The organism is Archangium violaceum (assembly GCF_016859125.1).
Lineage (GTDB): Bacteria > Myxococcota > Myxococcia > Myxococcales > Myxococcaceae > Archangium > Archangium violaceum_A.
In genome coordinates this window covers 6889697-7003325 of the sequence record NZ_CP069338.1, presented here as the reverse complement: position 1 = coordinate 7003325, position 113629 = coordinate 6889697, and the positions used below count along the sequence as shown (strand labels likewise).

The 113629-nt window shown below is 68.9% G+C and carries 95 protein-coding genes and 4 pseudogenes (2 of these 99 cut by a window edge); 52 read left to right on the top strand and 47 right to left on the bottom strand.

The genetic code is table 11. The features are described from left to right. A protein-coding gene (locus JQX13_RS30045; RefSeq protein ID WP_203402915.1) for a protein kinase domain-containing protein crosses the window boundary here: on the bottom strand, positions 1-1273 show its 5' portion. 725 nt of this gene lie to the left of the window's left edge; 1273 of the gene's 1998 nt are visible here — the first part of the coding sequence; it begins with the start codon at positions 1271-1273; the stop codon falls past the left edge of the window. A gap of 390 nt (positions 1274-1663) precedes the next feature. Between JQX13_RS30045 and JQX13_RS30040 the strand changes: the two genes are divergently transcribed. Then, positions 1664-2344, top strand: a complete 681-nt coding sequence (locus tag JQX13_RS30040) for a Crp/Fnr family transcriptional regulator (RefSeq protein ID WP_203402914.1) — start codon at positions 1664-1666, stop codon at positions 2342-2344. 13 nt (positions 2345-2357) lie between these two features. Here JQX13_RS30040 and JQX13_RS30035 read toward each other — a convergent pair whose 3' ends face one another. From JQX13_RS30035 to JQX13_RS30015, 5 genes are all read right to left on the bottom strand, one after another. Continuing rightward, the gene (locus tag JQX13_RS30035) at positions 2358-3668 is read right to left on the bottom strand and encodes a M18 family aminopeptidase (RefSeq protein WP_203402913.1); all 1311 of its coding nucleotides are present in this window, start codon (positions 3666-3668) and stop codon (positions 2358-2360) included. A 67-nt stretch (positions 3669-3735) separates the two neighbouring features. Beyond that, positions 3736-5151, bottom strand: a complete 1416-nt coding sequence (locus JQX13_RS30030) for a hypothetical protein (protein WP_203402912.1) — start codon at positions 5149-5151, stop codon at positions 3736-3738. 61 nt (positions 5152-5212) lie between these two features. Continuing rightward, the gene (locus tag JQX13_RS30025) at positions 5213-6685 is read right to left on the bottom strand and encodes a hypothetical protein (RefSeq protein WP_203402911.1); all 1473 of its coding nucleotides are present in this window, start codon (positions 6683-6685) and stop codon (positions 5213-5215) included. A 97-nt stretch (positions 6686-6782) separates the two neighbouring features. After that, positions 6783-8843 carry a S46 family peptidase gene (locus JQX13_RS30020; RefSeq protein WP_203402910.1) on the bottom strand — a complete coding sequence of 687 codons (2061 nt, stop codon included), beginning with the start codon at positions 8841-8843 and terminating at the stop codon, positions 6783-6785. A gap of 95 nt (positions 8844-8938) precedes the next feature. Then, positions 8939-10039, bottom strand: a complete 1101-nt coding sequence (locus JQX13_RS30015; protein ID WP_203402909.1) for a citrate synthase — start codon at positions 10037-10039, stop codon at positions 8939-8941. 547 nt (positions 10040-10586) lie between these two features. Here JQX13_RS30015 and JQX13_RS30010 point away from each other — a divergent pair. Continuing rightward, entirely contained in the window at positions 10587-11783 is a 1197-nt protein-coding gene (locus JQX13_RS30010; protein WP_203402908.1) for a heparin lyase I family protein, read from the top strand. A gap of 57 nt (positions 11784-11840) precedes the next feature. Continuing rightward, positions 11841-12389, top strand: a complete 549-nt coding sequence (locus tag JQX13_RS30005) for a TlpA family protein disulfide reductase (RefSeq protein WP_203402907.1) — start codon at positions 11841-11843, stop codon at positions 12387-12389. A gap of 24 nt (positions 12390-12413) precedes the next feature. Here JQX13_RS30005 and JQX13_RS30000 read toward each other — a convergent pair whose 3' ends face one another. From JQX13_RS30000 to JQX13_RS29990, 3 genes are read right to left on the bottom strand one after another with little or no spacing between them, the layout of a single operon-like run. Beyond that, positions 12414-12707 carry a hypothetical protein gene (locus JQX13_RS30000; RefSeq protein WP_203402906.1) on the bottom strand — a complete coding sequence of 98 codons (294 nt, stop codon included), beginning with the start codon at positions 12705-12707 and terminating at the stop codon, positions 12414-12416. Further along, positions 12704-13258: an RNA polymerase sigma factor gene (locus JQX13_RS29995; RefSeq protein WP_203402905.1), complete on the bottom strand. Its 555-nt coding sequence runs from the start codon at positions 13256-13258 to the stop codon at positions 12704-12706. Before JQX13_RS29995 ends, JQX13_RS30000 begins: the two co-directional genes overlap by 4 nt. A 12-nt stretch (positions 13259-13270) precedes the next feature. Further along, on the bottom strand, positions 13271-13954 hold the full coding sequence (locus JQX13_RS29990) for a DUF6249 domain-containing protein (protein WP_203402904.1): 684 nt from the start codon (positions 13952-13954) through the stop codon (positions 13271-13273). Between the two features lie 183 nt (positions 13955-14137). On the opposite strand from JQX13_RS29990, the gene JQX13_RS29985 reads away from it, so the two are divergent. From JQX13_RS29985 to cysK, 3 genes are read left to right on the top strand one after another with little or no spacing between them, the layout of a single operon-like run. Beyond that, positions 14138-14845 (top strand): hypothetical protein, encoded by a 708-nt coding sequence (locus tag JQX13_RS29985; RefSeq protein WP_203402903.1) that lies wholly within the window; start codon positions 14138-14140, stop codon positions 14843-14845. Between the two features lie 18 nt (positions 14846-14863). After that, a complete protein-coding gene (epsC, locus tag JQX13_RS29980) occupies positions 14864-15709 on the top strand; it encodes a serine O-acetyltransferase EpsC (protein ID WP_203402902.1) in 846 nt (281 codons plus the stop codon). 55 nt (positions 15710-15764) lie between these two features. Continuing rightward, entirely contained in the window at positions 15765-16685 is a 921-nt protein-coding gene (cysK, locus tag JQX13_RS29975; protein ID WP_203402901.1) for a cysteine synthase A, read from the top strand. An 80-nt stretch (positions 16686-16765) separates the two neighbouring features. On the opposite strand, the gene JQX13_RS29970 is transcribed toward cysK, so the two are convergent. The 4 genes from JQX13_RS29970 to JQX13_RS29955 form a co-directional block, all read right to left on the bottom strand. Continuing rightward, positions 16766-17911 (bottom strand): aminotransferase class V-fold PLP-dependent enzyme, encoded by a 1146-nt coding sequence (locus tag JQX13_RS29970; protein ID WP_203402900.1) that lies wholly within the window; start codon positions 17909-17911, stop codon positions 16766-16768. Between the two features lie 42 nt (positions 17912-17953). Continuing rightward, complete coding sequence (locus JQX13_RS29965; RefSeq protein WP_203402899.1) at positions 17954-18595, bottom strand: DUF3332 domain-containing protein; 642 nt, start codon at positions 18593-18595, stop codon at positions 17954-17956. A 169-nt stretch (positions 18596-18764) separates the two neighbouring features. Further along, positions 18765-20846 (bottom strand): alpha/beta hydrolase family protein, encoded by a 2082-nt coding sequence (locus JQX13_RS29960; protein ID WP_203402898.1) that lies wholly within the window; start codon positions 20844-20846, stop codon positions 18765-18767. Positions 20847-21050: 204 nt separating this feature from the next. Continuing rightward, positions 21051-21704 carry an SET domain-containing protein gene (locus JQX13_RS29955; protein WP_239013941.1) on the bottom strand — a complete coding sequence of 218 codons (654 nt, stop codon included), beginning with the start codon at positions 21702-21704 and terminating at the stop codon, positions 21051-21053. Between the two features lie 120 nt (positions 21705-21824). On the opposite strand from JQX13_RS29955, the gene JQX13_RS29950 reads away from it, so the two are divergent. The 6 genes from JQX13_RS29950 (at position 21825) to JQX13_RS29925 (ending at position 33635) form a co-directional block, all read left to right on the top strand. Further along, positions 21825-22196 (top strand): DUF423 domain-containing protein, encoded by a 372-nt coding sequence (locus JQX13_RS29950; RefSeq protein WP_203402896.1) that lies wholly within the window; start codon positions 21825-21827, stop codon positions 22194-22196. Between the two features lie 142 nt (positions 22197-22338). Beyond that, positions 22339-22770, top strand: a complete 432-nt coding sequence (locus JQX13_RS29945; RefSeq protein ID WP_203402895.1) for a CBS domain-containing protein — start codon at positions 22339-22341, stop codon at positions 22768-22770. A 75-nt stretch (positions 22771-22845) separates the two neighbouring features. Beyond that, positions 22846-23217: a helix-turn-helix transcriptional regulator gene (locus tag JQX13_RS29940; protein ID WP_203402894.1), complete on the top strand. Its 372-nt coding sequence runs from the start codon at positions 22846-22848 to the stop codon at positions 23215-23217. Between the two features lie 350 nt (positions 23218-23567). Beyond that, complete coding sequence (locus JQX13_RS29935; protein ID WP_239013940.1) at positions 23568-25727, top strand: response regulator; 2160 nt, start codon at positions 23568-23570, stop codon at positions 25725-25727. Positions 25728-25808: 81 nt separating this feature from the next. Next, a complete protein-coding gene (locus tag JQX13_RS29930; protein ID WP_203402892.1) occupies positions 25809-32774 on the top strand; it encodes a HAMP domain-containing protein in 6966 nt (2321 codons plus the stop codon). A gap of 6 nt (positions 32775-32780) precedes the next feature. After that, positions 32781-33635 carry a CheR family methyltransferase gene (locus JQX13_RS29925; protein WP_203402891.1) on the top strand — a complete coding sequence of 285 codons (855 nt, stop codon included), beginning with the start codon at positions 32781-32783 and terminating at the stop codon, positions 33633-33635. A 35-nt stretch (positions 33636-33670) separates the two neighbouring features. Here JQX13_RS29925 and JQX13_RS29920 read toward each other — a convergent pair whose 3' ends face one another. From JQX13_RS29920 to JQX13_RS29910, 3 genes are all read right to left on the bottom strand, one after another. Next, entirely contained in the window at positions 33671-33979 is a 309-nt protein-coding gene (locus tag JQX13_RS29920) for a hypothetical protein (RefSeq protein ID WP_203402890.1), read from the bottom strand. Positions 33980-34028: 49 nt separating this feature from the next. Then, positions 34029-34478: a hypothetical protein gene (locus tag JQX13_RS29915; RefSeq protein ID WP_239013939.1), complete on the bottom strand. Its 450-nt coding sequence runs from the start codon at positions 34476-34478 to the stop codon at positions 34029-34031. Between the two features lie 89 nt (positions 34479-34567). After that, complete coding sequence (locus tag JQX13_RS29910; RefSeq protein ID WP_203402889.1) at positions 34568-36505, bottom strand: YgiQ family radical SAM protein; 1938 nt, start codon at positions 36503-36505, stop codon at positions 34568-34570. 441 nt (positions 36506-36946) lie between these two features. On the opposite strand from JQX13_RS29910, the gene JQX13_RS29905 reads away from it, so the two are divergent. Together JQX13_RS29905 and JQX13_RS29900 are read left to right on the top strand one after the other, a co-directional pair. Continuing rightward, complete coding sequence (locus JQX13_RS29905; RefSeq protein WP_203402888.1) at positions 36947-37594, top strand: HAD family hydrolase; 648 nt, start codon at positions 36947-36949, stop codon at positions 37592-37594. A gap of 44 nt (positions 37595-37638) precedes the next feature. Then, a complete protein-coding gene (locus JQX13_RS29900; RefSeq protein ID WP_203402887.1) occupies positions 37639-38220 on the top strand; it encodes a DJ-1/PfpI family protein in 582 nt (193 codons plus the stop codon). A 72-nt stretch (positions 38221-38292) separates the two neighbouring features. Here JQX13_RS29900 and JQX13_RS29895 read toward each other — a convergent pair whose 3' ends face one another. Next, positions 38293-38745, bottom strand: a complete 453-nt coding sequence (locus JQX13_RS29895; RefSeq protein ID WP_203402886.1) for a hypothetical protein — start codon at positions 38743-38745, stop codon at positions 38293-38295. Positions 38746-38961: 216 nt separating this feature from the next. Here JQX13_RS29895 and JQX13_RS29890 point away from each other — a divergent pair, with 216 nt between their 5' ends. Further along, positions 38962-39756 carry an SDR family NAD(P)-dependent oxidoreductase gene (locus JQX13_RS29890; protein WP_203402885.1) on the top strand — a complete coding sequence of 265 codons (795 nt, stop codon included), beginning with the start codon at positions 38962-38964 and terminating at the stop codon, positions 39754-39756. A 12-nt stretch (positions 39757-39768) separates the two neighbouring features. Beyond that, positions 39769-40278 (top strand): hotdog fold domain-containing protein, encoded by a 510-nt coding sequence (locus tag JQX13_RS29885; protein ID WP_203402884.1) that lies wholly within the window; start codon positions 39769-39771, stop codon positions 40276-40278. 23 nt (positions 40279-40301) lie between these two features. On the opposite strand, the gene JQX13_RS29880 is transcribed toward JQX13_RS29885, so the two are convergent. Then, positions 40302-40514 carry a hypothetical protein gene (locus tag JQX13_RS29880; RefSeq protein WP_203402883.1) on the bottom strand — a complete coding sequence of 71 codons (213 nt, stop codon included), beginning with the start codon at positions 40512-40514 and terminating at the stop codon, positions 40302-40304. A 286-nt stretch (positions 40515-40800) separates the two neighbouring features. Between JQX13_RS29880 and JQX13_RS29875 the strand changes: the two genes are divergently transcribed. Together JQX13_RS29875 and JQX13_RS29870 are read left to right on the top strand one after the other, a co-directional pair. After that, on the top strand, positions 40801-42060 hold the full coding sequence (locus JQX13_RS29875; protein WP_239013938.1) for a radical SAM/SPASM domain-containing protein: 1260 nt from the start codon (positions 40801-40803) through the stop codon (positions 42058-42060). Positions 42061-42093: 33 nt separating this feature from the next. After that, entirely contained in the window at positions 42094-43833 is a 1740-nt protein-coding gene (locus JQX13_RS29870) for a membrane dipeptidase (RefSeq protein WP_203402881.1), read from the top strand. On the opposite strand, the gene JQX13_RS29865 is transcribed toward JQX13_RS29870, so the two are convergent. Continuing rightward, positions 43814-44020 (bottom strand): hypothetical protein, encoded by a 207-nt coding sequence (locus JQX13_RS29865; RefSeq protein ID WP_203402880.1) that lies wholly within the window; start codon positions 44018-44020, stop codon positions 43814-43816. The two genes, JQX13_RS29870 and JQX13_RS29865, sit on opposite strands and share 20 nt — an antisense overlap. A gap of 167 nt (positions 44021-44187) precedes the next feature. Between JQX13_RS29865 and JQX13_RS29860 the strand changes: the two genes are divergently transcribed. The 3 genes from JQX13_RS29860 (at position 44188) to JQX13_RS29850 (ending at position 46962) form a co-directional block, all read left to right on the top strand. After that, positions 44188-45324 carry an SDR family oxidoreductase gene (locus JQX13_RS29860; RefSeq protein WP_203402879.1) on the top strand — a complete coding sequence of 379 codons (1137 nt, stop codon included), beginning with the start codon at positions 44188-44190 and terminating at the stop codon, positions 45322-45324. A gap of 134 nt (positions 45325-45458) precedes the next feature. After that, on the top strand, positions 45459-45890 hold the full coding sequence (locus JQX13_RS29855; RefSeq protein ID WP_203402878.1) for a DUF2383 domain-containing protein: 432 nt from the start codon (positions 45459-45461) through the stop codon (positions 45888-45890). Between the two features lie 67 nt (positions 45891-45957). Beyond that, positions 45958-46962, top strand: coding sequence for a hypothetical protein (locus tag JQX13_RS29850; RefSeq protein ID WP_203402877.1), 1005 nt, complete (start codon positions 45958-45960; stop codon positions 46960-46962). Positions 46963-46980: 18 nt separating this feature from the next. Here the strand turns inward: JQX13_RS29850 and JQX13_RS29845 are convergent, their stop codons facing one another. From JQX13_RS29845 to JQX13_RS29815, 7 genes are read right to left on the bottom strand one after another with little or no spacing between them, the layout of a single operon-like run. Further along, positions 46981-48159 carry a response regulator gene (locus JQX13_RS29845; RefSeq protein WP_203402876.1) on the bottom strand — a complete coding sequence of 393 codons (1179 nt, stop codon included), beginning with the start codon at positions 48157-48159 and terminating at the stop codon, positions 46981-46983. Further along, positions 48156-49217: a chemotaxis-specific protein-glutamate methyltransferase CheB gene (gene cheB / locus JQX13_RS29840; protein ID WP_203402875.1), complete on the bottom strand. Its 1062-nt coding sequence runs from the start codon at positions 49215-49217 to the stop codon at positions 48156-48158. Before cheB ends, JQX13_RS29845 begins: the two co-directional genes overlap by 4 nt. Then, a complete protein-coding gene (locus JQX13_RS29835; RefSeq protein ID WP_203402874.1) occupies positions 49214-51334 on the bottom strand; it encodes a hybrid sensor histidine kinase/response regulator in 2121 nt (706 codons plus the stop codon). Before JQX13_RS29835 ends, cheB begins: the two co-directional genes overlap by 4 nt. After that, a complete protein-coding gene (locus tag JQX13_RS29830) occupies positions 51331-52809 on the bottom strand; it encodes a CHASE3 domain-containing protein (RefSeq protein ID WP_239013937.1) in 1479 nt (492 codons plus the stop codon). The genes JQX13_RS29835 and JQX13_RS29830 overlap by 4 nt, the downstream gene beginning before the upstream one ends. Beyond that, positions 52806-53342 carry a chemotaxis protein CheW gene (locus JQX13_RS29825; protein ID WP_203402873.1) on the bottom strand — a complete coding sequence of 179 codons (537 nt, stop codon included), beginning with the start codon at positions 53340-53342 and terminating at the stop codon, positions 52806-52808. Before JQX13_RS29825 ends, JQX13_RS29830 begins: the two co-directional genes overlap by 4 nt. Further along, positions 53339-54775 (bottom strand): CheR family methyltransferase, encoded by a 1437-nt coding sequence (locus tag JQX13_RS29820; RefSeq protein WP_239013936.1) that lies wholly within the window; start codon positions 54773-54775, stop codon positions 53339-53341. Before JQX13_RS29820 ends, JQX13_RS29825 begins: the two co-directional genes overlap by 4 nt. After that, on the bottom strand, positions 54772-55248 hold the full coding sequence (locus tag JQX13_RS29815; RefSeq protein ID WP_203402872.1) for a chemotaxis protein CheW: 477 nt from the start codon (positions 55246-55248) through the stop codon (positions 54772-54774). The genes JQX13_RS29820 and JQX13_RS29815 overlap by 4 nt, the downstream gene beginning before the upstream one ends. Positions 55249-55796: 548 nt before the next feature. Between JQX13_RS29815 and JQX13_RS29810 the strand changes: the two genes are divergently transcribed. From JQX13_RS29810 to JQX13_RS29800, 3 genes are read left to right on the top strand one after another with little or no spacing between them, the layout of a single operon-like run. Beyond that, positions 55797-57089, top strand: a complete 1293-nt coding sequence (locus JQX13_RS29810) for a DUF1552 domain-containing protein (RefSeq protein ID WP_203402871.1) — start codon at positions 55797-55799, stop codon at positions 57087-57089. 48 nt (positions 57090-57137) lie between these two features. Next, positions 57138-59483, top strand: coding sequence for a DUF1592 domain-containing protein (locus JQX13_RS29805; protein WP_203402870.1), 2346 nt, complete (start codon positions 57138-57140; stop codon positions 59481-59483). A 60-nt stretch (positions 59484-59543) separates the two neighbouring features. Beyond that, complete coding sequence (locus JQX13_RS29800; RefSeq protein ID WP_203402869.1) at positions 59544-61457, top strand: biosynthetic peptidoglycan transglycosylase; 1914 nt, start codon at positions 59544-59546, stop codon at positions 61455-61457. A gap of 2 nt (positions 61458-61459) precedes the next feature. Here JQX13_RS29800 and JQX13_RS29795 read toward each other — a convergent pair whose 3' ends face one another. After that, positions 61460-62695, bottom strand: a complete 1236-nt coding sequence (locus tag JQX13_RS29795; protein ID WP_203402868.1) for a metallophosphoesterase — start codon at positions 62693-62695, stop codon at positions 61460-61462. 142 nt (positions 62696-62837) lie between these two features. Between JQX13_RS29795 and JQX13_RS29790 the strand changes: the two genes are divergently transcribed. The 6 genes from JQX13_RS29790 (at position 62838) to JQX13_RS29765 (ending at position 67424) form a co-directional block, all read left to right on the top strand. After that, complete coding sequence (locus tag JQX13_RS29790) at positions 62838-63401, top strand: YkgJ family cysteine cluster protein (RefSeq protein ID WP_203402867.1); 564 nt, start codon at positions 62838-62840, stop codon at positions 63399-63401. A 26-nt stretch (positions 63402-63427) separates the two neighbouring features. After that, positions 63428-63745: an antibiotic biosynthesis monooxygenase gene (locus tag JQX13_RS29785; RefSeq protein WP_203402866.1), complete on the top strand. Its 318-nt coding sequence runs from the start codon at positions 63428-63430 to the stop codon at positions 63743-63745. Position 63746: 1 nt separating this feature from the next. Continuing rightward, the gene (locus JQX13_RS29780; protein ID WP_203402865.1) at positions 63747-64913 is read left to right on the top strand and encodes an iron-containing alcohol dehydrogenase; all 1167 of its coding nucleotides are present in this window, start codon (positions 63747-63749) and stop codon (positions 64911-64913) included. A gap of 45 nt (positions 64914-64958) precedes the next feature. Next, positions 64959-65177 carry a hypothetical protein gene (locus JQX13_RS29775; RefSeq protein ID WP_203402864.1) on the top strand — a complete coding sequence of 73 codons (219 nt, stop codon included), beginning with the start codon at positions 64959-64961 and terminating at the stop codon, positions 65175-65177. Between the two features lie 2 nt (positions 65178-65179). Further along, positions 65180-66373 carry an FIST signal transduction protein gene (locus tag JQX13_RS29770; protein ID WP_203402863.1) on the top strand — a complete coding sequence of 398 codons (1194 nt, stop codon included), beginning with the start codon at positions 65180-65182 and terminating at the stop codon, positions 66371-66373. 220 nt (positions 66374-66593) lie between these two features. After that, on the top strand, positions 66594-67424 hold the full coding sequence (locus tag JQX13_RS29765) for a polysaccharide deacetylase family protein (protein WP_203402862.1): 831 nt from the start codon (positions 66594-66596) through the stop codon (positions 67422-67424). Here the strand turns inward: JQX13_RS29765 and JQX13_RS29760 are convergent. The 3 genes from JQX13_RS29760 to JQX13_RS29750 all read right to left on the bottom strand — a co-directional run bounded on the left by JQX13_RS29760 (position 67414) and on the right by JQX13_RS29750 (position 70256). Beyond that, complete coding sequence (locus JQX13_RS29760) at positions 67414-67884, bottom strand: GNAT family N-acetyltransferase (protein ID WP_203402861.1); 471 nt, start codon at positions 67882-67884, stop codon at positions 67414-67416. The two genes, JQX13_RS29765 and JQX13_RS29760, sit on opposite strands and share 11 nt — an antisense overlap. A 71-nt stretch (positions 67885-67955) precedes the next feature. Next, positions 67956-68819, bottom strand: a complete 864-nt coding sequence (locus JQX13_RS29755) for an NAD-dependent protein deacetylase (RefSeq protein WP_203402860.1) — start codon at positions 68817-68819, stop codon at positions 67956-67958. A gap of 72 nt (positions 68820-68891) precedes the next feature. Beyond that, positions 68892-70256 carry an APC family permease gene (locus JQX13_RS29750; protein WP_203402859.1) on the bottom strand — a complete coding sequence of 455 codons (1365 nt, stop codon included), beginning with the start codon at positions 70254-70256 and terminating at the stop codon, positions 68892-68894. Between the two features lie 125 nt (positions 70257-70381). On the opposite strand from JQX13_RS29750, the gene JQX13_RS29745 reads away from it, so the two are divergent. Beyond that, positions 70382-70816, top strand: coding sequence for a hypothetical protein (locus JQX13_RS29745; RefSeq protein ID WP_203402858.1), 435 nt, complete (start codon positions 70382-70384; stop codon positions 70814-70816). A 44-nt stretch (positions 70817-70860) separates the two neighbouring features. On the opposite strand, the gene JQX13_RS29740 is transcribed toward JQX13_RS29745, so the two are convergent. Next, positions 70861-73158, bottom strand: a complete 2298-nt coding sequence (locus JQX13_RS29740) for a sensor histidine kinase (protein ID WP_203402857.1) — start codon at positions 73156-73158, stop codon at positions 70861-70863. A 349-nt stretch (positions 73159-73507) separates the two neighbouring features. On the opposite strand from JQX13_RS29740, the gene JQX13_RS29735 reads away from it, so the two are divergent. The 3 genes from JQX13_RS29735 to JQX13_RS29725 all read left to right on the top strand — a co-directional run bounded on the left by JQX13_RS29735 (position 73508) and on the right by JQX13_RS29725 (position 76998). Beyond that, positions 73508-74587, top strand: a complete 1080-nt coding sequence (locus JQX13_RS29735) for an SGNH/GDSL hydrolase family protein (protein ID WP_203402856.1) — start codon at positions 73508-73510, stop codon at positions 74585-74587. Between the two features lie 129 nt (positions 74588-74716). Beyond that, positions 74717-76165, top strand: coding sequence for a hypothetical protein (locus JQX13_RS29730; RefSeq protein WP_203402855.1), 1449 nt, complete (start codon positions 74717-74719; stop codon positions 76163-76165). 26 nt (positions 76166-76191) lie between these two features. Further along, on the top strand, positions 76192-76998 hold the full coding sequence (locus JQX13_RS29725; protein WP_203402854.1) for an SDR family NAD(P)-dependent oxidoreductase: 807 nt from the start codon (positions 76192-76194) through the stop codon (positions 76996-76998). Positions 76999-77000: 2 nt separating this feature from the next. On the opposite strand, the gene JQX13_RS29720 is transcribed toward JQX13_RS29725, so the two are convergent. Together JQX13_RS29720 and JQX13_RS29715 are read right to left on the bottom strand one after the other, a co-directional pair. Then, positions 77001-77138 (bottom strand): hypothetical protein, encoded by a 138-nt coding sequence (locus JQX13_RS29720; protein ID WP_203402853.1) that lies wholly within the window; start codon positions 77136-77138, stop codon positions 77001-77003. Then, a complete protein-coding gene (locus JQX13_RS29715) occupies positions 77135-78319 on the bottom strand; it encodes an AI-2E family transporter (protein ID WP_203402852.1) in 1185 nt (394 codons plus the stop codon). Before JQX13_RS29715 ends, JQX13_RS29720 begins: the two co-directional genes overlap by 4 nt. A 390-nt stretch (positions 78320-78709) precedes the next feature. On the opposite strand from JQX13_RS29715, the gene JQX13_RS29710 reads away from it, so the two are divergent. From JQX13_RS29710 to JQX13_RS29690, 5 genes are all read left to right on the top strand, one after another. After that, positions 78710-79396 (top strand): hypothetical protein, encoded by a 687-nt coding sequence (locus JQX13_RS29710; protein ID WP_203402851.1) that lies wholly within the window; start codon positions 78710-78712, stop codon positions 79394-79396. Between the two features lie 49 nt (positions 79397-79445). After that, positions 79446-80024 carry a hypothetical protein gene (locus JQX13_RS29705; protein WP_203402850.1) on the top strand — a complete coding sequence of 193 codons (579 nt, stop codon included), beginning with the start codon at positions 79446-79448 and terminating at the stop codon, positions 80022-80024. A gap of 118 nt (positions 80025-80142) precedes the next feature. Further along, complete coding sequence (locus JQX13_RS29700) at positions 80143-80793, top strand: hypothetical protein (protein WP_203402849.1); 651 nt, start codon at positions 80143-80145, stop codon at positions 80791-80793. Positions 80794-80946: 153 nt separating this feature from the next. Continuing rightward, complete coding sequence (locus JQX13_RS29695) at positions 80947-81669, top strand: putative metal-binding motif-containing protein (protein WP_239013935.1); 723 nt, start codon at positions 80947-80949, stop codon at positions 81667-81669. Positions 81670-81798: 129 nt separating this feature from the next. After that, positions 81799-82737 carry a hypothetical protein gene (locus JQX13_RS29690; protein ID WP_203402847.1) on the top strand — a complete coding sequence of 313 codons (939 nt, stop codon included), beginning with the start codon at positions 81799-81801 and terminating at the stop codon, positions 82735-82737. Between the two features lie 11 nt (positions 82738-82748). Here the strand turns inward: JQX13_RS29690 and JQX13_RS29685 are convergent, their stop codons facing one another. Further along, positions 82749-83591, bottom strand: a complete 843-nt coding sequence (locus JQX13_RS29685) for a hypothetical protein (RefSeq protein WP_203402846.1) — start codon at positions 83589-83591, stop codon at positions 82749-82751. Next, entirely contained in the window at positions 83588-86155 is a 2568-nt protein-coding gene (locus JQX13_RS29680; protein ID WP_203402845.1) for a TonB-dependent receptor domain-containing protein, read from the bottom strand. The genes JQX13_RS29685 and JQX13_RS29680 overlap by 4 nt, the downstream gene beginning before the upstream one ends. Before the next feature lie 85 nt (positions 86156-86240). Here JQX13_RS29680 and JQX13_RS29675 point away from each other — a divergent pair, with 85 nt between their 5' ends. Further along, positions 86241-87101: a hypothetical protein gene (locus JQX13_RS29675; RefSeq protein WP_239013934.1), complete on the top strand. Its 861-nt coding sequence runs from the start codon at positions 86241-86243 to the stop codon at positions 87099-87101. Between the two features lie 85 nt (positions 87102-87186). Beyond that, positions 87187-88137, top strand: coding sequence for an NAD-dependent epimerase/dehydratase family protein (locus JQX13_RS29670; RefSeq protein ID WP_203402844.1), 951 nt, complete (start codon positions 87187-87189; stop codon positions 88135-88137). Here the strand turns inward: JQX13_RS29670 and JQX13_RS29665 are convergent. After that, the gene (locus tag JQX13_RS29665; RefSeq protein ID WP_203402843.1) at positions 88125-89201 is read right to left on the bottom strand and encodes a cyclic nucleotide-binding domain-containing protein; all 1077 of its coding nucleotides are present in this window, start codon (positions 89199-89201) and stop codon (positions 88125-88127) included. The genes JQX13_RS29670 and JQX13_RS29665 overlap by 13 nt on opposite strands. A 77-nt stretch (positions 89202-89278) precedes the next feature. Between JQX13_RS29665 and JQX13_RS55565 the strand changes: the two genes are divergently transcribed. Together JQX13_RS55565 and JQX13_RS29660 are read left to right on the top strand one after the other, a co-directional pair. After that, positions 89279-89413, top strand: a complete 135-nt coding sequence (locus JQX13_RS55565) for a hypothetical protein (RefSeq protein ID WP_275424873.1) — start codon at positions 89279-89281, stop codon at positions 89411-89413. 286 nt (positions 89414-89699) lie between these two features. Further along, the gene (locus JQX13_RS29660) at positions 89700-91703 is read left to right on the top strand and encodes an elongation factor G (protein ID WP_203402842.1); all 2004 of its coding nucleotides are present in this window, start codon (positions 89700-89702) and stop codon (positions 91701-91703) included. 41 nt (positions 91704-91744) lie between these two features. On the opposite strand, the gene JQX13_RS29655 is transcribed toward JQX13_RS29660, so the two are convergent. Together JQX13_RS29655 and JQX13_RS29650 are read right to left on the bottom strand one after the other, a co-directional pair. Further along, positions 91745-92596 carry a hypothetical protein gene (locus JQX13_RS29655; protein ID WP_203402841.1) on the bottom strand — a complete coding sequence of 284 codons (852 nt, stop codon included), beginning with the start codon at positions 92594-92596 and terminating at the stop codon, positions 91745-91747. Next, positions 92593-93234, bottom strand: coding sequence for a prepilin-type N-terminal cleavage/methylation domain-containing protein (locus JQX13_RS29650; protein ID WP_203402840.1), 642 nt, complete (start codon positions 93232-93234; stop codon positions 92593-92595). The genes JQX13_RS29655 and JQX13_RS29650 overlap by 4 nt, the downstream gene beginning before the upstream one ends. Positions 93235-93849: 615 nt before the next feature. On the opposite strand from JQX13_RS29650, the pseudogene JQX13_RS29645 reads away from it, so the two are divergent. From JQX13_RS29645 to JQX13_RS29625, 6 genes and pseudogenes are all read left to right on the top strand, one after another. Then, a pseudogene (locus JQX13_RS29645) lies at positions 93850-94191 on the top strand (hypothetical protein); the annotation flags it as partial. 28 nt (positions 94192-94219) lie between these two features. Continuing rightward, positions 94220-95707 carry a TIGR02269 family lipoprotein gene (locus JQX13_RS29640; RefSeq protein WP_239013933.1) on the top strand — a complete coding sequence of 496 codons (1488 nt, stop codon included), beginning with the start codon at positions 94220-94222 and terminating at the stop codon, positions 95705-95707. Then, positions 95704-96174 carry an NUDIX hydrolase gene (locus tag JQX13_RS29635; protein ID WP_203402839.1) on the top strand — a complete coding sequence of 157 codons (471 nt, stop codon included), beginning with the start codon at positions 95704-95706 and terminating at the stop codon, positions 96172-96174. The genes JQX13_RS29640 and JQX13_RS29635 overlap by 4 nt, the downstream gene beginning before the upstream one ends. A gap of 1389 nt (positions 96175-97563) precedes the next feature. Beyond that, entirely contained in the window at positions 97564-98679 is a 1116-nt protein-coding gene (gene istA / locus JQX13_RS29630) for an IS21 family transposase (RefSeq protein WP_239013932.1), read from the top strand. 392 nt (positions 98680-99071) lie between these two features. Beyond that, positions 99072-99218 (top strand): annotated as a pseudogene (locus tag JQX13_RS54520) (NUDIX hydrolase); the annotation flags it as partial. Positions 99219-99289: 71 nt separating this feature from the next. Then, a complete protein-coding gene (locus JQX13_RS29625) occupies positions 99290-100195 on the top strand; it encodes a DUF4328 domain-containing protein (RefSeq protein WP_343211156.1) in 906 nt (301 codons plus the stop codon). 174 nt (positions 100196-100369) lie between these two features. On the opposite strand, the gene JQX13_RS29620 is transcribed toward JQX13_RS29625, so the two are convergent. The 9 genes and pseudogenes from JQX13_RS29620 to JQX13_RS29575 form a co-directional block, all read right to left on the bottom strand. Continuing rightward, a complete protein-coding gene (locus tag JQX13_RS29620; protein WP_203402837.1) occupies positions 100370-101710 on the bottom strand; it encodes a hypothetical protein in 1341 nt (446 codons plus the stop codon). Beyond that, positions 101707-104049, bottom strand: a complete 2343-nt coding sequence (locus JQX13_RS29615) for a hypothetical protein (RefSeq protein ID WP_239013930.1) — start codon at positions 104047-104049, stop codon at positions 101707-101709. The genes JQX13_RS29620 and JQX13_RS29615 overlap by 4 nt, the downstream gene beginning before the upstream one ends. Then, positions 104039-105365: pseudogene (locus tag JQX13_RS29610) on the bottom strand (hypothetical protein). Before JQX13_RS29610 ends, JQX13_RS29615 begins: the two are co-directional and overlap by 11 nt. A 467-nt stretch (positions 105366-105832) precedes the next feature. Continuing rightward, positions 105833-106491 (bottom strand): annotated as a pseudogene (locus tag JQX13_RS54515) (IS3 family transposase); the annotation flags it as partial. 87 nt (positions 106492-106578) lie between these two features. Next, positions 106579-106914: a hypothetical protein gene (locus JQX13_RS29595; protein WP_203402834.1), complete on the bottom strand. Its 336-nt coding sequence runs from the start codon at positions 106912-106914 to the stop codon at positions 106579-106581. Further along, on the bottom strand, positions 106911-107300 hold the full coding sequence (locus JQX13_RS29590) for a 4Fe-4S dicluster domain-containing protein (protein ID WP_203402833.1): 390 nt from the start codon (positions 107298-107300) through the stop codon (positions 106911-106913). The genes JQX13_RS29595 and JQX13_RS29590 overlap by 4 nt, the downstream gene beginning before the upstream one ends. After that, positions 107297-108097, bottom strand: a complete 801-nt coding sequence (locus JQX13_RS29585; protein WP_203402832.1) for a nitrate reductase cytochrome c-type subunit — start codon at positions 108095-108097, stop codon at positions 107297-107299. Before JQX13_RS29585 ends, JQX13_RS29590 begins: the two co-directional genes overlap by 4 nt. Next, a complete protein-coding gene (locus tag JQX13_RS29580; protein ID WP_239013929.1) occupies positions 108094-110502 on the bottom strand; it encodes a molybdopterin-dependent oxidoreductase in 2409 nt (802 codons plus the stop codon). The genes JQX13_RS29585 and JQX13_RS29580 overlap by 4 nt, the downstream gene beginning before the upstream one ends. Positions 110503-110505: 3 nt before the next feature. Further along, a complete protein-coding gene (locus JQX13_RS29575; protein WP_203402831.1) occupies positions 110506-110751 on the bottom strand; it encodes a hypothetical protein in 246 nt (81 codons plus the stop codon). A gap of 258 nt (positions 110752-111009) precedes the next feature. Between JQX13_RS29575 and JQX13_RS29570 the strand changes: the two genes are divergently transcribed. The 3 genes in view from JQX13_RS29570 to dsrP are tightly spaced (at most 3 nt apart) and all read left to right on the top strand, a layout consistent with a single transcriptional unit that may run on beyond the window. After that, positions 111010-111609 carry a cytochrome c3 family protein gene (locus JQX13_RS29570; protein WP_203402830.1) on the top strand — a complete coding sequence of 200 codons (600 nt, stop codon included), beginning with the start codon at positions 111010-111012 and terminating at the stop codon, positions 111607-111609. Next, positions 111602-112507: a 4Fe-4S dicluster domain-containing protein gene (locus tag JQX13_RS29565; protein WP_203402829.1), complete on the top strand. Its 906-nt coding sequence runs from the start codon at positions 111602-111604 to the stop codon at positions 112505-112507. Before JQX13_RS29570 ends, JQX13_RS29565 begins: the two co-directional genes overlap by 8 nt. A gap of 3 nt (positions 112508-112510) precedes the next feature. Further along, positions 112511-113629, top strand: partial view of a sulfate reduction electron transfer complex DsrMKJOP subunit DsrP gene (gene dsrP / locus JQX13_RS29560; RefSeq protein WP_203402828.1) — the 5' portion only. It continues 168 nt past the right edge of the window; only the first 1119 of its 1287 coding nucleotides appear in the window; its start codon is at positions 112511-112513; its stop codon lies beyond the right edge, outside the window.

Sequence of the window (113629 nt, the reverse complement as noted above, 5' to 3'; positions counted from 1 at the left end):
GCAGCAGGTGGTTCTCCTCGGTGGAGCGCACCATCTGGCGCAACTCCGTCACCTGCTTGAGCGCCTTGGTGAGGGTGGCTTCGAGATCCTGGAAGTCGATCGGCTTGACGAGGAAGTCGAAGGCCCCGCGGTTCATGGCCACCCGGATGTTGCTCATGTCGCTGTAGGCGGAGACCATGATGACCTTGACGAGCGGGTTCACCTCACCGACCCGGGCGAGGAACGTGAGCCCGTCCATCCGCGGCATGTTGATGTCGGACAACACGACATCGGTATCGGGGTGCTGGCGCAGCTTCTCCAGCGCGTCCTCGCCGTCGCTTGCGAAGATGAACTCGTAGACCCTTTCGCGGAGCTGCTTGCGGAAGCGCTGCTTCATCAGCAGCTGCACGTCCGGCTCGTCGTCGATGACCAGGATCTTCGAGGCCTGGGTGGGGCGACAGGACTCCACCAACGCGGCGAAGGCAGAGGCCAGCTCCCGCGCGGACTGGAAGCGGTCCGCGGGGTCCACCGCCAGGGCGCGCGTGAAGAAGGCATCCACGCCCTGACTCAGCTCGGGAACGAGGAGGGAGGGCGCTTCGGCCAACGCGCCACCGTTCCGGCTCAGCTCGCCCAGGGCGTCCGCGGAGAAGGGAAAGCGCCCGGTCAGGGCACGGTAGGCCACCACCGCGAGCGACCAGACATCGGTGCGGTGATCGATCCGGACATCCCCCCGCATCTGCTCGGGGCTCATGTAGCGCGGGGTGCCCATCACCCTGCCGGGCTGCTCGGTGGAGGCCGCGCTCCCGCCGTCCATCAGCCGGGCCAGCCCGAAGTCGAGCACCTTCACCACTTCCTGCCCATCCACCCGGGCAAGGAAGAGATTCGCCGGCTTGAGATCCCTGTGGATGATGTTGGAGGCATGCGCGGCGGCCAGGGCCCGGGCCACCTGATTGAGCAGCGAGGAAACCACGACGGGAGAGAGCCGGCCCAACCGCTCGAGCCGCGTCTCGAGATCCTCTCCCTCGAGCAGCTCCATCACGATGTACGGCGTGTCCTCGTCGACACCGTAATCGTGGATCTGCACCACATGCGGGTTGCGCAGTTGGGCAACGGCCTTCGCCTCCTGCTCGAACTGGTAGCGCGCGGAGGAAGAAGCGATGCGCTCGGGCGCCATCAATTTGAGAGCCACCCGCCGCTGCAGCTGAGAGTCGAGCGCCACCCAGATGGCGCCCATGCCGCCACCCGCGACCTTGCGCTCCAACACGTACCTGCTGCCAATCCGGCGTACGGACATGAGCGATCCACCCAAGACGATGACCAGGTCTCTACAGCACGGAAGGAGAGGATGAGCTCCCTTGCCCCCGTGCTTTCCTGAGTGGAGCATGATGGCACAATTGCTGGATGGGTGTAGAGCGACCTCGTCCACCGCCAGCGTACGGGAGAGGGGCTGGACGACGGGCAGCCGACGGGGGCGGGGACTACCCCTCCCCGGAGAGCAGGGGCCTGTCATGAACACGTCACGGAACCCGTACCACGAGCGAAACCAATTGTAGTCCCAGCACCCGTTGGCGCCCTTTCAACCGCAAGCGACCGGGCGTTCGCCCGCCCCGCGCTGGTCCGAATCCCCCGCTCCGTGCAAGATGGAGTCTTGTCCGGCATCACCCAACGGGGAGGGCAACGAGCCATGTCCCATTCGGAGCTCCTCGCGCAGGTGCCTCTCTTCTCGACCCTCGGGTCCGACGACCTGGAGAGGCTCTCCGCGCGCCTGCAGACCCGGCGCTACGACCGGGGAGGGGTCATCTTCCATCAGGGAGACGTGGGAACGGCTCTCTACATCATCCATGACGGCGAGGTGACCATCCGCCTCAGCACGCCTGAGGGCAAGGAGGTCTCCCTCGCGCTGCTGCGGCGGGGGGACGCCTTCGGGGAGCTCGCGCTGTTGGACGACGCGCCCCGCTCGACGGACGCGGTGGCCCGCGAGGAGACGCACCTGCTGAGCCTGCGCCGCGAGGAGCTGCACAAGTTCCTGCAGGAGAGGCCCCAGGTGGTCCCCGTCCTGCTGGCCAGTCTGAGCCGCCTGGTGAGGCGCGTCACCCGGACGGTTCACGACTCCAGCTTCCTGGATGCACGCGCCCGGCTGGCGCGCGTCCTGCTGGACCTGGCCCAGACCCAGGGGGAGCCCGGCACCGAGGGGGTGGCCATCGCCTCCCGCCTCACCCAGACCGAGCTGGCCAACCTGGCCGGGCTCACCCGCGAGAGCACCAACCGGTGGCTGCGCTTCTACGCTCGCGAGGGGCTGCTCTCCTACGAAGAGGGGCGCATCACGCTGCTGGAGCCCGACAACCTGCGCATGAACGCGGATTGAGGGGCGCCAGCGCTCAACGCACGAAGAAGTTGCGCAGCACGGAGATCATCGCCGCCACGTCCGCCGCGGCGGCCATCTCGCGGATGGAGTGCATGGAGAGCATGGGGCTGCCCACGTCCACGGTGCGGATGCCCAGCTCGCCCGCGCTGATGGGGCCAATGGTGCTGCCGCAGCCCAGGTCCGTCCGGGTGACGAAGTTCTGCGGCGTCACCCCCACCTCCCGGCAGCAGAGGGCGAACCAGGCCCAGCTCTCGCCATCGGTGGCGTAGGACTGGTTGACGTTGGACTTGATGACCGGGCCCGCCCCCAGGAAGGGCTGGTGCTTGGGCTCGTGCATGGACGCGTAGTTGGGATGCACCGCGTGCGCCATGTCCGCCGACACCAGGAAGGAGTGGCGGATGGCCCGGTGGAGCGCGTCCCGCCGCCCGTCCGAGTGCGCCAGGGTGATGCGCTCCAGCAGGTCGCGCAGGAAGGGCGAGGCGGCGCCCTGGGCACTGACGCTGCCGCACTCCTCGTGGTCGTACAGGACGACGCCACAGGTGGCCTCGCGCGGCCCGCTCATGGCCAACAGCGCGGACAGGCCGGAGTGGCTGCTGGCCAGGTTGTCCAGGCGCGGCGCGTGGAGGAACTCCCCGAAGGCGCCGGAGCGGATGGAGGGCTGGGTGTCATGGAGGCACAGATCGAACCCGAGGATGTCACCCGGCTCCACGCGCGTCCCGCCGCGGGCCAGCTCCTCGACGAGCATCGCCTTGAGGTCCACCGCCCCCGAGCGCTCCAGGGCGAGCACCGGCACCAGGTGCTCCTGGGCATTGAGCTTGAGGCCTTCGGTGTTGACGGAGCGGTTGAGGTGGATGGCGAGGTTGGGGATGCGCAACAGCGGACGGCGGAAGTCCAGCAGGTGGTGCGAGAGACGCCCCTCCTTCGCCGTCACCACGCGGCCGGCGAGCGACAGGTCCCGATCCATCCAGGTGCTGAACAGGACGCCGCCGTACACCTCCACGCCGAGCTGGTGATAGCCGGAGCGCTGCACCGCGGCGTTGGGCTTGAGGCGCAGGTTGGGCGAGTCCGTGTGGGCGCCCACCAGCCGGAAGCCAGCGCGGTCCACCGGCGTGGTGCCGATATGGAAGGCGGCGATGCTGGTGTCTCCCCGGGTGACGTACACCTTGTCTCCGGGTTTCAAATCCCAGGGCTCGCGCTCGTCGAGGGCGCGGTAGCCCTGGGCAGTCAGTCGGCGGATGCTCTCGCGCACCGCGTGATAGGGCGTGGGCGAGGCGTCGATGTAGGCCAACAGATCGTTGGCGGCGGCGTCGATATCGGGAGTCATTCCCCCCCAGGCTAGCGCCGCCGCCGGGCCCCGCCACAGGAAAGGCGGGGGAGGTGCCGGGTAGGGGCTACGGCGAGGGCTCGGCCGACGGAATGGTGGCCTGCGCGCCGCCCGCGGGCTCCACGCCGTGTTGCACGGCCGGCAACGAGGCCGACACCGCGCCCACGTAGAAGATGCCGTGATAGCCCTGGGCATTCTTGCCGTCGAACAGCTGCACGAAGTAGCGGTCCCCGTTGTCCTGGCCCTTGGCCGGCTTCACGCCGCAGTCCAGCGTCTGCTCCTTGTTCAGGGCGCAGATCCACGCCGAGCCGCTGTTGTAGGCCACGTCCAGCGAGAACACGTTCGGCAGCAGGCTCGCGAGACGATGGCCCATGGGGCGGTAGTCCGGGTTCCACGGAAGCCCCTTCACCTGACGCGGGTGGAGGTTGCCGCTCACCACCAGCAGGGCCCGCTTCTGGGACTGGCCGGCCACTTCCATCACCTTCCGGGCCATGGCCTCCTCGCGCGCGTCACCCTCGAGCGGCGGACGATCATAGGCGAAGATCTTCACGTCCAACCCCTGGCTGCGCAGCTTGCGCAGGGCCTCGATGAGGTAGACCACGCCCTCGCTGTTGCGACCATCCGGGTACGGGCTGCGCCAGAAGGGGCTCTCCATCAGCTTCGCCCAGTCATCCTCCTTGCCCTCACTGGCCAGGAAGGTCTCGAGCCGCGCCTGGTTGGCGTCCGGCACCTCCAGGCCCACCGTCACGGGGATGCCCTGGGTGGCCGCCTGGCACGCGCTCTGGGCGATGAAGTGCGGCACCTCCTGCGTGCCGTGCAGCTCACCCAGCAACACCACGTTGCCCGGACGCGCCAGCTTGCCCAGGCCCAGGATGGGCAGGCCACACTCGATGCTGGTGTCCTTCAGCACCACCACGTCGGGCGTCGCGCTGGACTTCCTCGCGTTGTTCGCGAGCACCGGGGAAACCCTCCGGAACACCTTCCACTCGAGCACCATGTCGCGCGCGGTCTGCTGGGACTCACCCACGATGTTGTTGTCGCCCCACGACTGCTGCGCCTCCGCGTCCATGGCCATGGAGCTGCCCATGCCCGAGGGATTGTCCAGGGTTCGCCCATCCACACCCCACAGCAGGTCGCTGCCCGCGGCCTTCAGCGCCTTGTTGACGCTGCGGGAGGTGCGGGTGATGACCAGCTTGCAGCGGTGGGGCCCCTCGGGTTTGGCGCTCACCAGATACCGGTGCCAGTAGGCCGCGACCTTCGAGCCGGCGAACTCCTGACGCCACTCCGTCTCCAGCGAGGCCGCGCCCGGCACCTCTCGGAAGGTGAAGCCGTTCTCGATGAAGTAGGTCCGCACCATCGGCCAGACCTCGTCGATGGGCTGCTCGTAGATGGCCTCCTCGTCCGGGGCGAAGTCGATGAAGCGAGAGGTACATCCCGACAGCGCCACCAGCAGCAACACACAACCGAAGGCCATCCGTCTCATGCAGGGCTTCCTCCTGGGTTCTCGGCGAGATGCCCGCGGTCCACGACGCGAGCGCCTGTTCTCACATCGGATTGGCATCGGAGGTGTGCTCGCCATGACGCACCGCCGGAGGCGAGGCCGACACCGCCCCCACGTAGAAGACACCGTGGAAGCCGGACTCACTTGGCCGCTCGAAGAGGGAGACGAAGTACCGGTCTCCGTTGTCCTTGCCCTTCGTGGGCCGCTCACCACACTCGAGGGAATCCCCCTTCCCCACGAAGCAGATCCACGCCGTCCCGCTGTCGAAGGCCACGTCCAACGACAGCAGGGAGGGCAGCTTGCGGGCGAGCATGTAGCCCATGGGGCGGTAGCCCAGATCCCACGGCACGCCGGGCTGGGTACGGGGATGGATGTTGCCGGTGACGACGAGGAAGAAGCGCTCGGCGCCGGTCTCCACCTCGGAGAGGATGGTCCGGGCCATGGCCGCCTCGCGGGCCTCGCCCTGCAGCTCCGGGTGATCGAAGACGAAGGCCCGCACGTCCAACCCCTGGGCGCGCAACCAGCGCAACTGCTCCAGCAACCGCACCACCGCCTCACTGCCGCGGCCGTCCGGGTACGGGCTGCGCCAGAAGGGGCTCTCCATCAGCAACGCATGATCGTGCTCGGTGCCCGCGCTCGCGATGAAGCGCCGCACGCGCTCCTGGTCCGCCACCGGCATCTCCAGGCCCACCGTCACCGGGATGCCCCGGGTGGCGACCTGGCAGGCCCCTAGCGCCACGAAGCGGGGAACCTCGCGCGTGCCGTGCAGCTCGCCCAGCAGCATCACCCTGCCCCGCTGCGCCTGCCCGGCCAACCCGATGATGGGCAGGCCACACTCGATGGAACCGCCGCCCGGCTCCTGCTTCGTCGCCCTCAGCGTCGGCCCCTCCACGCCCTTGTTCCGCGCGTCCAGCTCCGGGACGATCCGATCCCTCATCGTCCACTCCATCACGAAGTCGCGCGCGCCCTGGAGGGACTCGCCCGTCACGCCGGGCGATTGCAGGGGGAGGGTGACGTTCGTCACGGACTCCTCGGGGACGAAGAGCAGGGGCGACTCGAAGGAGGGCACGCGCACGTCCATCTCCTCCACGCGCACCTCCTCTCCCGGCAACCCCGCGGGGCCAGGACCCGGAGCGCGGCCCATGTCCCAGTCCGGCTGCTTCGCCGCGTTGACGGGCGCTCCATGGGGGCCGCGGCTGGTGCGGATGACCCACACCTGGCTCCGCGACGGCGACTCCCTCTTGCCGATGACGGTGTAGCGGTGCCAGTGGCCCGCAACCCTCGAGCCGGCGAACTCCTCGCGCCACTGCGTCTGCAACACGAAGTGGGCCTCGTCCTCCTGGTACCGGAACCCCCTGTCCCGGAACCAGTCCCGCACCACGGGCCAGACCTCCTCCAGGGGGTGCTCGTAGACGGCATCCTCCTGCGTCTCCAACCTGAAGGAACCCTGTCGCGAGGCACACCCCACCAGCAGCCCCCCCATCAGGAGAACCGAGAAGAAGATGGCCGCTCGCATCCATACCTCCCTGAGGACATGTCGCCCGCACACCTCTGAACGATTCAGCCGCGCGGACATACTGCCTGGAATCGAGCGGATTTTCTCGCGCCGTATCCTACTCGCCCCCACCCTGCCCCAATTCCTCCAGGAGCCGGCGGGCGTTGTAGACCTTGCGAAGGCCCTCGAGGATACCCTCGCTGTGGACGGATACGGTGCGGTTGACGGACTCGTCGAAGCCGTACTCGCCCCCCAGGGACCCGATGTTGCCGTCGAAGACGATGCCGACGATCTCCGCGTCCTTGTTGAAGATGGGTGAGCCCGAGTTGCCCCCGATGATGTCGTTGGTGCTCACGAAGTTGAACGGCGTCTGGAGATCCAACCGGGGTTTGGCCTGGAGCCAGCTCGGGGGAAGACGGAAGGGATCCTCACCGGTGGCGCGCTCGTAGAGGCCGGCGATGCGGGTGATGGGCTCCACCTGCCGCCCCTCCTCCGTGTAGCCCTTCACCTGCCCGAAGGACAGACGCAGCGTGAAGGTTGCATCCGGGTAGGTGCTGGTGCCAAAGGCCTCGAAGCGGGCCCGGGCGATGAGCTCGCCATTCTTGTCGGCGACGGACTCCACCTCCTCCTCGTAGCGCTCGCGGATGGCGCGAGCCTCCTCGTCGATGGAGCGGACGAACTCCAGCATCGGATCCTTCGAGGCGCCGATGGCCGCCGCGCCGCCCTGGTAGAGCTGGCGGCGAACCTGGGGGGAGGCCAGGCGGGTGCCAGCCACCCACTTGCGAGCGAGCGCCCGCGGAGACTGCTTGCCCAGCGCCTTCTTCACCACCGGATCATCCGGCCCGAGCACCTCGCGCAGCTTCGTCAGGTAGAAGCCGAGCATCGCCTCCTCGAGCTTCGGATAGACGGGGGCCGGGCTGAAGAGCTGCTGCTCCAGCTCGGGCTTGCGCGCCTCGGTGAACTCCTCCAGCCGCTGCTCGTTGGGCTTGGACAGCTCCTGCGCCGAGCGGGCGAGCACCCGCGCGTAGTTGAAGAGGTCCGAGCCCGCCCCGGCGGCCTGCTCCAACCACCGCAGCCGCAGGCGCATGTCGCGCAGCGTGTCCGTGGCCCGGGCGATGTTGTCCCAGGCCTGGCCGTAGCGCTTCTGCCGCTCGGGATCCGCCTTCACCCAGTCGCGCAGCTTCTGCTCCTCGGCGACCTTCTTGGCGAAGAACTCCCGGTCCACGAGCGCCTCGCGCCGGCCCACCAGCGCCTTGTAGCTGTTCTCCACACCGAACTTGAGGTTGTTGGAGATGCGGGTGTACTCGGGGCCGCGCTGCTGGAACTCGTCGAGCATCCCGCGCAGCTGCGCCAGCTGGAAGAGCCGTTCGGGCAGGGCGTAGTCGCGCTGGTAGAGGAGCTGGGCCACCGTCAGCAGGCGCGAGGTGCCACCCGGGTGCCCGGCCACGAAGGTCAGCTCTCCCGGCTGCGCGCCCCGGGCCGACCAGCGGAGGTAGTTGTCCACCTTCGCCGGCTTGCCGTCCTGGTACACGCGCACGAAGGCCACGTCGTAGTCGTAGCGGGGGAACTCGAAGTTGTCCGGATCCCCACCGAAGAAGGCGATGGCCTCCTCGGGGGCGAACACCAGCCGCACGTCCTGGAAGCGCTGGTACTTGTAGAGGTTGTACATGCCGCCCTGGTACAGCGTCACCACGTCACAGCGGATGTCCGGAGCGGTGGCGCACGTCTTCTCCAGCCGCGCGAACTCCGCCCGCTGCGCGTCGCGGAAGGCCGCGCCCTCCTTGCCCTGGGTGGCCTTCGTCACCTGCTCGGTGACGTCGGAGATCTCCACCAGTCGGTTGACCTCGAAGGCGGGACACTGCCGCTCCTGCTGCGCGGTGGCGGCGGAGAAGCCCTTCACGATGAGGTCGCTCCGCGGCGTGGAGAGCTGCTGCACGCACTCGCGGACGCAGTGGTGGTTGGTCATCACCAGCCCGTTGGGGGACACGAAGCTGGCCGAGCAGCCCCCGGCGATGCGGGCCGCGGAGAGCTGGACCCGCTTCAGCCATTCCGCGTCGGGCGCGAAGCCGTAGCGCGACTTCACCAGCTCGGAGGGGAAGTTGTTGAAGGTCCACATGCCTTCGTCGGCACGGGCGGACCCGGCGGCGAGCAGGAAGAGGACGGGGAGCAATCGTGTCATGCGCGGTCTCCTTTGAGCGCACTTCGCACGGCATTGGTCCCCACGGGAAGAGCCGGGTCAAAGACTTTGTGCGCACGGCCCGTCCGCATCCGTCCTCAATCCGGCATCGGCCCCACATAGCGGGACGCGGGGCGGATGAGTCGACCGGAGGCCCGCTGCTCGGCGACATGGCCCAGCCACCCGGCCACCCGGCCGCAGGCGAACACGGCCGAGAACAACGTGCGATCCAACCCCACCGCGTCGAGCAACACGGCCGTGTAGAACTCCACGTTCGCGCGCAGCGGCCGGTCCGGGTAGCGCTGGCGGAGGAGCTCCTCGGCCGCGCGCTCCACCGCACGCGCCAGGGCGAGCCGCTCGGTCCGCAGGCCCCCGTGCTCGAGCCGCTCGATGGCGCGCTCCAGCACCGCCGCGCGAGGATCCCTCACGCGGTAGATGCGATGGCCCATGCCCATGATGCGACGCCCGGCCCGCAGCTCCGCCTCGAGCCACGCGGCGGCCCCCTCCGGACCTCCGATGGCATCGAGCATGTCCAGCACCGGCCCGGGTGCGCCACCATGCAGCGGACCCTTCAACGCCCCGATGGCGCCCACCACCGCCGACACCGCGTCGGAGCCCGTCGAGGCAATCACCCGCGCGGTGAATGTGGAGGCATTCAGCCCGTGGTCGGAGACGGTGACCAGGTAGGCATCGAGCCCGGCGGCCCGCTCGGGCCGGGCCTCGCCCCCCACCATGCGCAGCAGATCCTCCGCCAGGGACAGGGCCGGATCCGGCCGAACGGGAGCCAGGCCACGCGCGCGCCTCGCCCATGCGCCCGTGAACACGGCCAGGGCCCCCGTCAACTGGACGAACGTGTCCAGCTCACCGCCCGGGTGCGACGGGACATGGGCCGCGGCGGCCCGGAGCGCGTCCATGGCATCCGGCGCATCGAGCGCATCCCCTCCCCTCTCGAGCAGGCCGAAGGCGCGAACCCTCGCCTCTCCCAGCGCCGCCTGGAGCGACGCGGGCAATGGCTCCTTCGCGTACGGAGCCCAGAGCCTCGCGCAGACCTCCTCGAACGAGACCTTCCCGGCGAGTGACTCCACGTCGCCGCCTGCAATCACCAGCCGTCCCCGCTCGCCGTCCACCTCACTCAACCGGGTCTCCGCCACCACCACTCCCTCGAGACCCGCCTGCACCACAGCCTGCGTCGCGTCCATGTTCGTGGCCCTCCGACACAGGGTGTAATTCCGGCCCGCCGGGCTCGAAACTCGATTCGACAATCGACATGCCGCGCGGCCACGGGGGCCTCGTGGATTTCCCGCGCGGGCTCGCTCATGATGGACGCCCGTCCTCCGCTCGGAGACACCCGCTGTCCGTCCCGACCCACGCGAGGCGCGCGGTCCACCTGAGCCGGACGGTGTATGCGATTGCCCGAACCCCGACGCCAGGGTGGGCACGGCCTCGCGCAAGATTCGCGTTCCACGCCACGCGTGCCGGCCTCGAAAAGCACGTGTGCACAATTACAGCTCGATGGCTTGAAACACTTTGCCGCGCTCGCCTGCCTGGCAGGCAGGCATCACCTTCTGCGTTGAGTACAAAACAACAATATTGGATGCTCAGAGCAAGCGCACACGCGCCACACCCCCTCCCATCCCTCTCCGAGCGCCAGGGCGATGAGCCGCGGGTGGCGCGAACGGGAGGGCCTCGTCCCGAAGTCAGTCATTCCCCCCGCTGTCTGTCTTCAACCCCTCCAGGACCGTCCCCGTGAAGAAGACCCTTCTGCTGGCTGAAATGCTGCTCGTCATCGTTGGCACCGCTTGCGGCGCACCCGATACCACCGCCACCGAAGGAACACCGGAGACATTGGAGACATTCACGACGGCGAGAGCCGCGCTGACGGTCCAGAACTGCTCGCCCCTCCCCACGAGCTCGGTGCTCGCCTCCGGTGATGATGGCGCGGGCAGCGTGGCCAACAACACGCGCGACGACCGGCTCGACACGCGCTGGAGCGCCCTCGGCAAGGGCGCGTGGATCGACTACGATCTGGGCTCGGTCCAATCCCTCTCGGGCGCGGCCATCGCGTGGCACCAGGGCAACACGCGCGTCAACACCTTCACCCTGTACGTGTCCACGGACGGGGTGAACTACACGCAGGTCCACACCGGCAAGAGCAGCGGCACGACGACGGCGGCGGAGACGTACACTTTCGCCACGCGCACCGCGCGCCGCCTGCGCATCACCGTCTACGGCAACACCCTGAACGACTGGGCGAGCATCGCCGAGGCCCGCGTGTGCGGAGCCCCCGCGACGGGCTCCAGCGTGGTGTGGCGCGGCGATTTCGAGACGGGCGACCGCACCCAGTGGACCAGCACGCAGATGGTCAGCGCGGACCGGCTGCAGGTGGTGTCCTCCCCCGTGCGCTCGGGGAAGTACGCCCTCAAGGCCACGGTGCGCCAGGGCGATGATCCCATCAATTCCAGCGGCAACCGCAACGAGCTGGTGAGGATGACGCGGGAGGCGGTGGGCTCGGAGTACTACTACCGATGGAGCACGATGTTCGCCTCGGACTTCCCGAGCGTGAAGACGTGGCAGCTCTTCACCCAGTGGCACCACGAGGGCAGCAGCGGCTCGCCTCCCCTGGAGTTCTATGTGTACGGCGAGGAGATCCGGCTGAACATCGGCGGAGACCCCGGCACCCTCGTGTGGAAGGCCCCGCTGGTGCGTGGCCAGTGGCAGGACTTCATCCTCCACGTGAAGTGGTCGCCCGACGCGAGCGTCGGCTTCGTCGAGCTGTACCACAACGGCCAGCTCGTCCTGCCCAAGCGGAACATCGCCACCATGTTCCCCGGCATGCTCAACTACCTGAAGGTCGGCCTGTACCGCAGCGACACCGTCACGCAGGTCGGCGTCGTCTACCACGACGGGTGGATCATGGCCCGCAACCTCGCGGACGTGCTCTGAGGCCTCCGAGCGCCGCTACGGTGGCGCCCGGACCGCGTCCGTTGAACAATGCCCCGCATGCGGAACCCGGGACGGGTGATGGAGCCACTGAGACAGGCCTGGAATCGGGCGCGCGAGCGCTGGTGGGTGCGCCAGGCGATGGACATCGCCCTGGTGGTGCTCGTCTTCGTGGCGGTGGCGGCCTGGCAGACCCGCCACCTCCCGACGGGTGCTCCGGCGCCGGACTTCACCCTGCGCACCCTCTCCGGCGAGCAGGTGCGCCTGTCCGAGCTCCGGGGCAAGCCGGTGGTGCTCACCTTCTGGGCCCCCTGGTGCGGGGTGTGCAAGGCCGAGTCCTCCACCCTGTCCGCGCTCCGGGGCACCGTGGGCGGCTCGGCGCACGTGCTGTCCGTGGCGGTGGCCTACGAGCACGAGGAGGAAGTGCGCCGCTTCGCGCGGGAGCAGGAGGTGGACTACCCCGTGCTGCTGGGTGGCCCCGAGCTCATGCGGGACTACGCCGTCGAGCAGTTCCCCACCACCTTCTTCCTCTCCTCCGAGGGCCACATCGAGCGGGCGGCGGTCGGCTACACCACCCGCCTGGGGCTACTCTGGCGGATGTGGCTGTAGGGCACCGGGAAGCCCCGGCACCTCTCACAGCAGGCGGTCCGCGAGGTACCACAGCAGGGCCGCCCCGAGGCTGAACGGGACGACGAGGCTGCCTGCGTCCGAGGAGGAGAGCACCCCGCTCCCGCCTCCCGTGGGCAGCAGCAGCGCGGCGCCCGCCACCAGCCACGTGACGCCGAGGATGAGCGCGCGCCGCCACGGCCGCGCCCGCGGAGGCAGACGCTGGAGGACCCGCTCCCGGAAGCCATCGTCGGAGAGCCCGGATGGCAGTTGCCGCTGGAGCAGCGTGTCGAGCCAGGCCTCTTCATCGCGGCCGTTCATGGGACCTCCTCGAGTTGCCGGCGCAGCTTCTCCTTCGCGCGCGCGACATGGGTCTTGAGCGTCCCCACGGGGCAGTCGAGGACGACCGCCGCCTCCTCGTGGGTCAGCTCGTTGGCATAGGTGAGGACGAGCGCGGCCCGCTCGCGGGGCTTGAGCGAGGCGAGCGCCCGCTCCAGATCGTAGCGCGCCAGCAGCGCATCCGGGAGGAGGGCCACCTCCTCGGAGCTCCCGGCCTCCTGGGCGGGAGACGCCACGGAGGCTCCCCGGCTGCCGCGATCCCTGCTGAAGAACACGTTGCAGGCGATGCGGTAGAGCCAGGAGGAGAACTTCGCCCCACCGCGATAGCCACGCAGCCCCCGGTAGGCGCGCAGGAAGGTCTCCTGCGCCAGATCATCCGCCTGCGCCAGATCTCCCCCGGTCAGCCGGCGCAGCAGGGCGCGCACCGCGGACTGGTGCCGTGCCACCAGCTCGCCAAAGGCGTTCCGGTCGTCACGCACGAGCACCCGGGAGATGAGCTCGGCGTCCGAGGGGTGTTCAGGAGGAGGAGCCATGGGGCGCGGAGGCTACGGCTGGGGCTCCGGCGAGAGCGCCGACGACAGCCGTCCCTTTCCCGTCTGCAGGCGCCAGACGATCAGGTGCCCCACGCCGATGAGGAAGAGCGTCACCCCGGCGCCCCAGGCCCCCTGCACATCCGGGACGGCGGCCAGGAAGACCGCCAGCCCCAGCCCGGACGTGGACAGGATGATGCCCCGCCGCAGGTCCGACGGCTTCCGCGCGGGGGGCGCGAGCAGCCCCTCGGGGATCTCCGCCCCCTTCTCCACCATCAGACGCACCGTCTCGTGGACCTGGCGCGCCTTGCGGTAGCTGGCGAACAGCCAGGCCAGGAAGCCCGTCAATACGAAGGCGAGAAAGGAGACGGAGATGATGAAGGGCGTGGGATCGACGTGATTCCCGGACAGCCTCCGCTCGCGCGCCTGGAGCAGCTTGTAGAGCTGTTCGGAGGTGAGCCGCCCCTCGGGATCGAGCTGCCGTGCCTGGGCCTCCGTGTCGGAGGCCAGCTGCTGGAACTCGACCTCCAAGGCCTTCTGGCGGGCCTCCAACTCCTGGCGCCGCGTCTCGAGCTCCGACTTCCGAGGCGAGGAAGGCGTGGACGGGGAGGCGGGGGTTTCGACCACGGGGGCCGACTCGGCCCGGCCCGGCCCCAGGAGGGAGGCCAGGAGGCACACCGTGAGAATCTGACGCTTCATGCGAGGGCTCCTTACCGGCGATTTTCTCGGTGCTAGGACTCCCGGAGCCCCTTTCCTGGATTCACCCCCGGTTTTTTCGCCGCGCTCCTTCCCCTTCCGCAGGGGGGGCTCGCAACCTTCCCGGGGCGCTCGCGATAATACCCCTGGACCGAGGCTCCCCCGAGCCGACTCCGGAGGAGCTCCATGGACCCGATCGGCCGTCGCCCCGTTGCCATCAAGACCCCCACCGCGCCCGAGCCCCGGCAGGCCACCTCCGCCCCGAACACCGCCCGGACGGTGAACACCGCCCAGACGGTGGGCCATACGCAGAAGAGCGGCTTCGAAGCCGTGGGCGTGAAGGCGGCCGTCCAGGCCCCCGCCAGCACCTGGAGGGCTCCAGCGGACTCGGAGCTGGGACGGGTCATCAACGGCATGCTCGACCGGCTGAAGCAGAGCCCCATCACCCTCAAGGGGGACACGCCGGAGAGCCTCTTCCGCCGGGCCATCCTCGACAACAAGCGCGTGACGAACGAGCAGCTCCTCGCCATGTCCAAGGTGACGCTGGAGCAGCTCGACTCCGGCCCGGAGACCCGGCGGAAGGTCCTGGAGAAGATTCCCAACGCCCGGGAGCAGCCGGTCCACCAATTCACCGTGGCCATGCTGTCGGCGGCGACGGGCATCGACCCCCAGAAGCTGTCCGAGGCCTGCCCGGACCTGGGGATGACCGGGGCGCCGAACACGCCGCTGCTCTACGCGGCAAAAACCGAGCGCATGCAGCGCTCCACGGCCCTGCACGACTTCACCGACTACCTGCGGGGGGCGGGCATCCAGGGCCTCAACAAGGCCGTGTGGGGAGTGGAGAACCGGATCCTGTCGGCCCTCGTCAGCGCGCTGGGCGGAGGCCGGTACTAGAGGTTAACTTGGCCGACCATGGAAGAACCCAACGGTCGGCTCATCCAGACCCTCATCGACGCACGCAAGCACCACTGCTTCCCCCCGGACGTCCGCGTCGGGGCCCCGGAGCTCATCGAGAAGGTGCTGGCCCTGCTCTTCCCCCACTTCGCCGAGCGCCTGGACTGTAGCGCGGTCGGCGTCCGCTCCGAGGTGGCGGTGGTGGAGGCGATCCTCACGCGCTCCCTGAACACGCTCGCCCACCGCTACCCGGGCGTGTCTCCGGACCTGCCCCAGCGCTTCATGGAGCAGCTCCCGGAGCTCTACGCCTGGCTGCGGCAGGACGCCGACGCCATCTTCGAGGCCGACCCCGCCGCCCGCAGCGTGGACGAGGTCATCCTCACCTACCCGGGCTTCTACGCCATCGCCATCTACCGGATGGCCCACGCCCTCCACCTGCTGGGCTTTCCTCTGTTGCCCCGCCTGCTCACCGAACTGGCGCACCAGCGCACCGGTGTGGACATCCACCCGGGGGCCACCATCGGGCGGCGCTTCGTCATCGACCACGGCACGGGCGTGGTGATTGGCGAGACCACCCTCATTGGCAACGGGGTGAAGATCTACCAGGGCGTGACGCTGGGCGCGCTGCAGGTCCAGAAGGCCCTGGCGGACAAGAAGCGCCACCCGACCATCGAGGACGACGTGGTGGTGTACGCCAACGCCACCATCCTCGGCGGGAGCACGGTGGTGGGCCGCGGCAGCGTCATCGCCGGCAACGCCTTCATCACCCACAGCATCCCCCCTGAGTCCGTGGTCACCCGCCGCAGCGAGGTGCGCCACCGCCAGGGGGATGCGGAATTCGATGAGCTGGAGTACCACATCTGATATAGCAGATGTCCATCTGTCGTAGCAGACAGCTTCCCGACGAGGCTCGAAACCCATGAAGGTTACCAACATCCTGGAGACGATCGGCAACACGCCGCACGTCCGCGTCAACCGGCTCTTTCCCTCGCGCGTCGAGGTGTACATGAAGCTCGAGCGGGCCAATCCGGGCGGGAGCATCAAGGACCGTATCGGCCTGGCGATGATCGAGGACGCGGAGAAGCGGGGCCTGCTGAAGAAGGACAGCGTCATCATCGAGCCCACGTCGGGCAACACGGGCATCGGCCTGGCGATGGTGGCGGCGGTGAAGGGCTACAAGCTCATCCTGGTGATGCCCGAGTCGATGAGCATCGAGCGGCGCCGGCTGATGGCGGCGTACGGGGCGACGTTCGAGCTGACGCCGAGGGCGCAGGGAATGAAGGGCGCGATTGCCCGGGCGCAGGAGATGGTGGCGCAGACGCCGAACGCGTGGATGCCGCAGCAGTTCGAGAACGAGTCGAACATCGAGATCCACAAGCGCACCACGGCGCAGGAGATCCTCAACGACTTCCCGGAGGGCCTGGACTACATCATCACGGGAGTGGGAACGGGCGGGCACATCACGGCGTGCGCCGAGGTGCTGAAGCCGAAGTGGCCGAAGCTGAAGGTGTTCGCGGTGGAGCCGGCGAAGTCGCCGGTGATCAGCGGAGGGGCGCCGGGGCCGCACCCGATCCAGGGAATCGGAGCGGGCTTCATCCCGAAGAACCTGCACAAGGACGCGCTGGACGGGGTCATCCAGGTGGCGGAGGAGGAGGCGTTCGACTTCGCGAAGAGGTCGGCGCGTGAGGAGGGCATCTTCGTGGGCATCTCCTCGGGAGCGGCGTTGGCGGCGGTGAACAAGAAGCTGGCGGACATCCCCGACGGAAGCCGGGTGCTCTGCTTCTGCTACGACACGGGCGAGCGTTACCTGTCGATCGAGAACCTCTTCCCCGCGCAGTAGCTCAAGCACCTCCCCATCCATCCCATCCCTCCCTCTCCCACTGGGAGAGGGTCGGGGTGAGGGTATGCGCCCCCCGAGCCTCACCGCCCCGAGAACGCGCGAACCATCTCCACGAGCCGGTCGATCTCCCCAGGCTGGTTGTAGAAGTGGGGCGAAATCCGGATGCGGCCGCGACGAAGCGAGAAGCTGACGTTGCGTTCGGAGAGATACGAAGCGAGCGCCTTCACATCCCCGCGAGGAGGCAGGAAGGCGAGGATGCCCGCGCGGTGCTCGGGAGAAGGCCCGATCTCACACCCGATGGCGCGCAGCTCGGCGTCCGCGTGGGAGAGCAGCTCCCGGATGCGGGCCTCGACCTTCTCCATCCCCACTTCCAGAAGAAGACCGAGGGCGGCGCCGAGCGCATAGGTGCCGGCGTAGTTGTGACTGCCCTCCTCGAACTTCGTGGCGTCCGGGCGCAGCTCGAAGTGGGAGCGGTTGAAGTTCCAGAGGTCGGTGGTGGAGCGCCAGCCGACGAGCACGGGCCGCACGCGAGGGAGCACGTTCCGGTCCACGTAGAGAAAACCAATCCCGGAGACGCCAATCATCCACTTATGGCTGTCGGCGCTGAGGAAGTGGATGCGGCTCTTCTTCACGTCCACGGGGATGCAGCCGACACTCTGGATGCCATCCACGCAGAAGAGGACGCCCGAGCGCTCGCAGAGGGCGCCAATGGCCTCCAGGTCGGTGCGGTAGCCGGAGGCGAACTGGACGGAGCTGAGGGCGACGAGCCGGGTGCGCGGGGTGATCGCGGCGGCCACGGCCTCGGGGGTGACACCTCCGTCGCGGGGCTCGATCTCCCGGACGACGACACCGCGGTCGCGCAGGTGCAGCCAGGGGTAGATGTTGGAGGGGTACTCGATGGACGAGGCGACGGCGACCTCGTCCCCGGGACGCCAGTCGAGCCCCTCGGCGACGAGGCCGAGCCCATGGCTGGTGTTGCGCACGAGGGCGATCTCCTCGGGCGCGGCGCCGATCATCCGGGCGGCGAGCCCCCGGGTGGCCTCGGTACGGGCCTCCCAACCGCGCTCGAAGCGGACGCCGTGGTGGAGGAGATCATCCACCCACTCGCGTATGGCGGTAGCGACCCGCTGGCTCGTGGGGGAGACCCCCGCGTGGTTGAAGTAGAGCTGCTCCTGTACGACGGGGAACTCGGAGCGGTACGCGTCGAGGTCGGGGGACGAGGTCATGAGCGGACGCATTATGCCCCGCCCCCGCCCGGGGTCACGGGATCAGCGGGCCGAGCAGGCCAGCGCGAGTCCCTGCTGCGAGGCCAGCGGCGTCACGTGACGCGCCAGTCCGGCCGCGCCGTCCCGCGAGAAGGCCTCCTGGGCCAGGGCCACGGCCTCGCGCGAGTGCACCGTCACCGTCGAACCGGAGGCATCCACCACCTCCACCGCACCGTCCACGCGCTCCTGCGCACGCACCAGCAACGCGCCCGCCTCGTCGCGCACGGCCATGCCGTCCTCGAGCGGCTCGAAGTAGCGCACGCGCGGCGCCTCACCGGCCCGGTCCAGCTCGACGCGCATCACGCCGCTCTGCTCGTCACGCGACAGCCGCAGCGTGTCGGTGGGGCTCAGCCGGACGATCCGCGTCCCATCCTCCAGGGTCTCGGCGTTGGCGAGCGGGTTGCTGCCCGACCAGAACTCGATGCTGTTGAAGACGAGGGCGTCCACGAGGGTGCCCACCCCGTATACGGGGATGATGGTGAAGCCGAGGAACACCAACCACCGCAGGAACTTGTTGTCCGAGACCTCCTGGTTGAGGCCGTAGATCTTCCGCGTCAGGGCGAACGAGCCGAAGCAACCGGACACGTGGAGCGACAGGAAGGTGGCGAACAGCGCGGCAACCAGGCGAGACGAACGGGACTTCATGAATCCTCCTCGAGGCGGACGCCGGAGGCTCCGGCGCGCGCGGAGGACCAAGCTACCTCCACCGGGGGTATGTCCGCAGGAGCGTACGGGGAAAAGACAGAGGGCCGCGGGTGGGGTCCCGTGAAGAACCCCACCCCGGCCCTCCGGGAGCACGAAGACGGGTGCGCGACTACGGCGCGGCCTTCGCCTGGGGCGCGGCCGACGGACCCGCGGGCTTCTTCGACCCCTTCGTCCACTGATCCAACCAGTCCAGCACCGCCTCGTGCCACTGGATGCTGTTGGCCGGCTTCACCACCCAGTGGTTCTCATCCGGGAAGTAGAGCAGCTTGGACGGGATGCCCCGGCGCTGCAGCACCGTGAAGGTGGACAGGCCCTGCGTGTCCACCACGCGGAAATCCTGCCCGCCGTGGATGACGAACATCGGCGTCTTCCACTTCGCCACATGGTCGATCGGGTTGTGCTTCGTGTAGCCCTCGGGCTTCTCCCAGGGGGTGCCACCGTGCTCCCACTCGGGGAACCACAGCTCCTCGGTGTTGAAGTACGCGAGCTTCTCGTCGAGGTTGCCGTCGTGGTTCACCAGGCAGCGGAAGCGGTCCGGCATCTGCCCGGCGATCCAGTTGATCATGAAGCCGCCGTAGCTCGCGCCGAGCGCGCACACCTTGTCGCCATCCAGGAAGCCGTAGCGCTTGATGGCGGCGTCCAGGCCCTTCTGGAGATCCTCGAGCGGCTTGCCACCCCAGTCCCCGCGGATGGCGTCCGTGAAGGCCTGGCCGTAGCCCGTGGAGCCGTGGAAGTCGACCATCACCGCCGCGTAGCCCCGGCCCGCGTAGGTCTGCGGGTTCCACCGGTAGTGGAAGTGGTTGCCGAAGCTGCCCTGTGGACCGCCGTGGATGAGGAAGGCCACCGGGTACTTCTTCTTCGGATTGAAGTCGACCGGCTTCACCACGAAGGCGCGCACCGTCTCGCCATTCCAACCCGGGAACTCGAACTGCTCGTAGTCCCCGAAGCGGATGCGGGCCAGGGCGTCCTCGTTGACGCGCGTGAGCTGACGCAGCTCGCTCCCGTCCGCGCGCACCGAGTACAGGTCCGCAGGCGACTTCAGGTCATCCCGCAGGAAGACGACGCGGCCATCCGGCAGAGGCCGCGGCTCGGAGGCACTGCCCTGCCCGCTGAGGGCGCGCACCCGGCCGCTCGCCACGTCGAGCGAGAAGACGGGGTGCTGGCCGATGTCATCGGCGGTCACGAGCACCGACTTCCCATCCGCGCTCCAGGCGATCCCACCAGCGGAACGATCCCACTGCTCGGCGAGCACGCGCTCCTTGCCGTCCGGCCACGAGCGCAGCACCACGCGCAGCCGGTCCGACTCGTAGCCGGGGCGCGACATGGCGAGGTACGCGAGCGTCTTGCCATCCGGGCTGAACACGGGCGTGGTGTCCGTGGCGCGGTTCTTCTCGGTGAGCTTCCGGGGCGCGCCGGGCTTGTCCACCGGGGCGAGGAAGAGATCCAGGTCGGTGGACCAGGACTCGCTCCTGCCCACGTCGCGCGCGGTGAAGACGAGCCCCTTGCCATCCGGGGTGAAGGTGAACTCCTCCGGGCCGCCGAAGGGCTTGCTGGGGCCGTCCGCGTCCATGCCCACCATCACATCGCGCGGGGCGGCGCTGCCATCCACCGGCAGGACGAAGAGGTGGTTGCGCCGGCCATCCGCCCACGTGTCCCAGTGACGGACGAAGAGCTTGTCGTAGACACGGCCGGTGGTCTTCTTCTGCGCCTGCTCCTTCAGACGCTGGGTGGTGCACTCCAGCGTGGCGCAGTCGGGATAGACCTCGAGGGCGACGGCGAGCGTCTTGCCGTCACGGGACAGGGCGAAGGCGCCCACGTCGAGGGGCAGCTTCGTGACGGCCTGGGACTCTCCCCCATCGAGCGGGAGGCGGAACACCTGGCTGGAGCCGCTGCGGGAGGAGAGGAAGAGGAGGCTCTGGCCGTCCGGGCTCCAGACGGGCTGGGCTTCACTTTCGGGAGAGTAGGTGAGCTGACGCAGGCCGCTGCCATCGGCGTTGACGAGCCACAGGTCGGTGCGGCCCTTGTTGGCCTCCAGGTCGGTGGTGCGCAGCACGAAGGCGATGCGCTTGCCATCGGGGGACACGCTCGGACTGCTGATCCGGCGCATCGAGACCTGGTCCTGGATGGTGTAGGGCTGGGATTTGGCGGGAGCGGCGGAAAGGGCGAGCGCCGCGACGAGGGAGAGGGTCAAAGGGTCCTCCGTGCGAGTCAACCGTTCACGACCCGCGGGACGGCCGGGGCGCGAGGCGGTGGGACGGTGCCCGTTTCAACCCCCAGTGTCCACCGTTCATCCCAACGAGGAGCGGAGCGACCGCCCCCCAGCACCCCGACCCATACCTGGAGTCACCCTCCCCTCTCCCTCCGGGAGAGGGACGGGGTGAGGGTAGATGCCCACTCAACCACGGGCCGAGCGGGTCCGAGCACGATTCCCGGAGCCCGAACCCGAGCGCCCGGACTTCGCCGTGGAGGTCCGCTTGCTGGACACGGGGGGCTTCCGGGAGGAAGAGGACGACTTCCTGGAAGAGGAGGACTTCGAGGACTTCTTCTTCGATGCCTTCACGGGAGCCTTCTTCCGAGGCTCCTCCTTCTTCTCCTCCAGGGGAGCGAGGATGGTGCCACGACACCTGGGCGAGCCGCAGCGGCACATGTAGAGCCGCTCCTCCTCCTCGCCCATGTCCTCGGTGCGATCGTAGGCGTAGTCGTAGCAGAGCTCCTCGCCCACGGCGATGTCGCGCCGGGCGTAGATGTAGATCCGGTCCCCCTCGAGGAAGGCCTGGCAGTTGGGGTCGCACGAGTGGTTGATGAAGCGTGCGTCGTTGCCCTCATGGGCGGCGTCGATGACCGTGTCCTCGTCCACGTTGAAGAGGAAGGTGTGGTGGCGCGACATGGCGGTGTCGTCGTAGCGCTCGTCCGCCTGGGCCTGGGAGATGCGCTGGCCGACGTACTCGATGATGCGCGCGCCCTTGCGAATGGGCCGCGTGGCGAAGGCCCCCTGGCCCTGGATGGACGAGGTCCGCAGCTCGAAGGGCTGGGGCGTGAGGGTGGGCATCTTGCGGGAAGTGGGCTTCTTGGTGGTGGGAGCTGGCATCGTGAAGGAAGTAGAGACGCGCCGATTCAGGCGCGGTAGGGTGCCTCAGTCGGACCTCTGAGGAAAGAAAGGCGCTCGACGATGCGGCTGTGGCTCATTCTCGGCGCGGCAAGCGCATTCCTGTCTGTGGCGGCGGGAGCATTCGGTGCGCACGCGCTTCGGGCGAGACTCGCCCCGGACCTCCTGACCATCTTCGAAACCGGCGCGCGTTACCACATGTATCACTCGCTGGGTTTGATCGCGATTGGACTGCTGTCGCAGCTGCGCCCCAGCCCACTGCTGAACGGTGCGGGCTGGGCGATGCTCGCCGGCATCCTCCTCTTCTCGGGAAGCCTGTATGCGCTGGCGCTCTCCGGCGTGCGGGCCCTGGGCGCCATCACCCCGCTGGGCGGAGTGGGCTTCCTCGTGGGCTGGCTGCTGTTCGCCCTATCCGCCTGGCGACAGACGAGCTGAACCGGGTCGGCCCGGGCGCCGGCCTCACGGCAAGTCCCCGCTCCCCCGCTCCCCTGCTGCTCCGGCAACCCGTACCCGGGTGCATCTCCCGCACGGCATCCCCACCCTCCCCTGGAACGAACCTGGCGAGGAGCGAGCCGTCATGAAGACGATCAAGGACGTGATGACGCGCGGCGTGGAGGTCATCGGCCCCGACGCCACCTTGAAGCAGGCCGCGGAGAAGATGCAGCGACTCAACGTCGGCCCCCTCCCCGTGTGCGAGGGCGACAAGCTGGTGGGCCTGGTGACGGACCGGGACATCGTGGTGCGCGGCATCGCCATGGGACACGACCCCGACACCTCGCGGGTGTCCTCGGTGATGAGCGAGGACGTCGAGTGCATCCACCCCGACGCCAGCCTGGACGAGGCGGCGGAGTTGATGGAGGACAGGCAGATCCGCCGGTTGCTGGTGGTGGACGACGACAAGAGCCTGATCGGCATCGTGTCCTTGGGGGACCTGTCGCAGGAGGCGAGCGACACCACCACGGCGCGAGCGCTGGAGCAGATCTCCGAACCTTCGCGGCCCCTGCACTGAACAGAAGCCCGAGACGCGCGTCTCACGAATCAGGTTTTCTTCCGGTGTCTCTCCTCGTCAGGTAGGGTCCCGCTGATGGACGAGACGCCCCAACCCAGGCTCGGCACACGACTTCGGATGGCCCGGATGCGCCTGGAGCTCACGCAGGAGCAGGTGGCCAAGCAGGTGGGGTTCGTTCCCACCGTATACGGGCGCATCGAGCGCGGGGACATGGTGCCCAGCGTCCCCAAGCTGCGGGAGCTGTGCCTCGCCCTGGGCGTTTCGGCCGACGTGCTCCTCTCCCTCGCCACCGAAGGAGGCGATTCCCCGGGAGGGTCACCCGCGAACGCACCCGCGGAGTCCGCGGACCTCCGGCGCCTCGACATGCTCGTCCGAGACCTGTCTCCCGACAGGCTCCGGCTGTTCCGCGTGGCGCTCCAGACGATCGCCGCCTCCGACGAGGAATGAAGCCCCGGGGAGGAGTTGGTGCGCCCCAACCCTCGCGGGAACCCCACCTCCGACACCGGTCGGAGGAAGGTGTCGACCAGAAGGCAATTCCCTGTCATTTCTCACGCCGCGATGTCGTTCAGCCAACAATTGTTGGCTCGATTGGCTGCCTGGACGTCAGTCAGCCGACAGCACTGCAGGGGATAGCTCTGGGTAGACGTATCGAGAGGCAGTAAAGAAGCGCGGTGCCTGATCCAGCGGCTCGCGCGCCCTCCGCATCGACCCTCATGCCCTCGTCCTCAGCGCTCCCACGCGTCGATGTGCTGGCGGTTGACGATACTCCCGCCAACCTCCGTTCCCTGGAGGTGCTGATGGAGGATCTGGGCGCCAACGTGGTCGCTGCGTCCTCCGGTGACGAGGCCCTGCGCCTGCTGCTGGAGCGGGACTTCGCCCTCATCCTCCTGGACGTGCAGATGCCCGGGATGGATGGCTACGAGACCGCGAGCCTCATCCGCATGCGCGAGCGCACGCGGCACATCCCCATCATCTTCATCACCGCCTTCAACCGCAGCGAGGTGAACGTCTCGCGCGGCTACGAGCTGGGCGCGGTGGACTACCTCTTCAAGCCCATCGTCCCGGAGGTCCTCCGGACGAAGGTGGGCGTCTTCCTGGATCTGCATCGCAAGAAGGAGGAGGTCCGCCGGCAGGCGGAGCTGCTGCGGCAGGCGGAGACCCGTGAACACGAGCGGCAGCTGACCGAGGCCCGCGCGCACTACGAGCGCTCCCTGATGCAGCAGGAGATGGAGCGCGAGCGCAAGGTGTCCGAGGCGCTCGAGCAGCGCGCCCAGGAGCTCGCGCGGCTGGTGCAGGAGAAGGAGCAGGCCCAGTCCGCGCTGCACGAGAGCAACGCGCGGCTGCGGCTGTTGGCGGATACCGCCAGCCGGCTGTTGAAGGGCACCGATGGGCGCCCCCTCCTGGACAGCGTCCATCAGCACATCTCCGAGCACCTGGGACTGGAGGTCTGCCTGGGCTACCTCGCGCGGGAGCTCAACGGCACGCTGGAGCTCACGGCCCACTCGGGCATCTCGCCCACCATGCGCCAGCGGCTGGAGCGCCTGGAGCCGGGACAGGGTGTCGCGGGCAGGGTGGCCGCCGAGCAGAAGCGGTGGGTGCTCGACGCGGGCGCCGCCGCCAACGGGCCCATGCCGGATGCCGCGCCGGAGCTGGGACTGGCCGCGCTCGCGTGCTACCCGCTGATCAGCCAGGGACGCGTGCTGGGCACGCTCGCCTTCGGCACCCGCACCCTGCGCACCTTCACCGAAGACGAGCTGTCCCTCATGCAGGGCGTGTGCGATCAGGTGGCCGTGGCGATGGAGCGCGAGCGGCTCATCGGCGCGCTGCGCGAGGCGGATCGCCGCAAGGACGAGTTCCTCGCCATGCTGGCCCACGAGCTGCGCAACCCCCTGGCCCCCGTGCGCTCCGCGCTGGAGGTCTTCCGGATGCGCATGAAGCAGGACGACGTCCTGCAGCGCACCATCGCCAGCGCGGACCGCCAGGTGGCGCACATGACGCGGCTGGTGGATGACCTGCTGGACGTCAGCCGCATCACCCGCGGGAAGGTGGAGCTCAAGCCCATTCCCGTGACGCTGACGGACCTGATGGAGGGGGCCGTCCAGGCTTGCGAGCCCATCATCAGCCAGCGTCACCACGAGCTGACCGTCTCGCTGCCCTCCGAGACGGTGATGCTCAACGTGGACCCCACCCGCATGTCGCAGGTGGTGGCCAACCTGCTGCACAACGCGGCCAAGTACACGCCCTCGGGTGGCCGCATCCACCTGAACGCCGAGCGCCAGGGCGACGAGCTGGTCCTCAGCGTGCGCGACAACGGCATCGGCCTGCGGCCGGACATGCTCCACCGCGTCTTCGAGCTCTTCGTGCAGGTGGACCCGGGCAGCGACCGGGCACAGGGCGGGCTCGGCCTGGGCCTCACCCTGGTGCGCAGCCTGGTGGAAATGCACGGCGGCCAGGTGTCCGCCCGCAGCGAGGGCCTCTCCAAGGGCAGCGAATTCATCGTCCGCCTGCCCCTGCCCCCCCAGCCCGCCGCGGCGCTCGCCATCCCCCACATGGTGAAGGCCGCCGCCGCCACCGCCCACAAGCTGCAACCGCTCCACATCCTCCTCGTGGAGGACAACCCGGACATCCGCGAGACGCTGAGAGATCTGCTGGAGCTCCACGGCCACCGCGTGGAGGAGGCCAGCGACGGGCGCTCGGCGGTGGAGTTGGTGCTCTCCCAGCGTCCACAGGTGGCGCTGGTGGACATCGGGCTTCCGGAGCTGGACGGCTACAAGGTGGCGGAGCTGGTCCGCGCCTCCGCCGGCGGCTCCGACACCCGGCTCGTGGCCCTCACCGGCTACGGGCACCCCGAGGATCGCAAACGCGCGCTCGAGGCCGGCTTCGATGCCCACCTCGTCAAGCCGGTGTCCTCGGATGACTTGTCACAAGTCTTGAAGAAACTCTGTACGGCTGCCTAGCCGCCCTCCCCTTCAGACGGGACGCTGCCCTCCCGGCGACCCATCTCCCCTGAGCCAGCAGCACAGGAGTCGATCCACACCATGGCAACGCAGCCCGACAAGGCGCAGTCCGACAACGCGCTCGACCCCAAACTCCTCCTCAAGACGCTCCAGTCCGTCCGCAAGGGTGACTTCAGCGTGCGGATGCCCGAGGACCGGACCGGAACCACGGGGAAGATCTACGACACGCTCAACGAGATCATCACCCTCAACGAGGCGATGACGCACGAGTTCGAGCGCATCAGCCAGGTGGTGGGCCGCGAGGGCCGTATCTCCCAGCGCATCTCGGTCAACAGCGCCGCGGGTGGCTGGCAGGCGTCCGTGGAAGCGGTGAACTCGCTCATCACCGACCTGGTCCAGCCCACCACCGAGGTGGCTCGCGTCATCGGCGCGGTGGCCAAGGGTGACCTCACCCAGACCATGGCGCTCGAGTTCGAGGGCCGCGCCCTCAAGGGCGAGTTCCTCCGCACCGCTCAGGTGGTCAACAGCACCGTCACCCAGCTCGCCTCGTTCGCCAGCGAGGTGACCCGCGTGGCCCGCGAAGTGGGTACCGAAGGTAAGCTGGGCGGCCAGGCCGTGCTGCGTGGCGTGTCCGGCACCTGGAAGGAGCTCACCGACAGCGTGAACCTGATGGCGAGCAAGCTCACCGACCAGGTGCGCGACATCGCCAAGGTGACCACCGCCGTGGCCAACGGTGATCTGACCAAGAAGATCACCGTGGACGCGAAGGGCGAAATCCTCGAGCTCAAGAACACCATCAACACGATGGTCGATCAGCTCTCGTCCTTCGCTTCCGAAGTGACCCGCGTGGCCCGCGAAGTGGGTACCGAAGGAAAGCTCGGTGGTCAGGCCGTGGTGCAGGGCGTGTCCGGCACCTGGAAGGACCTCACCGACAACGTGAACAGCATGGCCAGCGGCCTCACCGCCCAGGTGCGCAACATCGCCGAGGTGACCACCGCCGTGGCCCGCGGTGACCTGTCCAAGAAGATCACCGTGGACGTGAGGGGTGAGATCCTCGCCCTGAAGAACACCATCAACACGATGGTGGACCAGCTCTCCTCGTTCGCCTCGGAGGTGACCCGCGTCGCCAAGGAAGTGGGCACCGAGGGCAAGCTGGGTGGCCAGGCCCAGGTGGAGGGTGTCGCCGGTACGTGGAAGGACCTCACCGACAACGTGAACAGCATGGCCGGCTCGCTCACCACGCAGGTGCGCGACATCGCCAAGGTGACCACCGCCGTCGCCAATGGTGACCTGTCCAAGAAGGTCACCGTGGATGTGAAGGGCGAGATCCTCGAGCTGAAGAACACCATCAACACGATGGTGGATCAGCTCTCCTCCTTCGCTTCCGAAGTGACCCGCGTTGCCCGTGAAGTGGGTACGGAAGGAAAGCTGGGCGGCCAGGCCATCGTGCGTGGCGTCGCCGGCACCTGGAAGGACCTCACCGACAACGTGAACTCGATGGCCAGCGGCCTCACCGCCCAGGTGCGTGATATCGCCAAGGTGGCGACCGCCGTGGCCAACGGAGACCTCGGGCAGAAGGTCACCGTGGATGTGAAGGGTGAGATCCTCGAGCTGAAGAACACCATCAACAAGATGGTGGACAACCTGAACACCTTCTCCGGCGAGGTGACCCGCGTCGCCCGCGAGGTGGGTACCGAGGGCAAGCTGGGGGGACAGGCCAAGGTCGAGGGCGTGTCCGGCACCTGGAAGGACCTCACCGACAGCGTGAACTCGATGGCCGGTTCGCTCACCACCCAGGTGCGCGACATCGCGGACGTCACCACGGCGGTGGCCCGCGGCGACCTCTCCAAGAAGGTCACCGTGGACGTGAAGGGTGAGATCCTCGAGCTGAAGAACACCATCAACAAGATGGTCGACAACCTCAACACCTTCTCGGGCGAGGTGACGCGCGTCGCTCGCGAGGTGGGTACGGAGGGCAAGCTCGGCGGTCAGGCCAAGGTGGAAGGCGTCAGCGGCACGTGGAAGGACCTCACGGACAACGTGAACTCCATGGCCAGCGGCCTCACCGATCAGGTGCGCAACATCGCCGAGGTGACCACCGCCGTGGCCCGCGGCGACCTGTCCAAGAAGATCACCGTCGATGCCAAGGGTGAGATCCTCGAGCTGAAGAACACCATCAACACGATGGTGGATCAGCTCTCGTCCTTCGCCTCCGAAGTGACCCGCGTCGCTCGCGAGGTGGGTACGGAGGGCAAGCTGGGGGGTCAGGCCATCGTGCAGGGCGTGTCCGGCACCTGGAAGGACCTCACCGACAACGTGAACAGCATGGCCAGCGGCCTCACCGCCCAGGTGCGTAACATCGCCGAGGTGACGACCGCCGTGGCCCGCGGCGACCTGTCCAAGAAGATCACCGTCGATGCCAAGGGCGAGATCCTCGCCCTGAAGAACACCATCAACACGATGGTGGACCAGCTCTCCTCGTTCGCCTCGGAGGTGACCCGCGTCGCCAAGGAAGTGGGCACCGAGGGCAAGCTGGGTGGCCAGGCCCAGGTGGAGGGTGTCGCCGGTACGTGGAAGGACCTCACCGACAACGTGAACAGCATGGCCGGCTCGCTCACCACGCAGGTGCGCGACATCGCCAAGGTGACCACCGCCGTCGCCAACGGTGACCTGTCCAAGAAGGTCACGGTGGACGTGAAGGGCGAGATCCTCGAGCTGAAGAACACCATCAACACGATGGTGGATCAGCTCTCGTCCTTCGCTTCCGAAGTGACCCGCGTGGCGCGCGAGGTGGGCACCGAAGGAAAGCTGGGCGGCCAGGCCGTGGTGCGCGGCGTCGCCGGTACGTGGAAGGACCTCACCGACAGCGTGAACAGCATGGCCGGTGGCCTCACCGCCCAGGTGCGTGACATCGCCAAGGTGACGACCGCCGTCGCCAACGGCGACCTGAGCAAGAAGGTCACCGTCGACGTAAAGGGCGAGATCCTCGAGCTCAAGAACACCATCAACACGATGGTGGACCAGCTCTCCTCGTTCGCCTCCGAAGTGACCCGCGTCGCCAAGGAGGTGGGTACGGAAGGAAAGCTCGGGGGTCAGGCCCAGGTGAAGGGTGTCAGCGGCACCTGGAAGGACCTCACCGACAACGTGAACAGCATGGCCGGTGGCCTCACCGACCAGGTGCGCAACATCGCCGAGGTGACCACCGCCGTTGCTCGCGGTGACCTGTCCAAGAAGATCACCGTGGACGTGAAGGGTGAGATCCTGGAGCTCAAGAACACCATCAACACGATGGTGGACCAGCTCTCCTCGTTCGCCTCCGAAGTGACCCGCGTCGCCAAGGAAGTGGGTACGGAAGGAAAGCTCGGTGGTCAGGCCCAGGTGAAGGGCGTCAGCGGCACCTGGAAGGACCTCACCGACAACGTGAACAGCATGGCCGGCAACCTCACCGCCCAGGTGCGTGACATCGCCAAGGTGACGGCGGCCGTGGCCAACGGAGACCTGAGCAAGAAGGTCACCGTCGACGTGAAGGGCGAGCTGGCCGAGCTCAAGGGCACCATCAACACGATGGTGGATCAGCTCTCGTCCTTCGCCTCGGAAGTGACGCGCGTCGCTCGCGAGGTGGGTACCGAAGGAAAGCTGGGTGGCCAGGCCCAGGTGCAGGGCGTCGCCGGCATCTGGAAGGACCTCACCGACAACGTGAACAGCATGGCCAGCAACCTCACCGCCCAGGTGCGCGGCATCGCCACGGTCGTGACCGCGGTCGCCGCCGGTGACCTGAAGCGCAAGCTGGCCCTCGCCGCCAAGGGTGAGATCGCCGCCCTGGCCGACACCATCAACGGGATGATCGACACGCTGGCCACCTTCGCCGATCAGGTGACCACGGTGGCCCGCGAGGTGGGTATCGAAGGAAAGCTGGGCGGCCAGGCCAAGGTGCCCGGCGCGGCCGGCACGTGGCGCGACCTCACGGACAACGTGAACTCGATGGCCGGTTCGCTCACCACCCAGGTGCGCTCCATCGCGGAAGTCGCCACCGCCGTTGCCAAGGGCGACCTGACCCGCAGCATCTCGGTCGAGGCCCAGGGAGAGATGGCCGCCCTGAAGGACAACATCAACCAGATGATCGCCAACCTGCGTGACACCACGCAGAAGAACACCGAGCAGGACTGGCTGAAGACCAACCTCGCGCGCTTCACCCGCCTGCTGCAGGGTCAGCGCGAGCTGGAGACGGTCTCCAAGCTCATCCTCAAGGAGCTGGCGCCCCTGGTCCAGGCGCAGCACGGCGTCTTCTACCTCATGGACGGTACCGACAAGCAGCAGACGCTGCGGCTGCTGTCCACCTACGCCTACCGGGAGCGCAAGAGCCTCGCCAACTCCTTCAAGCTGGGCGAGGGCCTGGTGGGTCAGTGCGCCGTGGAGAAGGAGCGCATCCTCCTCACGGACGTGCCGGACGACTACATCCGCATCAACAGCGGGCTGGGTGAGGCCAAGCCGCTCAACATCGTGGTGCTGCCCGTCATCTTCGAGGGCCAGGTGAAGGCCGTCGTCGAGCTGGCCAGCTTCTACCGGTTCAGCGAGACACATCTCTCCTTCCTCGACCAGCTCACCGAGTCCATCGGCATCGTGCTCAACACGATCGCCGCCGGCATGCGCACGGAGGAGCTGCTCAAGCAGTCGCAGAGCCTCGCCGACGAGCTGCGCAGCCAGCAGCAGGAGCTCACCGAGACCAACCGCCGCCTGGAGCAGCAGGCCAAGAGCCTCCAGGCCTCCGAGGAGCGCCTCAAGCAGCAGCAGGAGGAGCTGCAGCAGACCAACGAGGAGCTCGAGGAGCGCAGCCGCCTCCTGCAGGTGCAGAACATGGAGGTCGAGCGCAAGAACCGCGAGATCGAACAGGCCAAGCTGGCCCTCGAGGAGCGCGCCCAGCAGCTCGCCCTGTCCTCCAAGTACAAGAGCGAGTTCCTGGCCAACATGAGCCACGAGCTGCGCACGCCGCTCAACAGCCTGCTCATCCTCTCCAAGCTGCTGGCGGAGAACTCCGAGGGCAACCTCAGCGGCCGTCAGGTGGAGTTCGCTCAAACCATCCACGGCGCGGGCAGCGATCTGCTCTCCCTCATCAACGACATCCTGGATCTGTCGAAGATCGAGTCCGGAATGATGAGCGTGGATGTGGACGAGGTGTCGCTCAACAGCCTGAAGGACTTCGTGGAGCGCACCTTCCGCCAGATGGCGTTGGACAAGAAGCTGGGCTTCAAGCTGGAGTTCGCCCAGGCGCTGCCCTCACACATCCTCACCGACGGGCGCCGGCTGCAGCAGGTGCTCAAGAACCTGTTGGCCAACGCCTTCAAGTTCACCGAGGAAGGCCACGTCATCCTCGACGTGCGCCCGGCCCGCGGCGGATGGAGCAACGATCACTCCATCCTCAACCAGGGGGGCTCGGTGCTCGCCTTCTCCGTCATCGACACGGGCATTGGCATCGCGGAGAACAAGCAGAAGATCATCTTCGAGGCCTTCCAGCAGGCGGATGGCACCACCAGCCGCAAGTACGGCGGTACCGGTCTGGGTCTGTCCATCAGCCGGGAGATCGCCAAGCTGCTGGGTGGCGAAATCAAGGTGATCAGCGCCCCGGGCAAGGGCAGCACCTTCACCCTCTACGTGCCGCAGACGTACGTGCCGCCGCCCAGCCAGCTGCGCCCGCCGCTGCCCAACGGCAATGGCAACGGCAATGGCGCCAGCGCCAACCGGGTGGCGTCCGAGGAGCGGCTCAACGCCCTGCGCGCGGAGGTGGAAGCCGTGGTGCAGGACGCGGAGCTGGCCCGCGAGGAGGAGGTCGAGGACGACCGGCGCACCATCCAGCCGGGGGACCGGACGCTGCTCATCATCGAGGATGACATCGTCTTCGCCCGCATCATCCTCGGCCTGGCGCGCGAGAAGGGCTTCAAGGGACTGGTGGCGCTGCGCGGCGACACGGGTCTGGCCATGGCGCGCCAGTACCGGCCGGATGCCATCACCCTGGACATCGGGCTGCCCGTCATCGACGGGTGGAACCTGCTGGATCGCCTCAAGCACGACAGCCGCACCCGCCACATCCCGGTGCACATCATCTCCGCCAGCGAGGAGGAGCGCAGCCGCGGCCTGAGGTTGGGCGCCCTGGCGGTGCTGCAGAAGCCGGCCAGCCGCGAGGTCCTGGGCGAGGCCCTGTCGCGGGTGAAGGGCTTCATCGAGCGGCCGGTGAAGAACCTGCTGGTGGTGGAGGACGATCAGCGTCAGCGCGAGAGCATCGTCAGCCTCATCGGCAACGGCGACGTGAAGACGACTCCGGTGGGCAGCGGACAGGAAGCCCTGGAGGCCATGAAGGAGAAGTACTTCGACTGCGTGGTGCTGGACCTGGGCCTGCCGGACATGACGGGCCTGCAGCTCATCGAGCAGATGAAGGCGATGGGTCACACCCCGCCCATCATCGTCTACACCGGCAAGGAGCTGACCGAGGAGGAGGAGACGGTCCTCAAGCGCGTCACCGACGCCATCATCATCAAGAGCGTCAAGTCGCCCGAGCAGCTGCTGGACGAGACGGCGCTCTTCCTGCACCGCGTGGAGGCCAACCTCCCCGAGAACAAGCGGGCGATGATCAAGCAGGTGCACCAGAACGATCCGGTGCTGGCCGGCAAGAAGGTCCTGGTGGTGGACGACGACGTGCGCAACATCTTCGCCCTCACCAGCGTGCTGGAGAAGCACAAGATGCAGGTGCTCTACGCGGAGAACGGCCGCAAGGGCATCGACATCATCCGCGGCACGCCGGACCTCAACGTGGTCCTCATGGACGTGATGATGCCGGAGATGGACGGCTACGAGACCATGCGCGCCATCCGCCAGGTCAACGAGCTGAAGACGCTCCCCATCATCGCGCTCACCGCCAAGGCGATGAAGGGCGACCGCGAGAAGTGCATCGACGCGGGCGCCAGCGACTACATCACCAAGCCGGTGGAGACGGATCAGCTGCTCAGCCTCCTGCGCGTGTGGCTGTTCCGCACCTCGGATCGCAACAACGGGTAACGCACCATGGGCGAAGCGCTGGCACGGGCGGTGGTGGAGGGCGAGGATGCCCTGGAGGACATCGAGCTGGAGCTCCTCCTCGAGGGCATCATGCGGCGCTACGGAATGGACTTCCGTGGCTATGCCCGCGCATCGCTGAGGCGGCGTGTGTGGAACATGGTGCATGCCCAGAAGCTGGGGAACATCTCCGAGCTTCAGGCGAAGGTGCTGCACGAGCCCGCCAGGATGGGGGAGTTGCTGCAGCACCTGTCGGTGAACACCACCACCATGTTCCGCGACCCGAGCTTCTTCGTGGCGTTTCGCGAGAAGGTGGTGCCCCACCTCTTCTCGGCGCCCTTCGTGCGCATCTGGCACGCGGGGTGTTCCACGGGCGAGGAGGTGTACTCCCTGGCCATCCTCCTCATGGAGGCGGGGCTGTACGAGCGCAGCCGCATCTACGCCACGGACATGAACGCGAGCGTGGTGGAGCGGGCCAAGTCCGGCATCTTCCCGCTGGAGCACATGCGCGAGTACACCGCCAACTACCTGCGGGCCGGCGGCGCGGCGGCCTTCAGCGACTACTACACGGCCAACTACGACCACGCCATCTTCAAGGCCCCGCTGCGCAAGAACATCGTCTTCGCGCAGCACAACCTGGTGAGCGACGGCACGTTCAACGAGTTCAACGTGATTCTGTGCCGCAACGTGCTCATCTACTTCGGCACGCAGTTGCAGGAGCGGGTGCACCGGCTGCTGCACCAGTCCCTGCGGCGCTTCGGCGTGCTCGCGATGGGCCGCGGCGAGACGCTTCGCCACACGGTGCTCGAGAACGACTACGACGAGCTGGACGGCCAGGAGCGCCTCTACCGGCGCCGCGCCTGAGCTCCCTCCCCTCTCCCGGAGGGAGAGGGAGCGCCCTACTCCACCGCGGCCGGCAGGCGGTACAGCTCGTAGATGTCGCCGTGGTGCCTCAGGCCCATCGCCTCGCGCTGGACGATGAGGTACCAGCGTTGCTTCTCCGCATCCGCTCGCAGCTCCCGGTGTCGCTCCACCAGTCGCGCCCTCATCGGGCCGCTCGTGCCCGGCAGGGCCTTCTCCGTCTCCGTCAGCTCGACGAGCAGCGACTCCAACCGGGAGGCCACTCGCCGCAGCGCGGAGGCCTTCTCCGATTGGATCTCCACTTCGATGGCCAGCGTGCTTTCCGGGTTCTTGGCGCGCAAGGACATGGTGATGACCTAACGCCCACCGCCCTGGGCGGCAATCGCCACCCGCACCTCAGTGGGCAGCTGGAGGCCGAGGCTCGACGCCCTGCTCGGTGGGAAGATCCTGGGCTACCTTCCGGCGCACCAGACGTTTGGTGGCGATCTCCTCCTCCTCGCTCCGCTGGCGCCGGCGTACCAGCCCCTGCGACTCGTCCACGAACCAGAAGATGACCCGGTAGAAGGCCGCGATGACGGTGAGGAGGATGGAGGAGAAGAACCAGCTCAGCACGCTCCCCACCACACCTCCCACCACCACGCGGATGGGATAGGTGCCCGTGAGCGGCACCAGGATGAAGGCCATGTAGTGGGAGAGGCAGTAGGGACAGGAGACGAGGTAGCCGAAGAACGTCTCCTTGCCTCCCAGCTTCTCGCGCAGGGGTGCGAAGAGGCGCTCCTTCGCGATGGTCTGCGAAAGGCCCATCACCACGGCCGCCACGGCGAAGAGCTGGAACAGGTCCGTCATGACACCCAAGGTGGTGACGCACCGGGGCAAGCGCGTGGTCCCGGAGTTCAATTGACCGGGGGCCGGGCACCCAAGGGGGCAAGCCCCCGTCAGCGTGCCCGTCGCTCCGGGCGCTCCTGCCGCTCACGGGCCTCGGCCTGCTTGCGGCGCGAGGCCTCCGCGGGCGTCTCTGGAGGCACCAGCGCGTTCGGCCCGCGACCGATGAGGTCCTCCCGGCCCGCCAGCGTCAGCGCCTCGCGCGCCAGCGGCCAGTGCTCGGGGTTCCAGTAGAGCAACAGTGCCTTCTGCAGCCGCTTCTCCCGGAGTCCCTTCGCCGTGTAGACGGGCTCCATCTTCAGCGGATCGATCCCCGTGTAGTACATGGCCGTGGCCACGGCCATCGGCGTGGGGATGAAGTCCTGTACCTGGCGCGGGCGCTTGCCATTCTTCTTCAGCCACAGCGCCAGCTCCACCATGTCCTCGAGCGTCGAGCCCGGGTGCCCGCTGATGAAGTAGGGGATGTCGTACTGCTCCTTGCCCGCCTCCTCGCTGGCACAGGCGAACATGTGCTGGAAGCGCTCGAAGCTCTCGATGCCGGGCTTCTTCATCTTCTCCAGCACCCGGGGCGACACGTGCTCGGGAGCCACCGAGAGCTGGCCTCCCACGTGGTGCGCGGCGAGCTCCTTCACGTACTCGGGCGAGCGCTCGGCCAGGTCGTACCGCACGCCGCTGGCGATGAAGACGTGCTTGACGCCCTCCTCCTCGCGCACCTGCCGCATCACGTCGATGAGCGGCCCATGGTCCGTCTGCAGGTTCTCGCAGACGCCCGGGTGCACACACGACAGCTTGCGGCAGCGCTTCTCGATGTCCTCGCTCTTGCACTTGAGCTTGTACATGTTGGCCGTGGGGCCACCCAGGTCCGTGATGGTGCCGCGGAAGTCCCCCATGCGCCGCAGGGCCCGCACCTCGCGCAGCACGCTCTCCGCGCTACGGCTCTGGATGACGCGGCCCTCGTGCTCGGTGATGGAGCAGAAGGTGCACCCGCCGAAGCAGCCCCGCATCAACACGATGGAGTGCTTCACCGTCTCGTAGGCGGGGATGCGCTCCTTGTACATGGGGTGCGGGACACGATTGAAGGTCAGGTCGTACAGCTCGTCCATGGCCACCGACGCGCTCTCGCCCTTCCCCGCTCCGTCCTCCAACGGCCGCGCCGGGGAGTTGAAGTAGACGGCGCGGTTGCCGTGCCGCTGCGCCAGGGGCCGCCCGTTGCCGGGGTTGGTCTCCATCTGGAAGTCGCGCGACATGCGGGCGAAGGCCGTCTTGTCCTCCACCACCTCCTCGTACGAGGGCAGCACCACCACCTTCTGGTCCGCGGCCCTCTTCGCCGGATCCGCCTCGTGGGCCTTCATGTCCGCGTCGTTGATGATGTACGCGGTGCCGCGCACGTCGCGGATGTCCTCGATGTGCTCACCCCGGCGCAGGCGATCGGCCACCTCCCAGATGGGGCGCTCGCCCATGCCGAAGACGAGCAGGTCCGCCTTGGCGTCCATGAGGATGGAGCGGCGCACCTTGTCGCTCCAGTAGTCGTAGTGGGCGATGCGCCGCAGCGAGGCCTCGATGCCGCCGAGGACGATGGGCACGTCCGGGTACGCCTCGCGGCAGCGCTGGGCGTAGACGATGGTGGCGCGATCCGGCCGGCAGTTGGTGCGGCCCCCCGGGCTGTACTGGTCCTCCGAGCGGTTCTTCTTCTGCGCGGTGAGCCGGTTGAGCATCGAATCGAGGTTGCCGGCGGCCACCCCGAAGAAGAGCCTCGGCTTGCCCAGGGCCTTGAAGGGCTCGGCCGAGTGCCAGTCAGGCTGGGGGATGATGCCCACCTTGAACCCACGGCCCTCGAGGAAGCGGGCGATGAGGACCGGGCCGAACGCGGGATGGTCCACGTACGCGTCCCCGGAGACGATGATGATGTCGAGCTGCTCCCAACCCCTGGCCTGCATGTCGGCGCGGGTGACGGGAAGGAAGGGATGCGGATAGCGGGTCTGCGTGGCCATGTGGGACGTCCTATCCCTCCCCTAACCGCTCAGGATGGCGGGATGCAAATGCCCGCTGCCCGAAAAAGCATCCGACCTCCAGGCAGCCTCCTCCCCCGAGGCCGGGTCCGGCGAGCACCCACCACGTCAGCCCGGGAGCGACTGCCTACAGGGCAAGGCGGCCCTGGCCGGAAGCACGAAGGTGCCCCACACCCGGACCCTCACGCGTCCGTACCTGCTCACGACCATCGCGTACGGTCGGAAGAGCATCCCCTGCCCCGCTTCGAGGGCCCGTCCAGGTAGGCATGGGAGAGGGAGACGCTCCACGGCCCGGGCTCGCTGCCATGTGGCCGCCAGGAGGGCGAGTAACAGGAGCGTGAAGCCCAGGGTACGTTTCACCGGCATGGCCGCCGCTGATAACACAGTTGCTCCAGCCTCCGCCCGGAGTGGTAGAGGCTCCCCATGACGACCCCGCCCAACACGATCGTCTTCGACCTCGACGGCACGCTGGTGGACTCGCTGCCGGACATCATCGCCAGCTTCCAGCACGGCCTCGCGAGCATGGGGCTGCCGGTGCCAGAGGACTCGGAGGTGCGGCCCCTCATCGGACAGCCCCTCGAGGACATGTACGCGCACTTCGCGCCCGCGCACGCGGCGGCCCTGTGCCTCGTCTACCGCGAGCACTACGCGCGCAACTTCGTCCGCCGCTCGCGCCCGTACCCCGGCGTCATCGAACTGCTGCGCACACTGCGGGAGCGCGGCTACAAGCTCGCCATCGCCACCACCAAGCGCACCGACATGGCGAGGCGCTTCATCGAGGCGCTCGGGATGACGCCCGCCGTGGACTACGTGCAGGGCACCGATGGCTTCCCGCACAAGCCCGCGCCGGATGTCATCCACCGGGCCCTGGCCGCCCTGAGCGCCAAGGGCCTGTGGATGGTGGGCGATACCACCGCGGACATCCTCGCCGGGCGGGCCGCGGGGTTGCGCACCTACGGTGTCACCTGGGGCAACCATGACGCCCGGATGCTCGCCACCGCCACCCCGGACGAGCTCCAGCCGGATCTGACGCGTCTGCTGGCGCACCTGCCACCGCTGCCCCAGGCCTGACGACCGCTGTATCATCCGTGAATCTTCAACCCGGAGGATGTCCTATGGCTGGCAAGAAGCTGCTGATGCTCGTGGGTGATTACGTCGAGGATTACGAGGTCATGGTGCCGTTCCAGGCCCTTCAGGCCGTGGGCCACACGGTCCACGCCGTCTGCCCGGACAAGAAGGCTGGCGACACGGTGCGCACCGCCGTACACGACTTCGACGGAGCGCAGACGTACAGTGAGAAACCGGGCCACAACTTCGCCGTCAACGCCACCTTCTCCGAGATCGAGGCGTCTCACTACGACGGGCTCGTGATTCCGGGCGGCCGGGCGCCGGAGTACCTGCGCCTCAACCCGAAGGTCCTCCAGGTGGTGCGCCACTTCGCCGAGGCGAACAAGCCCATCGCCGCCGTGTGCCACGGCCTGCAGGTGCTCGCGGCCGCGGGCGTGCTCGAGGGCAAGCGCTGCACGGCCTACCCCGCGTGCGGCCCCGAGGTGACGCTCGCCAAGGGCACCTACGTGCAGGTGCCGGTGGATGACGCGGTGGTGGACGGCAACCTCGTCACCGCCCCCGCCTGGCCCGCGCACCCGAAGTGGATCGCCGGCTTCCTCCAGGTGCTGGGCACCCGCATCCAGCACTGAGGCCCCCGCCTCCACCCGGCGGTCCCAGTGCCGCCGGGTGAAGCGGTGCTCGACGTCACGGCCCGCACGGCCTCACGCCGGCCCGGCCGCCGATGCGTCGCCCTCGTGCGCGTGCGCCTTCTGCTCCCGGTACTCGGAGATGTGCTCGTAGACGCTCTCCGGGAACTGGAGATCCTTGTAGACGTTGCAGGCGTCCGGATCCTCCGGGTTGGGGCAGATGGGGAACTCCTGCTGCGCCTGGAACTGGAGCACCTTCTCGCGCCGGGGAGGGCTGTAGTCGCGCCCCTTCACCTGCTCGATGAGCGCGAGCGCCTGCCGCTCGTCACAGGCCGGATCCTGCTGGAGCGTCTCCCGCAGCTCCGCGTCGTCCATGAAGTGCCGCGCCACCATCGCGAAGACGAGCCGGCCGAAGTGGCCGATGTCCTGGCCCGCGTCGAGCGAGTCCAGCAGGTGCGCCATCATCCCGTTCTTCCGGAGCGCCTCCCGTCCGCTGCTGCTCCGGCTCTGCTTGCGTGTACGTGCCATTGATGAAGTCCTCTCGTGGAATCGTCCGGAACGCGCCCGACTGAAAGCACGTTCAGCCCTTCACTCGAAGGTAGGCACCTCGTGGAGCGGGGCCAGGGGTCCACATTGTCCGTCCGTCCAGCAACCACCCGGGCACGGGGATGACAAGAGGCTTGGGCGTGCACCGCCGTCCACCTAGTCTCGCGCTCCCTCGTCCCCCCAGGAGTCAATCAACCCATGGACTTCGAGCTTCGCAACCGCCGTGCCCTCGTCACCGGCTCCACGTTCGGCATCGGCTTCGCCATCGCGCGCGGCCTGGCCGCCGAGGGCGCCCACGTCATCGTCAATGGCCGTAAGACGGAGTCGGTCGACAACGCCGTCGCCCGCCTCCGGAAGGAGTTTCCCAACGCCCAGGTGGAAGGCGTGGTGGCCGATGCCGGCACCGCCGAGGGCGCCCAGGCGGTGTTCGCCCGCCTCCCCTCGGTGGACATCCTCGTGAACAACCTCGGCATCTTCGAGCCCAAGCCGTTCTTCGAGATTCCGGACTCCGACTGGATGCGCTTCTTCGAGACCAACGTCCTGAGTGGCGTGCGCTTCTCCCGTCACTACGCGCCCGGCATGCGCGAGCGCGCCTGGGGCCGCATCCTCTTCATCTCCAGCGAGTCCGCCCTCAACATCCCGAAGGAGATGATCCACTACGGGATGACGAAGACGGCGCAGCTCAGCGTGTCGCGCGGGCTGGCCATCGAGCTGGCTGGCACCGGAGTGACCGTGAACTCCGTGTTGCCCGGGCCCACCAAGACGGAGGGCGTGCAGGACTTCCTCCAGAACATCGCCCAGGGCAGCGGCCGGACGGTCCAGCAGGTGGAGACCGACTTCTTCAAGCACGAGCGCCCCACCTCGCTCCTGCGCCGCTTCGCCTCGCCCGAGGAGGTGGCCAACCTGGCCGTCTACCTCTGCAGCCCGCGCGCCGCGGCCACCACTGGTGCGGCGCTCCGCGTCGACGGCGGCACCGCCAACTACATCGTGTGAAGCGGAGCCACCATGTCCCTGCTCTCCAACCTGACCGAATCCCTGAGCCACCTCGCCTCCTCCGAGACCCTGCGCCGCGCGTGGAGCCTGCTGCGCCACGCTCCCGGTGGTGGCGTCCTGATGGGGCAGCTCCTCGGCAACTTCGCGCCCTATACCGGCACCATCCGCCCGGAGGTCCTCTCCCTCGAGGAGGGCTACACCCGGGTGCGGATGCGCGACCGGCGCGCCGTGCGCAACCACCTGCGCTCCGTGCACGCCATCGCGTTGATGAACCTGGGCGAGGTGGCCACCGGTGTGGCGATGATGTCCTCCCTGCCCGAGGGCCTGCGGGGCATCATCACCCACCTGGAGATGGACTACCTGAAGAAGGCCCGCGGCCCCATCACCGCCGAATGCCGTGCGCCCGCCGCCGTACCCAATGAGCGGCGCGAGTACGACGTCCAGGCGGACCTCACCGACGAGTCCGGCCAGCTGGTGGCCCGGGCCCGTGCGCGTTGGCTGATCGGCCCCGCCACGCACTGACCCGGGACTGCTCCGACGCGGGGTCAGTTCCCCGCGTCCACTCCGGCGTCCGTGGGCAGCGTGCCACCATCGGACAGCACGCCGCCGTCACCCTCCACGGGCTCGTAGTCGTAGCAGTGGAACTCGTCGGTGCCACCATCCGGGGCGGGCTCCTCGCAGGGGGGCATGCCGTAACAGGCCATCAGCGTGATGGCCGCCACGCTCGCGCTGGCCACGCAGAACAAGCCCTTCAGCATCGCGCTCCCACGCGGCGCCGACTCACCCATCGGCGCGCCGCAATGCACGCAGTCGGTGCTCGCGGGAGGGACGAAACCACGACACTTCTGACAGGAGGACAGAGAGGACATCGGGACACCTCTTTCCACGGGCCACCCTCATGGTGGCCGGGTGGCCGGGCCCTGAGCGAAGTGCATGCCACGCCGAACGTCTCGGAATGACTGGCTTTTCCCGTCTCCTCGCTATGACACGCCTGTCAGGGGGAGGGGGTTGCGCCCGCTTCTTGCTCCATCCGAACGTATGTCCATGCCGCGCCGACTCGACGTCACCCGTCCCGACTACCACCCCGCCTACGTGGTCTGGGAATTGACCCTCCGGTGTGATCAGCCCTGCACCCACTGTGGCTCTCGCGCGGGCACGAACCGCCCCGACGAGCTCACCACCGAAGAGGCACTGGACGTGGTCCGGCAGCTCCGCGAGATGCGCGCCCGCGAGGTGGTGCTCATCGGCGGCGAGGCCTACCTGCACCCGGGCTTCCTCGACATCATCCGCGCCTTGAAGGAGGCGGGCATCCGCCCGGGGATGACCACCGGCGGTCGCGGCATCACCGAGCCACTCGCCCGGCAGATGGCGGAGGCCGGGCTGTACGCGGCCTCCGTCAGCATCGATGGCCTGGAGCCGACGCACGACCTGATGCGCGCCGCCCCGGGCAGCTTCGCCTCCGCCTCGGCGACGCTGCGCTTCCTGGGAGCGGCCGGCATCCGCGTGGCCGCCAACACCAACCTCAACCGGCTCAACCAGGCGGACCTGGAGCCGCTCTACGAGCACCTGAAGGGCTCGGGCATCCGCGCCTGGCAACTGCAGATCACCGCCCCACTCGGGCGCGCGGCCGACCGCCCGGCCATGCTGCTCCAGCCGTGGGATCTGATCGATCTGCTCCCGCGCATCGCGGCCCTGAAGACCCGCGCCTTCGAGGACGGCATCACCCTCATGCCCGGCAACAACCTGGGGTACTTCGGGCCCGAGGAGGGCCTGCTGCGCTCACCCCGCCCCGACGCCGGGGACCACTGGCGCGGCTGCATGGCTGGCCGGTACGTGATGGGGATCGAATCCAACGGAGCCGTAAAGGGCTGCCCCTCGCTGCAGACGGCGCACTACGTGGGCGGCAACCTGCGCCAGCAGCCGCTGCGTGACATCTGGGAGGGCTCGAAGGAGCTCGCCTTCACGCGCGCGCGCACCCAGGAAGACCTCTGGGGCTTCTGCCGCACCTGCCCCTTCGCGGCGACGTGCCTAGCCGGGTGCAGCTTCACCGCGCACTCGCTGTTCGGCCGGCCGGGTAACAATCCCTATTGCCATTACCGCGCACGGACACTGGCGAAGCAGGGCCTGCGCGAACGATTGGCCCCCAAGGCGCCCGCACCCGGTCGGCCCTTCGACAATGGTCTCTTCGATATCATTGTCGAGCCACTCGACGCCCCCGACCCGCGCCCGCCCACGCCCCGGGAGTTGGTGAGGAAACGAAAGTGGGCCGAAGCGGATACGCCTTCGCCCGCATCCCAGGCATGATGGCGGCTCGCACGGTCGGCCCCGGAGGTTCCCATGACGTCCCCCGTGTTTGGTTTCGCCGATCTGCACTGCCACATGATGGCGCACCTGGGCTTCGGCGGACACCTGCTCGCCGGGTTTCCGGATGGTGACATCGAGAGGGCGCTCGCCCGCTGCGACGTCTTCCCCCATGGAGCATGGGGCCTCGGCAATTTCGGGCGGGGCTGGTCCATGGTGCAGCTCTTCATCGAGGGCGGTCTGGGCCACGGCCCCTGTGGCCATGGCACCTATGCCAACTGGCCCACCTTCGCGACGCTCGCCCACCAACAGGTCTTCGTGGATTGGCTGAAGCGGGCGCACGACGGAGGGCTGCGGCTGAGCTGCAGCGTGGCCGTCAACAACGAACTGCTGGCGGAGCAGTTCGGCCACCCCGACAAGGACGAGAGCTCCATCGAGAAGCAGATGCGCGAGCTGCGCCGCTTCACCGAGCGGCACTCGGACTGGATGGGCCTGGCCCTGAGCGCCTCGCAGGCCCGCCAGCTCATCGCGTCCGGCAAGCTCGCCGTGGTGGCCGGCGTGGAGGTGGATTCCCTGGATAGCATCCTGGGGGACCGCTCGGCGCTCAACCGCCAGCCACTCTCCCTGGAGCAGCTGCCCCGCATCCTCCGATGGCTCCGGGACCTGGGCTTCCGGATGATGACGCCGCTGCACCTGGCCAACAACAGCTTCGGTGGCGCCGCCGTCTACGACGACAAGTTCAACCTGCTGAACCACTTCCTGCGCGGGCGCTACTTCGACGTGCGGGGAGACCCCAGCGTGGGATTCCGGCTCGGGCAGGACCTGGACACCCAGAACAAGGCGGCCATCGTCTTCTACGAGCTGATGAAGCGGGCCCACTACCCGAAGGGCTACGCGCTCAATGCCCCGGGCCAGGGCCACGTCAACCAGCTCGGGCTCACGCCCACGGGCGAGGCCTTCCTGCGCGCGGCCATGCACCAGGGCTTCATCCTCGACGTGGAGCACATGTCCGAGCGCTGCACCGACGAGGTCCTCTCCCTGGCGGAGCAGACGAACTACCCCGTGCTCGCCTCGCACTGCGCCTTCCGCGAGCAGGGCCTGTCCGTCCAGGAGACGAGCCGCAAGGCCAAGCGCGCCAGCGAGTACATGAAGACGCGTGCTCAGGCGCGGCGCATCCTCGCGTTGGGCGGGTTGCTGGCCCCCATCACCCACCAGCACGAGCTGAAGGACTTCCCTGGCAGTACGGTGGAGAACGACTGCGCGGGCTCGTCCAAGACGTGGGCCCAGTCCTACCAGTACGCCCTCTCCGTGCTGCGCGAGGTGGGCCGCGGCGGCGTGGCCATGGGCACCGACTTCAATGGCCTCAACCAACAGCCGGGGCCTCGTTATGGGGAAAACGCCGCCTTCGGGTTGCGGGACGACGCACTGCGCATCAAACGGCGGCCCGTCCAGCAGATGCTGCAGCGCAACAAGCCTCCCCTGCCCTACTCGGGCACCATGTACCGCACGGACGTGCCCTTCGTGAAATCACGCGCCAACACGCGCGAGTTCGACTTCAACACCGATGGGTTGGCCCACATCGGCCTGCTACCGGACTTCATCCGCGACCTCGTCCACGTGGGCCTGACCGACGCACAGCTCGACCCGCTCTTCTCCTCGGCCGAGGCCTTCCTCCAGATGTGGGAGGCCTGCGAGTCCCGAGGCGCGGCCCTCACCGCGGGCGAGTTGATGGACGCGGCGATCCCCAGGTTCCCCCTCACCCCCCGCGACGGTTGAACCTCGCGCGGGTGTTCGCCTCTCCCTGGGAACCGGGAGCCGCGCTCGTCCAGGACGTCTGGGGCGCGGCCTCTTCCACGCCATGCTCACGCGCTCCGGTGTTCGCCTGCCCCTGCGCGCCGGGAGCCGCGCTCCGTCTACCCGTTTGGAATCCGGTGTCCTTCTCGGTGTCCTTCAGCGTGCCCATGGCGTCCCTCCCGTGTCTGGTTTGAACATCCCAGGTCCTCTTTGTGAGAACCCCTGGAAGCACGCCTCTGTTTCCATCCACGCTCCCCGCGGAAGACGCCGAGGGCTCGATGCCTCGCAAGCACTCCGGGAATAGAGAAGACCGCCAGGTGTCCTGGAAGGAGACCCATGACGACATCCCGAAGGCAGTTCCTCCAGTACTCCCTGGCCGCGACCGCGTTGGCGGCGTGTGGCCCGAGCCTGCGCGCCATTTCCGGAGAGGGCCGCGCCACCTCCAAGAAGAAGATCCTCGTCCTCGGCGGGACGGGATTCCTCGGCCCGGCCTTCGTCAACGCGGCCCAGGCACGCGGGCACACGCTGACGCTCTTCAACCGAGGCAGGACGCGGCCGGAGCTCTTTCCGGACGTGGAGAAGCTGCACGGAGACCGGGACCCGAACAAGGACGAGGGCCTGAAGGCACTCGAGGGCCGCTCGTTCGACGCCGTCATCGACACCTCGGGCTACTTCCCGCGCATGGTCCGCGCCTCCGCGGAGCTGCTGGCCCCCAACGTCGGGCAGTACATCTTCATCTCCAGCGTCTCGGCCTACGCGAAGAACGACACGCCCCACGCGGACGAGAGCGCCGCGACCGCGACGCTCGCCGATCCCAACGTCGAGACGATGGGCAAGAACTTCGAGAACTACGGCGGGCTGAAGCGCGCGTGTGAGGAGGCCGCGGAGAAGGCCCTGCCGGGCCGCGTCACCGTCGTCCGCCCCGGCTACATCGTCGGCCCCGAGGATCGCTCGGACCGCTTCACGTACTTCCCGCTGCGCTACGAGCAGGGCGGCGAGATGCTCGCCCCGGGCAGCCCCTCCGATCCCCTGCAGATCATCGACGTGCGAGACCTGGCCGAGTGGCTCGTGGTGCTGGTCGAGCGCAACACCACCGGCACCTTCAACGCCGTGGGGCCGGAGAAGCCCTGGACCATGGGCGAGCTGTTCGCGGCCTGCAAGGAGGTGACGGGCAAGGACACGAAGCTCATCTGGGTCCCCGGAGAGTTCCTCCTGAAGAACGGAGAGGACGGCGAGGGAGCCCTCCCCATCTGGGCACCGGCCTTCGGGGCCTATGCCGGCATGCACCTGCGCAGCAACACCAAGGCGGTGCGGGCCGGACTGCGGTTCCGCTCGCCGGTCGTCACCACCCGGGACACGCTCGCCTGGTTCAAGAGCCAGCCCGAGGAGCGCCGAGGCAAGCCACGCGCCGGGCTCCCCCCGGAACGAGAGGCGGAGCTGCTCTCGCTCTGGGCCCAGGCACAGGGCAGGTAGACACCCGCGAAGCCAGCGAGCGGGCAACCCTCGTACCGCCCTCCCGGAGCACGGCGATCCCAAGGAGCCCTCGTTGCCGCTCCGCGAGGGAGCCCCACCTTTGCGCGAGTCACCTCATGCTGGAGGCCAAGCGCATGGCGAACACCGATGTCGAGACGCTCAACTCCTTCCTCCGCGGGGAGATCTCCGCGGTGGAGACCTACCGTCAGGCCATCGATCACGTGTCGAATGACCGGATTCGCAGTCAGTTGGAGGACTGCCTCCACGATCACGAGCACCGGGTGGAGTCCATTCGCGAGCGCATCGAGAAGCTGGGCGGGACGCCCGCCGGGGGGTCCGGTCCATGGGGCGCCTTCGCGAAGCTGGTGCAGGGAGGCGCCGATCTCCTCGGGGAGAAGGCGGCCATCCAGGCGCTCGAGGAGGGCGAGGATCACGGCCTCGCGGACTACCAGCGCGATCTGGACAAGACACACGGCGAGGCCCGCCGCCTGGTCCGGATGGAGTTGCTGCCCGCGCAGAAGCGGACCCATGAGCGGCTGAGCCGTCTCAAGAAGACCCTGCACTGACGGAGGCGCGGTGTGGAAGGGAGTGCCCCCAGGCGCTCCCCGGCCAGGGCCCTGTACACTCCACCCGATGGAGAGTCCTCGGCCCAAGCTCTGCCCACGCTGTGGTGAGCCTCGCATCCTCGCGCCGGAATGCCCGAGGTGTGGCGTCCTCTACGCCAAGGCGGAGGCCCGTGCCGCGCAGCTCGCCACCAGGAGCGCGCCATCAGCCCCCGCCCTGGAGGAGGAGCCCCAGGCGCTCGCGGCCTTCCCCCTGAGCGAGCCCGAGCGCCCTCCCCACCTCCCTCCGGAGAGCTCCGCCTGGGGTGGGGAGCTCGAGGAGGCACGGCTGGAGCTGCGGCTGCGCCAGTTCGCCCTTCCCGTGGCGTTGGTCGTGGCCTGGCTGCTCGTGAAGAGCCCGCTATGGGGCCGCCTGCTCCGCATCTTCCTCTCCATGTGGATTCATGAGCTGGGCCACGCCGTCACCGCCTGGTTCTGCGGCTTCCCTTCCATTCCCGGACCGTGGGTCACCCGCACCGGGGAGGTGCGCTCCACCTTCGTCTTCCTGGTGCTGGCCGTCCTGCTCGGGGGGCTCGCCTTCCGCGGCTACCTCCTCCGAAGCCGGCTCCTGATGATCGCCGGCGCCACGGGGCTCGTCCTCCAGTTCGTGGGCACGGTGGTGCTCGCGCCCTCGAAGGCCCGGATGCTCATCACCTTCGGAGGAGATGGAGGCTGTCTGGTGCTCGGAAGCCTCCTGATGACGACCCTCTACGCGCCCAGGGATTCCGCCCTGCGCCGGGGTTGGCTCCACTGGGGATACCTGACCATCGGCGCCGCGGCCTTCATGGACGCCTTCGAGGAGTGGTGGGCCGCGCGAACCGACTTCGAACGGATCCCCTTCGGGGAGATGGAGGGCGTGGGGCTGAGCGACCCCTCCAAGCTCGTCGACGTGTACCACTGGGGCGAGCTGGAGCTCATCCACCGCTACAACGGGCTGGGGTTGGCCTGCCTGGCGGCGCTCGCCGTCGTCTATGGGGTGGGGCTGTACCGGGCCCGCGCCGAGCTGCGCGCGCTGGAGCAACCGCCCGGCGCCTGAGGGACGCCGGGCCGCGACTCAGGAGCCGCGGGTCTTCCCCAGCGAATGCGCGCCGGGGGACTCCGCCAACGCCTGGATGGACTGGATGCGCCGCTCCGCCTCCTGGGCGTCGAGGAAGATGTGCAGCATGTCGCGGATGCTCGGCAGCGCCCGGGCCAGCAACGCGGGGGTGAGCAGCTGAGGCTCCACCCCGGCCTTGCGGCAGGCGCGCGTCATGGTGGAGGGAGCGATCACGGGCGACAAACCGCAGCGCGCCACCAGCGCGTCGAAGAGGGACCCGTGGCCAGCTCCAATGGCGGGCGCGGGGGCGGCCGTGGCCGGCACCACGGGAGCCACGTGCGTCACCGGAGCGATCGGGGCCACGGAATGATGGGGCAGATGGGGAGTGGCCATCGAACCCGAGGCGGACTGCTCGGACTCCGCCCGGCGCCGCAGCTCGGTGCGCACCTGCGCGCGCAGCACCTCGATGTCCTCCGTCTTGGAGCAGAAGGCATCCACCTTCACCGCCAACGCCTCGGAGATGAGCTTCGCGTCGAAGCCGGCCGTCAGGCCCACCACGGCCACCTGCGCCGTCGCCGGCAGGGCCCTCACGGCGCGCACCCACTCCGGGCCCTCCAGCCCCGGCATCTCCAGGTCCAACAGGATGCAATCCACCGGCTGGGCCTCCAGCAGCCGCATGGCGTCCTCTCCGGACTCGGCGATGATGACGTCGTGGCCATCCTTGCGCAGCGCGTCCGCGGCGCGGTGGCGGAAGTCGATGCGCCCGTCCACCACCATCACCCGGCGGCGCCTGCCGGCCGACACCAGCCGCGGCGTCCCATCCGCCTCGGGCACCTGGGTCAGCTCGTGGGCGCGCCGCACCACGTACGCCGAGTCGTAGGGCTTGCCCACATAGTCGTTGGCGCCATGTGACAGGCCCTTGAGCCGCTGCATCACCGCCGCCTCGGTGGACAGCATCAACACGGGCAGGTGCGCGGTGCGAGGCGCCCGGCGCAGCTCCTCCAGCAACTCCACGCCCTCGCCATCCGGCAGCAGCATGTCCAGGATGACCAGGTCGAACTCACTCTCGCTCAGCGCCTTGCGAGCGACCGCGAGGCTCTCACACAGCGTGGTGCCGAAACCCGCGGCGCTCAGCACCCCGCGCATGTCCGCCCGGACCGTCGCGCTGTCGTCCACGATGAGCACACGTGCCTTCATGCCGTTCCTTCCCTGGCGCCCGCTCGCGCGAGCGCCGTCAGCAGGGGTGGGATGTCCGTCAGCCCCACCACATGCTGTGCCGCCCCCAGCCGGATGGCTTCCCGGGGCATGCCGAATACCACGCAGGTCGATTCATCCTCCACCACTGTCGCCGCGCCCGCGCGTCTCAATGCCGCCAACCCCTCCGCGCCGTCCCGTCCCATGCCCGTCAGCAAACAACCGATGGCGGCCGCCCCCAGCTCCCGAGCCACGGACTCGAAGAGCTCGTCCACCGAGGGCCGGCACGAATGCCGCTCCGGCCCGTCCACCACCCGCAACCGCCCGCCCTTGACCACCAGGTGCCGGTTACCCGGCGCCATCCGCACATTCAACCGGCCCGGCAAGGGTAGCAACTCTCCGTCCACCGCGTTGCGCACCGACAGTCCACTCTGCGCCTCCAGCCACTCGGCCATGGCGGTATCGAAGTGCTCGGTGATGTGCAGGACCAGCAGCACCGGCAGCGGGAAGCCCGCCGGCAGGGCGCGGAGGATGTGGCGCACGGCGGCCGGACCGCCCGTGGACGCTCCCATCACGAGCAGCCGAGGGGGCACCGGAGGTGCCGTCACCCGGGGCGGAGGATGTGGTTCCTCCAGCCGCAACCGGGCCCGGACGTGGGTGATGACCCGCACCCGCGCCGCCACCCGCACCCGCGACAACAACATCCCCATCCACTTCGCGTCCAGGAGTCCCGAGGGCTTGTCCACCGCGTCCACCGCCCCCGCGGCCAGCGCGTCCATCGTCCGCAGGCCTTCCGTGCGATTCTCAGCCGCTGAGAGAACGACGATGGGGGTGGGACAATGGGCCATGATGAGCTCGGTGGCCCGCAGCCCGTCCACCTTCGGCATCACCAGGTCCATCGTCACCACGTCCGGACGCAGGCGCTGGCACTGCTCGAAGGCCTGTTGACCATCGGAGGCCTCGCCCACCACCTCGCACGAGGTGTCGAACGCGAAGGCATCCGCGAGCCGGCGGCGTACTGTCAGCGAGTCGTCGACGATGAGGACCCGCAGACGGTTCACGTGGACCTCCGCGAGGAGGCCGTCAGACGGGCGACCGTGTCGAGGAAGCCGTGCTGCTGGAACTCTCCCTTGACGATGTAGGCCGACACGCCCGCTTCCCGGCCGCGCCGCTTGTCCTCCTCCGTGGCCAGCGAGGACACCATGAGGATGGGCAGGGACTGCAGCGCGGGCATGGAGCGGATGCGGCGGGTGACGTCCAGACCCGTCATCCCCGGCATCTCCACGTCGACGATGAGCAGGGAGTGGCCACCACGCTGGATCTTCTCCAGGCCCTCCTCGCCGGAGGCGGCCAGCTCCACCTGATAGCCGGCGGCCTCGAGGATGCTCTTCTCCAGCATCCGGGTGGTGACGGAGTCATCCACCACGAGGATGAGGTGCCGCTGCACGGCGCGCGCCTTGGGAGGCCCGCCCGAGGAGCCCGCCTGCACCAGACGCACCAGGCCGGCCGCGTCGAGCAGCAACAGGGGAACGCCCTGCTCGTCGAAGCTGGCACCCGCCACCATCGGCAGCGGGGGCACGGTCGCGGGCAGGGGCCGGCTCACCCGGCGGGAAATGCCCAGCAGCTTCTCCACGCCCAGCGCGGCCCGGCCCGCCGCGCCCGCGTCGAGCACCAGGACGGACCAGGCCCGGGGCCGCTGTCCCGTCCCCGCGCGCCCCAGCGCATCCACCAGGGGGAGGAAGGGCAGCACCTCGCCCGCGAAGGAGATGCAGGCGCGAGCCCCCGTCCAGGTGACGGCCTCGGCTGGCAGGTGGATGGCGCCGCTCAGGGCCTCCAGGGGCACCAGCAGACGCTGCCCGCCGGCCTCCACCCCCAGCACCTCCAACGAGGCCAGCGTGAGGGGCACCTCCAGCGTGATGCACGTCCCCAGCCCGGGCCGGGAGGAGATGTGCACCTCGCCCTTGAGCCGGCGGACCGTGTCCCGCACCACGTCCAACCCCACGCCACGGCCGGACACCTCGGTGATGGCTCGCGCCGTGCTGAAACCGGGCTGGAAGAGCAGCTCCAGCAACCCCTGCTCGTCCAGGGCGTCCGCCTCGGACGCGGAGACCACGCCGCGCTCCACCGCCACCTGGCGGATCCGCCCCAGGTCCACGCCGCGCCCGTCGTCCTCGCATTGGAAGGAGACGCGTCCACCGCGCCGCTGGACCTTCACCGAGAAACGGCCCGTGGGCGACTTGCCCACCGCCCGCCGCTCGTCGGGCGTCTCCAGCCCATGGTCCACCGCGTTGCGCACCACGTGCACCAGCGCCTGACGGACCGCCGCCAGCACGTGCCCGTCGATCTGGATGTCCCCGCCCTCCGCGTCCACCTCCACCTGGCGGCCCAGCGAGGCGGCCGCGTCGCGAGCGGCCAGCTCCATCGGTCCGAAGAGCGTCTGCGTCGGAACGAGCCGCAGGGTGTTGGCCCCGTCCCGAAGCCGCGCCAGCTCCGACTCCACCTGCCCCAGCCCACCGCCGAGCTGCCGCCCCGCCTTCACCAGCGAGGAGCGCAGGCTCTCGGCCACGGCCAGGACGCGAGACAGCCACCGGGCCCGCTCGGCGGGCGAGCCACTGGAGGCCACCGGCGCGGTGAGCTGCGCGATGAGGCTGCCGGCACCGTGCTGGGCCTGCGTCAGCGACTCCACCGCCCCGCGCAGACCGCCCAGCTGCACCACCGCCTCGGACAGGCCCTCCAGCAGCGTGTCCAGCCGCTCCAACTCCACGCGCACCACCTCGGAGGACGGTGCCTCGGGGAGCGCCAACGCGGGGGCCCCCTCCTGGGACTGGGCCTGTTCCTCCTGGGCGGGAGCGGGCGCCGGAGCCTCCAGCTCGTCCAGCGCTTCCGCCATCTGACCCACGAGGCGCAGGAACTCGTGCACGCTGTCGACGGGCAGGGAAGCGCCGCTGTTGCGGTAGGGCGACAGCGCGTCCTCCACCGCGTGCGCCATCTCCGCCATGCGCACCTGGCCCACCACCCGCGCGGCCCCCTTGAGGGTGTGCGCATAGCGGAAGAGCTCCGGCACGGCCTGCGCCCCTCCCTCTCCATCCGCGAGGGAGAACAGGCCCTGCGTGAGCTGCTCGATCAGCTCCCGGGCCTCGATGCGAAAGTAGCGGTAGGGATCGCTGTCCAGGCTCATGAGGCGCGCGAATCGATGATGGCGTTGAGCTGCTTGGAGAGTTCGATGAGCCGGGTGGCCGTCTGCAGCGTCTGCCCGGAGGTGGACTCGGCCTGACGCGCCGTCTGGGCCACCTCGAGGATGGCGGTGCTCACCTGCTCCACCGCCGTCGTCTGCTGCTGGGTGCTCAGCTCGATTTCGCGCGCCACGTCCAGGTTGGCGCGAACCAGCTCCGCGATGTGCCGGAAGCTGCCCGCCACATCGGAGAACTGCCGGGCGCTGCTCTGCACCGCCTTGGAGCCATCCTCGGTGGCCATGATGGTGGTGTTGGAGGCGGCGCGGATTTCATCGATGAGCACGCGGATGTCCTTGGTGGCGCCCCCCACGCGGTCCGCCAGCTTGCGGATCTCCTCGGCCACCACGGCGAAGCGCTTGCCGTGCTCACCGGCGCCGGCGCTCTCGATGGTGGCGTTGATGGCGAGGATGTTCGTCTGCTCGGCCAGCTCGTTGATGATGTCGAGGATGCCGCCGATCTCCTGCGAGCGCTTGCCCAGCTCCAGCATGTGGTTGACGATGGCGTCCACCTGGCGGCGCACCGTGTCGATGGCCTCCTGGGCATGATGCACCGTCTCGTTGCCGGTGCGGGCGGCGCCGGCCGTCTCGTCCGCCACACGGGCCACCTGCTGCGCGCTGGAGGCGATCTGCCGCGAGGTGGACAGCAGCTCCTTGACGGTGGTGGAGATCTCCGTGGTGGCCGAGGCCTGCTCGCGCGCGCCCGTGGCCTGCTGCGAGGCCGCCGACTGAAGCTCCGCCGAGGAGCCCTGCACCTGCGCGATGGCCGAGCCGATCTTCTTCTGCAGGCCGGCGCCCACCAGGGAGGCGGCGAACACGACGAGGAGGACCGCCACGACCCCGCCCCACTTGTAGAGCCCCTCGAAGGAATCCGCGTCGCGATCGAGCTGCTCCTGGCGCGCCTCGAGCAGCCGCAACTCCGCCTGACGCAGCTCCTCCACCGCCTTCCGGGTGGCATCCATCAGCGCCTTGCTCTCACCGGTGTTGATGGCGGCCAGGGCGGCGTCGAAGCCCTGGGTGCGGCGCAGCTCGATGTTGGCCTGCAGGCCGTCCAACTTCCGCATGAGGAGGGAGCGCAACGTCTCCAGGCGTCCGGTCTGCTGGGCGTTGTCGGCGACGAGCTCGCGCACGCGCTCGAGCTCCACCTCCAGATCACGCCGCGCCTCGAGGTAGGGCGCGAGGTAGGAGTCATTCCCGGTGAGGATGTAGCCACGGTGCCCCGTCTCCGCGTCCTTGGCGCTGGAGAGGACCCGCTCCAGTCCATTGATGACCTGGTGGGAGTGCCCCACGGCGACGGCGGCGCCCGTGAAGTCCCGGGTGCTCTTGAGGGCCATGTAGACGAAGAGGCCGATCAGCACCACCACCATGGCGACCGCGGCGGCGAACTGCCGGACCAGCGTCCATTTCGAGAACATCTTCATCATCTCCCCTGCTGGAGCGCGGAGGCGTCCTCCAGCAACTTTCTCACGAGAGAGTCGACATCGAGCACCGGCAACGGGGGCACGTCCGGAAGGAGAACACTGGTGCTCAACAAGGGGTGGGTGGAGGAGCTACCACCGGGCCGCATCTGCTCCGAGGTGGCGCGCATCTGCCCCTCGAACCCCGCCGCCGCCAGCCCCACGCGCCGGGCACCACCGGCCAGCAGCAACCAGCGCGGAGGCTCACTGGACTGCAGGCCCAGCAGCGCCGCCAGGTCATGCACGGCGATGAGCTGGCCCCGGAGCCCCGCCAGCCCCAGCAACGCGGCCGGAGCACCCGGCAGGCCCACCAGACGGGGCATGAGGTGGAGGCCGGAAAGGTGTCCCAGCCGCACGGCCAGGGGGGCGCCTCCCACGCGCAGCCGCAGCAGCGCCTCGCCGGGCTCCTGCCGCGGAGGGGGCGGACGAGAGAAGGAGGAGTCGAAGCTGTCACGCAGCTCGTCCAGCCGCAGGGACACCCGGGAGCGAGGCAGACTCATGGGACCTCCGTACAGGCCTGCAGCTCCTGCAGGACCACTTGCATCAGGCCATGACGGCCGAAGCCACCACCGAAGAGCGACAGGTACAGGGGCTTCTCCTGGGGTAACAGGGAGAGCGCCATGCGCAGGGCCACCCGGGCCTCGACCACGTCACCGGCCCGGCGCGCCAGCGTTCCCGCGCGCAGCTGGCCCAGGGCGAAGGTGGGATCCGCGCGCACGGACGCGACGTACCGGCCGCGGGCACCGACCTCGTCTCCGAACTGCTCCAGACACAGCCCCAGGAGGTAGTGGGCCGGGGCCTCGGTGACACTCGTCGCGGCGAGCTGCCGGCCCAGCTGCTCGGCCTGTCCCAGGCGCCCGGCGTGCAGGTGAAGCACCGCGCGCAGCAGCAGGGCCCTGGGTTGCGAGGACGGGGGCAACTGGGGCAGCGACTCCAGGAGCGACCAGGCCTCGGTGTAGCGCTCCGCCGCGAGCAGATGCAGCACCCCGTCCACCCCGTCCGGCGCTGGAGCCGGAGCCGGCGCGGGAGGCACGACCACCGGAAACGTCACCTGTGACGACGTCCGCTGGAGGGCCGCGGGCGGCGCCATGGCCAGGGCCGAGGCGCTGGCCTGCGCCGGTTGCCGCAGCCGGTAGTAGAAGGCGTCTCCGCCGCGCAGCAGCTCGAAATCATCGGAGATGCCGCGCAGCGTCTCGCTGGGCCCGAGGAAGAGGTAGCCGCCGGGGACCAGCGCCTGCGCCATGCGGGCGATGATCCGCCGCATCGCCTCGGGCGGGAAATACAGCATCACATTGCGGCAGAGGATGGCGTGGAAGGAACCCGGGGCCCAGAAGGCGGGGGCCTCCTCCATGAGGTTGCGCTCCTCGAAGATGACCTGGTCGCGCACCTGGGGCCGGAGGGAGAAACCCTCGGGAGTACGCTGGAACCACTGCTCGCGCATGGCGAGCGGCACGGCGCGCAGCGACCAGGGCGAGTAGCAGGCCCGGCGCGCATGGGAGATGGCACGCGGGTTGACGTCGATGCCGAGGATGCGGAGCCGCGAGGCATCCACGCGGCCGCGCTCGCGAGCGAGGAGGGCCACGGAGTAGGGCTCCTCTCCAGAAGAGCAGCCGGCACACAGCACGCGGATGTTGGACGTCTGGCGCAGGAAGGAGGGCAGCACCTGATCCACCAGCGTCTCGAGCTGGGTGGGGTGGCGCAGGAAGTACGTCTCTCCCACGGTGAGCCGCTCGGCGAGCGCCTTCCACTCCTCCTGCTGTGTCGACGAGGAGGCCAGCTGCTCGAGGTAGCGCTCCACGCCACTCCCGGCGGACCGCTCGGCGAGCAGGGGCTCCAGCTCACCCCACTGGGCCTTGTCGTAGAACAGGCCCAGACGCTTTTCCACGAGCGCGACGAAACGCGCCAGCGCGGGGCGTGAAGACTCGGCGATCACGCGCCCCCCTGTCCGGAGGACTTCTCCAGGCGGCCCCAGAGCTCCTCGGGCAACAGGCGGGAGGCCCCGAGCACGGCCAGCAGGCGGCCATCCAGCGAGCTCAGGTGCTGGAGATGGCCGCTGGCGGTGGCCTGCAGCAGGGCCGGCACCGAGTCCAGGGAGCCCTCCTCCAGCCAGCGCAAGCCGCGCACCTCATCCACCTCGAGCGCCAGCCGCCCCTCGGGCACCCGCAGCGAGACGAAGCGCTGGCCCTCACCGGGCCGCGCCGAGCCTCCGCCCAGCAACGTCGTCAGGCTCACCACCGGGGCGGGCGTGCCGCGCATCACGCACACTCCCCGTACGAACGACGGGGCCGCGGACACCGGGGCAACCGGCAGCGGCCTCATCGTCTCCTCCACTTCCTCGAGCGGCAGCGCGCACATCCACTCCTGCGCCCTCACCACGAGGAAGCAGCGCGACCCCTGCCTGGGCATGACTCCCCCTTCGGGTTCGAAATCCACGCAAATCATGCACCCTCAGCATATGTCAAGGCGAGGGAGGACCGCGTCCGATGCCCGCCTGGATGGTGTCGGCCCACCCACGCACACCCCCGAGCACACCCGCGCGGAAACCGCTCATGCCGCCCCCTCTTCCTGATTTCACGGCACATCCACCGACGGCCGCGCTTTAAACCCAGACGGAAATTTGGCACCCGCGCGAAACCTCTTCACTGCCCAGGCTTTCATGAAAGCCTTTCCGTGAAGAATCGATGCCGCCGAGCTACAAAGCCTCGACATTTTCCGAGCTTTCCCCATACTTGGGAATCGCTGGGTAGGCGTGGTCGCACAAGGCCTCACACCCGCCTGCCCTCGAATCAAAAACAGCGTTTGAGTTGTGGTCGAAGCCACCGGGCGTGGGTCTTTCTCGTGGCCGCGAGCAGGCATTACACTCAGAGTCTCGCCATGCAGCAACAGACAGTCATTGCCACAAACCTGCCACGAGCAGGACGCCGAGTCGCAACCACGGAACGGAGTCGATGCGTATGATTCGGATCGGGCGAAGGCAGTTCACGGCAGGGTTGGGCGCCTCGCTGCTGGCCGCGCCCCTGCTGCGATTCCTCAGCGGAGAAGCCCAGGCGGCGACGCCGGTGGCGAAGCGGCTGATCATCTTCTTCACCCCCAATGGCACGGTGCACCGCCACTGGCGCCCGAGCGGAACGGAGACGGCCTTCTCGTTCCCCGCCGGCAGCATGCTGGAGGCGCTCAACCGCCACGTGTCCAAACTGCTCGTCTGCGAGGGCATCGACTTCGCGGAGGTGGACAACCACGAAGCGGGCATGGCCAACATGCTCACCGGCGGAGGCACCGCGCGGAATGCCTCGGGGGGCCTGTCCGTCGATCAATACATCGCGAGCAAGGTGGGCCAGAGCTCGCGCTTCCAATCGCTGGAATTCGGAGTGCAGACGAGCCTCTGGGGCGCCGCGCGTTCGACGCGTATGTCGTATTCGGCCCCGGGTGTCTTCGTCTCGCCCGAGGACAACCCGCGCAACGCCTTCCAGCGGCTCTTCGGAGCGCTCGGGGGTGACACCACCGCCGCCGACAAACAATTGCGGCGGCGCAAGAGCATGCTGGACCTGGTGCGTGGCGAGATGAATGACTTGTCCCAGCGGGTGGGCGCGGAGGAGAAGCGCAAGCTCGAGCAGCACCTCGAGGCGCTCCGGCAGACGGAGAAGGGGCTGACCGAGCCCGTGGCGATCCCCGGGTGCCCCTCCGCCACGGCCCCCATCGCCATGGACGCCATGGCGAACGCCAACTTCCCCACCGTGGGCCGCGCCCAGATGGATCTGCTGGTGAGCGCGCTCACCTGTGGCATGACGCGCGTGGCCTCGCTCCAGTGGTCCCACACCGTCGCGCCCCAGGTCTTCACCTGGTCGGGCGTCAACGAGGCCCACCACGAGCTCTCCCACAAGGACGACTCCAACACCTTCGGGCTCGGGGAGTTCATCAAGTGCGAGCGATGGTTCGCCGAGCAGTTCGCCTACCTGCTCGACTCCCTCGCGGCCCGCCCCGACCTGGAAGGGAGCGGCACGATGCTCGACTCCACCCTGGTGGTCTGGGCCAAGGAGCTTGGCGACAGCCGCCTGCACACCTGCCGCTCCGTTCCCTTCGTGCTCGCCGGGGGCGCGAACAGCTACCTGCGCTTCGGACGCTACCTCCGCTTCAACGGCGTTCCGCACCAGAAGCTGCTCACCTCTGTCTGCCACGCCATGGGCGTCTCCATCGACACCTTTGGCGATTCCACCAAGGCCAGCGGTCCGCTCAGCGAGCTCGTCTGACCCCCTTCATCCCCTGACAGTCCCCCTTCGCGATTAGGAGGCAGACCCGTGCTCACCACCCGGCACCTCGCTGCCCTTGGCGCCCTCTTTTTCTCCGCGACCCTTCTCTCCGCCTGCAAATCCGACACGGGCGGCTGCCCCGATGACCTGGAGTTCTTCCGCGCCCGGCTGTGGGAGCCGGTGATGTCCACGCAGTGCATCGCCTGCCACAAGGCCGATGGGCTCGCGGCCGGGACACGCCTGGTGCTGCTGCCTCCGGGAGAGCCGGGCGCGGTGGAGTCCAACTTCATGACGGTGCGGGGACTCGCGCGCGAGCTGCTCGACGACGAGTCCCTGCTCGTGCTCAAGCCCGCGGGCCTGCACCCCCAGGGACACGGGGGTGGCACGATCGTCGCCCAGGGCGGCACGCGCTACGAGGACTTCCAGCGCTTCGCGGACCGCATCAACGGCGTCGCGGGAGCCTGTGAGGGCTTCACCCAGGTGGCCTGCGAGCCGGACAAGGTCGACCCCAGCGCCCGGCGGCGGATCCGCATGCTGACGCGCTTCGAGTACGACAACACCCTGCGCGACCTCCTCTACCAGGACTCCACCTGGGGGCAGTCACTGCCCTCGGAGGAGGTGGTGAACGGCTTCGACAACAACGCGGACGCACGCGCCGTGGGCCAGTTGCTCACCGACAAGCTCCTCACCGCCGCCGAGCAGGCCGCCGAAGCGGCCGTGACGAACCTGTCCAAGCACGTCTCCTGCTCGGCGGGGGAGGCGTGCGCGAAGCAGTTCATCCAGAGCTTCGGCCTGCGCGCCTTCCGCCGCCCGCTGACGGACGCGGAGCGGACCCGCTATGAGTCGCTCTACGCGAGCGTGGCCCCGACGGACGGGTACACCGAGGGCATCAAGGCCATCATCGCCGCCATGCTCCAGTCCCCGAACTTCCTCTACCGCACGGAGCTGGGTCAGCACCTGGGAGACGGGCGCTACGCGCTCACGGACTACGAGGTGGCCTCGGAGCTGTCCTACCTCTTCTGGGGCTCGATGCCGGATGAGGCGCTCTTCGCCAAGGCGCGCGAGGGAACCCTGCACACGCCCGAGCAGATCGCCACCGAGGCGCGCCGCATGCTGGCGTCCCCCCGGAGCCGCCCCATGTTGGATCACTTCGTGAGCCAGTGGCTGGACATGGAGAAGCTCGCCCAGGCGCAGAAGGACAGCACCTACTTCGAGGACTTCAGCCCCACCATCCGCTCGGCGATGAAGGCCGAGACGACGGAGTTCTTCGACTACGTCGTCCGCAACAGCAGCGGCCAGCTGCCGGAGCTCTTCTCCGCCGACTACACGATCGCCTCGGACGGGCTGGCGGCGTTCTACCGCCTGGAGTCGGGGCCGGTGAGCTCCACGACGAAGCTCGGCAATGGCATGCGGATGTGGGAGCTGAAGGGCACGGGACGCGGCGGAATCCTCACACAGGGTAGCGTCCTGGCGGCCCAGGCCACGCCGCAGACCTCCTCGCCCGTGCGCCGCGGCAAGCTCGTCCGCGAGCGGCTGCTGTGCCAGCCCCTCCCGCCGCCGCCCCCGGGCCTCAACGTGCAGCTGTCCCCCGTGGATGAGCAACTGCCCAACCGGGGGCGCTTCCAGGAGCACTCGAACAACCCGGCCTGCTCGTCCTGCCACCAGATGATGGATCCCATCGGCTTCGGCTTCGAGCAGTTCGACAGTGTCGGCCGCTTCCTGCCCGAGGTGAACGGGCAGCCGGTGGACGCGAGCGGCGAGGTGCTGTCCTCGCCCTCCACCAACGGCGCCTTCACGGGAGTGGACGGGCTCCAGCAGAAGCTGGCGCAGAGCCCGGACGTGCACGCCTGCTTCTCGATGCAGTGGCTGCGCTTCGGCTACGGCGTCTCCGGGGATGACGAGTCGTGCGTGAGCGGCCAGTTGACGGAGCGCTTCCGTCAGCAGGGGCTGAGCATCCCGGAGCTGATCATCTCGCTGACCCAGCTGCCCCGCTTCACCATGCGCCTGGGCGACGAGAGTGGCGTGGTCGATCCGACTCCGGGAACGGGTGATGGCACCGGAGGCGGGACGGGGGGTGGCACCGGTGGCGGGACGGGGGGTGGCACCGGCGGTGGAACGGGAACCCCCACGCCCCCGGCCTCCGGCAACGCGCAGATCTCCGTGTCCGTCCAGGACGACTGGGGAAGCGGCTACTGCCACAACGTCAAGGTGACCAACGCCGGGACGGCCCCGCTCGTCTGGCGTGTGACCCTCACCATCGAGGGCACCTTCACCCACGCCTGGAGCGCCATCGCCAGCCACTCCGGAAACCAGAGCACCTTCACGGGCCTGGACTGGAACGACGAGCTGTCACCCGGCAGCAGCACCAGCTTCGGGTACTGCGCGAAACGGTAACCCGGGCCCACGGCCCCGCTTGAACCTCGCCTCCCCTGTCGATAGGGAGGCGAGCGCCCCATGTCCCCCCCACGCCGTCCCTCCAAGAGAGGGCTCTTCATCCTCCTGTCGTTCGCCCTCCTGCTCGCCGTCAGTGGGGTCGCCGGACGTACCTGGCTCCAGGGAGAGGCGATGCACGCACGGGTTCTCGCCCGCGTGAAGCCCGCCCTGGAGTCGCGGCTGGGCCCGGTGCACATCGGCGATGACTTCCACGTGGGGTGGACCGGGACGGTGTCGCTGGGGCCCGTGGAGCTTCCGGGCACCCGGCCCGAGGGCCCTCCCGTGGTGCGCATCTCGCGCGTCACCGTCCACCTCCGTCGGATGGCGCTGCTCTCGGGACGTGTCGAGGCGAGCCGGGTGGTGCTCTCGAGCGTCCAGGTCGAGGCCGGGCCCCGGGGAGAGGAGGTGCGGGCCCTCGTCGAGCGGGTGCGCGAGGCGCGCGAGAAGCGGCCCTCGGCTCCGTCACCTTCCCCGAACGAGGGCTCCACCCGCGAGCTGCCCGAGCTGGTCCTGAAGGACGTGCACCTGGCCTTCGAGCGACAAGGCCGTGTGGAATGGGGTCCGCTCTCGGCCCGGGTGCGGCTGGAGGGGACGGCGGAGGAGCCCCGGCTCGAGGCGACGGCCGGGCTTCCAGGTGGCGGGAGCGCGGCCCTGTCCGTCCAGCGCGCGGAGTCGGGCTTCTCGGGGACTCTCGAGGGGAAGGGTATCCAGGCGGCCTCCCTGCTGTCACTCGCGGAGCCTCCGTTGCGCCTGGAAGGGGGCACGCTCGAGGGAAAGGCGCGGGTGGACGCCTCGGGGGCCACCTTCTCCCTGGCCATGACGGGCCTCTCCGTGAACAGCGCCCAGTTCGCCCCCGAGCCGGTGGGTCCGTTCGCCTTCTCGGCCGAGGGCCGCGCGCGTTGGGACATGAGGCGCCGGCGCGTGGAGCTCGAGTCCCTGCAGTTGACGGTGGGAGAGCGCCGCGAGGCACGCGTCGAGGTGCATGGCGAGGTCACCTGGAGCAAGGAGCCGCGCTTCTCGCTCCAGGCGGAGCTGCAACCCCTCTCCTTCGAGCAGGCCATGGCGGCGCTGCCCGCGGCCCTGGTGCCCGGCACCGAGCTGGCCCGGCTGGAAGGTCACTTCCAGGGCGCCTTCTCGCTCTCCGGTCCGATACGCCACCGCCGGAAATGGGAGGTGAAGGCGAAGCTCGATCTGTCGGAGCTGAAGCAGTCGGCCAGGGCCGGGCCGCTGGCCTGGCTCCGGGCGCCCTTCGACTACCGGCCCCTGACGCCCGAGGGCCGGGGGCGGGAGCTGCACATCGGCCCGAGCAACGACGCCTACGTGCCGGTGTCCGAGCTCCCTCATCCCCTGGTGCGCGCGGTGCTCCGCAGTGAGGACGCCGCCTTCTGGATTCATCGGGGCTTCGACTTCAACTCGCTCCGCAACATCCTGTTCGCACCCGCGGACGACAAGGTGCGCGGCGGCTCCACCATCACCCAGCAGCTCGCCAAGAACCTCTTCCTGTCCCGGGAGAAGACCTACGCGCGCAAGGTGAAGGAGGCCTTCCTCACGCTGGGATTGGAGGCCTCGGTGCCGAAGGAGCGGCTGCTCGAGGTGTACTTCAACATCATCGAGTGGGGCCCCAACCTCCATGGCATCGGCGAGGCGGCACGGCACTACTTCGGCAAGGATGCGCGCGAGCTGAGCATCCTCGAGTCCGCCTTCCTGGCCACCATCATCCCCAACCCGGTGCGCTACCACGTGTACTGCAGCCGGGGGGCGCTCTCCGACACCTGGAAGAAGAACGTGGATGAGCTGCTGACGGTGCTGTACTCGGGAGGAGACATCACCCAGGTGGAGTACCAGCACGCACTCTCCACCCCACTCACCTTCGCCGGCCACCACGGCGCGCGGACCTCCTCCGAGGAGGAGACGCGGCTGCGCGCCATCCCGTGAGCTCAGGTGTCCGCGCGGAGCGTCAGGATGGACACCTCGGGCGGCACGCCGATCCGGAAGGGCAGCCAGTGGCCCGTACCGCCCGACACGTACAGCTGCCCGTCCCCGCGCCGGTAGCGGCCCAGCATGTAGTCGAAGGCGAACCGGAACAGCGGCATGCCGAGGATCGCCACCTGTCCTCCATGCGTGTGGCCGGCGAGCGTGAGACGAGCGCCCCGCTCCAACGCGAACGGGAAGAAGTCCGGGTGGTGTGACAGGCAGATCACCACCTCATCCGCGGACGCGCCCCGGAAGGCCACTTCCGCCGATTGACGCATGCGCTCCGCCTTCACGCGCATGCCCCGCGTGCGCCCCATGGGGTAGTCCACGCCCACCACGCGCACCCGCTGCCCCGCGTGTTCGAGTACATGCGACTCGTCCACGAGCAGACGGACCGGACTCCCGCGGCGCGCGCTCGCCGCGTACGCCTCACGGATGGCGCGCAGGCCGCGCCAGTGCTCGTGGTTTCCAAGAATGGCGAGCATCCCGTGCGGCGCGCGGCAGGCCTCCAGCGCGGCCATCGTCCCATCGAGCTGCGCCAGATCGTCGATCAGGTCTCCCGTCATCACCTGCAGGTCCACCTGGGCCTTGTTCATCACCTCCACGGTGGCGCGCACGTACTCGGCGTCGATGAACGTCCCGACGTGGATGTCGGTGATCTGCCCGATCCGGAAGCCATCCAGCGCCCGGGGCAGGCCACGCAGCCGCACCTCGAGCTCCCGCACCTCGAAGCCCGAGGAGCCGGCCACCATGCCCACCGAGCTCGTCCCCGCCGCCAGCAACGGCAACGCACGACCCACTCCCGTGAGCAGATTGCGCCGCTCCATGTCGACCTGGACCGGCGGAGCCGTCGCGACCAGGGACGGGCCCTCGTCACCCACCTGTAACGTGGGAACCAGGCTCTCGCGGGTGCGGGCACCGCGACCGAGGAAGAGTGCCAGGGGCCACCCCAGGAGCATCACCAGCCCCACCGCGACGATCCACCCCGAGCTGAAGAGCTTCAGGGGCAGGCCCACCACCGGCAACACGCCGTGCTCTCCGAAACCGAGCGCCAGCGGAAGGGCGAAGGCCAGCACCGAGAGCACCGACAACCCGAGGAACGTCCACCGGCGCCATCCCTCGCGAAGGCCAGGCCACAACCGGCGAAGAACGAGGTACGAGCCAATGTTGACGAGGACGATGAAGAAGAGTCTCCCCATGGGCGGCAGTGCATAACAGAGCGTTCATCCGGACGCCGGGCGAACGCCAGCCTGCCCCCCAGATGAGCCTCCGCACGAAGAGATGCCCGCGGATGACGAGGTTCCTTGGACGAGGTGCCCCCATGTGCGACGTTGAGACACCATGACCGAGCAGGATGAGGACAAGGCCCGGGCCGTGCGCGAGCGCTACCAGGAGCTGGTCGCCAAGGTGGACACCTTCTTCACCCGCGTGCAGTCCCGCCACGGCGGCGCCATGCAATGCAAGGCGGGTTGCACGGCCTGCTGTCACGTCCGGCTGTCCGTCACCGCGCTCGAGGCCAGTGTCATCCGCGAGGGGCTCTCCCGGCTGCCGGAAGAGGAGCGCGCACGCCTGGCGCACCGGGCGAAGCAGGGCGCTCCGGGGAGCTGCCCGGCACTCGAAGCGGATGGGCGCTGTGCCCTCTACGCCTGGCGCCCCCTCGTCTGCCGCTCGCACGGAGTGCCCATCCGTCAGCGGGAGCCGGATGGCGCGGCCTCCGTCTCAGCATGTGAGAAGAACTTCGAGGGCGGAGCCGGGCTGCCAGACGTGTCCCCCGACTGCGTGCTCGATCAGACGACCCTGTCCACGGTGCTGGGTGCCCTGGACGCGGCCTACGCGGACGCGCGAGGGGCCCGGCGGGGCGAACGCATCCGACTCGACACGTTGCTGGGAGAAACGCGCTCGTAATCAGGACGCTCTAGTATCCTGGACCCATGCCCAACAGCCTGCTGGTCGTTCATGTCCACGTCCACGTCAAGCCCGAGTGGGTCGATGCCTTCCGCGACGCCACCCTGGCCAATGCGAGGGAGAGCGTGAAGGAGCCGGGCATCGCCCGCTTCGACGTCATCCAGGACACCGAGGACCCGACGCGGTTCGTCCTCGTGGAGGCCTACAAGAATCCCCAAGCACCCGCCGCCCACAAGGAGACGGCCCACTACCTGAAGTGGCGGGACACCGTGACGGAGATGATGGCCGAGCCACGCACGTCCCGGAAGTACGTCAACTGCTTCCCCGAGGACGCGGGTTGGTGAGATGGGAATGATGGGCTTCGAGTTCGCCACCGCCACACGCATCCTCTTCGGGGCCGGCCGGCTGGCCGAGGCCCCCGAGGCGATGAGGGCCCTGGGTGGCAACAAGGTGCTGCTCGTCACGGGCAGAGATCCCTCCCGCGCCGACGTGCTGCGCGAGGGGCTCGGCCGGCTCGGTCTCTCCTCCGTGAACTTCGCGGTGGACGGAGAGCCCACCGTGGAGCTCGTGCGCGAGGGGACCGCCACCGCGCGCGCCGAGGGATGTGACGCGGTGGTGGCCTTCGGAGGAGGCAGCGCGCTGGACGCGGGCAAGGCCCTCGCCGCGCTGGCCACCAATGGAGGCGAGCCGCTCGACTACCTGGAAGTGGTGGGCAAGGGACAGGCCCTGACGAAACCCTCGCTGCCCCTGGTGGCCATTCCCACCACCGCGGGGACCGGCTCAGAGGTGACGCGCAACGCGGTGCTGGGAGTGAAGGACGCCCAGGTGAAGGCGAGCCTGCGCAGTCCCCTCATGCTGCCCCGGCTCGCCATCGTGGACCCGGACCTGCTGGCGGGCGCGCCCCGCGGTGTCCTCACCTCCAGCGGACTGGACGCGCTCTCCCAACTCATCGAGCCCTTCCTGTCGGCCCGGGCCAACCCGCTCACCGACGCGCTGGCCCGCGAGGGCATTGTCCGCTCGGCACGCTCGCTGCGCCGCGCGGTGTTGGAAGGACCCGACGCGGCGGCAAGGGAGGACCTGGCGCTCGCGAGCCTCTTCGGCGGCCTGTGTCTGGCCAACGCGGGGTTGGGCGCGGTGCACGGCTTCGCGGCCCCGGTGGGAGGCATGTTCGATGCGCCGCACGGCGCGGTCTGCGCGGCGCTGCTCCCCGCCACGCTGGAGGTGAACCTGCGCGCGCTGAGGGCCCGCGCACCGTCGCACCCGTCACTGCCTCGCTTCCAGGAGGTGGCGGTGCTGCTCACCGGGCGCGCGGACGCTCGGGCCGAGGACGGCATCACCTGGGTCCGGGAGCTGTGCCAGGCCCTGGGCGTGCCGGGCCTCGGGCGCTATGGATTGACGGAGGCCGATGTTCCGCGGCTCGTGGCCCGGGCGAAGGCGGCCAGCAGCATGAAAGCCAATCCCCTCCCCCTCACGGACGAGGAGCTCACGGACATCGCCCTCCGCTCACGGTGAACGTCCACGCGGTGCGCTCCCGGTGGACGCTGACGAGAGGTTCTCATGGCCAACAGGATCAGTCGCATCACCTCCTTCGTCGAAAAACGCAAGCTCGGTTTCGGTGTCGCGCGCCTCATCATGATGACCGGTGTGAATGTCCGCGGCTTCGGCCCGAATGATCCGGATCCACCAGACGCACTGAGGCGACTGGAGCGGGCGTTGCCCCAACTGCTGACGGCCCAGGAGTTGATGGAACTCCAGGGGATTCTCTCGGAGCCATGAAGATGACGGTCGCGATCGGAGTCGGAGTCGGAGATGACACGGACGTGGAGAAGGCCGTCCACACCGCGGTGGAGCAGGCCCGGGCACAGCTCGGAGGCGTGCCCGCCCAGGCCGCCTACATCACCGCGACGGTGGACTACGAGGCCGCGCGCGTCCACGCCGCCTTCCAGGAAGAACTGTCCGGGGTGTCCCTGCACGGGGTGACCACGTCCCTGGGCGTGCTCACCCCGGTCGGCGTGCGCAACGAGGGCCACGGCGCCGTGGCGGTGCTGCTCGTGGGCGGTGCGCCCGGAACGGCCTTCGTGGCCTCCTCCAGGGAAACCGACGGACGCCAGGCCGGAGAGAAGGCGGCGCGGGAGCTGGTGCGCAAGGCGGGCGGGAAGATGCCGCGGATGATCCTCTTCAACGCCTCGCCCGGCGACGAGGAGGAGATGCTGGCGGGCATCGCGAGCGTGTGTCCGGACGTGCCGTGCCAGGGTGGCAGCGCCGCGGACCATGCCATCGCCGGGCAGTGGAGCGTCTTCACCCACGAGGGCCCGGTGCCGATGGGCGTGTCGCTGCTGGGCCTCTTCGGAGAGGTGCGGCTGGGAACGGCGCTGTCCACCCCCTACAGCCCCACGGGAGTGCGGGCCCGGGCCACGGGCGCCGAGGGCCGAAGCCTGCTCTCGTTGGATGGCCAGCCGGCCGCGCAGGTGCTGGGGCGTTGGATGGAGGGAGCCATCGATGACCAGCTGCGCTCGGGAGGCAACATCCTGGCGCAGACGGCGCTGCGGCCCCTCGCCGTGCGCCGCGACATGGGCAACCGGGACCATTACGTGACGGTGCACCCCGCCCACATCCACGCGGACCGGGGGGCGGTGGATGTCTTCGCCCGCATCGAGCCCCACGACGAGGTGTGCCTGATGACCGGCACCGCCGAGGGTCTGGTGAACGAGGTGGCCCATCTCATCGACACGGCGCTGGCGCACGGAGGCATGACGACGCGGGACGTGAAGGGCGCGTCGCTCATCTTCTGCGCCGGGTGCGCGGGTGCGCTGGGGCCTCGCATCGACGAGGGCCTGCGAACGTTCGCGCGGCTGCTGCCGGGTGTGCCCCTGCTGGGCCTGTGCACCTTCGGTGAGCAGGGCCACATCCCCGGTCTGGGCAACGTGCACCAGGACCTGTCGCTCAGCCTGACGCTCTTCGCCAACCCCTGACGCGGGCGCCCCCTCCCCTTCCACCGCACGTCAAGCCCCCTTCCTCATGCGGTGGAAGCGGCCGAATTCGAGGACCGCGTAAACCTCCGCCACGGCTGCCGCACGGCCCGTCACAGGGGCGCACTGTTCGTTGCATACCCAACAGGCGAAGAGCCATTCGCGCTATACCTGGGTCGTTCCCCCCGCTTCCAGGCGGACGACAGGAGCGCGTCGCACAATCATGGCTCGTCGGTCTCCCGTGCATTCCTTCCTGGCGCTGGCGGCGCTCGTGACGAGCGCCTGCGCATGGGTTCCCTCCACGGAACCCGAGGCCCCCCTCCCGCGGGAGCAACAGGCGCCCGTCGTGCAGGAGCCCACGGCCAGCGTGACGGCGCCCATCGTGACGAACGGCAGCCGGAACCGGATGCGAATCGCCCTCACCTTCGACGCCTGCTCCACGCACAAGAACGAGTACGACGAGCGCGTCATCCGCACCCTGGTGGAGACGGGGACGCCCGCCACCCTCTTCATCGGCGGCGGTTGGGCCCTGGCCAATCCGGGCCGCGTCCAGGAGCTCGCGCAGTACCCGGGCTTCGAGTTCGGCAACCACACCTTCTCCCATCCCCACATGCCCAGGGTGAAGGATGACCGGAAGGTCCTGGAGGAGCTGCAGCGCACGCAGCGGGTCGTCTATGACTTGAGCGGACGCATCCCCAAGTACTTCCGCCCGCCGTTCGGCGAGGTGGACCTGCGGGTCGCGTGGATCGCGTCCCAGGCGGCACTCACCACCATCAACTACGATCTGCCCTCGGGAGATCCGGATAGGAGCATCACCCCGAAACGGCTGGTGGACTGGGTGCTGCGCCAGGCGAGCCCCGGCGGCATCGTGGTGATGCACATGAATCACAAGCGCTTCCCCACCGCCCAGGCCCTGCCGGACGTCATCAAGGGTCTGCGCAAGCGCGGCTTCGAGCTCGTCACCGTGGGCACGCTGCTCGAGGACGACACCTGGCCCACGTGCATGCCGTCCGAGGAGCCCGAGCGTCCCGTGGTGGCGAACTTCATCCCCTGACGCGGGGCTTCCAGAAGACGAGCTCGGAGACTCCCGGGACGGCGAAGTCCGGGAGCGCGCCGACCTGACGGTACCCGTGGCGTTGGTAGAAGCGCTGTGCCCCCTCGTTGAAGTCGGAGGTGAGCAGGAAGTAGCCCCCGGAGGGCTCTCCACAACCGGCCTCGTAGGCCGCGAGCAGTTGCGCGCCGAGGCCCGAGCCATGGCGATCCTCACGGATCGCGAGCGTGCGCAGGTAGGCGCCGGTACCGAAGGTGCCCCGGGTGAGGAACCAACACACGCCCACCGGACCACTCTCGTCGGAGGCCATGAGCAACCCCTCGCCCCGCTCGAGCGCGCCACGGAAGCGGGCCGCCAGGGCGGTGGCATCCAGGCCGTAGGCCTTGAAGAGCGGGAGTGGCGCCAGCGCGGCGGCCAACGCCGGAAGGTCCTCCGGGGTCGCGGGGCGGATGACTGCGGGCATCGGGTCCTCTCGGTTGCGTGAGACGCCGGGAGATTGGACCGGAGCGCCGTACCAGACAACAGGACTCGCGCTCAGCCGGTGGTGAGCGCCTCCACGAGCCGGGGCAATATCTCGCCGGCACGCGCCTCCACGCGCACATCCACCAACTCACCGCCACGGCACTCGCCGATGTTGAGCAGACCGATGGGCATGTGACGATCGGCGGCGCGCTGGAGGAAGCGGAAGCCCGAGTAGACGGCCAGGGACGAGCCCACCACCAGCAGCGCATCCCCCTCCTCGAGCAGCGCGAACGCGGCCTCCACGGTGGGCGGGGGAACGTTGTCGCCGAAGAACACCACGTCTGGCTTCAGCGTCCCACCGCAGCGGGTACAGCCGGCCACCCGGAACGCCAGCACGGTCTCCACCGGCAGCTCGGCATCTCCATCCGGCCGCGGCTCGGCGGTGTGCTCCGTGAAGCCGGGGTTGAGCGCCAGCAGCCGCTCCTGCAACTCCGTCCGGAGCTCGATGGCCTCACAATCCAGACACCGCACCCGGGCGAGCGCCCCATGCAGCTCGATGACCCGCTGGCTGCCGGCGGCGTGGTGCAGACGGTCCACGTTCTGGGTGATGAGGCCGAGCACGTGGCCGTCGCGCTCCAGGGCCGCCAGCGATTGATGCGCCGCGTTGGGACGGGCCGACGAGAACCGCGGCCAACCGAGCAGGCTCCGGGCCCAGTAGCGCGCCCGGACCTCGGGACGGGTGAGGAACTCGCGATGCTGGATGGGATTGCGAGCGCGAGCGAGCGTACCGGGCCCGCGGTAGTCCGGGATGCCCGACTCGGTGCTGCACCCGGCGCCCGTGAGCACCACGATGCGGCGGCCCCGAAGCAGCGAGGCCAGGGCCTCCACGCCCTCGGTCGCGTCGAAAACGGACGGTCGTTCCAGGAGTGCGGTCATTCGGGGAGAATCTATAACGTGCCCCCCGCGTGTCCGCCGGTCCCCGGCCAGGAGACCGGGCGTCCGGGCCACCTAGGGGTGCTCCGGCCCCTCTTCCACCACCACGTGCCTCGGCCGCCGGAGGACATACAGCAGACCGATGCCCGTGATGATGCCGCCCGCGATGAGGGGCGCGCGTGCATCCGCCCCGGGCCCGAACACGCGGCCGATGATCATCACCAGACAGACCAGCACCCCCGCCATGGGGACGACCACCGGAACCTCGAAGGAACCCCGGGGCTCGTTCGGGCGGAACTTCAGGACGACCAGCGCCCCGTTCACCACCACGAAGGCCATCAGGAGCAACAGTGACGTGGCGTCGGCGAGCTGGCGGATGTCCCCCAACAGTACCAGGGTCAGCACGACGCCCAGCAGGACGAGGATGGCGACGTGCGGCGTACGACGGCCGGAGTGGATCCGGCCCAGGAACACCGGGAGCAACCCCTGACGGGACATGCCGTACAGCAACCGGGAGCCCATGACGTAGTTGAGCAGGGCCGTGTTGGCGACCGCGAAGATGCTGATGGCCGTGAAGAGGATGGGAGGAAAAGCGGGAGCGGCCTTGCGCACCACGTCCACCAGCGCGGCCTTCGACTGCCCCAGCTCGCGGTAGGACAGCACCGACACGGCGGAGATCGCCACCAGCACGTAGAGGAGCGTGGCGATCAGCAGGGCCAGCATCAACCCCAACGGAAGGACGACGCGCGGCCGCTTCACCTCCTCGGCGACGTTGAGGATGTCCTCGAAGCCGATGAACGAGAAGAACGTCAGCACCGCGCCCTGGAGCAACAGGCCCAGGGTGAGGCCCGCCTCCATGCCGCCCGCCTCCGGCGGAGGAACCTCGAAGTAGTCGACGGAGCCCCACGAGCCCACACCCACGCCGATGACGATCAACAACCCGGAGAGCTCGACGCCCGTGCACAGCATGTTCATCCACGTGCTCTCACGCATGCCCCGGAAGACGACGAGCGACAGCAACATCAGGAACCCGACGGCCAGCACCCCGGTCGGCAACCCCACCCCCAGGGACTGCACATAGCCGGCGATGACACGCGAGCCGGTGGCCATGGACGTCAGCCCGGAGGCCGCCACGCCCAGGCCAATGAGGAACGAGATGAAGGGGGCTCGGAAAGCGCGGTGGACGACATAGGGCGCACCCGCCGCGCGTGGGTAGCGCGAGCCGATGTTCGCGTAGCTCAGGCCCGTCAGCAGGGCGACGAGCATGGCCATGACGAAGGCCAGCCAGACGGCATTGCCCATGAGGCCCGCGGCCCTGCCCATCAGCCCGTAGACACCCGCCCCGAGCATGTCCCCCACGCCATAGACCGTCAGGGAGCCCAGGCCCAGGGTCCGGACCAGGGTCGGTTGCGGGGAGGAGGTGGCTTCGTCGACGGCCATGGCGCGCCGTCTTCTCACGGTCCGCATCCCATCGGACACGTCTTCGGCGCCAGCTGTCAGGAAGCCGCCAGCTGCACCCGTGTGGGTGGAGGCGCACCGATGGATTCCCGCGGCGAGATGGCATCATGAACACCATGAGGAAGGTGCTCTGGCTGTCTGGTTATGTCTGGGCGCTCCCGGTGACGGTGCTGGGGTTGATGCTCGCCATGCTCTTCGCTCGCCTGGAGTCCGTGGACGAGGAAGGCATCCTCCACTTCGTCGTCCTGCCCGAAGGACCACTCGCCTGGTATGTGCGCCGCTTCAACATCGCCGCCTTCGCCATTGGCGCGGTGGTGACCTACTCCCGGGATGACGGCCCGAGGCAGATCCGCCTGGTCCGCCATGAGCGCGCCCACGTCATGCAGACGCTCGTGCTCGGGCCACTGTTCCCGCCCCTCTATGGCCTCGCCTCGCTCTGGGAGCTCTCGCGCGGGCGCCATCCCTACCGCGACAACTGGTTCGAGGTGCGGGCACGCGCGGCCGAGGTGCCGGGCTACCGCACGCTGCGCCTCGTGCGCTAAGCCAAGGGCCGCGTGGTCCATGACGTCTCCAGGGAGGAGCGCCCTCACGCAGGAGGAGGCGCGCCGGAGTCCCGCCCGATGGACGAGGAGGATGCGACAGGCACGGTGAAGAAGAAGGTGCTGCCGCGACCGGGCTCGCTCTCCACCCGGAGCCTTCCGCCATGTGCCTCGACGAGCCCCTGGGCGATGGACAGCCCGAGCCCCGCTCCGCGACGGTCCCGCCGGTCGGCCTGCCAGAAGCGATCGAAGATGTGCTCGAGCGCCTCCGGGGCGATTCCCGGCCCGGTGTCCCGCACGTAGAAGCAGACGGCCTCCCCCTCCAACCAGGCGCCCGCCCTCACCTCGCCTCCCGGTGGGGTGAACTTCAGCGCATTGCCCAACAGGTTGGAGAACACCTGCAGGAGCCGGTCCCGATCGGCGAGGACGGGCGGCAGTGCTCCGGGCTCATCGAGCAGCAGGTGGACCCGCCCCGCCTGTGGACGAGCGACATCGACAGCCTCCCGTAGGAGCCCCTCGGTGGACTGCGGGCTCGGGCTGATGGACAACTGACCGGCGTCCAGCCGGGCCACGTCCAACAGGTCTTCAATCAACCGGCCCATGCGCTGGGCGGAGGAGAGGAGCGAGTCCAGCGCCTCCACGCCGGGTGCCTCCAGGGGGCCCCGCCCCCGCCGCCGCAGCGCCTGGATGCCGAGGACGATTGAATTCAAGGGGCTGCGCAAGTCGTGGGCGACGATGCCCAGCACATCGTCGCGGGCCCGGGTGGCACCACGGGCGGCCTGGTACAACCGCGCGTTCTCGACCGCCAGGCTGGCGAGCCGCCCCAACCCCCGCGCGAACTCCAGGTCGCCCTCGGTGTAGATGCGCCCGGACTCGGAGGAGATGAACACGAGCGCTCCGAAGAACCGCTCGTTCGCCACGAGGGGAACCCCCAGGAGCGAGCGCGGCGCCAACCGTTGGAGCAGCTCGAGGTGCGCGGCGTCGCGCGCCGAAGACGCGAGAAGCTCCGGCGTGAAACGAGGAAGGAGCACGGGCTCGCGGCGCATCCACATCTCGCGCAGGAAGAAGGGAAGGTGCTCACCGAGGGGAACGTCCCGGAGCGCGGCCGCCAGCTCCTGCTTCCCTGGCACCCGGTGGGCCACTTCCGCACGGCGCACCTGTCCACCCTCCCACAAATAGACGATGCACCAGTCCGCGAGCGACCGCACCGCGAGCTGGGCGATGCTGGAGGGCGTCCGCTCCGGGTCGAGTGAGGAGGAGAGGATTTCTCCGGCCCTCGCCAGGAAGCGCTGTTCCTCCTCCACGCGCTTCTGGGCGGAGACGTCCCGCAGGATGACGGTCAGGATGCGCTTCCCGTCCACCTCGAGCCTGGAAATGGCCGCCTCGGCGGGGAACTCCTCGCCCGTCTTCCGCAGGCCAAAGATGAGCTGGCGCTCGCCCATCCGCCGGGCCGCCCCCGGGCCCTGGGCGAAGGAACGCATGAACCCGCGGTGGCTGGCTCGAAAGCGCTCCGGAAGGAGCACCTCCAGCGGCTGCCCGAGCACCTCCGGCGCGCTGTAGCCGAAGATGACCTCCGCCCCGGTGTTGAAGAGGGTGATGGCCCCCGGCTCGTCGACGGAGATGATGGCATCCGCGGCGATGGAGACGATGCCCGCGAACCGGGCCTCCGAGGCCGCGCGCTCGGCCGCGTTCCGCTCCGCCTCCTCCTGCGCCGCATGTCTGCGGCGGAGCTCGCGCACCACGAGCACCGACTGCGCCACCAGGACGGCCATGGCCACCGCGATCCCGAGCAGGTACATGCGTACCGAGCGGGACACCACACGGCGGGCCTCGTTCCGGGCCTCATCCATCTCGTCGCGCTGGTGGCGAACCAGCAGCGAGAGCTTCTCGCTCAACTCCTCCCGCGCGGGCTGGAGCTCCCGGGCAACACGCACCAGGAGCCGCTCGAGAGGCACGCCTCGCTGGCGCTGCTCCAGCAACTCCCATGCGATGGAGAACAGGCGAGCCTGGACACGTGCGCTCTCCGACAACAACTCCCTCTCCTGCGAAGCCTGGCTCCCCGCGAACATCCGCCCCAGGGCGCTCTCCAATCGCTCACGCGAGAGCTCGAGCTCCCTCAGCGTTCGCGCATCCGGAGAGAGGAGGTAGCCGCGGACGAGCCGGCCCAGGCGCTCGCCATCCGCGCGCTGGCGCTCGGTGGCCATGGAGCGCTCGGCGGCGGCGGCGTAGCGCCGCACCGAATCCCGCTCCACCCGTATCACCTGGAAGACCCCCAGGAGCGCCCCCAGCGCGATCAACGCGGGAAGGAAGACCATCGCGGTAGCGGTGGAAAGGAATCGGTGCATGTTCCGGCCGAGCGAGGCCCCCCAACCCCCCACCCGGACGACATCGCGTGGACGGTGCCCGTCTTCATGTAACGCAAAGCGTCGCAACCCACCATGGGACTCCGGATGGGCGCGATTGCCGACTGGATGACACTCGGCGCATGCAGACCAGACACCGCCCGTCCTCCCCCCGCGGCCTTCTGCGCGGGGAGTACGAAAGTCTTCATGACGGGATGCGTCAGGAAAGCCTTCAAGCCAGTTGTGTCACTTTAAAGATTTCTTATTGAACGGGCTTTCTGTTATATCGGCGAAGTCGGCGAATCAGCCGACTCCCCCTCTCACATTCAATCCCGACAATCTGGAGACAGCCATGTTCTCTCGTCCCAACGGGCAAGGTGTATCCCTTGCCGTGACGCTGGCGGCTACCCTCGTGGTGGGCGGCGATGCGTTCGCGAGCACCATCAACCAGAACACCTCGTGGACCATCAAACGCTCGGGCGCGACCAGCACGTACCGCGTGGTGGCCTACGGCGATTCGATCTTCGCGGGCTACAATGGCTCGTTCTTCAGCGTGGCGAAGCGCGCGGCGCCGCTGGTCGAGGGCGAGTACCTGGCCAAGGACTTCAATGCCAACATCGAGGTCGTCCGCCGCACCAAGTCGGGCGCGAAGGCCGACGACATCTACAACAACAAGATCGTCGCCGAGCGCTCGTACATGCAGACGAGCAACACCCGCGTGGTGACGTTCGAGATGTGCGGCAACGACTACCTGCAGGCGCGCTCTGCCTTCTCGAGCCAGACGGGCACCTGCAGCTACTCCGGCCTGGACAAGGCGCTGGCCAACTGCACCACGTACACGGAGAAGGCCATGCAGGCCATCAACACGTACGCGACGGCGGCCAAGGCCAAGATCGTCATGAACATCTACTACCCGGGCTTCGACGCGGACAACGTGCTCACCAGCTGCACGGATCCCAGCACGGGCGCGAAGATCAACAAGCGCGCCAGGTTCCTGCCCTACCTGGCCAAGAGCAACTGGCGCACCTGCAACCTGGCGGAGAAGTACGGCTTCAAGTGCGCGGACGCGTTCGCGGAGATGATGGCGGCCGACTACGACTCCAACGGTGACGGGCAGATCGACCGTGATGCCATCCGCTACCGCTCGGGCGAGTCCGAGGCGGCCTACGTGACCCGCATCACCAGCACGTTCGCCGGCACCCTGCGCGATGCCAACACGCACTTCGTCAGCTCGAGCGCCAGCTACGACTACATCCAGTCCGACAACACGCACCCGACCTACTACGGCTCGACGATCGGGACGGGCTCGGGCTCGGGCGCGCCGGACTTCAGTGACTCGGCCATCGTGAACGGCCAGAACGCGCAGTGGAACAAGTGGGGCCACGAGCGCACGGGTTGGATCCTCTCCACGCTGGATCCGGCCACGCCGTAATCGAGGGAAGCACCCGGGCGGGGACCCGTCTCCCCGCCTGGAGACCTCCTCCCTCTTCTCCTGGGAGAGGGTCGGGGTGAGGGTCGTCTGATAGGGTGCGCGGCCGTCGTGGCAGGAGCCGCCCCTTCGATGACCCCGTCCCCTCCCCTGGCCTCGCCCCCGTCCCCCTCCTCCGAGCCCCTCCACCCGGAAGGCTGGCTCGCCCCGCTGGCGCTGGCCGGACATGCGCTGCTGGGCTTCGTGCTGGCACGGACCCGGGGGCACTACAACGGCGGCTTCATCTTCGTGGTCGCCGGCATCCTGCTGCTCTGGTTCGCCGCACTGGTGAGGGCGTCACGGCCCGTCCAGGCCGGGGTGGTGCGAGACAGGACGCGCGCCTGGGCATGGGGCGTGGCCGCCTTCTTCACCGTCTACAACCTCCTCCTCCCCCCGGGCACCAACATGGACCCGAAGGCCGACCCGCGGCCCTTCGCGCTCCTGGGCGGCCTCGCGGTGCTGCTGGTGGGCAGCTGCGCCATGCCCGTGCGCGCGCCCTCACGCTTCGCCCGCCTCCTGGGCTCGGCGCGGACGGTGGGGTTCTTCGTCCTCCCACTCGCGCTCGGGCTCCAGCTCATCGCCGCGTCTCCCACGCCCCACATCGACGTCTGGGAAATCCATCAACAGGGCGCCCGTGCCCTGCTGAGCGGGCAGCCCGTGTACGGAGGGAGCCTCCAGGCCATCGATTCGTACACCTTCGCGAGGATGATCGACTCCTACGCGTACCCGCCGCTCAACCTGCTCCTCACCACGGCCGCGTATGCCCTCACGGGGGAGACGCGGCATGCCCAGCTCGCGTGCATCCTGGTGGGAGCCTTCTTCTTGTGGCGCGCGGCGCGGCGCCGGGTGGAGCCGGGGGATCCGCTCCCCGAGCTGCTCGTGGCCTGCCTCGTCTTCCACCCACGAGGCCTCTTCACGCTGGAGCAGGCCTGGGGCGAGCCGCTCGCGCTGCCCTTCCTCGGCGCCTTCGTGTACTTCCTGGGCGAAGGCCGGAGGACGGCCGCCGCGGTGGCGCTCGGCCTGCTGTGCGCGACGAAGCAGCACTTCGTGCTGTACCTGCCACTGGCCCTGCTGCTGCCCGGGCCGCGCTGGCGCGGGGTCTCCCTCACGGTGGGGACGGCCGCGGCCACCTTCCTCCCCTTCCTCGCGTGGTCGCCCGAGGGGTTGTGGAAGGACCTGGTGGTGCACCACCTCACCAACCCCTTCCGTTCGGACTCGCTCTCGCTGACGGCGTGGTTCTTCCACCGGGGCATGTCCCCGCCGGGTTGGCTCGGGTTCGCCGGTGCGCTGGCCACGTGGGCGCTGACGCTCGCGCGGCGCCGCGGTCCGGAGACGGTGCTGCTGGGCAGCGTGCTCGTCTTCGGGGTCTTCTTCTTCCTGGGCCGCCAGGCGTTCTGCAACTACTACTACCAGGTCGGCGCCACGGTGCTCGCCGCGGCCGTCCTGGGGTTGGGGCGCATCCCGGTGGAGGGCTCCAGGGCCGGCTCGCCCGGCAACCGGGAGGAGGCTGGTGCCGCCGCTCCACCTCCGCTGGCGGCGTGAGCCGGGAAACCGGTAGGGTGCGCGCCATGAATCGAACGCTGGAGCTTCGAGCGCGGTGGACCCTCGTCACCGGCGCTTCTTCCGGATTGGGGCAGGAGATCGCCCGTTCCATCGCGAGGGACCATGGCGGCAACGTGCTGGTGGTGGCGCGGCGGCGCGAGCGGCTGGAGACGCTGTGCGAGGAGCTGCGCTCGCAGTATGGCGTGCAGACGGCCTTCATCACGGCGGACCTGTCGAACCCCGATGACGTGGAGCGCGTCTTCACCGAGGCCACGCGCGAGCGGGACATCCACGGTGTCGTGCTCAACGCGGGCGTGACGTACTGGGGCGAGGCGCTGAAGCTGGACTGGAGCGAGTTCCAGGCCATGCTGGACACCAACGTCACCAGCATGGTGCGGCTGTCCACCCTCTTCGCGAAGCACTTCGTCGAGCGGCGGACGGAGGGCGGGATGATGTTCGTCTCCAGCGTGTCGGCCTTCATCCCGGTGCCGTACCAGGCGGCCTACAGCGGCACCAAGGCCTTCATCCTCAGCTATGGCCAGGCGCTGGGACAGGAGATGCGGCCCCACGGGGTGTCCGTCACCGTCTTCGCGCCGGGTGGCATCACCACCGAGCTGCTGGACAAGGCGGGGCTCTCCAACCGCTTCAAGGCGGGAGACGTGGGAATGATGAGTGCCACGGACTGCGCCACGCACGCGCTGCGCGCCTTCGTCCACCGCAAGGAGCTCTACGTCCCCGGACTGCTCAACCAGACGTTGGCGCTGGCCGCGAGGCTGCTCCCGCGCGGCTTCCTGGCGCAGCGCACGGCCGCCATGTACCGGCCCGAGCGCTGAGCTCACGGCTCCCGCGTCAGCTGCTCCTGGATTGCGCGGAGGAGGGCCTCGTCGGAGAGGCCCTTCTCCCAGTTGCCGGGCAGCTCGACCCGTACCGACTTCGCCCCACCGCCGTCGGTGAATGAAGCTCCGGTCCTCACGCGTGCCGTGGCCTGCGCCAGAAGGGTGGGCGCCGCAGCCCCCGCTTCTCGAGCTGCTCCGCCACATCTCCCTTCAGCGGCAGGTTGAGGCGCTCGCGCCGCAGCAGGAGCAGCTCGCGGATGACGATCTGACAGGCGCCCACGACGGGCACCGCGAGGAAGGCGCCGAGCACCCCGGCCAGCTCCGCGAAGAGGAGGATGCCGAGCAGCGTCACCAACGGGTTGAGCTCCACGGTGCGCTTGTAGATGACGGGCGCCAGCACGTGGTTCTCGAACTGCTGGTAGCAGCAGACGTAGACGAACACCACCACGGCCTCGAGCGGCCCGCCCGAGGCCAGCGCAACCAGACAGAGCACGAAGCCGGCCAGGGTGGCGCCCAGCAGCGGGATGAGGCTTCCCAGACCGGAGAGGATTCCGAGCGGCAGGAAGAAGGGGACGCCGATGATGGCCAGGAAGAGGCTGGCGAAGACGGCATTCACCACGCCGATGATGGCCAGCCCGCTCAGGTAGCCTCCCACCGAGTGGTACACCTTGCCCAACACCCGCTCGTAGCGCTGGCGATGGGCCGGAAGGGATTCGGCGAGCACCCCCCGCACCACCCGGCCGCCGTAGGCCAGCATGAAGACGACGAGGAAGAGCACGGTGAGGAAGGCGCCCGCCCCCGTCACCAATCCCCCCAGCAGGCGCATGGCCGGGTTCACGGCCCACTGCAGGAGCCCGGTATTGCCCGTCCCGAGCGAGCCCAGCCGCTGGTCGATGCGGAACCGCGCGTCGAGCCACTGGAAGAGCTGGGTCTGGTGCATGCGCTCGTTGAGCTCGGGCAGGCGGTCGACCAGGTCCCTCACCTGCGCCACCGTGGGCGGAATGATGAGGAAGCTCGCGCCGACGATGGCCCCCAACACCACGGACATGACCACACCGATGGCCAGGGGCCGCCTCAACCCCCACCGCTCCAGCCGCTCCACACCATGGTTGAACGCCACCGCCAGGAGGACGGCCGTCACGCTGAGGGTGATGGTGACGATGCCGTGAATCAGCAGATAGATGGCGGCCACCACCCCCACCACGGTGCAGCAGATGGTGAGCACGGTCTTCACCGTCACCTGTGAGCGAGGCACCGGCACCGGCTCGCGCTCATTCACGGGCTCGATGGGCGAACGAACGGGCCTCTCGGGATCCACGATGAACCTCCCCCCTCGGGATGAAAGCCTCCAACAAAGCTGGGGCTCCTCTGGACGGAGTGGCAGTGCCTCCCGCGTGAAGAACACCCATCGCTCGGCTGCTCGGCTGGTGGAGGCGGAACCTCGCGAATCGGACAGCCCGACTGGAGTGCCGCCCCCATGAGCGTCAACAAACGGACGGATGAGATCCTCGACGGCTTCCGCCAGCGGAGAGACCCGCTCGCGGACGTGCGCGGGATGCTGAAGGTGCCACCGGCGGACTGGACCCGGCACTCAGGACCAGTAGCGCCGCACAGGGCAAATCGCCACGTCTATTCAAATGCAACTTGATTGCGTTTGAACCTCAGTGGCACAGTACCTCCGCGTTGAACGGAACGCTGGAGGCACGTGGTGGCGCGGATCGTATGGAGCATGGGTGTCGGAGGTCTGGTGCTGGCGCTCCTGTTGGCGCTGTGGCTGGACCGCCCGCTGGAGTCGCCCGACGCCGGGCCCCCGCTGGCCGAGCTGGCCGAGTCCGCTCCGAGGGCTGATCCGCCCGCGCCCGCCGCGCCCCGCGCCCCTCCGCCCACCGCTCCCCTCCCCCGTGAGCCGCTCGCGGTGGTCTCCCCGCCCCCCGCTGGCGAGCCCCTCCCCATGCCGGGCACGGCGGCAGCTCCCTGGCCCCTGTCTCCCCGGGCGCGCCGGAAGCTGCCGGAGCAACGCCTCGAGATCGTCCGTGCGCTGCGCGGCGATTACGCCACCCCTCTCGAGCGCCGTGACGCGGTGCTAGCCCAGTTCCAGGCCTCCGGGGTGAGCCAGGAGGCGTGGACGCACCAGGCGCGCACGGCGCTGGAGACGTGGCGGACCACCCTCGAGGCGGAGGTCCTCCCCGTGCGCGCCGGGCCGACGGATTGCTACGCCGCTGGCTGTGTGACGCACGTCACGTTTCCCGACGCGGCCTCCTACGAAGAGGCCCGGCGACGCGTCCCCGGCCTGAAGCTCGGCGACGTCGGTCCCCACATGCAGCTGCCCCCCGAGCACCTGCCCTCGGGCGAGGTCGTCGTGCCCTGGGCCGTGCTGTCTCCGGAGCGGCCCTGAGGCCCCCCCTTCACCCAAGCAGTCCCCCCCAACAAACAGGAGTCACATCATGATGAAGGATCTGTTCAAGAAGAGCCTGCTCGCCGCTGGCGTGGCGATGATGCTCACCGGCTGCGGCACCACGGAGGCCGAGTCCCAGGAGGCCGCGCTGGAGACCCAGCAGCAGGAGCTGCTCGCCGCCTGCACCGACACCACGGAGCTGGAGGAGGTGGCCGAGCACGCCTGCAGCCACGCGGTGTACGGCCCCTTCCAGAGCGTGACGGCCAGCCCGCTGGGCACCGTGTCCTTCGTGGACGTCAGCCTTCCGCACACCGCCTACGTCGTCACCCTGCCGGCCAAGACCAACGGCTGTGGCTATGGTGGCGCGGTGATGTTCACCGCGGAGGAGTCGGGCGAGTACGCCTTCCTGCTGTCCCGCGTGCGTGGCCTGCGCATCTTCCAGGGCGACGTCGAGATCACGCGTGAGTGCCGCTACAGCATCCCCTCGGAGATCTGCAGCGACCTGCGCACCGCCATCATCGCGGACCTCGAGGCGGGCCAGGACTACCGCCTCGAGTTCGAGTCCATCACGGCGGCGAACGCCCAGTTCACCCTCCTCGTCGAGGAGGCGGGCCACCACCACGAGTAGTCCATCCCCGGGCCTTCCAGCCTGACGCGGGGTCCACGGGCCATGCCGCCCGTGGGCCCCGTCCGTTCATTTGCATCTCTGTTGCATCAACCACCACATAACGAGTAGGAAGCCGCGCATGCGTCCATCCCTCCGAGTCCTCGTCCTGGCCGCCTGTTCGGCGGCGCTCGCCGCCTGCGGAACCGATCCAGAGCCGGAGCCCGGACCTCCCGGCGAGCCGCCGCAGGAGCAGACGGATCCCTGCGCGCCCAACGGCCACATCCACCGCGAGCCCACGGGAGACTGGTGCCACTGTGATCGCGGCTACATGGCGTCCGTGGAAGGCCTGTCGTGCATTCCGGACCCCAACTACGACCCGGACGAGGAATTCAGCTTCGGCGACAACGGCGAGCACGCCTGCTGGCACGTCACCAACGGCCCCTTCGCCACGGTGACCGCGTCGGTGGAGCGCAAACCGCGCGTGGATGCCTTCCACACCTACTACACGGTGAAGCTCCGTCCGGAGGACGGGCAGTACGTGGGCACCTTCAACTTCAAGGGCTACGCCACCGGGAACTTCGTCGCCTACCTGAGCGATGCCAGCGTTCCCATCACCATCCATGAGGGGGAGCTCCTGGTGGAGCCGGTCGCCACCGCCCCCGTGCCCGAGGACATCTGCACCGGCCTGGTGCACATGGTGGGCTACCAGCTCACGGATCAGGTGCAATACACCGTCACCCTGGGCCCCACCCCGCTCCCCGAGCTCGGCCTCGTCATCGAGCATCTGTGAAGCGCCCAGCACGTCACTCGAAGTGACGAGGACGCTATTGCAACTCAGTTGCGCATGAGTCATCACTGCGAGCACCGCGGAGCACGTGGTGCAGGCGCAAGGCGCCGCGCCGCTCCCGGTGCACTGAAAGGGATCGACACCATGAAGATGACGATGAGGACCCTCGGAAGCGCGCTCCTCGGCCTGACGCTGGCGGCCTGCGGCCCCGCCATGGAGGGAGAGGAAGGCGTGCAGGAGCAGGAGCAGACGCTGGAGGCCGGCTGCACGCAGCTCGGCTCCAACATCACCAACCACGCCTGCACGCACGACGACATCAGCGGGGACCACGTCTCCGTGACGGCGACGAGCGGTCTCACCAGCGCCACGCCCTCCATCAGCACCACCCACAAGTACTATGACGTGACGATGCCCTCCGGCGCCGCTGGCACGGTGAAGTTCAGGCCGTCCGCCGCGGGCTCCTGGGCCTTCTATCGGTCGCAGAACGTCAGCATCACCGTGAAGGACTCCGCCGGGACCACGATCAACCCCGCGCTCAGCCACGCCGTGTCCAGCAGCTGCTCGCTGGTGACGGCGACCCTGTACGATCTCACCAGAACCACCACCGACTACCAGGTGACCTTCGGGGCCGCGTCGGGCAACCTGCTGGGCGTGGTCCCCGAGCGTCTGGAGGACAACCGCGTCCGCTACTACCAGGACGCGGACGGTGACGCCTACGGCAACAGCAGCGTCTCCGTCTACACCGCGTGCGTGCCGCCGGCCGGGTACATCCTCCAGCGGTTCGACTGCAACGACGCCAACGCCAGCATCAACCCGAGCGCCACCGAGCTCACCGGCAACAGCGTGGATGAGAACTGCAACGGCTCGCTGACCAACTAGTGCCCTCCTCTCCGTAACAGCGGGCCCCGCCCGCGAGCCGGGGCGGCCTCCGACCGGGGTCGCCCCGGTGCCATTTCCACCCCAGGCCCGTCTCCGGGCCGAACAGCCACCCTCGAGGAACCCTGAACGATGCGCCTCTCCCCTGTCATTGCCCTGTTCGCCGCCTGCGCCCTGGCTCCGATGGCTTGCGATAACGAGGACCCCACGCCCCCCGGAGCGGACGCTGGAACGGATGCCGGCACGGACGCCGGAGAGCCCCGCGCGTCCGTCTCCAGCGCACAGCCCGCGGAGGGCTCGTCGGACCTGTACCCCGTGGAGCTGTATTACGACGGCGCGGCGAGCCGCCCGGGCGTGTACCACCGCAAGGTGCTCACCGTGACGTTCAGCGGTCCCATGGATCCCTCGCACTCACAGGTGATGCTGACCCACCGGAGCGATTCCAGCATCGCGCCGCGCACCCTGTCGGGCCAGTGGTCCTCCGACCATCGCACGCTGACCGTCACCATCCCGGCGCCGGAGGAGGGCGGGCCTCCGCTGGAGGAGAAGGCGCCCTACGCGTTGGACCTCACCCAGCTCCTGGACGCGGCGGGAAGGCCGATCGATGGAGCCCCCGTCGTGGGCGATGGCAAGCTGGACTTCACCACCGCGGAAAGAGACGGCGACCTCGAGCACGCCTGCACCCATACGCTCGTCAACACACCGGAGGAGCGCACTGCCGCCGCCACGAAGTTCGCCTTCCCGCCCGCGACGGACATCGGCCACACGCGCTACCGGCTGACGCTCCCGGGCAGCGACGGCACCCATGAGGGGTACTCGGAGTTCATCTCGGCGCCGGACGTCGACGAGAACGTCACGCTGTACTTCGATCGGGAGGTACCGCTGAGCGTCCATGACGAGATCGGCAATGTGGAGGTCCCGGTGGAAATCCACACCACCGCTCCGGCGTGCGCCGGCATCACCCACCAGGCCCGCTTCAGCGCCATGGCGGGAGACATCATCTACTCGCTCCACTACGGGCCGGCCTCGTTCGCGACGTTCGAGTTCATCCTCGAGCGCCAGGATAGGTAGCGGGCCCGCCGTCAGGGAGCGGTGCCCGGCTCCCACGCGGCGGAGAACGCGGTGTGCCGCCGCACGTTGAGGAGCAGCGCGCGGTGCACCTGGCTCTCCGAGGGCACCGCCACCGCCGCGCCGCTGGTCGGCACCTCCAGCCGCTCGAAGAGCGTCCCCTCGAACCAGCGGTGGGGCTGGAGCTCCACGACGAAGAGACCGTCGTCCTCCAGCTCCACCTCCGTGGGAACGAACTCCACCCGCTGCGTCTCCACGGGTGGAGGGAAGTCCAGGGCGACCCGGAAGGCGAGGCCGTGTCCCTCGCGCGAGGCCATCCCTTCCAGCAGCACCGAGTGGCCCTCGAGCGGCGCCGCCTCCGCGCCCAGCGCCTGTGAGGGCGGCTGGAGCAACAGCGAGAAGGAGCGGACCCTGCCGGCGATTCCCGGCGAGCGCCCGAGCTCCCGCGTCGCGCCGCCCTCCGCCAGCAGATCGAACACCACCTCGCGGTCCCACTCCCCCAGCACCTGCCCACCGGAGAAGAAGGACTCGTGCGCGTACGCGGTGGGGACGAGCACCTCGCCCACGCGGCGCCACCACCGTCCCGTGGGGCGCGACTGGAGGGGCGAGGGGTTCTCGAAGAGGTAGATGGGGCCGAGCACCATGCGCGCGGACGTGAGCTCCACGCGCCAGCCGGTGTCGGTGGTGAAGTGGCCCGGTTGCGACTCACCGGGGGCGAGCCCGGTGCGCAGGCCCATTCGGAAGACGATGGCTCGGCCACCGGTGCCGGACAGCCCACAGGCGGCGCCACCGCCGAGCAGCGCGGCGCCGAGCATCGTGGTGAAGGCCCGGCGCGTGGGGCGAAGAGGGGTCGTCATGGCTGCTGCTCCTCCTGGAAGTCCAGGTAGACGGTGAGGGTTCCGCGGAAGGTGCGAGGGGCGCCCGCGGAGAAGTGGCGCGTGGCCAGCAGGGAGGCCGGCGCGTCCGGACCGCGGAAGTTGGACACGTAGTTGAACTCCGCCTCGCGCCAGCGCGCGTCGAGCAGGTTCTCCACCGTCAGGCCGAGCTCCATCCACTTCCACCGGGCCCGGGCCGCCACGTCGAAGAGGAAGATGGGTTCACTGTAGCGATCGAGCGGCAGCGGCTTGGGCCCGATGGCGCTGTGCCCCAGCGCGAGGTTCCACCCCAGGGGGAGCCCGGCCACGGTGACGTCACCGCGCACGGAGGCGTCGAGCCGGCCAAGGAGCTGGGGGATGTAGGGGATGACGGTGCCCTCCCACACCTTCCAGGGAGAGGCGCCCGGAGTGGGCTGCGTGGCGCGGGCCCAGGCGACGCTGCCCTGCACGTCCAACCGTCGCAGGAGGGTGTAACGCGCGGTGGCGAAGGCCCCCAGCCGCTGCGAGGGCCCCACGGGCTGATTGCGGCCCGCCGTCTCGTCGAAAACGAGATCCTGCGAGACGCGGGTGCCGAAGAAGGCGCCCCGGACTTCCAGCTCATGGGCCCGCCCTTCCCCGCCGAGCCGCCACCCCAGGCCCGTCTCCGCCGCCGTCACGCGGGCATAGGGAGCGAGCTCCGCATCGGACAGCGCCGCCGCGTCACTGGAGCGCGCCCCCAGGCCCGCGCTGGTGAGCCAGGTGAGCTGGGGCGACAGCCGCACCTCGGCGGTGACACGGGGGCTGGCGAAGAAGCCATAGGCCTCGATGGACTCCTCGGGGATGCGCTCGCCCTGCCTGTCGGAGGTGGGCCGGTTCTGGTCCTCCACGCCGAAGAGGAAGGTGTCCAGCCGCAGGCCGCCGCGCAGGGTGAGCCAGGAGAGAGGAGCGAGCCGCAGCGAGGCATAGGCGCCCAGGTTGGTGGTGCGCACCTGGTTGTCGAAGAGGGTGCCGTAGGGTGCGCCTCCGTTGGCCCTCAGGCGGCGAGCGCGGGTGAGCACGTCATCGAAGCGGGCCACGTAGCCCAGTTCCAGCGGCTGCGGCTGACCCAGGAGGGTGTAGCCCGGGGTGTAGCGCCCGCGCAGGCCCACGGTGGTGCCGCGGTAGTACTGCTCGGTGTTGTCGCCGCGCTGGTCCTCGCCGATGGGCGGTACGTCATTGAGGAAACCCGTGAAGTTGTCGCGGATGCGCATCTGCCGCATCACGACGAAGCCCTGCTGCACGAAGCGCCCGCCCTTGCGCAGCCGCGACTGCAACTCGGCGGAGAGGATGTGCCGCTGTCCGGCCCCGCCCTGGTTGGAGTCGTAGAGACAGAAGAACTGGGAGTCCGCGTCGGCGGCGCAGGGCATGCGCCCGTCCACCACGTCCGTCTCCCGGACGACGCCCGCCGAGGAGAAACGAGACGCGTAGCTGGTGCCGAAGAGGCGCAGCCGCGTCTCCTCGCCCAGGTGGAATTCCACCTGGGCCATGACGCCCGCGTTGGCGTAGGCGCGGTTGGGACCGAAGCCGTGCCCCTGGCGCAGCAGCAGACCCACGAAGGTGGCCTCGCTCGACTCTGGAGGCCCCCACACCAATGACAACCGGCGTGAGGCGAAGCTGCCGTAGCTGGCGGACGCGGTGAGGCCCCGGCGCTCGAGGCCGAGCTGATACTCCACCGTGCCGGCCACGCCGAAGTCCCCCTGGGAGGGATCATAGGGCCCCTCGGTGATGCGCAGCGAGTGCACCAATTCCGGGATGATGAAGTAGGTGTCCGCGTAGCCGTGGCCGTGGGCATGCGACACTTCATTGAGGGGGACGCCATTGAGGCGGAACTCGACGTCCTTGCCCTCGCCCGCGTCGAAGCCGCGGATGAAGATGGTATCGGCATGACCCTCGCCGCCGTGGTTGGCGAGCATGACCCCGGGGGCGAGCAGCATCAGGTCCGAGGCGGAGTTGCGAGGCACATCGGCGAGTTGCCCCACGGAGATCTGGAAATCGCCCACGGCGGAGGGAGGAGGCGCATAACCCCGACCCCGAACGGTCGTAGAAAACGAAGGCCCCTCCCTCTCCCCCTGGGAGAGGGTCGGGGTGAGGGTATCCGCCCCCGTGTTCATGCCCGTATCCGCCCCCTCTCCCTCCGGGAGAGGGCCGGGGTGAGGGCCTACCTCCGGTGACGCCGAGGGCTCCGAGGACGCCAATCCCTCCGCGGGAGCCGGAGGAACGAAGGACACGGGAACATCGACCTGGACCTCCAGGGGCACCTCGCCGCGGCGGGCGGGCTGGAAGCGCCAGCGGAGGGCGGCGGCCATGGCGGCACGGTCGAACGAGGGGCCGGCGGACTCACGCACGTCGACGCGAGACACCTCGCCGGCCTCATCGATGGTGAGGCGCAGCAGCACCGTGGCGGGGGCGGTGAGCGGGGGTGCGTCCGTCGGCATCACGGGGGGAGCGGCCTCCAGGGGGACCGGAGGGGACACAGGCACATCGGCCGAGGCGCCCAGGAGGCAGAGCACCAGACAGGAAATCCACATGGGTGACCGCGGAGATACACCACCCCGCTCTTGACTCGCAACTCTGTTGCATCTACTTCCCAGGTACATGAAAAGCGCATGGCGGATGACGTGGTACGTGGCGCTGGTGGGGATGACGCTCGCCGTAGCGGCGTGCGAGCCCGTGGCCGAGGGAGAAGTACGGGTGACGATGAGTGGCGGGGACGGGACCCAGCGAGGCTACGCGAGCCACCTCTTCCAGGATGGCTGGTCCGTACAGTTCACGAAGTACCTGGTCTCACTGGGGGACTTCACCCTCACCTCGGCTTCCGGGGAGAAGCGCACGGCGCCCGAGCACGTGCTGGTGGACGTGCAGAAGGGGGACGTGCCGCTCACGGGGCTGAAGGGGCTGCCGGCCGGGCGTTGGGGGGTGGGCTTCCGGGTGAGCCCGCCGCGGGAGGACACGAGGCTGCCGGACGGGAACGTCTCCGCCGAGGATCTCGCGATGATGCGCGAGCGCGGCTACAGCTACTGGGTGGAGGGGGTGGCGGTGAAGAAGGACGTGGGCGTCTACACCTTCCGCATGGGCTTCCCCGTGGACGCGCACATGGTGGACTGCATCAACGGCGTGGACGGGACGATGGGCATCGTCGTGCCGGAGAACTCCGTGGCGCAGGCCGAGGTCACCATCCACGCCGAGCACATGTTCTACGACCGGCTGGGCACCCACCGGGGGGTGCAGCTGCGCTTCGATGCCATCGCCGCCACGGCGGATGAGAAGGGGGTCATCACTCCCGAGGGACTCGCCACGCAGGACCTCCTGGATCTGCGCGACCGGAACGGGGGCGAGCTGAAGGACGACCAGGGGAATCCGGTCGTCTACGAGCCGGGCGCCTACACGGTGCGGACGCTGCAGGAGTTCGTGACCCAGAGCGTCGTGGACCAGGCGCACCTCAATGGAGGAGGCGTCTGCACCGTCGCCCACTGAGGAGACACCGTGCGACCCTTCCGCCCTGTGCGCGGGTGGGCTATGCCGTGCCCCCTCCGAGGAGCCGGGAGCGGAAGGAATCACGGTGAAGCGTCTATTCGTCACGGGAGGCACGGGGTTCATCGGCGCGAGGTTCATTCCCCTGGCGCTGGAGGCGGGTTACCAGGTGCGGGTGCTCACCCGGAACGCCCGGGCCGCCGAGCGGTGGAAGCACGCCGGAGTCACCGTGGTGCACGGAGATCTCCTCACCCCCGGGCCCTGGCAGGAGGAGGCGGCGGCGAGTGAGCACGTGGTGCACCTGGCGCAGCCGCTCACCTTCGGAGGCCGCGTGACGCACAAGCGGGCCGAGGCCTACCGGGACCAGCGGCTGCGCATGGACTCGCTGCTGCTGGAGTCGCTGAAGCCGGGCACCGTGAAGCGCGTGCTCTATGTCGGCGGGACCAGCTACTACGGCGACCAGGGTCACGAGCTCGTCACGGAGGACAGCACGCCCAGGCCCTCGGGGTGGGGTCCGTACATCGCGCCCGCCATCGAGGCCCTGCCGGGGTACCTGGCACGCGGGCTGCCCCTGGTGGAGGCCTATCCCGGCTCGGTGTACGGGCTGGGCTCCTGGTTCGAGGAGTACGCGCTGGTGCCGCTGAAGGAGGGCCGGCGCCTCTTCGGGCTGAAGGAGACGCTCGTGCGCAAGATGTCCCCCATCCACGTGGAGGACTGCGCCCGAGCCCTGCTGCACCTGCTGGAGCACGGAGAGGTGGGCAGGCGTTACTTCGTGGTGGATGACGAGCCGGTGACCTTCGCGGACCTCAGCCGGGTGGCCGCGGAGACCCTGGGCGTCACCCACCGCAGGCTGCTCCTTCCCCGCTGGCTGTGCACGCTGGCCCTGGGCCCGGTGATCACCGACTCACTGACGGCGGAGGCGAGGCTGTCCAACGCGCGCCTGCACGCCACGGGCTTCCAGTTCCGCTATCCCACCATCCGCGAGGGCGTGCCCGCCCTGGTCCGTCAGTGGCTGGAGAGCCGAAATCAGACGCGCTGATCGCCGTCGTGCACGGCCCGGCCGGACGCCAGCACCTTGGAGAGTTGCAGGAGCCGCTCCGTGCCCACCCGCATGAGCGCCGCGCGGACTCCGGGCTGACTGGCCAGGTACTGCTCGAAGGCCTCGCGCCCCAGCCGGAGCATGTGGCACGACGTCTCCGCGCGCACCGTGGCGCTCGCCGGCTGGCCGAGCAACAGGGAGATCTCCCCGAACACATCCCCCTCCCGCAGGTTGGGGAAGGCGGTCTCCCGCCCGTCGGGGCGGCGGAACAGCGGCGTGCACTGGCCCTGGAGCAGCAGGTACAGGCCATCACCCTTCTGCCCCTGCTCGATGATGACGCGCCCGGCCTCCACGGTCCGTAGCTCGAAGATGTGGGACAGCGCCTCGCGCTGCGCGGGCGCCAGCGCGGAGAAGATGGGGTGGCTGCGCAACACGTTGGCCAGCAGCCGCTCCCGGTAGAAGTGCTGCACCGTGTCGCCCACCGAGTGGTGCTTGAAGGCGATCCGCTCCACCTTCGTCCGGTGGAGCTCGAGCGCCAGCACGGGCTCGGTCGCCACCACGGTGGCCAGCCGGGGGCTCTCGGACACGAGGGCGATCTCCCCGAAGAACTCCCCCTCTCCCAACGAGGACAGCGTGCGCCGCTCGCCGCCCTCCACCTGGCGCACCACGTCCACGCGCCCCTCGACGAGGATGAAGGAGGAGCGGCCCGGCTCACCCTCGACGATGAGGTTCTGCCCGGGATGGAAGACGCGCGGCTCCAGGACGCCCACCAGCGCCATGAAGGGCTCGCGCGGGAGCAGCGAGAAGAGAGGCACGCGCGGCAGCGCTCCGGCTCCCGTGGTCGCTCCCGGGGCATCGGGCCGGGCATAGAGCTCCGCCAGCAGCTGGGGGGTGCGCGTATGGGCAGGCTCGAGCTGCAGGAGCACCTTGCACACCGCGATGGCGCGCAGCGGCTGGCCCTGCCGGGCCAGGTCCGTGGCCAGTGCCTCGGCGGTGGCGAGCGCCTCGGGGGTGCGGCCGAGTGCCTGGAGCCGTTCGAGGCGCGGGAGGAGTGGGTCGGACATGTTCCACCCTGTATGCCACAGGCCCTGGATCCACGCAGCACCGGGGGCAACTGCAATCACCGGACCGAGGAAATCCCATGGGCACCCACAACGACATGAAACAGAACCGTCCCAGGTGGAAGACGTACCTCCTGGAGCTCGCCGCGTTGGGCGTGCTCTTCGTGGGCCGTGCCAGCTTCGCGGACCCCGGGAGAACCTGCTGGGCCGCGTGATGGCGGTGCTCTACAGCCCGCGCGAGGGGCTCTCCGGGAGCAAGCGCTGGTGGATTCCGATGCGCACGGATGAGGGTCGCGGCGTGGACGCGCGCCTCACACGCTGACGCGGGAACGGGCACCCCGCTCGCCCGTCACTCCCCCGTGGACGAGGGCCGCGTCGCACGCGAACGGCTCGGGCGAGCATGGGAAGAGGCCCTCGCCCTCGCTGGAACCGGTGCTTCCCGGACATGGCCCGGAGCCCCACCTTCCCAGGAAGAAGGCCAGCCTGCAGGAGGGCGAGGTGATGAAACATCCCGCGTCGCCGAGAGTCGTCACCCTCGTTGGACCCCAGGGCGTGGGAAAGACGACCCTGTTCGAGTCGCTGTTGCGGTCCATGGGGGCGGAGGAAATCCGCATGGGGGGAACGGGGAGTGCGGCCACCGGACGGAGCATGACGCTCGAGCTGTCCGTGGCCCACGCGACGTTCCTGGGAGAGGAGTGGACCTTCATCGACAGCCCGGGAGCCCCGGAGTTCACCCAGGAGGCGCGCCACGCCCTCATGGTGAGCGACGCGGCCCTGGTGGTGTGCGACGCCTCGCCCGAGCGCGCCGCGGCCCTGGCGCCCCTCTTCACCTTCCTGGATGCGCGCCGCATCCCCCACCTGCTCTTCCTCAACGTGCTCGAGGAGGGAGGCGCGTCGGTGCGGGAGGTGCTCGAGTCGCTCCAGGCAGTCTCCTCGCGGCCTCTGGCGCTGCGGGAGATTCCCCTGCGCCAGGGCGGACACCTGGTGGGCGTGGTGGACCTGGTGAGTGAGCGCGCCTGGGTCCAGGAGAAGGAAGGCCGACCCGCGCTCATCTCCCTGCCGGACGCGGACCGGCCACGTGAGGAGATGGCCCGGCGCGAGCTCCTCGAGCGGCTGGCGGATCTGGACGACACCCTGCTCGAGCAACTCCTCGAGGACGTGGTGCCCGCGCCGGAGGCCCTCTACGGGCAGCTGGAGCGCGCGTTGCGCGAGGATCGGCTGGTGCCCGTCTTCCTCGGCTCGGCGGAGCGGGGCCTGGGGCTGGAGCGGCTGCTCAAGGGCCTGCGTCACGAGGTGCCCACGGTGGACGAGACGCGCGAGCGCCTGGGCCTTCCCGGAGGCGTCACGCCGCTGGTGCAGTCCTTCAAGACGCAGCACCTGCCACACGTGGGCAAGCTATCGATGGTGCGCGTCTGGCGCGGCGAGGTGCATGACGGAGGCACGCTGGCCGACAGCCGGGTCGGCGGCGTGCAGCGGCTGCACGGGACGAAACAGACGCCCGTCGGCGTGGCCCGCCCCGGTGAGGTGGTGTCCATCGGGCGCGTGGAGGCGATGCGCACGGGCAACCTGGCCGAGACCAGCGACGTGCAAACGCCCAGGGAGTGGCCCCTGGCTCCGCCCCCGGTGTACCAGCTCGCCATCGTCGCGGAGAAGCGCACGGATGACGTGAAGCTGACGACGGCCCTGGCCCGGCTGGTGGAGGAGGATCCCTCCCTGTCGGTGGACCAGGATGCGGACACGCAGATGCTCCTGCTCGGTGGACAGGGGGAGATGCACCTGCGCGAGGCCGTCGAGCACCTGCGCACGCGCATGCGCGTCCCGGTGATGACGCGTCCGCTGCCCATTCCCTACCGGGAGACGCTCCGCCGGAGTGGCTCGCACCACGCGCGCTTCAAGCGGCAGTCCGGCGGACACGGGCAGTTCGGCGACGTGGTGGTGGACGTGAAGCCGCTGCCCCGGGGCCAGGGCTTCCGCTTCACCTCGGCCGTCGTGGGCGGAGCCGTCCCCAAGCAGTACATCCCCGCGGTGGAGGAAGGCGTGAAGGACGGCCTGAGGCGCGGGCCGCTCGGCTTCCCCGTGGTGGATGTGGACGTCACCCTCACCGGAGGCACCTACCACTCCGTGGACAGCTCGGATCAGGCCTTCCGCACCACCGGACGCCTGGCCATGGTGGAGATACTGCCCAAGCTGGAGCCGGTGCTGCTCGAGCCCATCCTCCAGGTGGACATCCACGTGCCACACGAGGCCACCCCGCGCGCCCAGCGGCTCGTCACCGGGCACCGGGGACAGATCCTCGGCTTCGACACGCACCCGGAGATACCCGGCTGGGAAGTGCTCACCGCCTACATGCCCCAGGCGGAGATGCAGGGCTTCATCGTGGAGCTGCGCTCGGCCTCCTCGGGCCTGGGCAGCTTCGTGATGAGGCATGACCACTACGCGGAGTTGGTGGGCAAGCAGGCCGAGCGCGTGGTGAGCCATCAACAACAACCCGCGGCCGAGCATTAGAGAGATATCCCCTCTCCCGGAGGGAGAGGGAGCATGCGCAATCACGGTGGGGGCGGTGAGAGCGCGCGCAATCCCTCGGCGATGGCCAGGGCGATGTTGCCCATCAGGTCCTGCCGCGCGTTGACGACGTAGAGGTGCGGCGTCAGCGCCCACACCTCACGCACCACGCGCCGGGGCGGCGGGGGCGGCTGGGTGCTCAGCTCGGCCTGGAGCAGCGGCAGCACCTTGTCGGACAGCCGCAGCGCGGTGTCCATGACGAAGAGGGCCAGGTGGGGGCGCAGCGCGCGCACGCGCCGGAAGAAGGCGCCCACCTCGTCCGGAGCCAGGTGCTTGGGCGGCGAGGACTTCATCTCCAGGTAGAGCAGCCGGCCTTCCGCCGCGGCCACCACGTCCAGGTCTCCGCCCACCTCGGGCGCGTGGAACTTCACGCCCACGGCCACGTCGAAGCCCAGCCGCCCGCGCAGCTCGCGAGCCACGTACCACTCGAGCGTGGGGCCGAAGTTGTGGGCCGGATAGCGCAGGCGGTAGCGCCCACCGTCCTCGCGCTCCGCGAGCCCGAGCGACACCAGGTCCTCGGCCACCTTCGCGGCCTGCGCGGCTCCGAGGTAACGCGTGGCCTCGGTGGGCGAGAAGCTCCCGCGCCGCAGGATGGCGCCCCGGAGGAAGAGCCGGAAGGCGTAGTGGCCGAGATGCTCCGCCAGCCGTTCGGCCGCCTCGCCCTCGAGGTCCGGCGGAAATGGCAGATCCAACGGGGCCACGGTGGGCTGGAAGCCCCGGCGCACCAGCATGGCCAGGGCCTCGCCGCCGGGAGGCAGGAGCATCCTCGGCACGGGCGGAGCCCCCGCGGCATGCAGCTCCAGATCTCGTGCAGTGGGACGCTCTCCGGAGCTCACCGGTCGCAATCGACGTCGTTGAAGGTGTTGAACGGCACGCCCGCGACGTTCATGACCTCGTTATTACCACAGGGGGGCGTGCTCAACTGGGAGTCCTTGGTGGCGATGTGCCAGGTGTCGAGCCCGCCGCCTTCGTTGTCGATGTCACCCACCGCGAACGCATCGATGTTGCAGCCGGGGCAATTCCCCGAGAGGCCCGGGGACTTCGGGTTCCCACCTCCGCCCGTCGTCCAGGAGAAGCTGACCGGCATGGGGTCCGGAATGGCGGTGCGGAGCGTGTGCTTCCCCTCGTCCGCCGTGATGCAGTTGGCGGACTCGGGTGGGGTGACGGCGCCGCCGGCCTTGCGCTCCTCGCACCTCCGGTCGGGAGAGAAATAGTAGGCGTAGCGGTTGCCGCGCTCCGGCAGGAAGCCGACTTCCCTGTGGGCCTCCAGGTACACGCCCTTCTCCAGCAGGTAGGCGCGCTGGGCGGTGAACCAGGTCCGCAGGTTGGACTTGGCCTCCGCCTGCTTGGAGCGGGCCTGGAACCGCATGTAGTTCGGGACGGCCACCGCGGCGAGGATGCCGATGATGCCCACGACGATCATCAGCTCGATGAGGGAGAAGCCACGACGCTGCTGGGTAAACGGACGGCGCATGAGGGACCCTGAGGAGAACGGGCCGCGGCGGGAGCCGCGAGTGGACACCGGGAATCCAGTATCCGCACCAAAATATCATCGGATGAGAAAGATGCGTTGGAGCGGGCGGCGAGCCGCATCGCGTCAATCTCCCATGCCCGCCCGTCCACCGGACAGGGGGAGAACCCAGCCATGGCGGTGGAAAAACCTCAAGCAGGACGCACCCTTACCCGCCACCGCCGGGGGCACATAGAGGCGACAAGCTCCAGCCCCGAGATACCCCGTAGCAAAACCCCCTGCCGGGAGCGGTACACCCGGTGAAAAATCCCCCGCTGGAGCCCAATCCACCGGACCGGCTCCATCCAGATGTGAGTCCGTCCGTCCGCCCCAAACCTGGCGCCAACGGACGGCGGTGACTTTCAGGTGAAGCCTGCGATCGCAGCCTACGGCTCCGCCCCCGTTGTGGATCCCGCGCCCATCTTGGACCGAAGGGCATCCCACAGCTGCGCGTGGTTGAGCAGGATGTCCTTGATGCCATTCCGGACGGCCTCGGAGTTCAACGCCTGCGTGCTCATCAGCGCGCAGGCAGGAAGAGACGGCCAAGAAGCCCAACCCAACGACAGTCGGAAGGGCAACGGCGAGGCGGTGGTGGGCTGGGATGCCGTGCGCTACGGCGGGCTGCAACGGCACTTGCAGCTTTCACTGGGCGCCGAGGCATTCACCTGGGGCCGCTTCGACGTGGACGGGCGCGTGGCGGTGCAGCTCTTCAACCGCAACCTCGAGGTGGCGGTGGAGGGCTTGGCGGTGGGCATGGGGCTGCCCGGAGCGCGCTACATGGACGGGGCCGAGGTGCGCTGGCGCCTCTTCGGGGGGCGCCTGTACGCGCTGGGTACGGGCGGCACGCTGCTGCTTCCGGAAGGCGCGCTGCGCCCGGGGGCCTTCGTTTCCGTGGGCCTGGGGGTAGACAATACGCGCTGACTCGTCACGGGCCCGGTGGGTGGGCCTTGTGCTCGCCCTGGCCCTGCTGTCCACCGGCTGCGCGTCAACGCCACCGCCCGGCAGGGGGACGAGCCTGCGCTACACGCCGCGCGAAGCCCCTGGGCCAGCATCGGCCCAGGGGCCGGGTGTCGAGTCTCCGCGCATCCTCGTATCAACGCCTGAGTCCGAGACACCGCAGCGGTTGCACCGGAGCCGGGCCGCCCGTGAGGAGGTGACGGCGGCAGGCCCGGACAGCGCGGAAAGGGAGGCGCGGCAGAGGGCCCTCGCGGCCCAGTTGGCGTTTCGTGGTGTCATTCGCGAAGTGTCAGGCTCCACCCGCCGCATCTCCGGCGAGCTCGCCCGGCTCAACGCCGGTGGCCGGGGCCTCGCCAGCGGAAACGGGGTCTTCCTCCGCTACGCCGACTACGGCGCCACGCAACTGCGATGGTTGGAGGCCCAGCTCGCCGCCGCCACCCGGCTGGCCAACGCCGCTTCGGAGGTGGAGGACCCGGACATGCAGCTCGCCCTGTTGCGCGTGGCCGGCCCACGGCTGGAAGCCGCCATGGTGGGCTCGCTCCTGCTCGCCGTCTGGCTCGACTTCCTCAACCTCGCCGACGTCGCGCTCGAACAGCACCTCTACCCCGTGGAGACGCTCTTCGCGGACATGTGGCGCAGGCAGGAGATGCTCGAGCCCGCGATGACGGCGCTCTCCTCCCGGGAGCACGGGCAGGTGGAGGCCGCGGCGCGAGGCGTGCCGCCGTTGGTGGGCCACCTCACCAGCGAATTCGCCGCCACCGTGGAGAGAATGCGCGTGGCGGCGGAGCACCTCCAGAAGATGCTGGTGCTCAAGGACGCCATCGAGACTGTCACGATGCTCTCGACGATGAGGTTCTCGCTGCCCTTGCTGCCTCCGTCCGCTCCCGCCCTGGTGGGCATTGGACTCTCAGTGGGTAGCGACGGGGTGATGATGGGCACGCGGATTGTCGTGTCCGCCGAGTGGGTGGAGATGGTGCGCCAGTTGGTGCGCGCGGGTGTCCTCTCGCTGCCCGTCGTCAGCGCCGCCGTGCGGATTCAGGCGGGCCAGGTGATGCTCGCGCAGGCGCACGGCGAGCTGCCGCGAGGCGTGCGCGACGCGCTGGGAGATGGGCCCGAGGTGGGAGCCATGCACGAGACGGGCAAGGCGGGGGCTGGCATGGCCGAGCCACCGCGGCACCACGTCCTGCCGAAGGAGTTCCGCGAGTGGTTCGAGAAGCGCGGCTTCACGGGCGAGATGGACATTGACGAGTTCTGCGTCGGGATGGAGCGGGCGCACCACGAGGCCATCCACGGCGGTGGCGATTGGAAACTGGGCCGCACATGGCCCGGTGAATGGAACCAGATGATCATGGAGGTGTTGGGAAGAGCCGAGTCCAGAGCGGGCCGGATGTTGACGCGGAACGAAATCCTGAAGATCGTCGCGGGGCGTATGGAGGCGTACTACATCCCGATGAGTTTCATCCCGTGGAGAGGGCCATGACAGATGGACATCCTTGGCAGGGCAACTGGGTAGTGCGCCTGTACGAGCGCGTCCGTGAGCAGGGTTACGATTCACTCACGGCCTTCGCCGAAGCGCGCCCCACTGCCTCGCTGGTGGCTCTGGCCAAGGAGCTTGGTCCGGACGACGTCGCAGGAGTGCAGGTGTTCAAAGGACTGGTAGCCGAAGCGGAGCGGAGCAATCAGGTCACACGCCTTGTGCGCGGACAACTCGTGCGCGAACTGTGGGCGTGTCTCCCAAACGGCTGGCCGGCCGTGCTCGACGACGCCAACCGTTTCGACGTCGCCCATGCACTCGGCGCGTGGGTTGCCTTCACCCCAGAAACCCATAAGGACCGAGCCGACAAGGTCGGCGATGCACTCCTCGCCATGCCGCCGCCGCCCGGATGGCTCCCGCTCGGGCCCGACGACGAGTTGCTGCGTACGCTTCTGCCGGACGAGGAAGTTTGAACCTCCCCTACTCCTCCAGGAGAGAGCAGCCTCCGACGAGACATGGGCTCTGGCGAGCCCAGCGTACACGGCAGGCGACCGCTACTGAGGAAACGTTACGTTGCGGACTGCGTGGACATGACGGCCGGCCGCCTCATCGTGAAGCGCAGCGTCTTCCGCCGACATGACGATGCGCTACGCCCATCTCAGCCCGAACGTGAAGAAGGATGCTATGCGGGCCCTGGACGTTGTGCGCCCGATGAGCCCATTGGGGGCACATGACCAGGAGGGCGCCGCGTAGAAATGAAAGAGCCCCCAAGTCTCAAGGATTTGGAGGCTCATTCAGCGTGCCCAGGGCGGGATTCGAAGCCGGCAAATCACATCATGCCCGGTGCCACGTGGTGAATCGTCGCCAGGAAAATCAAGCACTTGTGCGGACGGTAGGCGCAATACGTCGCGTCCCGTCAAACAGCGGTGTAGCTGTGTAGCAGCACCCTTCACGGTTCGAACCGGCCTCCCGTTCGGGGGTGCGGCAGGACCCCGCTGCCAATGCTTACCCGGCGGTCCGATGGCCACTCCCAGCTCCGCGAGGGACACGGCGCGCCCGAGGCCCCGTAAGGGCCAATCCCACCATGTATGCGCGCACGCCCCGCCCCTGTTGATGGTCACCAGGAAGCGCGGATTCCTGGTCATGGGTCGCCGGGAGTTGCCTGACTTCAAGACCACTCCCTGCGGTGGGTTCGGCCGAGAAGTGGAGAGGGGGGGAATGCGCCGGTGGAGTCCACGACCGCGCGCGCCCAGAAAGACGGAAGGCCCACCAGATGCAACTGGAGGGCCGTCCTGGAGGCGCGCCCTGGTGTGCGAGTCGGGCGGGCCGATGAGCAAGAGGTAGCGCACTCCGGGGCGCGGCGCCACAAGCGGGCGCGTGCGAGGAGCCCCTGTTGGAGGCGCTGCGCTTCGTGGTGTGCGGCCGGCCCGAGTGCCGGCAGGTGTTCTTCCTCTGCTCCGCGTGTGACCGTGGCCAGCGCTACTGCGGGCCGCCGTGCAGTCGAAGGGCGCGAGCGGAGTCGATGCGCGCGGCGGGTGCGCGCTACCAGCGCACCCGGGACGGACGGCACGCGCATGCCGCGCGGCAGGCGGCCTGGCGGGAGCGCCAGCGAGAGAAAGTGACGCTGCCGTTCTTCCGCCGCCGAGGCACAGACGGCGAGTGTGCCCGTCGCGCCAGCCCCGGCCGCCACGCAGGTGGTCGAGGAGCCGAGCGCAGCGAGGCCACTTCCGCATGCACCGCCGCCCTCCATCCCCGCCTGCACCTCGTGCGGGCGTCAGAGTCCCTTCCTGCGCCACACCCCCCTTGCGCGCACCCACGTGGGCCGGCGCCTCAGGGCTGCCCGTCCGCCGTGAGGTGGGCCCATGATTTCCCCCGAGCTCGCCGCCCGCATCCGCCGGCTGCACTTCGCCGAGCACTGGAAGGTGGGCACCATCTGCTCCGAGCTGGGCGTGCACCACGACACCGTCCGGCGCGCCCTGACGCTCGAGCGCGTCAGCGGCACGGGGGTGAAGTCCGTCAGGCCCACGCTGCTGGATGCCTACAAGGACTTCATCCAAGCCACCCTGGAGGCCCACCCACGCCTCACCGCCATGCGCCTCTTCCACATGGTGAAGGCGCGCGGCTACGTGGGTGGCCCGCTCCAGGTGCGCCGCTACGTGCGCACGGTGCGCCCCACCTCTCGCGCCGAGGCCTTCCTGCGCCGCGGCACGCTTCCGGGCGAGGAGGCCCAGGTGGATTGGGGGCACTTCGGCACGCTGCCCGTGGGTAACACGCGCCGCCCCCTGTGCTGCTTCGTCATGGTGCTGGGCCACAGCCGCGCCCTCTACGCGCGCTTCTTCCTCGACATGACGCTGGAGAGCTTCCTCAAGGGCCACGTGCTGGCCTTCCAGGCGCTGGGGGGCGTGCCGCGCGCGCTGCTGTACGACAACTTGAAGTCCGTGGTGCTCGAGCGCGCCGGCGACGCCATCCGCTTCCACCCGCGCCTGCTGGAATTGGCCGGCCACTACCACTTCGCCCCCAAGCCCTGTGCCCCCTACCGCGGCAACGAGAAGGGCAAGGTGGAGCGCACCATCCGCTACCTGCGCGACTCCTTCTTCGCCGCGCGCACCTTCAGCGGCGTGGATGACCTCAACGCTCAAGCGGCGCGGTGGACGGCCGAGGTGGCCCACGCGCGCCAATTGCCCGGCGACGTCACCGGGCGCACCGTCGCCACGGCCCTCGAGGAGGAGCGCCCGCGGCTGCTGCCCATGCCCGCCCACCCGTTTCCCACGGACGTGGTGCGCCCCGTCGCCTCCGGCAAGACGCCCTACGTGCGCTTCGACTCCAACGACTACTCCATTCCACACACCCTGGTGAAGAAGCCCCTCACCCACCGCGTCATCCACCACGCGGACGTCCTCGCTATCGAAGGCGAAAGCTACCGCCGCCGCGAGGCCGAGGAGGCCGCGACGACCAGGAAGGCGAAGTCCAAGCGCTGAGCCTCACCTCGACTCGGGAGGCCAGACCCCCGGCACACCTCCTGTCGCCGCCGACGAGCTGGGGCTCCCCTTTGCGCCGAAATCACCGGTACCCGGGTCCGGGGCGGGGGCCTACAGCCCCCGAGCCCCCAGTGGCTCCCGAACGGCCCGCGCGTGATGCTGCGCGGTCCGCTCTGGAGCTTGTAGCGGCTGCTCGTGCGGAAGAGGAAGCGGAACAGGCGCTCCGCTCTCCGAGCTTCTCGCTGCCCGGCCTGGCCACATCGAACGGCCGTGCGGGGTGGTTCCCGGGGACCGGTGATTTCGGTGGAAGTGGTCCCCTTGCTGGGCGGTGGTGACAACCTCCGGCTTCCCGGTCCAAATTCCCGCGCTTCCTCGTGAACGCCAACACCCGTTGGACGACCTATACGCCAGAAACGCATGAGGAGCGTGTCAAGCAGCCCAGGGTAGCGCTCCGCGCCGCGCCACCGCCGCCCGTCTGGCGCCCGCTTGGCCCCGACGACGAGTTGCTGCTCACGCTCCTGCCCGACGAAACAGTTTAGCCCCAAGCCTTGGTCGAGCCGGGCCACTGCGGTGGCAGCACCTACTCGGGTGTTACCGCACACGCTTGTTGATGGAGATTTGGACCGGCTGGTTGATGGGCATCAGTCAGGATGAGCGGATTTCGACCTTGCAACCTTACCGCAGAAGTCGGCATCCTGACCCCACTGGCCACGTAACCGGCCAAGACCAACTCTTCTACTCCGTTGCCATGGCAGATACTTCCGAGACTTCACCTACTCTTCAGCCGCTATGCCCTGCTCACTCAGAGGTGGAAGCAGTGCGGACATGCGAACGCTGCGGGCTGTACGTCTGCGCCCGCTGCGTTCGCGCGAGTGGGAACTGCTGGGAGTGCGTTCGCAAGTACGCAGCCCTGGTCCCCTCCTCGGCAGCTCGCGCCCGGTGGGTTGCTCTGTTCCTCCGCATTTTGGGAGTTTTGGCGACCGGCCACGTACTCCTCTATCTCTGGGGCATTCTTGTGCCCGGTGCACGTGAGTCCACGAAGACCTTGGAGATCCTCGGGGCCACCGGAACCTTTTTGAATTACGTAAGCTTCGTGGTGTGGGGTGTGACGACGGTCACGTACCTCCTGTGGCTGCACTCGGTTGTCCGGCAAGTGAACGCATGGGGTAGGGATGTGGGGGCGACGCCAACTTGGGCCGTGGGTTGCTGGTTCGTACCGTTGGTGAATCTCGTCAAGCCGTACCGTGTGGTACGGAGCATAGTGGAGGAACTGGGGGGCAAGCCACTCGGCGCTTCGCTGCGTCTGGGCACATGGTGGATTGCCTTCATCCTCTCGCGAATGCTGGCGATGCAGGCTGCTCGCATGTCGATGCGGATGCTACATCCATCGCTCGCGCTCAAGGTGTACATGGTTCAACTCGTTTCGATGATCTGCACCATCGTGGCTGCTTTCCTCTGCATACGGATCGTCCGAGAAGTGCAGGAGCGCCTCGAAGTTCGCAGGAGCGGCCTCTGAGTCGCATCTTCCACTGACCTTCACAATAGCCTCGGACCAGAGGTGTCTTTCAGTGCCCGCGAGTCGGGCATCCGGCTGGCCGACCACCGCGAACTACTGGCCTCCCGGTGGCCGCGCCTCTCCTGTACAGGGCGCTAACCTCTCAGGGACATGTCTCGATGCCCCAGCCGGTTCTCAGTTCCGGTGCCGCTCGGCCACGCGGTAGAACTGGGTGAGAGAGTAGTCGAGCAGCGCCTGTCGCGAGTGCATGTAGTGGCGGGCCCTGGCGAAGGGCAACCACACGCGGTTGCCCACAAGCACCTGTGCCTCCTCGAGCTTCTGGCGCGGAATCCATCTGCCGCCCAGATTGCGCACCAGCACCTCGCCTAGGTACGCGCCAATGGCGGGCACCGCGTGCTCGTCGATGGCTTCCCGCAGGCGGCTCTTCGGGAATTCCTCGCGCCAGAAGTAGAAGTCGGCCTCCGTGAGCGACTCGGGCGTTGCATCGAAGACGGAGGGCACCTCCGAGTGCAGCAGCGCCACGAGGTGCTCAGCGAGGTCGCTGTAATACTCGAGAGCGCGCTCCAGGTTGTCCACGTCCGGGGGCTGGGCGGAGTCGGCGGGGCGCCACTCCTCGGGCTCGGGGGGTTGCCACGCGTTGAGTTCGGCAATCCTCCGCTGGCGCTCGTGACTGGCGGCGCGGTCCACCACACGCGAGAGGAGCGGGGCCAGGTCCGGATGGAAGCGGGGCTCCACAGGGGCGAGCATGGCACTGCGCTCATACAAGGTGCGTAGAATGGTGTCGAAGTCGAGGTCGGGCCGAAGGTGGGCGTGAGCGCGGGCCTGTGCGCGCCGTGCCTCCTTGCTGGCGAAGTCCGCCACGGTGGGCCACGTCACCAGGAGGATGGAGCCGTTGGGGAGTTCCTCCACCCGGTGAGCTGGCGTGGACAGCATGCGCTCGCGACCGACCGTTTCCACAAGCTTGGGGCCGAAGACGTTGAGCCAGCACACCTCGTAGATCCTGTCGAACCCATCTCTGTACAAGGCTTCATCATCACGGCCGAAATTGGGAGCGCCCGCCAATGCCCTGTCATCGGTACTGTGGGTCATGGCATAGGTAACCGGGTACCGAGAGGCCCATGCGCGCACCAGTTCCACTAAGTGGTGACAGCGCTCAGCTTCCGCGAAGAAGGAGAGAGGCTTCACCCCAACCATGATGTCCAGCCCATGCGGAAGTGACCGTAGGCTGAGACCAAGAGACATGTCCAGCGCGGGCCACTGCGTCCGATAGAGCCCACAATGCGTGTATCTTTCGCTGCCCCGCTCTTCCAAGGCCTTCCAAACGGCGGCGCGGGCGTACTTGCGTTGCCGCTTGCCTTTGACGACGTCCGGCATCCACCCATCGGCGTACTCCTCGAGCGCCTGAAGAAAGGGCGCCAGCTCGCGCTCCAGTGCCGCTTGTGGACTGAAGGCACCGTCGAAGGTTAGCAGGAGGCTGTCCTCCGGCTTCACGCCGTAAAACTCCAGCACCTTCATTGGAACAACACCTCCACTCCCGGAACGGCTTTCTTGGTTTCGTTCACGGCACTCTTCAAGAAGTCTGGATTCGTGGGCTTGAGATCGCTCCCCTCGTAGACGAGGCGGACCCGCTGGACGGGCACCTTACCGCCCTCGCGGAGAAGGGACTGGAGGGAGTCCCGGCGGATGTCCAGGATCTCGCCGTATTTCCGCAAAGCTTCACTCGTGTCCTCAATCATCCGCGCCGTCAAAGCGTCTCTCCCTAGCCCCGAGAGATCTCGGCTCTTGAAGCTGAACGTCTCCACGCGACGTGGCCGCCCGCCGAGCGCACCCTCTTCGATGACGAGCACGTCCGCGTAGCGCAAGCCGGGGCCCGGCTTCCTCACGCCCACCTGCGTTTCAATGCGGGGCCTGTCGAAGTCCCCGAGGAAGCGGCGCTCGGCCCGAGGCTTCAATGCGTCCTCTCGCAGCAGCTTCACCATGTCGCGCTCGAAGGCCATGCCCCGGGCAAACCACCCGCGCAGCCGCTCGTAGCCCTCCCATTTCAGGGGGCCCTTGGCGGCCGTGCCCTGCTCCACCTCGCGGAGGCGCTTCTCGTAGTAGTCCACATACTCGAGCCAGCGCGGGTTGCCCCGGGCCTCGGGCGGCGGGGCGTCAAGGGCGGGGCGGTGCTGATTCAGCACGCCCACGTCCTTGGGCAGGCGCGGGCCCGTGGCCTCGAGCTCCACCGCCGCGAGCTTCGCCTCCACCACCTCCCGCGTGTGGCCAACCCCCTCATCCACCAGCGAGGCCAGGGTGCCCTGGCCCTCCGCAGCACGGGCCTTTTTTGGGACGGAACGTACGGCTTCGTCCGCCGCACCAGCGACTTCCCCGGCGCCTGCCCCGCTCTTCGTGGGCGGGGAGCCCGTGGATCCGGGCTTGGCCTTGGACATGAGGGGCCGTGCACTGGCCACATTTCCCCGGGCTTCGTACAGCGCCAGCGCGGCGTCTGCCCCTCCCACGGCCACGAAGCGCCCCGCCTCGCGGCTGGCTTGTATGTAGCGGGCCAGCTCTCGCAGGCCCTCCACGCCCGCGCCCAGCCGTGCTTGCAGTTCCCGCGTCCTCTCCGCGAGGAGACTCACTCGCACCCGCACCGTCTCGAGTCCCCGCTGGAGTCCGGCTCCTCCTCCCCGGGCCTCGTAGAGAGTGCGCACGCCCTTGCCCCCCACATACAGGGTTGCCAGCAGCGCGACGGGAGTCAGCTCGCGAATGGCCTGCTCGTACTCGCCCTGCGAGAGCGAGTACAGCCCGTGGCCCGTACCCGCCCCGAGGTAGTAGAAGCCGAGCGGCACGCCAAAGGTGAGGTGGTCCACGCTGCCCAGCACCACGTTGCCCGCCGAGAAGTGCTGCTTCGCCGCCTCTCGTTCCACCTCGTCGAGGTCCTCCTGGTAGGACGGTGGGAGCTGGCCTCGTTGCCGGGTGTAGTGGGTGTACCAGGCATTCTTCTCCTGCTCATGGGTGAGCAGATCGGTGACGGCGCGGCCTGCCCCCCGCATCAGGTCTCCGGGTTGGAAGTCCCTGTCCGGACGGGCCGAGAGCTTCAGGCTCCGCGCGTCCAACTCCGCACGGGCCCTGGGCATCAGCCCCAGCGTGGTGTCCAGCCGCTTGTCCTGGGCCAGCCAGAAGAAGATCTCCCGCAGCTCATCGTCATAGGCCGAGTCGAGGAGGAAGCGGACGAACACCTCGGCATGGGCGACTCCATACTTGTCCGTGGCATGAAGGATGAACGCGAGACGCTTGCGGTTGAGAATGCCGGCCGCGTCCTCTCGCACGGGTCCCAGCGAGCCGAGTCGCACGGCATCCCAGTCCGTCAGCGACTCCACTAGCCGTGGCATGTCCACGCGCTCCTGGAACGCGACGTATTCCGCGGGCGAGGTGCACGTGAGGAAGGGGGCGAGGAGTGCTTCGCTGTCGTCGGCGGAGAAGTCGGGCCAGCCTGGGGGCAAGGCCTGCCCTCCGCACGAGCGCGGCTCCTGGGGGGCAGCCCCCGTGCTGGCCACCTCGTACGCGGGAGCCTCGCCCGAGCTCTCCAGGACCGCGTCCGGGCCCAGCCCGCGTGCGCTGCGGCGGCGGTGCAGCCGCTCCTGCTCGCCCGGCTCGGCGGAGAGGGCGCGCTCGCCCGCCTCCGTGGAAGCAAGGGGGGAAGGCGCCTCAAGCGCGGGTGTACTGCCCCCCGCCTCTCTCAACGTGGACAGAGCACGGGGGCCCTCGGCAGTGCTGCCGCCCTGTCGCGGCGCCAGCGTGACGCAGCCGGTGGAGAGCAGCACGGCCCCCAGCAGCAGCGCCGCCCATATGCGCGCCGGGGCCTCAGCGCGCATTGTCCACTCCCAGGCCCAGCGAGGCGAAAGCACCCGGGCGTAATGCCCCGTCCGGCTTCGGGAACAGCAGGGTGCCGCCCTCAGCCAGCGCGTACAGCTTGTGGCCGAAGCGCCAGCGCACCTGGCCCGAGTACAGGTGGCGTGCCCCTGGCTGGCCCAGCCCCAGCGCCAGCCCGCTCAGGGCGACTTCCAGGTTGCGGTTGGCCAACTGTGCCGCGAGGCGCCCGTCCACGTCCACCCGTCCCCAGCCGAACACCTCCGCGCCCACGGAGAGGGACAGGTGGCGTTGCAGCAGCCCACCTAGCCGCACCCCGTCCCAGGCCACCACCGCCTCGGCGTAGGTGGAAAACCCCTCGGGGAAGAGCGCCTGCGCCAGCGGCAACCCGGGCGTGCCCACCGCGCTCAGGCGCCCCAGCTCGTAGTCCGGGCCGAAGTACCCCTGGCGAAAGCCCCCCTGCTGCCGCCGCACCTCCAGCCGCAGCTTCATGTCCAGGGTGGCAGAGAGGGCATCCGCCCCCACGCCGGCCACCGCCCCCCAGGCGCCCCCCACACCCGGGCGGCCTCCCCAGCCGCCCAGCACGTGCAGCTCGAAGCCTGGGCGCACCACCACCACCGCCGTCCCGTCGAGGTGGGCCAGCGTCACCGGAGGAGAAGCACCTCCAGCCCTACCCCAGTCATGCACCGCCGACAACCCCAGGGTGTAGCGGCCCCGCTGCCGTGGTGGGCCGGTGAAGAGGTGCTCCAAATCCACCTCGGCCTGGGCTCCCATGAGGCGCGCCCCCAGCACGTCCGAGGCGAAGGCCTCCACGAAGAGGGGGCCGACGGAGCCCGTGAAGGAGGCGCCCGCCGGGTGGTAGTCCGGGTTGGCGCGGTTGGAGTAGCGCCGCACCAGATGCCCGGAGAGGAGGCTGTAGCCCTCCAAGGCCCCCACCCACAGCCCTACCGGGGAGGTGTCCGAGCCGAGCTTGAGGGCGTGCACCAACTGGCCCCAGTCCGAGAGGCTGTCCCAGTCCGCCTGGCGCACCAGCCCGGCGCCCACCTCGCCGCCTGCCAGACGCAGCCGCACCGGGGCCCAGGTTGAGGCCGAGCGCTTCACCACCGTCCACCACCAGCATGGGCGTCAGTTGGGCGTAACCCTCCACTCCGCCCCTTCCACCGTTCGACAGCAGCGCCAGCCCCGTGGCCTCCAGGCGCGTCAGGTAGCGCCACCCTCCAACCCTGGAATCCGCGAGCGGCGCAGGCTCGGCTCCAGCGGGGGAGGTGGTAGGCCCTTCCACCTGGGACAGCAGCAGCAGCGCCAGCAGTGTGGACGTCATCAGGGCCTCCAACTGAAGAGCTATCGATAAATTGGCTGGAGCCCACCTGCCAAACCAATAAATCCGGGCACTTGGCGGCTCCGCCGGGTGATTTATCGATAGCTCTTGAGGGCTCCATTCTAGCAGGAGATGGCGAAAATTCAGGACAACCAGGATAAGCCTGAAAATATCTACTTTGAAAGTCGGAATCGGCAACCCGACTTCATAGTGCGCGTCCGCCGGCTTTCTCCATCTTTTCTAGGCTCCATGCCAGTAGCCCTATCGCTCGGGCGCACGTCACACTAGCAGGCTGCTGAAAAAGTCAGGATTGAGCCTCTGAGGAGGGGGGGGTGCCCTCTCAAGGCGAGGACCCTGTCGATGCTCACCGAGAAGCGCGGGAATTTGGACGAGCCGAGCGTCGCGGCCTGAAACTGGCGGGCAGAGGTAGGAGGAGGTAGCGCGGAGAGCCGGGATGAGGGCGCCAAAAAGAAGTTGCGCTCGAGGAGGTTGGGGGCAACGGGCTGGTTGTGACGTGAGTCCGTCGTGCGCACGAAGCGACGTCTCTTGCGAGCGGCGATGTCGTGCTGGCGCATGAGGCGGGCCACGCGCTTGCGACTGACGCGTTGCCCGCGGGCACGCAGCTCCGCGTGGACGCGAGGACTGCCGTACGTGCCTCGGCTCTCCTGATGCACTTGTGTCACCACCTCGGCCAGGGCCCGGTCCGACTGGTCCCGCTCGGACTCCGGGCGCTCCTTCCAGGCGTAGTAACCCGAGCGCGACACGCCCAGTTGCTCGCACATGAAGTCGATGGGGAAATGGGCCTTCTGCGCCTCGGAGCACTCGAACTTCACGTCGAGCCCTCCTTCGCGAAGAAGGCCGCCGCTTTTTTTAGGAAGTCACGCTCCATCTGCAGCTGGCGGTTCTCCTTACGCAGCCGCACCAGTTCCTCCCGCTCGGCCGAGGTGAGCGCGCCCGCCGGGCCCTTGCCCTCGTCGACATCCGCCTGATTCACCCAGTTGCGCAGCGCCGACTCGGTCAAGTCCAGGTCCTTGGCCACCTGGGGCAAGCTCTTGCTGCCCTCGCGCACCAGCCGGACCGCCTCGGCCCTGAACTCCGGGGTGAAACTCCGCCCCTTCCTTCGCTCCATGAACACTACCTCCCGTGTAGCCGACTTATGAGGTGTGTCCACAAAACCGGGGCAGGCTCAAACCCGCCACACTCCGGGTACGGGCCTCTACCCCGCCAGCCGGTGCTCGATGCGAATCAACCGGATGCCCTTCGGTGTGCGCATCAACGTGTCCCACCAGTTCGACCCGTCATACCAGTAGCGGATCTGCACCCCGAGCACCTGCTCCCGCCGAAGTGCCTCCATGGCCTCGGCGAGCGGAACGGGCTTCCCGGAGGCCATCTCCACGGCTCCGCCCTTGAGCAGGACCTCCTGCACCACGGCACAGCGTTGGATGTCCTGGAGCAGTTGCTCCAGGGTCTCCGGGTCCAGGAGCGCGTCCTGGAGTTGGGGGAGCGGAGTGTCCTCGAGGGTGGCTCTCCCGAGACGGAGACCTGCTGTCATGGAGCGGAGACCTGCTGGCTGGAGGGAAGGAGCTCGAAGGCGTTGAGCGGAGCCGGGCACACCTGGATACAGAGACCACACCCGGTGCAGCGCGGCTCCACCACGCGCGGGCGGCCCAGCTCGAGGGCGATGGCCCCCTCGACGGGGCAACGCTCGGAGCAGGTGCTGCAGAACGAGCCCTGCCACGCGAGGCAGAGATGGGGACGCACCCGCACGGTCATCCGGCTGGCCGGCGCCGTCACCGCACCCGGCCGCGCCCGAGCGGCATGGAACGCCTCGAGCGAGAAGCCCTCCGCGGGAGCAGGCTCCGGCGGACGCACGGGCTCCTCCTTCTTCCGGAGGAAACCGAGGAACGCCCGGCGGCTGAGAGTCACCTGTGAGCTCACGGTCGAGCCTCCCGGGCCACCCGCGCGAAACCGCCGGGAGCACTGCTCGCGTCGACGCGTTGGTCGAGCTGCGCCGAGGAGCCATGGCACTGCTGGCAGTTCTGGCGCTCCGGGTGAGAGGTCCGCAGCCCGGCGAGCCCCTGGGGACCGTGGCAGCTCGAGCACTCGTTCCGCATGTGCGTCGGATGCGGCATCGTGGGCGGAGCCCCCGGCCAGGCCCGAGCCCCCTTCCCGGTCGGGTCCAACCCGACGAAGCCATTCGCCGGAACGTCCTTGTACGGAGCCAGCGGGCGGGGCGACTCCCCCACCACGTGGCACTGTGTGCAGCTCTGGTACGGTGGATGGCTGATCCTCGGCGCCACCCGGTTGCCCAGCTTCATCCCGTCCCCATGGCAGGCCAGACAGCCGGGGACCTCGCGCTGATCGATCTCATGCGGAATGGTGGGCGGGGCCCCGTCGTAGGCGCGGTGGGTCTTGCGCCGAGCCACGGCCTCCGCGCGCTGCTCGGAGGTGGCCACCGGCAGCGGCTTCACGGGGAACGCCTCCTCCGACAACGAGGCGATGGCGCCCTCGTACATGTGCGCGTTGGCCCCGCGTCGCGCCTCGCGCAGCTCGCTGTAGCTCGAGACCCGCTCCGCCCGTTGCGCGTGCGGGTCCGACGCGGCCGGACGCTCGGGCATCTCGGGTGCGCGAATGCCCGCGAAGTACCCGGTGGCCGCGAGCGTCACCGCCACGGCGGCGCCCACGTGGAGCCAGCGCGCCGGGAGGCCACTCCCCTGTTCGCCGCCGGTGCTCATCCCTGTTTCTCCGCGACGCGCTCACGCCGCCGCACCCGCGCCGCGCACTTCTTGTAATCCGGCTGCTTGGAGAACGGGTCATGCTCGTCGAGCGTGAGCCCGTTGATGAGCAGCCGCTCATCGAAGAAGGGGACGAAGAGGGAGCCCTCGACGGGCTCGCCCCGGCCGCCGATCCACACCGGCAGGTCGAGCTTCCCTCGCCGCGTCTCCACCGTCACCTGCTCCCCGTTGCTCACACCGAGCCGCCGGGCATCGGCGCTGTTCATCTCCACGTAGGCCTGGGGCATGGCGCGCCGGAGCTGCGGAATCCGCGTCGTCATCGTGCCCGAGTGCCAGTGCTCGATGACGCGACCGGTGCACAACCAGAACGGGAACTCCGTGTCGGGTGACTCGGGAGGGGGCTCGTAGGGGCTGAACCAGATCTGCGCCCGGTCGTCGTGCGTGGTCGAGTGGTAGAACTGGATGTCGCGGCCCTTCTTCACGTACGGGTCGTCGAAGCCAGCGAAGCGGAAGCGGGTCTCGCGCCAGCTGCCGTCGGGTTGCTGCACCACGGGCCAGCGCAGGCCGCGGGCCTTCACGTACTCCTGATAGGGCGCCAGGTCCTTGTGCTTGATGCGGGTCGTCTTCCGGTACTCCTCGAAGAGGTGCTCGTCGACGTTGACGTCGTAGTAGTGGGCGAAGTCCCAGATGGGGACGGGCTTGCCATCCCTGCCCTTCACCTCGAAGAGGAAGCGGCCGTCCTTGTCCTTCATGCCCTCGAAGCCGAGCTCGAAGAGCCGGTGAGCGACGGCGATGAGCTGCCAGGCATCATCACGGGCCTGACCGGGCGGGTTCACCATCTTGAACCACTGCTGGGTGCGGCGCTCGGAGTTGCCCACCATGCCGTTCTTCTCCACCCACATGGCCGAGGGGAGGACCAGATCGGCGATGCGCGTGGTGGCGGACGGGTAGACATCCGAGACGATGAGGAACTTGTCCGCGAGCTTGCGGCTGGGGTCCACCAGCTTGTGCGTGTTGGGCAGCGTCTGCGCGGGGTTGGTGACCTGGACCCAGAGGGTGTGGATGTCGCCGCCCTGCTCGGTGGGCGTGGAGAAGCGCTTCCACATCTCCACCGTGTGGTAGCCGATCTTGTCGGAGACGCGGCCCTTGGGGAGGTTCCAGATCTCCTCCATCTGGGCGCGGTGCTCGGCCTTGGCCACCACGCGGCCACCGGGGAGCGCATGGGCGAGCGTGCCCACCTCGCGAACGGTGCCGCACGCGGAGGGCTGACCGGTGAGGCTGGTGGGCGCATCGCCCGGCTTGCCGAAGTGCCCGCTGAGCAGGTGGAGCCCGTGGACCAGGTTGTTGATGGCCGTGCCCCGCGTGTGCTGGTTCATCCCCATGCACCACAGGCTGGTGATGCGCACGTCGCGGCGGCCGAACAGCCCGGCCAGCATCCGCAGGTCCTTCGCGGAGACGCCGGAGATCTCCTCCACCTTCTCCGGGGTGTAGGGCTTCAGCAGCTCGCGGTACTCCTCGAAGGTGATGGCCTTGCCCTCGAGCGTGGGCGGCGTGCTGGGGGCGCGGAAGGCGCAGTTCGCCTCGATGAACGCCTTGTCATAGGTGCCGTTCTCCACCAGCAGGTGGGCGATGCCGCACGCGATGGCCAGGTCCGTGTTCGGCTTGAAGCGCAGGGAGTGATCGCAGAACCCGCTGGTGCGCGTCTTGCGCGTGCCGATGTCGATGAGGGTGACCTTCTCCCCGCGCGAGCGCCGGTCGATGACGCGCGAGAAGAGGACGGGGTGCATCTCCGCGGGGTTGTTGCCCCACATGATGAGCACGTCACAGGCGTCGAGGTCGTCGTAGCAGCCGGCGGGCTCGTCCACGCCATAGGTGGCGAGGAAGCCCGTCACCGCCGAGGCCATGCACAGACGCGCGTTGGCATCGAGTTGGTGCGTGCCCAGGCCGCCCTTGACGAACTTCGAAGCGGTATAGCCCTCGGGGATGGTCCACTGACCGCTGCCGTAGACACCGAAGCCCTTGGGGTCCTTCAGCACGCGGCGGGCGATGATGTCGAGCGCCTCGTCCCAGCTGATGGGGACCTGATTGTCGCCCTTGCGAAGCAGCGGCGTGGTGAGCCGGTCACCCCCATAGAGCGCGAGCCCCACGTGATAGCCCTTCACACACAGCAGGCCCTTGTTCACCGGGGCCTTCTGGTCGCCAGCGATGACCACCACCTTGCCGCCGCGCACGCCCACCTGGACGTGGCAGCCGGTGCCGCAGAAGCGGCAGGGCGCCTTGTTCCACTGCACGCCATCACCGCTCGCCGGCTCCGCGGCGGCCCTTTCCTGACCATACGCGAGGCGGCTCGCGGCCAGCGTCGCCGCCGTCATGGCCGTACCCTTGAGGAAGTCCCGGCGATCCATGGCTCAGCGCTCCTCCTCTGAGAAGTCCACCCTCACCACATCCACGAAGCTCACTCCTGGAAGCTCCCTCAGGGACGCGGCGAGCGACTCGCCCTCGGAGAGACTGGCGGTCTCGGTCACCACGGGCAGCCAGCGCTCCTCCAAAGGAGGACCCACGGTGATGCGCGGGTCTCGGGCGACTTCGGAAAGCGCGAGCGCCCTCAGTTGGGGAGACGCGTCGAGGGTGAGCACCAGGCTACTGATAGGCATGCAGGCTCCGTCCATTCGGGGCACGGCCCCCTGGAGCAAGAGGCGGACCACCCCGGCACTCCCCTTCCCTCCCTGCATGACGCGGAGACCCGGGCGCGGGCCCGGCGCAAAGCCTGCGCGCAAACCAGTATGCGTGATGCAGGTTTTTCATGGGCGAGCGAGCGTCCCGCCCCGCCTCCTCGAAGGAAGCCCCGGGACGAGACGTGCTGGCACGGGCGCTGCTTTGGGCTGGCCGCCGTGGAGAACCACCTCTACAGAATGATGCGCCCGGCGCTCGCCGCCCTGCTGCTGGCTGTCGTTGGCTGCGGGAAGGACCAACCCGCGCGCTTCCAACCGCCCCCGGGAGCCCCCACCGGAAGGGAGACGCTCCTGCAACCGGCGAAGCTCACCTCCGTGGAGAGCGATCGGAAGGATGCCCTGGGCCGGCCGCTCCGCGTCTCGTGCGAGAGCTGCCACTCACTGCGTGAAACGAAGCCCATGCCCTCGCGGCCCGAGGAGCTGAAGGAGTTCCACCAGGGCCTCCAGTTCCGCCACGGAGAGCTCGCCTGCACCTCGTGCCACCAGGCGGAAGCGCCGCGCACGCTGCACCTGGCCACGGGCGAGCCGCTGCCCATGACGGAGGTGGTGACGCTGTGCGCGCAGTGCCACGGGCCGCAGTACCGCGACTTCAAGGCGGGGGCGCACGGCGGCATGACGGGGTACTGGGATCTCTCCCGGGGGGATCGCACGAGGAACAACTGCGTGAGCTGCCACGACCCGCACACGCCGAAGTACGCGGGTGGGCATCCGGTGATGCCTCCGCGCGACCCGTCCGCCCACGGTGAGCCGGGCACGAAGGAGAGCCGAGACCATGAGTGACACCGTCTCCCGCCGTACCGTGATGAAGGGCGCCGGAGCCACGCTCGGAGCCGCGGCCTTCGCGCACGCGATGGCACCGCTCACCGAGTGGTCCAAGGACCTGAGCGTCGGCGAGTTCCTGCAGAAGCACTACAAGGAGCTGACGCGCGACGAGATGGGGCGGATCCTCGTCCACCTGAAGGAGGAGACGAAGCGGAAGTACGGGCGCGACGTGGACATCCGAGACCTCCCGCCGCAGGAGGGCGTGTCCTTCGGGTATGCGCTCAACCTGAGCGTGTGCATCGGCTGCCGCAAGTGCTCCGAGGCGTGCCACCAGGAGAACAACCACGACCGGCGCACGGGGAACTCGTACATCCGGGTGCTGGAGATGCAGCAGGGCAGCCTGGACCTGGAGCACGGCAACGCGAACTACGATCATCCGGTGCCGGCCGAGGGGAAGTACTACCTGCCGGTGCAGTGCCACCAGTGCGACAACGCGCCGTGCGTGAAGGTGTGCCCCGTCCAGGCCACGTGGAAGGAGGCGGACGGGGTGGTGGTAGTGGACTACAACTGGTGCATCGGCTGCCGGTACTGCGAGGCGGCGTGCCCGTACCACGCGCGGCGCTTCAACTGGGCGAAGCCGGAGATACCCGCCGAGGAGATCAACCCGGACCAGGGCTACCTCTCCAACCGCATCCGTCCGCAGGGCGTGGTGGAGAAGTGCACCTTCTGTCTGCACCGCACGCGGGCGGGACGGCTGCCGGCGTGCCTGGAGGCGTGCCCCACGGGGGCGCGGGTGTTCGGCAACCTGTTGGATCCCAAGAGCCCCATCCGCTGGGTGCTCGAGAACAAACGCGTCTTCGTGCTCAAGGAAGAGCTCGGGACGCGGCCCCGCTTCTTCTACTTCTTCGACAAGTGAGCCATGGCTGCTTCCCGTCACCTGCTCGATTACCCGCGGTTCCTGGGACGGCTCCTGTGGATGAGTACCGACGGGAGCTGGCGCTTCTACACGTGGATGACGGTGCTCACGGCGATCGCCCTGGTGGGGGCCAACGCCTATGCGCACCAGCTCGCCGAGGGCATGGCGCTCACGGGGATGAGCGACCACGTCTCGTGGGGCCTGTACATCGCCAACTTCACCTTCGGCGTGGGACTGGCCGCGGGCGCGGTGATGATGGTCATCCCCGCGTACCTGTACCACGACCATGAGATGCACGACGTCACGCTGATCGGCGAGCTGCTCGCGGTGGCGGCGATCTTCGTGTGTCTCCTGTTCATCGTGGTGGACATGGGGCACCCCGAGCGGGCGTGGCACCTGATGCCAGGAATTGGCCGGTTCAACTGGCCGGTGTCGATGCTCACGTGGGACGTGGTGGTGCTCAATGGCTATCTGGTCATCAACCTGCACATCTGCGGCTATCTCATCTACATGCGCTTCCTGGGGCGCAAGCCGCGCAAGCAGTGGTACCTGCCGTTCGTCTTCCTTTCCATCTTCTGGGCCATCAGCATCCACAGCGTGACGGCGTTCCTCTACAGCGGGCTCGGGGGGAGACCGTTCTGGAACTCGGCGCTGCTGGCGCCGCGGTTCATCGCGTCGGCGTTCATCACGGGCCCGGCGTTCGTCATCGTGCTGCTCCAGGCCATCCGGCGCTTCACCGGGCTGCCCATCGGCGAGGGTCCGCTGCGCACGCTGACCTCGGTGATGCGGGTGACGGTGCTGCTCAACCTGTTCATGCTGGGCTCGGAGTTGTTCACCGCGTTCTATACGGGTGGCTCCCATGCCACGGCGGTGCGCTACCTGTTCTTCGGATCGCACGGGCACCACGCGCTGGTCCCGTGGATCTGGACGGCGGTGGCGCTGAACATCGCCTCGGCGGTGGTGGTGCACCTGCCGGCCACGCGGCGTCACGTGGGGCTGCTCAACCTGGCGTGCGCGCTGGCCTTCGTGGGCGTGTGGATCGAGAAGGGAATGGGCCTCATCATCCCCGGCTTCGTCCCGAGCACCCTGCACGAGGTGGTGGAGTACGTGCCCACGCTCACC

What these genes read in the sequence shown, in the direction of transcription:
- JQX13_RS30040 (WP_203402914.1), top strand. Translation starts at nt 1,664, where the DNA reads ATGTCCCATTCGGAGCTCCTCGCGCAGGTGCCTCTCTTCTCGACCCTC.
- JQX13_RS30035 (WP_203402913.1), bottom strand. Translation starts at nt 3,668, where the DNA reads ATGACTCCCGATATCGACGCCGCCGCCAACGATCTGTTGGCCTACATC.
- JQX13_RS30030 (WP_203402912.1), bottom strand. Translation starts at nt 5,151, where the DNA reads ATGAGACGGATGGCCTTCGGTTGTGTGTTGCTGCTGGTGGCGCTGTCG.
- JQX13_RS30025 (WP_203402911.1), bottom strand. Translation starts at nt 6,685, where the DNA reads ATGCGAGCGGCCATCTTCTTCTCGGTTCTCCTGATGGGGGGGCTGCTG.
- JQX13_RS30020 (WP_203402910.1), bottom strand. Translation starts at nt 8,843, where the DNA reads ATGACACGATTGCTCCCCGTCCTCTTCCTGCTCGCCGCCGGGTCCGCC.
- JQX13_RS30015 (WP_203402909.1), bottom strand. Translation starts at nt 10,039, where the DNA reads ATGGACGCGACGCAGGCTGTGGTGCAGGCGGGTCTCGAGGGAGTGGTG.
- JQX13_RS30005 (WP_203402907.1), top strand. Translation starts at nt 11,841, where the DNA reads ATGCGGAACCCGGGACGGGTGATGGAGCCACTGAGACAGGCCTGGAAT.
- JQX13_RS30000 (WP_203402906.1), bottom strand. Translation starts at nt 12,707, where the DNA reads ATGAACGGCCGCGATGAAGAGGCCTGGCTCGACACGCTGCTCCAGCGG.
- JQX13_RS29995 (WP_203402905.1), bottom strand. Translation starts at nt 13,258, where the DNA reads ATGGCTCCTCCTCCTGAACACCCCTCGGACGCCGAGCTCATCTCCCGG.
- JQX13_RS29990 (WP_203402904.1), bottom strand. Translation starts at nt 13,954, where the DNA reads ATGAAGCGTCAGATTCTCACGGTGTGCCTCCTGGCCTCCCTCCTGGGG.
- JQX13_RS29985 (WP_203402903.1), top strand. Translation starts at nt 14,138, where the DNA reads ATGGACCCGATCGGCCGTCGCCCCGTTGCCATCAAGACCCCCACCGCG.
- epsC (WP_203402902.1), top strand. Translation starts at nt 14,864, where the DNA reads ATGGAAGAACCCAACGGTCGGCTCATCCAGACCCTCATCGACGCACGC.
- cysK (WP_203402901.1), top strand. Translation starts at nt 15,765, where the DNA reads ATGAAGGTTACCAACATCCTGGAGACGATCGGCAACACGCCGCACGTC.
- JQX13_RS29970 (WP_203402900.1), bottom strand. Translation starts at nt 17,911, where the DNA reads ATGACCTCGTCCCCCGACCTCGACGCGTACCGCTCCGAGTTCCCCGTC.
- JQX13_RS29965 (WP_203402899.1), bottom strand. Translation starts at nt 18,595, where the DNA reads ATGAAGTCCCGTTCGTCTCGCCTGGTTGCCGCGCTGTTCGCCACCTTC.
- JQX13_RS29955 (WP_239013941.1), bottom strand. Translation starts at nt 21,704, where the DNA reads ATGCCCACCCTCACGCCCCAGCCCTTCGAGCTGCGGACCTCGTCCATC.
- JQX13_RS29950 (WP_203402896.1), top strand. Translation starts at nt 21,825, where the DNA reads ATGCGGCTGTGGCTCATTCTCGGCGCGGCAAGCGCATTCCTGTCTGTG.
- JQX13_RS29945 (WP_203402895.1), top strand. Translation starts at nt 22,339, where the DNA reads ATGAAGACGATCAAGGACGTGATGACGCGCGGCGTGGAGGTCATCGGC.
- JQX13_RS29940 (WP_203402894.1), top strand. Translation starts at nt 22,846, where the DNA reads ATGGACGAGACGCCCCAACCCAGGCTCGGCACACGACTTCGGATGGCC.
- JQX13_RS29935 (WP_239013940.1), top strand. Translation starts at nt 23,568, where the DNA reads ATGGAGGATCTGGGCGCCAACGTGGTCGCTGCGTCCTCCGGTGACGAG.
- JQX13_RS29930 (WP_203402892.1), top strand. Translation starts at nt 25,809, where the DNA reads ATGGCAACGCAGCCCGACAAGGCGCAGTCCGACAACGCGCTCGACCCC.
- JQX13_RS29925 (WP_203402891.1), top strand. Translation starts at nt 32,781, where the DNA reads ATGGGCGAAGCGCTGGCACGGGCGGTGGTGGAGGGCGAGGATGCCCTG.
- JQX13_RS29920 (WP_203402890.1), bottom strand. Translation starts at nt 33,979, where the DNA reads ATGTCCTTGCGCGCCAAGAACCCGGAAAGCACGCTGGCCATCGAAGTG.
- JQX13_RS29915 (WP_239013939.1), bottom strand. Translation starts at nt 34,478, where the DNA reads ATGACGGACCTGTTCCAGCTCTTCGCCGTGGCGGCCGTGGTGATGGGC.
- JQX13_RS29910 (WP_203402889.1), bottom strand. Translation starts at nt 36,505, where the DNA reads ATGGCCACGCAGACCCGCTATCCGCATCCCTTCCTTCCCGTCACCCGC.
- JQX13_RS29905 (WP_203402888.1), top strand. Translation starts at nt 36,947, where the DNA reads ATGACGACCCCGCCCAACACGATCGTCTTCGACCTCGACGGCACGCTG.
- JQX13_RS29900 (WP_203402887.1), top strand. Translation starts at nt 37,639, where the DNA reads ATGGCTGGCAAGAAGCTGCTGATGCTCGTGGGTGATTACGTCGAGGAT.
- JQX13_RS29895 (WP_203402886.1), bottom strand. Translation starts at nt 38,745, where the DNA reads ATGGCACGTACACGCAAGCAGAGCCGGAGCAGCAGCGGACGGGAGGCG.
- JQX13_RS29890 (WP_203402885.1), top strand. Translation starts at nt 38,962, where the DNA reads ATGGACTTCGAGCTTCGCAACCGCCGTGCCCTCGTCACCGGCTCCACG.
- JQX13_RS29885 (WP_203402884.1), top strand. Translation starts at nt 39,769, where the DNA reads ATGTCCCTGCTCTCCAACCTGACCGAATCCCTGAGCCACCTCGCCTCC.
- JQX13_RS29880 (WP_203402883.1), bottom strand. Translation starts at nt 40,514, where the DNA reads ATGCTGAAGGGCTTGTTCTGCGTGGCCAGCGCGAGCGTGGCGGCCATC.
- JQX13_RS29875 (WP_239013938.1), top strand. Translation starts at nt 40,801, where the DNA reads ATGCCGCGCCGACTCGACGTCACCCGTCCCGACTACCACCCCGCCTAC.
- JQX13_RS29870 (WP_203402881.1), top strand. Translation starts at nt 42,094, where the DNA reads ATGACGTCCCCCGTGTTTGGTTTCGCCGATCTGCACTGCCACATGATG.
- JQX13_RS29865 (WP_203402880.1), bottom strand. Translation starts at nt 44,020, where the DNA reads ATGGGCACGCTGAAGGACACCGAGAAGGACACCGGATTCCAAACGGGT.
- JQX13_RS29860 (WP_203402879.1), top strand. Translation starts at nt 44,188, where the DNA reads ATGACGACATCCCGAAGGCAGTTCCTCCAGTACTCCCTGGCCGCGACC.
- JQX13_RS29855 (WP_203402878.1), top strand. Translation starts at nt 45,459, where the DNA reads ATGGCGAACACCGATGTCGAGACGCTCAACTCCTTCCTCCGCGGGGAG.
- JQX13_RS29850 (WP_203402877.1), top strand. Translation starts at nt 45,958, where the DNA reads ATGGAGAGTCCTCGGCCCAAGCTCTGCCCACGCTGTGGTGAGCCTCGC.
- JQX13_RS29845 (WP_203402876.1), bottom strand. Translation starts at nt 48,159, where the DNA reads ATGAAGGCACGTGTGCTCATCGTGGACGACAGCGCGACGGTCCGGGCG.
- JQX13_RS29835 (WP_203402874.1), bottom strand. Translation starts at nt 51,334, where the DNA reads ATGAGCCTGGACAGCGATCCCTACCGCTACTTTCGCATCGAGGCCCGG.
- JQX13_RS29830 (WP_239013937.1), bottom strand. Translation starts at nt 52,809, where the DNA reads ATGATGAAGATGTTCTCGAAATGGACGCTGGTCCGGCAGTTCGCCGCC.
- JQX13_RS29825 (WP_203402873.1), bottom strand. Translation starts at nt 53,342, where the DNA reads ATGAGTCTGCCTCGCTCCCGGGTGTCCCTGCGGCTGGACGAGCTGCGT.
- JQX13_RS29815 (WP_203402872.1), bottom strand. Translation starts at nt 55,248, where the DNA reads ATGCCCAGGCAGGGGTCGCGCTGCTTCCTCGTGGTGAGGGCGCAGGAG.
- JQX13_RS29810 (WP_203402871.1), top strand. Translation starts at nt 55,797, where the DNA reads ATGATTCGGATCGGGCGAAGGCAGTTCACGGCAGGGTTGGGCGCCTCG.
- JQX13_RS29800 (WP_203402869.1), top strand. Translation starts at nt 59,544, where the DNA reads ATGTCCCCCCCACGCCGTCCCTCCAAGAGAGGGCTCTTCATCCTCCTG.
- JQX13_RS29795 (WP_203402868.1), bottom strand. Translation starts at nt 62,695, where the DNA reads ATGGGGAGACTCTTCTTCATCGTCCTCGTCAACATTGGCTCGTACCTC.
- JQX13_RS29790 (WP_203402867.1), top strand. Translation starts at nt 62,838, where the DNA reads ATGACCGAGCAGGATGAGGACAAGGCCCGGGCCGTGCGCGAGCGCTAC.
- JQX13_RS29785 (WP_203402866.1), top strand. Translation starts at nt 63,428, where the DNA reads ATGCCCAACAGCCTGCTGGTCGTTCATGTCCACGTCCACGTCAAGCCC.
- JQX13_RS29780 (WP_203402865.1), top strand. Translation starts at nt 63,747, where the DNA reads ATGGGAATGATGGGCTTCGAGTTCGCCACCGCCACACGCATCCTCTTC.
- JQX13_RS29775 (WP_203402864.1), top strand. Translation starts at nt 64,959, where the DNA reads ATGGCCAACAGGATCAGTCGCATCACCTCCTTCGTCGAAAAACGCAAG.
- JQX13_RS29770 (WP_203402863.1), top strand. Translation starts at nt 65,180, where the DNA reads ATGACGGTCGCGATCGGAGTCGGAGTCGGAGATGACACGGACGTGGAG.
- JQX13_RS29765 (WP_203402862.1), top strand. Translation starts at nt 66,594, where the DNA reads ATGGCTCGTCGGTCTCCCGTGCATTCCTTCCTGGCGCTGGCGGCGCTC.
- JQX13_RS29760 (WP_203402861.1), bottom strand. Translation starts at nt 67,884, where the DNA reads ATGCCCGCAGTCATCCGCCCCGCGACCCCGGAGGACCTTCCGGCGTTG.
- JQX13_RS29755 (WP_203402860.1), bottom strand. Translation starts at nt 68,819, where the DNA reads ATGACCGCACTCCTGGAACGACCGTCCGTTTTCGACGCGACCGAGGGC.
- JQX13_RS29750 (WP_203402859.1), bottom strand. Translation starts at nt 70,256, where the DNA reads ATGGCCGTCGACGAAGCCACCTCCTCCCCGCAACCGACCCTGGTCCGG.
- JQX13_RS29745 (WP_203402858.1), top strand. Translation starts at nt 70,382, where the DNA reads ATGAACACCATGAGGAAGGTGCTCTGGCTGTCTGGTTATGTCTGGGCG.
- JQX13_RS29740 (WP_203402857.1), bottom strand. Translation starts at nt 73,158, where the DNA reads ATGCACCGATTCCTTTCCACCGCTACCGCGATGGTCTTCCTTCCCGCG.
- JQX13_RS29735 (WP_203402856.1), top strand. Translation starts at nt 73,508, where the DNA reads ATGTTCTCTCGTCCCAACGGGCAAGGTGTATCCCTTGCCGTGACGCTG.
- JQX13_RS29730 (WP_203402855.1), top strand. Translation starts at nt 74,717, where the DNA reads ATGACCCCGTCCCCTCCCCTGGCCTCGCCCCCGTCCCCCTCCTCCGAG.
- JQX13_RS29725 (WP_203402854.1), top strand. Translation starts at nt 76,192, where the DNA reads ATGAATCGAACGCTGGAGCTTCGAGCGCGGTGGACCCTCGTCACCGGC.
- JQX13_RS29705 (WP_203402850.1), top strand. Translation starts at nt 79,446, where the DNA reads ATGATGAAGGATCTGTTCAAGAAGAGCCTGCTCGCCGCTGGCGTGGCG.
- JQX13_RS29700 (WP_203402849.1), top strand. Translation starts at nt 80,143, where the DNA reads ATGCGTCCATCCCTCCGAGTCCTCGTCCTGGCCGCCTGTTCGGCGGCG.
- JQX13_RS29695 (WP_239013935.1), top strand. Translation starts at nt 80,947, where the DNA reads ATGAGGACCCTCGGAAGCGCGCTCCTCGGCCTGACGCTGGCGGCCTGC.
- JQX13_RS29690 (WP_203402847.1), top strand. Translation starts at nt 81,799, where the DNA reads ATGCGCCTCTCCCCTGTCATTGCCCTGTTCGCCGCCTGCGCCCTGGCT.
- JQX13_RS29685 (WP_203402846.1), bottom strand. Translation starts at nt 83,591, where the DNA reads ATGACGACCCCTCTTCGCCCCACGCGCCGGGCCTTCACCACGATGCTC.
- JQX13_RS29680 (WP_203402845.1), bottom strand. Translation starts at nt 86,155, where the DNA reads ATGTGGATTTCCTGTCTGGTGCTCTGCCTCCTGGGCGCCTCGGCCGAT.
- JQX13_RS29675 (WP_239013934.1), top strand. Translation starts at nt 86,241, where the DNA reads ATGACGTGGTACGTGGCGCTGGTGGGGATGACGCTCGCCGTAGCGGCG.
- JQX13_RS29665 (WP_203402843.1), bottom strand. Translation starts at nt 89,201, where the DNA reads ATGTCCGACCCACTCCTCCCGCGCCTCGAACGGCTCCAGGCACTCGGC.
- JQX13_RS55565 (WP_275424873.1), top strand. Translation starts at nt 89,279, where the DNA reads ATGGGCACCCACAACGACATGAAACAGAACCGTCCCAGGTGGAAGACG.
- JQX13_RS29660 (WP_203402842.1), top strand. Translation starts at nt 89,700, where the DNA reads ATGAAACATCCCGCGTCGCCGAGAGTCGTCACCCTCGTTGGACCCCAG.
- JQX13_RS29650 (WP_203402840.1), bottom strand. Translation starts at nt 93,234, where the DNA reads ATGCGCCGTCCGTTTACCCAGCAGCGTCGTGGCTTCTCCCTCATCGAG.
- JQX13_RS29635 (WP_203402839.1), top strand. Translation starts at nt 95,704, where the DNA reads ATGACAGATGGACATCCTTGGCAGGGCAACTGGGTAGTGCGCCTGTAC.
- istA (WP_239013932.1), top strand. Translation starts at nt 97,564, where the DNA reads ATGATTTCCCCCGAGCTCGCCGCCCGCATCCGCCGGCTGCACTTCGCC.
- JQX13_RS29625 (WP_343211156.1), top strand. Translation starts at nt 99,290, where the DNA reads ATGGAGATTTGGACCGGCTGGTTGATGGGCATCAGTCAGGATGAGCGG.
- JQX13_RS29620 (WP_203402837.1), bottom strand. Translation starts at nt 101,710, where the DNA reads ATGAAGGTGCTGGAGTTTTACGGCGTGAAGCCGGAGGACAGCCTCCTG.
- JQX13_RS29615 (WP_239013930.1), bottom strand. Translation starts at nt 104,049, where the DNA reads ATGCGCGCTGAGGCCCCGGCGCGCATATGGGCGGCGCTGCTGCTGGGG.
- JQX13_RS29595 (WP_203402834.1), bottom strand. Translation starts at nt 106,914, where the DNA reads ATGACAGCAGGTCTCCGTCTCGGGAGAGCCACCCTCGAGGACACTCCG.
- JQX13_RS29585 (WP_203402832.1), bottom strand. Translation starts at nt 108,097, where the DNA reads ATGAGCACCGGCGGCGAACAGGGGAGTGGCCTCCCGGCGCGCTGGCTC.
- JQX13_RS29580 (WP_239013929.1), bottom strand. Translation starts at nt 110,502, where the DNA reads ATGGATCGCCGGGACTTCCTCAAGGGTACGGCCATGACGGCGGCGACG.
- JQX13_RS29575 (WP_203402831.1), bottom strand. Translation starts at nt 110,751, where the DNA reads ATGCCTATCAGTAGCCTGGTGCTCACCCTCGACGCGTCTCCCCAACTG.
- JQX13_RS29570 (WP_203402830.1), top strand. Translation starts at nt 111,010, where the DNA reads ATGATGCGCCCGGCGCTCGCCGCCCTGCTGCTGGCTGTCGTTGGCTGC.
- JQX13_RS29565 (WP_203402829.1), top strand. Translation starts at nt 111,602, where the DNA reads ATGAGTGACACCGTCTCCCGCCGTACCGTGATGAAGGGCGCCGGAGCC.